The 115343-nt window shown below is 66.7% G+C and carries 94 protein-coding genes (2 of these 94 running past the window's edge); 51 read left to right on the forward strand and 43 right to left on the reverse strand.

The window, feature by feature from the left end; genetic code table 11:
- Positions 1–526 carry the 5' portion of an ATP-dependent zinc metalloprotease FtsH gene (gene ftsH / locus EDF57_RS05920; protein ID WP_132267447.1) on the reverse strand. 1406 nt of this gene lie to the left of the window's left edge, so only the first 526 of its 1932 coding nucleotides appear in the window; its start codon is at positions 524–526; the stop codon falls past the left edge of the window.
- Positions 527–636: 110 nt separating this feature from the next.
- Positions 637–1710, reverse strand: coding sequence for a DUF4118 domain-containing protein (locus EDF57_RS05925; RefSeq protein ID WP_134093458.1), 1074 nt, complete (start codon positions 1708–1710; stop codon positions 637–639).
- Positions 1711–2001: 291 nt separating this feature from the next.
- Here EDF57_RS05925 and EDF57_RS05930 point away from each other — a divergent pair, with 291 nt between their 5' ends.
- Positions 2002–3180, forward strand: a complete 1179-nt coding sequence (locus EDF57_RS05930) for an aminotransferase (protein ID WP_134093459.1) — start codon at positions 2002–2004, stop codon at positions 3178–3180.
- Positions 3181–3268: 88 nt separating this feature from the next.
- Here the strand turns inward: EDF57_RS05930 and EDF57_RS05935 are convergent, their stop codons facing one another.
- The gene (locus EDF57_RS05935; protein ID WP_132267442.1) at positions 3269–4009 is read right to left on the reverse strand and encodes an SDR family oxidoreductase; all 741 of its coding nucleotides are present in this window, start codon (positions 4007–4009) and stop codon (positions 3269–3271) included.
- 31 nt (positions 4010–4040) lie between these two features.
- Positions 4041–5552 (reverse strand): replicative DNA helicase, encoded by a 1512-nt coding sequence (locus tag EDF57_RS05940; RefSeq protein ID WP_132267440.1) that lies wholly within the window; start codon positions 5550–5552, stop codon positions 4041–4043.
- Between the two features lie 248 nt (positions 5553–5800).
- Here EDF57_RS05940 and EDF57_RS05945 point away from each other — a divergent pair, with 248 nt between their 5' ends.
- From EDF57_RS05945 to EDF57_RS05960, 4 genes are all read left to right on the forward strand, one after another.
- Entirely contained in the window at positions 5801–6283 is a 483-nt protein-coding gene (locus EDF57_RS05945) for a UPF0262 family protein (protein ID WP_132267439.1), read from the forward strand.
- A gap of 13 nt (positions 6284–6296) precedes the next feature.
- The gene (locus EDF57_RS05950) at positions 6297–7016 is read left to right on the forward strand and encodes a glycoside hydrolase family 25 protein (protein ID WP_134093460.1); all 720 of its coding nucleotides are present in this window, start codon (positions 6297–6299) and stop codon (positions 7014–7016) included.
- The gene (locus tag EDF57_RS05955; RefSeq protein ID WP_134093461.1) at positions 7013–7450 is read left to right on the forward strand and encodes a cytidine deaminase; all 438 of its coding nucleotides are present in this window, start codon (positions 7013–7015) and stop codon (positions 7448–7450) included. Before EDF57_RS05950 ends, EDF57_RS05955 begins: the two co-directional genes overlap by 4 nt.
- Before the next feature lie 181 nt (positions 7451–7631).
- The gene (locus EDF57_RS05960) at positions 7632–8264 is read left to right on the forward strand and encodes an alpha/beta hydrolase (RefSeq protein WP_134093462.1); all 633 of its coding nucleotides are present in this window, start codon (positions 7632–7634) and stop codon (positions 8262–8264) included.
- Between the two features lie 81 nt (positions 8265–8345).
- Here the strand turns inward: EDF57_RS05960 and EDF57_RS05965 are convergent, their stop codons facing one another.
- The 3 genes from EDF57_RS05965 to EDF57_RS05975 form a co-directional block, all read right to left on the reverse strand.
- Complete coding sequence (locus EDF57_RS05965) at positions 8346–9503, reverse strand: M14-type cytosolic carboxypeptidase (protein ID WP_134093463.1); 1158 nt, start codon at positions 9501–9503, stop codon at positions 8346–8348.
- Positions 9500–10120 (reverse strand): DUF4136 domain-containing protein, encoded by a 621-nt coding sequence (locus EDF57_RS05970; RefSeq protein WP_208324799.1) that lies wholly within the window; start codon positions 10118–10120, stop codon positions 9500–9502. Before EDF57_RS05970 ends, EDF57_RS05965 begins: the two co-directional genes overlap by 4 nt.
- Positions 10121–10306: 186 nt before the next feature.
- A complete protein-coding gene (locus tag EDF57_RS05975) occupies positions 10307–11023 on the reverse strand; it encodes a DUF4136 domain-containing protein (protein ID WP_243840903.1) in 717 nt (238 codons plus the stop codon).
- Between the two features lie 274 nt (positions 11024–11297).
- Between EDF57_RS05975 and ykgO the strand changes: the two genes are divergently transcribed.
- The 6 genes from ykgO to EDF57_RS06005 all read left to right on the forward strand — a co-directional run bounded on the left by ykgO (position 11298) and on the right by EDF57_RS06005 (position 16569).
- A complete protein-coding gene (gene ykgO, locus EDF57_RS05980) occupies positions 11298–11423 on the forward strand; it encodes a type B 50S ribosomal protein L36 (RefSeq protein ID WP_021235112.1) in 126 nt (41 codons plus the stop codon).
- A 98-nt stretch (positions 11424–11521) separates the two neighbouring features.
- The gene (locus EDF57_RS05985) at positions 11522–12238 is read left to right on the forward strand and encodes an HAD-IA family hydrolase (RefSeq protein WP_134093464.1); all 717 of its coding nucleotides are present in this window, start codon (positions 11522–11524) and stop codon (positions 12236–12238) included.
- Positions 12239–12421: 183 nt separating this feature from the next.
- Positions 12422–13870 carry a circularly permuted type 2 ATP-grasp protein gene (locus EDF57_RS05990; RefSeq protein ID WP_132267428.1) on the forward strand — a complete coding sequence of 483 codons (1449 nt, stop codon included), beginning with the start codon at positions 12422–12424 and terminating at the stop codon, positions 13868–13870.
- Positions 13871–13898: 28 nt separating this feature from the next.
- Positions 13899–14846, forward strand: a complete 948-nt coding sequence (locus tag EDF57_RS05995) for an alpha-E domain-containing protein (RefSeq protein WP_134093465.1) — start codon at positions 13899–13901, stop codon at positions 14844–14846.
- A 13-nt stretch (positions 14847–14859) separates the two neighbouring features.
- The gene (locus tag EDF57_RS06000) at positions 14860–15726 is read left to right on the forward strand and encodes a transglutaminase family protein (RefSeq protein WP_132267425.1); all 867 of its coding nucleotides are present in this window, start codon (positions 14860–14862) and stop codon (positions 15724–15726) included.
- 60 nt (positions 15727–15786) lie between these two features.
- The gene (locus EDF57_RS06005; protein WP_132267423.1) at positions 15787–16569 is read left to right on the forward strand and encodes a proteasome-type protease; all 783 of its coding nucleotides are present in this window, start codon (positions 15787–15789) and stop codon (positions 16567–16569) included.
- Positions 16570–16605: 36 nt separating this feature from the next.
- Here the strand turns inward: EDF57_RS06005 and EDF57_RS06010 are convergent, their stop codons facing one another.
- The 3 genes from EDF57_RS06010 to EDF57_RS06020 form a co-directional block, all read right to left on the reverse strand.
- On the reverse strand, positions 16606–18249 hold the full coding sequence (locus EDF57_RS06010; RefSeq protein ID WP_208324800.1) for a family 43 glycosylhydrolase: 1644 nt from the start codon (positions 18247–18249) through the stop codon (positions 16606–16608).
- Between the two features lie 62 nt (positions 18250–18311).
- Positions 18312–19352: an alpha/beta hydrolase gene (locus EDF57_RS06015; RefSeq protein WP_134093467.1), complete on the reverse strand. Its 1041-nt coding sequence runs from the start codon at positions 19350–19352 to the stop codon at positions 18312–18314.
- 58 nt (positions 19353–19410) lie between these two features.
- Entirely contained in the window at positions 19411–22299 is a 2889-nt protein-coding gene (locus EDF57_RS06020; RefSeq protein ID WP_134093468.1) for a TonB-dependent receptor, read from the reverse strand.
- Positions 22300–22678: 379 nt separating this feature from the next.
- Between EDF57_RS06020 and EDF57_RS06025 the strand changes: the two genes are divergently transcribed.
- Both EDF57_RS06025 and EDF57_RS06030 read left to right on the forward strand, forming a co-directional pair.
- Entirely contained in the window at positions 22679–23962 is a 1284-nt protein-coding gene (locus EDF57_RS06025; protein WP_134093724.1) for a pectate lyase, read from the forward strand.
- 17 nt (positions 23963–23979) lie between these two features.
- Positions 23980–24393 carry a cupin domain-containing protein gene (locus EDF57_RS06030; RefSeq protein WP_134093725.1) on the forward strand — a complete coding sequence of 138 codons (414 nt, stop codon included), beginning with the start codon at positions 23980–23982 and terminating at the stop codon, positions 24391–24393.
- Between the two features lie 105 nt (positions 24394–24498).
- Here the strand turns inward: EDF57_RS06030 and EDF57_RS06035 are convergent, their stop codons facing one another.
- The 5 genes from EDF57_RS06035 to EDF57_RS06055 form a co-directional block, all read right to left on the reverse strand.
- Positions 24499–25356, reverse strand: a complete 858-nt coding sequence (locus EDF57_RS06035; RefSeq protein ID WP_134093469.1) for an acyl-CoA thioesterase II — start codon at positions 25354–25356, stop codon at positions 24499–24501.
- Entirely contained in the window at positions 25353–25781 is a 429-nt protein-coding gene (locus EDF57_RS06040; RefSeq protein WP_134093726.1) for a MerR family DNA-binding transcriptional regulator, read from the reverse strand. Before EDF57_RS06040 ends, EDF57_RS06035 begins: the two co-directional genes overlap by 4 nt.
- Before the next feature lie 107 nt (positions 25782–25888).
- Complete coding sequence (locus EDF57_RS06045; protein WP_243840904.1) at positions 25889–27520, reverse strand: long-chain fatty acid--CoA ligase; 1632 nt, start codon at positions 27518–27520, stop codon at positions 25889–25891.
- A 65-nt stretch (positions 27521–27585) separates the two neighbouring features.
- Complete coding sequence (locus tag EDF57_RS06050; RefSeq protein ID WP_134093471.1) at positions 27586–28896, reverse strand: outer membrane protein transport protein; 1311 nt, start codon at positions 28894–28896, stop codon at positions 27586–27588.
- Between the two features lie 56 nt (positions 28897–28952).
- Entirely contained in the window at positions 28953–29399 is a 447-nt protein-coding gene (locus EDF57_RS06055) for a DUF2147 domain-containing protein (protein WP_132267878.1), read from the reverse strand.
- 186 nt (positions 29400–29585) lie between these two features.
- Here EDF57_RS06055 and EDF57_RS06060 point away from each other — a divergent pair, with 186 nt between their 5' ends.
- The 3 genes from EDF57_RS06060 to EDF57_RS06070 all read left to right on the forward strand — a co-directional run bounded on the left by EDF57_RS06060 (position 29586) and on the right by EDF57_RS06070 (position 35088).
- Positions 29586–30722, forward strand: a complete 1137-nt coding sequence (locus tag EDF57_RS06060; RefSeq protein ID WP_134093472.1) for a thiolase family protein — start codon at positions 29586–29588, stop codon at positions 30720–30722.
- Positions 30719–33064: a 3-hydroxyacyl-CoA dehydrogenase/enoyl-CoA hydratase family protein gene (locus EDF57_RS06065; protein WP_134093473.1), complete on the forward strand. Its 2346-nt coding sequence runs from the start codon at positions 30719–30721 to the stop codon at positions 33062–33064. The genes EDF57_RS06060 and EDF57_RS06065 overlap by 4 nt, the downstream gene beginning before the upstream one ends.
- 218 nt (positions 33065–33282) lie before the next feature.
- On the forward strand, positions 33283–35088 hold the full coding sequence (locus EDF57_RS06070) for an acyl-CoA dehydrogenase C-terminal domain-containing protein (protein ID WP_134093474.1): 1806 nt from the start codon (positions 33283–33285) through the stop codon (positions 35086–35088).
- A 99-nt stretch (positions 35089–35187) separates the two neighbouring features.
- On the opposite strand, the gene EDF57_RS06075 is transcribed toward EDF57_RS06070, so the two are convergent.
- From EDF57_RS06075 to EDF57_RS06090, 4 genes are all read right to left on the reverse strand, one after another.
- A complete protein-coding gene (locus tag EDF57_RS06075; RefSeq protein WP_134093475.1) occupies positions 35188–35487 on the reverse strand; it encodes a GIY-YIG nuclease family protein in 300 nt (99 codons plus the stop codon).
- A gap of 213 nt (positions 35488–35700) precedes the next feature.
- Positions 35701–36372: a cytochrome b/b6 domain-containing protein gene (locus tag EDF57_RS06080; protein ID WP_243840905.1), complete on the reverse strand. Its 672-nt coding sequence runs from the start codon at positions 36370–36372 to the stop codon at positions 35701–35703.
- The gene (locus EDF57_RS06085; RefSeq protein WP_134093477.1) at positions 36369–36878 is read right to left on the reverse strand and encodes a cytochrome c; all 510 of its coding nucleotides are present in this window, start codon (positions 36876–36878) and stop codon (positions 36369–36371) included. The genes EDF57_RS06080 and EDF57_RS06085 overlap by 4 nt, the downstream gene beginning before the upstream one ends.
- A gap of 117 nt (positions 36879–36995) precedes the next feature.
- Positions 36996–38069, reverse strand: coding sequence for a 4-oxalomesaconate tautomerase (locus tag EDF57_RS06090; protein WP_243840906.1), 1074 nt, complete (start codon positions 38067–38069; stop codon positions 36996–36998).
- Positions 38070–38170: 101 nt separating this feature from the next.
- On the opposite strand from EDF57_RS06090, the gene EDF57_RS06095 reads away from it, so the two are divergent.
- The 14 genes from EDF57_RS06095 (at position 38171) to EDF57_RS06160 (ending at position 51576) form a co-directional block, all read left to right on the forward strand.
- On the forward strand, positions 38171–39325 hold the full coding sequence (locus EDF57_RS06095) for a LysR family transcriptional regulator (protein WP_134093478.1): 1155 nt from the start codon (positions 38171–38173) through the stop codon (positions 39323–39325).
- A gap of 98 nt (positions 39326–39423) precedes the next feature.
- A complete protein-coding gene (locus EDF57_RS06100) occupies positions 39424–40287 on the forward strand; it encodes an NAD(P)-dependent oxidoreductase (protein WP_134093479.1) in 864 nt (287 codons plus the stop codon).
- 2 nt (positions 40288–40289) lie between these two features.
- Positions 40290–41315: an amidohydrolase family protein gene (locus EDF57_RS06105; protein WP_086491519.1), complete on the forward strand. Its 1026-nt coding sequence runs from the start codon at positions 40290–40292 to the stop codon at positions 41313–41315.
- Positions 41312–41725: a protocatechuate 4,5-dioxygenase subunit alpha gene (ligA, locus tag EDF57_RS06110; protein WP_243654304.1), complete on the forward strand. Its 414-nt coding sequence runs from the start codon at positions 41312–41314 to the stop codon at positions 41723–41725. The genes EDF57_RS06105 and ligA overlap by 4 nt, the downstream gene beginning before the upstream one ends.
- A gap of 1 nt (position 41726) precedes the next feature.
- Entirely contained in the window at positions 41727–42632 is a 906-nt protein-coding gene (locus EDF57_RS06115) for a class III extradiol dioxygenase subunit beta (RefSeq protein WP_134093480.1), read from the forward strand.
- Between the two features lie 70 nt (positions 42633–42702).
- Complete coding sequence (locus tag EDF57_RS06120) at positions 42703–43659, forward strand: Gfo/Idh/MocA family oxidoreductase (protein WP_134093481.1); 957 nt, start codon at positions 42703–42705, stop codon at positions 43657–43659.
- Positions 43659–44648 (forward strand): aldo/keto reductase, encoded by a 990-nt coding sequence (locus EDF57_RS06125; RefSeq protein ID WP_134093482.1) that lies wholly within the window; start codon positions 43659–43661, stop codon positions 44646–44648. Before EDF57_RS06120 ends, EDF57_RS06125 begins: the two co-directional genes overlap by 1 nt.
- 52 nt (positions 44649–44700) lie before the next feature.
- Positions 44701–45654 carry a formate/nitrite transporter family protein gene (locus tag EDF57_RS06130; RefSeq protein ID WP_243840907.1) on the forward strand — a complete coding sequence of 318 codons (954 nt, stop codon included), beginning with the start codon at positions 44701–44703 and terminating at the stop codon, positions 45652–45654.
- Between the two features lie 109 nt (positions 45655–45763).
- Entirely contained in the window at positions 45764–46558 is a 795-nt protein-coding gene (fdhD, locus tag EDF57_RS06135) for a formate dehydrogenase accessory sulfurtransferase FdhD (protein WP_134093729.1), read from the forward strand.
- A 92-nt stretch (positions 46559–46650) separates the two neighbouring features.
- A complete protein-coding gene (locus EDF57_RS06140) occupies positions 46651–47865 on the forward strand; it encodes a toxic anion resistance protein (protein ID WP_134093483.1) in 1215 nt (404 codons plus the stop codon).
- Between the two features lie 5 nt (positions 47866–47870).
- The gene (locus EDF57_RS06145) at positions 47871–48590 is read left to right on the forward strand and encodes a hypothetical protein (protein WP_134093484.1); all 720 of its coding nucleotides are present in this window, start codon (positions 47871–47873) and stop codon (positions 48588–48590) included.
- Positions 48583–49245 carry a YqiJ family protein gene (locus tag EDF57_RS06150; protein ID WP_134093485.1) on the forward strand — a complete coding sequence of 221 codons (663 nt, stop codon included), beginning with the start codon at positions 48583–48585 and terminating at the stop codon, positions 49243–49245. Before EDF57_RS06145 ends, EDF57_RS06150 begins: the two co-directional genes overlap by 8 nt.
- Before the next feature lie 166 nt (positions 49246–49411).
- Positions 49412–51112, forward strand: a complete 1701-nt coding sequence (locus tag EDF57_RS06155; RefSeq protein WP_134093486.1) for a flotillin domain-containing protein — start codon at positions 49412–49414, stop codon at positions 51110–51112.
- Between the two features lie 107 nt (positions 51113–51219).
- Entirely contained in the window at positions 51220–51576 is a 357-nt protein-coding gene (locus EDF57_RS06160) for an EthD domain-containing protein (protein ID WP_132267383.1), read from the forward strand.
- A 194-nt stretch (positions 51577–51770) separates the two neighbouring features.
- On the opposite strand, the gene EDF57_RS06165 is transcribed toward EDF57_RS06160, so the two are convergent.
- Positions 51771–52562: an SDR family oxidoreductase gene (locus EDF57_RS06165; RefSeq protein WP_166675188.1), complete on the reverse strand. Its 792-nt coding sequence runs from the start codon at positions 52560–52562 to the stop codon at positions 51771–51773.
- 196 nt (positions 52563–52758) lie between these two features.
- Here EDF57_RS06165 and EDF57_RS06170 point away from each other — a divergent pair, with 196 nt between their 5' ends.
- From EDF57_RS06170 to EDF57_RS06185, 4 genes are read left to right on the forward strand one after another with little or no spacing between them, the layout of a single operon-like run.
- Entirely contained in the window at positions 52759–53478 is a 720-nt protein-coding gene (locus EDF57_RS06170; RefSeq protein WP_134093488.1) for a carbon monoxide dehydrogenase subunit G, read from the forward strand.
- A complete protein-coding gene (locus EDF57_RS06175; protein WP_134093489.1) occupies positions 53475–54344 on the forward strand; it encodes a xanthine dehydrogenase family protein subunit M in 870 nt (289 codons plus the stop codon). Before EDF57_RS06170 ends, EDF57_RS06175 begins: the two co-directional genes overlap by 4 nt.
- Positions 54341–54883, forward strand: coding sequence for a (2Fe-2S)-binding protein (locus EDF57_RS06180; RefSeq protein WP_134093490.1), 543 nt, complete (start codon positions 54341–54343; stop codon positions 54881–54883). Before EDF57_RS06175 ends, EDF57_RS06180 begins: the two co-directional genes overlap by 4 nt.
- Positions 54880–57621, forward strand: coding sequence for a xanthine dehydrogenase family protein molybdopterin-binding subunit (locus tag EDF57_RS06185; RefSeq protein ID WP_134093491.1), 2742 nt, complete (start codon positions 54880–54882; stop codon positions 57619–57621). Before EDF57_RS06180 ends, EDF57_RS06185 begins: the two co-directional genes overlap by 4 nt.
- Positions 57622–57649: 28 nt before the next feature.
- Here the strand turns inward: EDF57_RS06185 and EDF57_RS06190 are convergent, their stop codons facing one another.
- Positions 57650–58120 carry an Lrp/AsnC family transcriptional regulator gene (locus EDF57_RS06190; RefSeq protein WP_132267373.1) on the reverse strand — a complete coding sequence of 157 codons (471 nt, stop codon included), beginning with the start codon at positions 58118–58120 and terminating at the stop codon, positions 57650–57652.
- 98 nt (positions 58121–58218) lie between these two features.
- Here EDF57_RS06190 and putA point away from each other — a divergent pair, with 98 nt between their 5' ends.
- Positions 58219–61836, forward strand: a complete 3618-nt coding sequence (gene putA / locus EDF57_RS06195; protein WP_134093492.1) for a trifunctional transcriptional regulator/proline dehydrogenase/L-glutamate gamma-semialdehyde dehydrogenase — start codon at positions 58219–58221, stop codon at positions 61834–61836.
- A gap of 78 nt (positions 61837–61914) precedes the next feature.
- On the opposite strand, the gene EDF57_RS06200 is transcribed toward putA, so the two are convergent.
- The 7 genes from EDF57_RS06200 to EDF57_RS06230 all read right to left on the reverse strand — a co-directional run bounded on the left by EDF57_RS06200 (position 61915) and on the right by EDF57_RS06230 (position 70286).
- The gene (locus tag EDF57_RS06200; RefSeq protein WP_132267370.1) at positions 61915–63126 is read right to left on the reverse strand and encodes an MFS transporter; all 1212 of its coding nucleotides are present in this window, start codon (positions 63124–63126) and stop codon (positions 61915–61917) included.
- 217 nt (positions 63127–63343) lie between these two features.
- Complete coding sequence (locus EDF57_RS06205) at positions 63344–64144, reverse strand: phosphoadenylyl-sulfate reductase (RefSeq protein ID WP_134093493.1); 801 nt, start codon at positions 64142–64144, stop codon at positions 63344–63346.
- Positions 64145–64166: 22 nt separating this feature from the next.
- Entirely contained in the window at positions 64167–64601 is a 435-nt protein-coding gene (locus tag EDF57_RS06210; protein ID WP_132267366.1) for a DUF934 domain-containing protein, read from the reverse strand.
- Positions 64594–66228, reverse strand: a complete 1635-nt coding sequence (locus tag EDF57_RS06215) for a nitrite/sulfite reductase (RefSeq protein WP_134093494.1) — start codon at positions 66226–66228, stop codon at positions 64594–64596. Before EDF57_RS06215 ends, EDF57_RS06210 begins: the two co-directional genes overlap by 8 nt.
- The gene (locus EDF57_RS06220; protein ID WP_132267362.1) at positions 66228–66524 is read right to left on the reverse strand and encodes a DUF2849 domain-containing protein; all 297 of its coding nucleotides are present in this window, start codon (positions 66522–66524) and stop codon (positions 66228–66230) included. Before EDF57_RS06220 ends, EDF57_RS06215 begins: the two co-directional genes overlap by 1 nt.
- The gene (gene cobA / locus EDF57_RS06225; RefSeq protein WP_134093495.1) at positions 66521–67291 is read right to left on the reverse strand and encodes a uroporphyrinogen-III C-methyltransferase; all 771 of its coding nucleotides are present in this window, start codon (positions 67289–67291) and stop codon (positions 66521–66523) included. The genes EDF57_RS06220 and cobA overlap by 4 nt, the downstream gene beginning before the upstream one ends.
- Positions 67292–67463: 172 nt before the next feature.
- Positions 67464–70286, reverse strand: a complete 2823-nt coding sequence (locus tag EDF57_RS06230; protein ID WP_134093496.1) for an EAL domain-containing protein — start codon at positions 70284–70286, stop codon at positions 67464–67466.
- Between the two features lie 205 nt (positions 70287–70491).
- Here EDF57_RS06230 and EDF57_RS06235 point away from each other — a divergent pair, with 205 nt between their 5' ends.
- Positions 70492–71181, forward strand: coding sequence for a helix-turn-helix transcriptional regulator (locus tag EDF57_RS06235; RefSeq protein ID WP_134093497.1), 690 nt, complete (start codon positions 70492–70494; stop codon positions 71179–71181).
- Positions 71182–71493: 312 nt separating this feature from the next.
- The gene (locus EDF57_RS06240) at positions 71494–72384 is read left to right on the forward strand and encodes a sensor domain-containing diguanylate cyclase (RefSeq protein WP_243840908.1); all 891 of its coding nucleotides are present in this window, start codon (positions 71494–71496) and stop codon (positions 72382–72384) included.
- Positions 72385–72416: 32 nt separating this feature from the next.
- Here EDF57_RS06240 and EDF57_RS06245 read toward each other — a convergent pair whose 3' ends face one another.
- The 7 genes from EDF57_RS06245 to EDF57_RS06275 are packed head-to-tail and all read right to left on the reverse strand — an operon-like array spanning position 72417 to position 82633.
- Positions 72417–72905: a DUF3237 domain-containing protein gene (locus EDF57_RS06245; protein ID WP_134093499.1), complete on the reverse strand. Its 489-nt coding sequence runs from the start codon at positions 72903–72905 to the stop codon at positions 72417–72419.
- A complete protein-coding gene (locus EDF57_RS06250) occupies positions 72902–74821 on the reverse strand; it encodes a sulfatase-like hydrolase/transferase (RefSeq protein WP_134093500.1) in 1920 nt (639 codons plus the stop codon). The genes EDF57_RS06245 and EDF57_RS06250 overlap by 4 nt, the downstream gene beginning before the upstream one ends.
- Positions 74818–76536 (reverse strand): sulfatase, encoded by a 1719-nt coding sequence (locus tag EDF57_RS06255; RefSeq protein ID WP_134093501.1) that lies wholly within the window; start codon positions 76534–76536, stop codon positions 74818–74820. The genes EDF57_RS06250 and EDF57_RS06255 overlap by 4 nt, the downstream gene beginning before the upstream one ends.
- A 12-nt stretch (positions 76537–76548) precedes the next feature.
- Complete coding sequence (locus EDF57_RS06260) at positions 76549–78012, reverse strand: sulfatase-like hydrolase/transferase (RefSeq protein WP_166675189.1); 1464 nt, start codon at positions 78010–78012, stop codon at positions 76549–76551.
- Entirely contained in the window at positions 78012–79436 is a 1425-nt protein-coding gene (locus EDF57_RS06265; protein ID WP_134093502.1) for a sulfatase-like hydrolase/transferase, read from the reverse strand. Before EDF57_RS06265 ends, EDF57_RS06260 begins: the two co-directional genes overlap by 1 nt.
- The gene (locus tag EDF57_RS06270; RefSeq protein WP_243840909.1) at positions 79433–81211 is read right to left on the reverse strand and encodes an arylsulfatase; all 1779 of its coding nucleotides are present in this window, start codon (positions 81209–81211) and stop codon (positions 79433–79435) included. Before EDF57_RS06270 ends, EDF57_RS06265 begins: the two co-directional genes overlap by 4 nt.
- 54 nt (positions 81212–81265) lie before the next feature.
- The gene (locus EDF57_RS06275) at positions 81266–82633 is read right to left on the reverse strand and encodes an MFS transporter (protein WP_243840910.1); all 1368 of its coding nucleotides are present in this window, start codon (positions 82631–82633) and stop codon (positions 81266–81268) included.
- A 362-nt stretch (positions 82634–82995) separates the two neighbouring features.
- Here EDF57_RS06275 and EDF57_RS06280 point away from each other — a divergent pair, with 362 nt between their 5' ends.
- The 6 genes from EDF57_RS06280 to maiA are packed head-to-tail and all read left to right on the forward strand — an operon-like array spanning position 82996 to position 90865.
- Positions 82996–85377 (forward strand): TonB-dependent receptor, encoded by a 2382-nt coding sequence (locus EDF57_RS06280; protein WP_134093503.1) that lies wholly within the window; start codon positions 82996–82998, stop codon positions 85375–85377.
- Between the two features lie 53 nt (positions 85378–85430).
- On the forward strand, positions 85431–86777 hold the full coding sequence (locus EDF57_RS06285) for a sulfatase (RefSeq protein ID WP_243840911.1): 1347 nt from the start codon (positions 85431–85433) through the stop codon (positions 86775–86777).
- Positions 86770–88467 (forward strand): glycoside hydrolase family 3 N-terminal domain-containing protein, encoded by a 1698-nt coding sequence (locus EDF57_RS06290; RefSeq protein ID WP_134093504.1) that lies wholly within the window; start codon positions 86770–86772, stop codon positions 88465–88467. Before EDF57_RS06285 ends, EDF57_RS06290 begins: the two co-directional genes overlap by 8 nt.
- Before the next feature lie 22 nt (positions 88468–88489).
- Positions 88490–89539 (forward strand): gentisate 1,2-dioxygenase, encoded by a 1050-nt coding sequence (gene gtdA / locus EDF57_RS06295; protein ID WP_134093734.1) that lies wholly within the window; start codon positions 88490–88492, stop codon positions 89537–89539.
- Positions 89536–90234 carry a fumarylacetoacetate hydrolase family protein gene (locus tag EDF57_RS06300; RefSeq protein WP_132267344.1) on the forward strand — a complete coding sequence of 233 codons (699 nt, stop codon included), beginning with the start codon at positions 89536–89538 and terminating at the stop codon, positions 90232–90234. Before gtdA ends, EDF57_RS06300 begins: the two co-directional genes overlap by 4 nt.
- Positions 90227–90865, forward strand: coding sequence for a maleylacetoacetate isomerase (maiA, locus tag EDF57_RS06305; RefSeq protein WP_134093505.1), 639 nt, complete (start codon positions 90227–90229; stop codon positions 90863–90865). The genes EDF57_RS06300 and maiA overlap by 8 nt, the downstream gene beginning before the upstream one ends.
- Before the next feature lie 102 nt (positions 90866–90967).
- Here the strand turns inward: maiA and EDF57_RS06310 are convergent, their stop codons facing one another.
- Positions 90968–92026 carry a LacI family DNA-binding transcriptional regulator gene (locus EDF57_RS06310; protein WP_134093506.1) on the reverse strand — a complete coding sequence of 353 codons (1059 nt, stop codon included), beginning with the start codon at positions 92024–92026 and terminating at the stop codon, positions 90968–90970.
- Between the two features lie 212 nt (positions 92027–92238).
- Here EDF57_RS06310 and EDF57_RS06315 point away from each other — a divergent pair, with 212 nt between their 5' ends.
- From EDF57_RS06315 to EDF57_RS06325, 3 genes are read left to right on the forward strand one after another with little or no spacing between them, the layout of a single operon-like run.
- The gene (locus EDF57_RS06315; RefSeq protein ID WP_243840912.1) at positions 92239–93663 is read left to right on the forward strand and encodes an MFS transporter; all 1425 of its coding nucleotides are present in this window, start codon (positions 92239–92241) and stop codon (positions 93661–93663) included.
- On the forward strand, positions 93660–95585 hold the full coding sequence (locus EDF57_RS06320) for a glycoside hydrolase family 3 N-terminal domain-containing protein (RefSeq protein WP_134093507.1): 1926 nt from the start codon (positions 93660–93662) through the stop codon (positions 95583–95585). The genes EDF57_RS06315 and EDF57_RS06320 overlap by 4 nt, the downstream gene beginning before the upstream one ends.
- A gap of 43 nt (positions 95586–95628) precedes the next feature.
- The gene (locus tag EDF57_RS06325) at positions 95629–96231 is read left to right on the forward strand and encodes an HAD-IA family hydrolase (protein ID WP_134093508.1); all 603 of its coding nucleotides are present in this window, start codon (positions 95629–95631) and stop codon (positions 96229–96231) included.
- 40 nt (positions 96232–96271) lie between these two features.
- On the opposite strand, the gene EDF57_RS06330 is transcribed toward EDF57_RS06325, so the two are convergent.
- From EDF57_RS06330 to EDF57_RS06355, 6 genes are all read right to left on the reverse strand, one after another.
- Positions 96272–96454, reverse strand: a complete 183-nt coding sequence (locus EDF57_RS06330; protein WP_134093509.1) for a hypothetical protein — start codon at positions 96452–96454, stop codon at positions 96272–96274.
- Positions 96455–96548: 94 nt separating this feature from the next.
- Positions 96549–99551, reverse strand: coding sequence for a TonB-dependent receptor (locus EDF57_RS06335; RefSeq protein WP_243840913.1), 3003 nt, complete (start codon positions 99549–99551; stop codon positions 96549–96551).
- Between the two features lie 174 nt (positions 99552–99725).
- On the reverse strand, positions 99726–100721 hold the full coding sequence (locus tag EDF57_RS06340; protein WP_134093510.1) for a N(4)-(beta-N-acetylglucosaminyl)-L-asparaginase: 996 nt from the start codon (positions 100719–100721) through the stop codon (positions 99726–99728).
- 97 nt (positions 100722–100818) lie between these two features.
- Positions 100819–101046, reverse strand: coding sequence for a hypothetical protein (locus EDF57_RS06345; RefSeq protein ID WP_134093511.1), 228 nt, complete (start codon positions 101044–101046; stop codon positions 100819–100821).
- 42 nt (positions 101047–101088) lie between these two features.
- A complete protein-coding gene (locus EDF57_RS06350; RefSeq protein WP_134093512.1) occupies positions 101089–103419 on the reverse strand; it encodes a GH92 family glycosyl hydrolase in 2331 nt (776 codons plus the stop codon).
- A gap of 146 nt (positions 103420–103565) precedes the next feature.
- A complete protein-coding gene (locus EDF57_RS06355) occupies positions 103566–106253 on the reverse strand; it encodes a TonB-dependent receptor (RefSeq protein WP_134093513.1) in 2688 nt (895 codons plus the stop codon).
- 358 nt (positions 106254–106611) lie between these two features.
- On the opposite strand from EDF57_RS06355, the gene EDF57_RS06360 reads away from it, so the two are divergent.
- From EDF57_RS06360 to nagE, 5 genes are all read left to right on the forward strand, one after another.
- Positions 106612–107349, forward strand: a complete 738-nt coding sequence (locus EDF57_RS06360; protein ID WP_134093514.1) for a copper homeostasis protein CutC — start codon at positions 106612–106614, stop codon at positions 107347–107349.
- Positions 107350–107546: 197 nt separating this feature from the next.
- The gene (locus EDF57_RS06365) at positions 107547–108593 is read left to right on the forward strand and encodes an SIS domain-containing protein (protein WP_134093515.1); all 1047 of its coding nucleotides are present in this window, start codon (positions 107547–107549) and stop codon (positions 108591–108593) included.
- A complete protein-coding gene (nagA, locus tag EDF57_RS06370; RefSeq protein ID WP_134093516.1) occupies positions 108593–109732 on the forward strand; it encodes an N-acetylglucosamine-6-phosphate deacetylase in 1140 nt (379 codons plus the stop codon). Before EDF57_RS06365 ends, nagA begins: the two co-directional genes overlap by 1 nt.
- Positions 109733–109759: 27 nt before the next feature.
- The gene (gene ptsP / locus EDF57_RS06375; RefSeq protein ID WP_243840914.1) at positions 109760–112354 is read left to right on the forward strand and encodes a phosphoenolpyruvate--protein phosphotransferase; all 2595 of its coding nucleotides are present in this window, start codon (positions 109760–109762) and stop codon (positions 112352–112354) included.
- Positions 112351–114093, forward strand: coding sequence for an N-acetylglucosamine-specific PTS transporter subunit IIBC (gene nagE, locus EDF57_RS06380; RefSeq protein ID WP_134093517.1), 1743 nt, complete (start codon positions 112351–112353; stop codon positions 114091–114093). The genes ptsP and nagE overlap by 4 nt, the downstream gene beginning before the upstream one ends.
- A 72-nt stretch (positions 114094–114165) precedes the next feature.
- Here the strand turns inward: nagE and galA are convergent, their stop codons facing one another.
- Positions 114166–115343 carry the 3' portion of a beta-galactosidase GalA gene (gene galA, locus EDF57_RS06385; RefSeq protein ID WP_134093518.1) on the reverse strand. Its footprint extends 1753 nt past the window's final position, so 1178 of the gene's 2931 nt are visible here — the last part of the coding sequence; its start codon lies off the right edge, out of view — the gene reads right to left on this strand; its stop codon occupies positions 114166–114168.

A 115343-nucleotide genomic window follows, 5' to 3' on the forward strand; every position in this document is an offset into this window, starting at 1 on the left:
CCTCCAGTTCCTCCCGCGCTTCGTCGATGCCGGCGACATCGTCGAAAGTCACGCGGCCCGAACGCTCGGTCAGCATCTTGGCCTTGGACTTGCCGAAGCCCATCGCGCCGGAACCGCCGCCCTTCTGGACCTGGCGCAGCGCGAAGAACGCGATGCCGACGATCAGCAGGAAGGGAAGGGTTTGCGCGAGGATGTAGACGAGCAGGCTGCCTTCCTCGGGCGTCTTGCCGGCATATTGCACGCCGCTCTGCTGAAGCAGCGGAGTCAGCGTGGTGTCGCCGGGGACGGGGACGGTGCGGAACGTGTCGCCGTTCTTCATCTTCCCATCGATGCTGTCCTCTCCCACTTCCACGCTCTGGACGCTGCCTTCGGCAACTTTCGCGCGGAAATCGGAATAGGCGATCATGGGCCCGCTCTCGCTGCGGGTGTTGAACATGGATACCACCATGAGGAGCGCGAGAAAGATGCCGCCCCATACGAGCAGGCTCTTGACCCAGGGATTGCCGCTAGGCTGATCGTCGTTCATCTTGGGAGAAACCGTCCTTTCGCCCGCCAATGTAGGGTCGGGCGGCTGAATCGCAAGTTAGCAGAGCCAGTCAGTGTAATCGTTTCGGCTCCGAGATGCGACATTGCTGATCATTCCGCTTCGGCAAAACGGCTTGGCGGCAGGTGAAGGGTCATTTTTGCCCCGCTGCGACCCGAATCGCAGGGCAGATTTTCCAGCGTGAGCCGGGCTTCGAGCTGGCGACTCAGGACACGGGAAATCCGCAGCCCGATCGATTCGGCATGGTCGGGCTCGAAGTCCGGCGCCAGGCCCGCGCCGTCGTCTTCCACGCTGAAGGCGATGCCTTCGCTCTGGCGGCGCACGTCGATGCGAATGAGGCCGCTGTCGCGCGCAGCCAGGCCGTGTTCCAGCGCATTGGCCATGGCTTCGGAGAGAATCAGGGCCACGGGCACGGCGGCATCGGGCCGCAGTACGATGCCGGGCTCCACGGCGACCTTGCAGGCAATGTCTTCCCGGCCGCTCGAATCCATGACTTGCCCCGAGAGATCGTGGACGAAGCGGTCCAGCGGCACGAGTTCGCCGTCCGGACGATAGAGCTGGCGCTGGATCCGGCCGATCACCTGCAACCGGCCGGCGGCATTGGCGATGGCGCGGCGGGCGGTCGGTTCCTCCAGCCCGCGCAATTGCAGCGACAGGACGGCGCCGATCATCTGCAGGTTGTTGCCCACCCGGTGCTGAAGCTCCTGGAACAGCAGCTCGGTACGTTCCGCCAGCACGCCGCGCTCTTCGGCCAGCAGGCGGACTTCCTCCTGCGCGAGGTGAAGGCGCGCGTTGAACCGTTGCATCAGATGCACGAGGGCAATGTCCACCGCCACCACGCCGGTGTAGAAAGCCAGCGAAACCAGTGACTTGTAATCGAGCGCCAGCCCAAAACGGGGCGGGATGAACAAGTACCAGGCAAAGAACCCGCAGATCACCGCAGCCATGATCCCCGGCCGGGGGCCGAAGAGGAACGAGGACAGGATCACGGCGGGAAAGAACGTGAGATAGGGATAGCCCGGTGGAAAGGCGGCATCCAGTTCCCACCGCAGCCAGGCCGCCAAGATGCAGAGCGCCGCCGTAGTGCCGTAGCGCACCAGTGGCCGCTCCGGGATGAGGGGCAGCCGTTCGATGAACGGGGTGGAGAACAGCACTGGTCGGTTCATGTCGGGCAAGTCTCTCGCTTCGCCGGGAGCAGCGAGTGTCCGTCCGGGCTGCGCGGGGATGTGTGCGTGCTGTATCCTCCCCGGCGCAAGCGGAAGGCGATTTCCATCAAGCCAATGACGCGTGGTGGGCGCGCTGGTTCCCTGCGGTTCGGGCATTCGGCGCGGTTCTCGCCGATTTCGCTCCGGCGTGCAGCGCTCTTGCTCTCGCGGGCGGTTTGTCGGAGGTAAGGCGCCGGAGGGCCGGGCGCTGGCGTGGCAACGGTCCGGACAAGATGGGGAGCCCCTGCGGGCATGAAGACAGCCGATCGCATTCATCCGGTCTATGCGGAAATGGAGCGCACGGTGTTCGACCGCATGTCGGCGCTCGCGCGCGAACATGGGGCGATCAACCTGGGGCAGGGATTTCCGGACGGGACGCCCCCGCCGGCCCTGCTGGAGGCGGCAAGCCGCGCCCTGTTCGAACGGTCGAACCAGTATCCGCCCGGCGCGGGCCTGATCGAACTGCGCGAGGCGATCTGCGGCTATTACGGGCGGCGGCAGGGCCTGCCGGTTACCGTAGAGCAGGTCACCGTGACCTCGGGCGCGACGGAGGCGCTGGCTGCGGCCATCTTCGCCTTCGTGCAGCCGGGGGACGAGGTGATCCTGTTCCAGCCCGCTTATGACGCCTATGCGCCGCTGGTGCGCCGGGCGGGCGGCGTTCCCGTCTCGATCCCGCTGCTGCCGCCGGAGTTCCGCTACCCTGCCGAGGCGCTGGAGGCAGCGATCACGCCGCGGACGCGGGTGCTGATGTTCAACGACCCGCTCAACCCGGCGGGCACGGTCGCCAGCCACGAGGAACTCGCCGCGATCGCGCGGGCCTGCACCGCGCACGATCTCATCGCGATCAGCGACGAGGTCTGGGAAGATGTGCGTTTCGACGGGGTTCCGCACCGCTCGCTCATGGCGTTCCCCGGCATGGCCGACCGGACGGTTAAGATCGGCTCGGCAGGCAAGATATTCGGGCTGACGGGCTGGAAGATCGGCTGGATGATCGCCGCCGATGTGCTGGGCACGGCGATTTCGCGCGCGCACCAGTTCCTGACTTATGCCACGGCGGTGCCGCTGCAATGGGCCGTGGCGGAAGGGCTCTCGCTCCCGGATGCCGTGCTGGCGGGGCAACGGGCGCAATGGGCGGAATCCCGCGAGCAGCTGAAGGCGGGGCTGGCGCAGGCGGGCTTCGTCGTTCTGCCGAACGCGGCGACCTGGTTCCTCAATGTCGACTTGTCCGCTTCGGGCATCGGCCTTGCGGACCGGACTTTCAGCGAGCGGGCGGTGGTGGAGGCCGGGGTGGCGACTGTGCCGGTTTCCGCGCTCTACCAGGGCGCGCAGGCGCCGGGCCATTTGGTCCGCTTCTGCTTCACCAAGCCGGCGAAAGTGCTGGACGAGGCCGTGCAGCGCCTTGCACGGTTTCGGCATGCATTGGCTGGATGAGACGCGCACGCGATCTTTGAAAAATGCCCATGCGGGTATTTCTTGAGACGGCACCGGCCCGCACCCCGAATTCGCGGGTCGCGAATTCTCAGGCGTTCAGGCCGCCGTTCACGCTGATGACTTGCCCGGTGATCTTCGCGGCCCCGTCGGAACAGAGGAACAGGGCCAGCGGCGCGATGTCGTCCGCGGTCGGCAGCCCCAGGCCGGCGCGGCGGGCGGCGCGGGCCATCCGCTCCGATCCCATGCGGATGGCGCTTTCGCTGCCCTCGACGAAGCTGGTGGACAGGGCGTGGGCGCGGATGCCGTCACGCGCGGCTTCGACGGCGAAATTGCGCACGAAGCCGATGGTCCCGGCCCGGGCTGCGCCGATCAGGCTCTGGCGCGCCGCCGCGTAGATTCCCGCGTCGGAGACGAGGGCGATGAACGTGCCGCCCTGCGTCCCCAGAAAACCGTAGCTGGCGAGCGCGAGGCGCTCGACCCAGCCGACGGAGACGTTGAGGAAATCGCCGAAGGTCTCGGGCGCGGTCTCGGGCAGCAGTCCGGTTATGCCGAGCGGCCCGGTGGAGACGCAATCGATCACCGCGTCGATCCGGCCATATTGCTCGCCCACTTCGGCGATCAGGGTTTCCGCCGCGTCCTCTTCCCAGACATCGGCAATGAAGCCGTCCACGGTGCCGAGGTAGGAAAGCCCGGTGACGAGCGCCGTCACTTTTTCCTGGGTGCGTCCATGAAGAGCGACCTTCCAGCCATGGGCCAGGGCCTGGCGGGCGATGGCACTGCCGATCGAACCGCTGCCGCCGGCGAGAAGCAGGACTTTCTGGTCGCTCATCGTATCCTTTTCGGCTTGCCCGTGGGAATGGTCAGTCGCTTTCGAACGCCGCGCGCATGTCGTCGTCGGCCAGATCGGAGAACTTGGTGATCCGCGCTTCGAAGCGCAGGCGCACCTTGCCGGTGGCGCCGTGGCGCTGCTTGGCGATGATCAGTTCGGACAGGCCGGTGATGCGCTCCATGTGTTCGCGCCATTCGTTCCACTTGGCGTGGACGTCTGGCGGATCGTTATCGCCGGGTTCGCGCGGTTCGACGCCCTTGGCGTAGTAATCCTCGCGGAACACGAACCAGACCATGTCCGCGTCCTGCTCGATCGAGCCCGATTCGCGAAGGTCGGAAAGCATCGGCCGCTTGTCTTCGCGCGATTCCACCGCACGAGAAAGCTGCGACAGCGCGATCACCGGAACGTGCAGTTCCTTGGCGAGCGTCTTCAATCCGCGCGAGATTTCCGAGATTTCGTTGACGCGGTTGTCGTTGGCGCGGCCCGAGCCCTGGAGCAGCTGCAGGTAGTCGATGATCACCAGGCCGATATTGTGGCGGCGCTTCAGGCGGCGCGCACGGGTGCGCAGGCCGGCGATGGTGAGGCCGGGCGTATCGTCGATATAGAGCGGCAGTTCGGCCAGGCGCTGGCTGGCGAAGGAGAGCTGCTGGAAATCCTCGCGGCTGATCTTGCCCATGCGCAGCGCTTCGGAGCTGATGCCCGACTGCTCTGCCAGGATACGCGTGGCCAGCTGGTCGGCGCTCATTTCCAGGCTGAAGAAGGCCGTTGCCGCGCCGACCGATTTCTCGGCCGGAATGCCGTCGGCCAGGTCGCGCTGGAGCCGGTCGGAGGCATTGAAGGCGATGTTGGTGACGAGCGAGGTCTTGCCCATGCCGGGACGGCCGGCAAGGATGATAAGGTCGGAATCGTGCAGGCCACCGATCTTGCCGTTGACCGAATTGAGGCCCGTGGTCTTGCCCGAGATATGGCCGCCGGAATTGAACGCCTTCTCGATGGCGCCGATGGCGGTGCGGGTGGCGGCGGCGAAGCTCTTGGCCTCGTTCGCGGTCGAGGCGCCTTCGGCCACCTTGTACAGTGCGGCTTCCGCGCGTTCCACCTGCTCCATCGGTTCGACCGATTCGGAGGTGTCCATCGCCTCGGCCACGAGATTGCGGCCCACCGAGATCAGTTCGCGCAGCAGGGCAAGGTCGTAGATCTGGTCCGCCAGCTCGCGCGGGGCCAGCAGGCCCTGTCCGTCGGCCGTGAGGCGGGCGAGGTAGGACACGCCGCCCAGCGCCTTCAGCGCTTCGTCCGATTCGAAATAGGGGCGCAGGGTAACCGGCGTCACCACGGCCTTGCGATCGAGCAGTTGCAGGATGCGCTCGTAGATCCGGGCATGGACCGGTTCGTAGAAGTGCATCGGGGTGAGCTGCGTCTGCAGTTCCTCGATCACCCGGTTGTCGATCAGGACGGCGCCCAGGAATGCGGCCTCGGCCTCGACGTTGGCGGGCAGACTGCGGGCTTCGGCCTCGGGTGCGAGGGCAATGGCGGCTTGTTGTGACATGAGGGGGCGGACAATGCCCCATCTCGCCCCCCGGCAGCAAGCGAGCAGAAGAGTGATATTAATCCACAGGGTGTTGAGGAGCGGTTTTGGGCCGGGATGACGTCTCCCCCCGGGGGTGCCTTCGACATCCGATGCCGCTCGAATCGGGCGGGCGCCTGTTTTTGCCTGACCGTGCGGTCGGACAAAAACGCCCACGCAACAACGCCCCTTGCGACCCCATGCTGCGAACGCGTAAAGGGCAAGGGAACATGTCCGATCCGCGCATCTCCCATATCGAGCTGGACGACGCGACCATCCTGTGGCGCAACGCCGATATCGAGCAGGAGCGGCGCATTGCCATTTTCGACCTCATCGAAGACAACGTCTTCAAGCCGGTCCGCGCCTTCGAGGCGGGGCACGAGGGGCCTTACCGGCTGCGCCTCTCCGTTCGCGACGGTCGCCTCTCGCTGGAACTGGGCGACGAATCCGGCAATCCGCTGGAGACCATGATGCTGGGGCTGGCCCGTTTCCGCCGGCCCGTGCGCGAATATTTCGCCGTTTGCGAAAGCTACTACCAAGCGATTCGCAAGGCTTCCGCCCAGGAAATCGAGACGATCGACATGGCCCGGCGCGGCATCCACGATTCGGCCGCCGAACTCCTGCTCGAAAGGCTGGACGGCAAAGTCGCCACCGATCACCCCACCGCACGCAGGCTTTTCACGCTGATCTGCGTCCTGCATATTCGCGGCTGAAGGGGGCTTCACGATGACGAGGAAGGGTTTGGCCGCCAAGGCGCGCGCGCGCATCCTGTGGCGTATCGCCGCGGTGCTGTTGCTGCTGGCGCTTGTCGCCGGGGGCTGGGGCTGGTGGCATCTGCGCCACTGGACGCCCGACCGTTCGATCTATCCCATGCAGGGCGTGGAAATCGGCGCCGCCGACGGCGAGGTGAACTGGAAGTCGCTCAAGGCGGTCGGCGTGGACTTCGCCTATATCGATGCCAGCGCCAGCGTCAGCGCCTTTGCGCGCGATCCGCGCTTCGTCGCCAATTTCGTGGCGGCCAAGGCGGCGGGGCTGCAAGTGGGGGCCGTCCACCGCTACGATCCCTGCCAGCCGGCGGAAATGCAGTCCGCCAATTTCGTCACCACCGTGCCGCGCGATTCGGCGCTGCTGCCGCCGGCCATCGACCTCGACATCCTGGCGGACGGCTGCCCCACCAACGTGTCCGACGCCAAAGTCGAAAGCGAGTTGATGACTTTCATCAACCAGATCGAGACGCACGCAGGCAAGCCGGTGATTCTCAAGGTCAGCAAGGCTTTCGAGGACCGCTACCGCATCGCGGCCAAGCTGGATCGCAACCTCTGGCTGGTGCGCGATCGCATGCTGCCCGACTATGGCGGCCGGCCGTGGTCCCTGTGGACGGCGAACGGCTCGCTCGCGAGCGAGATTGCGCAAGGGGGGCTGCGCTGGGTAGTGGTGCAGCCATGACTTTCACCACTCAACAGCGCGACGCCCTGCTCGTGGCCGCGCGCGAGGCCGCGTCGCGCGCCTATGCGCCCTATTCGAAGTTCCATGTCGGCGCCGCGCTGCTCATGGCGGACGGCTCGGTGGTCACCGGGGCCAATGTCGAGAACGCCAGCTATGGCCTGTCGCTCTGCGCGGAAACGGTTGCGGTTTCCGCGATCCTGTCGTCCGGGCAGCCCGGAAAGCTGGAAGCCGTGGCCGTGACCGGCGGCGCTCCGGGCGCGGCGGGGCAGGGCGATACCGTCACCCCCTGCGGGCGCTGCCGCCAGATCCTCAACGAGATCGCGCAAGTCGGCGGCACCGACCCGGTGGTCTGGTGCGACGGCGCGGAAGGCGTGCTGGAAACGACGCTGTCCGCGCTGCTCCCTCACGCTTTCGGACCTGCCAACCTCCTGTAAGACAAGGGGTTTCTCCCCCCTTGGCGATGCACACACCGCCGCGCGGCCCTTTCGGAGCGGCGCGGCAGCGCATCGCTTTGTCGGAATCCTATTGTCAACTAAATCAGTTGAGTTATGGTGCGTCTGGTCGGGACGTAGACAGAGTCGACCGGCGGTATCCCCAACAGCGTTGGAGCACCCCATGACACACTACCGTTATCCCCGTGCGCAGGACCATGTGCCGCTGATTCTCCTGGTGCCCGGCGCGCCCCTTGCCGAAGGGCACTGGATGAACCGCTGGGCGCGCTGGAGCGAGCATTGCCGGCTGCTGGAGCTGGGCCTCTGGGACGAGCCGCATCGCAATACCTGGGTCAACAAACTCAACCTCGCGGTTCGCCGCGCCGACCGGCCGGTGGTGATCGTCACTGACGACATCGCCGCCCTCGCGCTTGCCTGGTGGGTGGAGTTCGAGGGACTGGGCGCGGAAAACCCGGTGCTCGGCGCGATCGTCGTCAATCCGCCGAACATGGACCTGCCGGGCGCTGACCGCCGCCTTTCGCGCTTCGGCGCCTGTCCGCGCCAGGCGCTGCCCTTCACTTCGTTCATGGTCGGCGATCTGGATGCGTCGATGGCGCAGCAACGCTCGATGATCCGGCTGGCCAAGGACTGGGATTCGTTCCCCGTATGCGACGACACGCGCGGCGACTGGGCCTCGGGCTGGATGATGCTGCAGAGCGTGCTCGGCGAAGTGCCGGCGGCCGCCGTCTCACCGTCCTGGAGCTACGACGAGAACCTCGCCGTCAGGCAGGCCTTGCGGCAGTGGGCCGGGATCTGATCCGGTGAAAGGGTAGTTCCTTTCACCGCGGCGGGCTTGGGATGCCGAACCTTCAGGCGTCCCAAGCCGGCGCGGCCGTTCTTACTTGCCGTCCTGCTCGACCAGCCATTCCAGCAGCGCGCCCATGCAGTCCTTGCCAAGCTGGGCCGAGCGTTCCGGGCTCCAGCCCTGGCGCGGGTCGGCGGCTTCGTCATGGTCCTTGAACGGCATTTCCAACGTCATGGACACGGCGCCGAAGCGCTCGGCGACCTGATTGGTGGACATCGTCAGGTTGCCCTTGCCCGGCTGGGCGGTGGAGTAGCCGAGGCGGGTCTGGAAGTCCGGCGTGCGGCGTTCCAGGATCGTCGCGTAGCGGTCGTAACCCTGCTTCTGCTCGGCCTTGAGCGAGGGGATGCCCTCGAAACCGGCCAGGAAGACGGCGGGGATGGCTTCGTCGCCGTGGATGTCCATGGCGAAGTCCACGCCGGTTTCGTCCATGGCGGCCAGGATCGCGAGCACTTCGGGAGACCTCTCGGCGCTGGGCTCGGCCCATTCCCGGTTGAGGTTCACGCCCGCCGCATTGGTGCGCAAGTGGCCGCGCGCCGAACCATCCGGGTTCATGTTGGGCACGACGTGGAAGCGGCACCGCTTGCGCAGTTCGCGCCCGACCGAATCGGCGGGATCGGCCAGCACTTCCAGAGCGCCCTCCATCCACCATTCGGCCATCGATTCGCCGGGATGCTGGCGGGCATAGAGCCAGACCTGCTTGAGTCCGTCGCCCATGGAGAGGCAATCGAGCGGGCGGCCGTCCAGCGTGGTGCCGAGCAGGCGGTAGTCCACTTCCTCAAGCCCTGCGAGCGAGGCGATGAGGTCGTGATGGCGCTCCATCGAATAGGGCGCAAAATAGGCGAACCAGGCCAGTTCGCTGTCAGGCGTGTGGCGGATGGTGAGCGTTCCGCCGTCCTTGCCGCCGTCCCAGGTGGTTTCGGCGCGGCCCCAGAACTGGCGGTCTTCCGAGGCGCAGGCGCGGTATCCGGGCCAGCCCAGCGGATAGGCCGAGGCGTTGAGGCCGGTGATCTTCAGCGTCAGTTCCTCGCCCGCGATGCTCTGGCCGGGGGCGGCGCTGACGCGGAAGTGGAACCACTGGAGGAAGTCCGATTCGTGATCCGGGCGGATCTTGAGTCGCGCGGTGGTGCCATCGATGGAAAGGACTTCGATGTTGCCGGAATCGAATGCGGAGGAGATCTGGATGCTGGTCATTTCACCAGGATAGTTTCACCCGACTTGCCCGGAAACCCCTTGAACAACGCTTCGGCCATTTTTGCCGCGCCCAGCGAGGTTTGCGCCACGGGAGACTTGGAGCCGACAGTGAAGGCAGCGCGGCCTTCCCAGATGGTGCGGCCGTCCGGGCGGTCCTTGATCATCACATGCATGCGGGTATCCACCTGGTCCTGCGGTTTGCCGGCCAGGTTGATGCCCAGCCCCAGGCCGAGGCCCGATCCGTAGCTGCCGGTGCTGCCGCCCACGCCCACCGAGACGGGACTGCGGCGCGCGCCGGGCTGATAGATCTGCCGCTCCACCGAGAGCACCGCCACTTGCGTGTCGCGCACGGCTTCTCCGGGAAGGGCCTGGCGGTAGCCGACTTTCGCCAGCTCCTGCGCCACGGCGGCGGCGTAAGTCCGGAATTCCAGGCTGGAGGCATCCTGCGCATTGGCAGGATCGACGCGAATCACCCCGCGTCCGAGCATCGATGCGTCCGGAGCGCTGAACCGCGTGACTTCCACCGGCCCGACTTGCGCGGCACAGCCGCCCAGAGCCAGCGCTCCGGCGAGAAGGGGGGCCATGAACAGGGGGGCGAAAGGACGGATGCGGATCATGTCAGGCTCTCCTGAGGCGGTTCCTCATGCAATAAACCCCCGTGAAGGGAGAAAGTCGCACGGGCGGCTTGCGGGGTTGCGCTTGGTCGGCGGGGCCAATCTGCGGCGGGTTCAGTCTGCCGGCGGTTCAGTCTGCGGCGGGGTCAAGCCTGCCGGCGGGCAGGCGCGTGCCCCGGCGCGGCACTTTCAGCCCTGGGGGGCGGACACGCCTACCGGGTCGGCCTTGGGGAAGCCGTCGAACAGGGCGGCGGCCAGCTTGCCGGCAATGCGGTAGTCCGGCCAGTTGTCGTCACCCTCGCGCGTGGCGATCGTGGCATAGCCTTCCCACAGCACCTTGCCGCTCGCCTTGTCGACGATCCGGGTGTCGAGCCGGGTGCCGATCAGCGCCGTGCGGGGCTTGGTGAGGTCCACGTTCACGGCCAGCCCGTAGGCCGAGCCGCGGTTGCTGACGCCCATGGCCGCGGTGCCGCTGACCGGATTGCGCTTTTCCTCGGCAGGGGTCAGGACCTGGCGGCTGATCTTCAGCTCGGCCACTTGCCCGCCATTGTCTTCCTTGTGCTGGGTGTCGTAGCCCGCGCCGACGAGGGCATCGACGATGGCGGCCTCATAAGCGGCGCGCTCGGCGCCGGGCACCCATTGGCCTTCGCCCGAATCGGACTGAACCGAAACCACGCCGTGGCCGAGATCGGCCGCTTGCGGATCCTGGGCAACGAATCGGCTCACTTCCACGCGGCCTTCGCGCGAATCCTTCGTGCGGCTGGAGGACATCGGCGCGCCGACCGGGCCGCCCATCAGCGGGTCGCCCCATCGATCGCCCCAGCCGGAACCCCAGCCCGAACCATAACCGCCACCCCAGCCGGGACGGGCCTGAAGCGCGGGAGCGGCAAGCAGCGTTGCGACCATTCCAGTAGCGAAAATCGCGGTTTTTAGCGTCTTCATTGTTCGTTGGGGTCCGAAAAGGCGATTGGCGAAGAATCGGTTGGGTCGCACCCGAACCTGGGTTATGGGCGCTTGCGATTGCCTTGGGATGAACGGCAAAACGAAGCTCTTGCACGAGGTGGAATGGCCCCTCGGGCTTGACTTTGCAAGCCGCTCCCACTAACGGCGCCACTTCCTATTTTGCGGCGGCCCCAGTTTGCTTGGTGCAACCGCCGGACCACGCAAGACGAGACTAGACATGAAGATTACGAACAGCCTGAAGTCGCTCAAGGGTCGTCACCGGGACAACCGCGTGATCCGCCGTCGCGGCCGCACTTACGTCATCAACAAGACCAACCGTCGCTTCAAGGCCCGCCAGGGCTGATTCGTCTGTCTGTCCCTGCCATCGGGCGGGGATGACCAAGGCGGACGGGCGATTGCGTCTGACGACATGAGGCCCCCGCCAGGTGCGGGGGTCTTGTCATGTCTGCTGTCCAAGAAAACCATCCTGCCGAAGCGCGCGGGCCCGTAGCGGCGCCTGTAGCGGCCGTCGTGTTCGATGTCGGGCGCGTCCTCGTCGAGTGGGACATGCGCCTGCTTTTCGCCAAGCTGATCCCCGAGCCGGAGCGGCTGGACTGGTTCTGCACCACCGTCGTCACCGAGGAATGGCACTTCGAGCATGATGCCGGTCGCGATCTGGCGGAACTGGTGGCCGAGCGAAAGGCCGCGTTCCCGGGCAACGACGCCCTGATAGACGCTTACGCCACGCGGTTCCTGGAAACGATCCCCGGCAACGTCCCGGGCAGCCACGACATCGTTCGCGAGCTTGCGGCACAGGCCGTGCCGCTTTTTGCCATCACCAACTTCGCCAGCCCGTTCTGGCGCGAGTACCGCGCGGTGGAGCCGCTGTTCGACCTGTTCGGCGACATCGTCGTCTCTGGGGACGAGAAGCTGGCCAAGCCCGACGCGCGCATCTTCGACCTGGCGGCGAAACGCTTCGGCCACGACCCGCAGGCGATGCTGTTCATCGACGACAATGCCGCCAACATCGCTTCGGCGCGGGCGCTGGGCTGGCAGGTGCATCATTTCCACGGCGCCCCGGCGCTGCGGGCGGACCTGACGGCGCGGGGCCTGCTGGAAGCCCAGGCAGGGCGAGATACCAAAGCCCCGGAGATTCCCGCGCCAGGATCAGTGAATTAGCCAACTGCACTTAGCACCTGCAGCGCACGCATATGCTGCCGGAGATTGCGCGGGAAAGCGTGCTCCAGACCAAATCGGTCCGAATTCCGCCGATCCGCGCAGGAATTTTTCTTTCGCACTTGCAGCGTAACCGCTTGGCAAGCTCGTTTCCGTGTTGCATCACATGGACAAACGGGAGTCACAATGACGGCTACGGGCGGAACCAACTACGACGAGATGCTCAACGAGGATGGGTCGGTGAGACCTGCCTACGCCGACTTTCGAAAATGGTACGACTCGCAGGACAAGGCCTGGCTGAAACGGCAGGACGCCGAGGCGGAGCGCTTCTTTCGCCGCATCGGCATCACCTTCAACGTCTACGGGAACGACGCCGCCGAGGAGCGGCTCATTCCCTTCGACATGATCCCCCGCATCATCACCGCCCGCGAGTGGCGCAAGCTGACGCAGGGCATCGAGCAGCGGGTGCGGGCGCTCAATGCCTTCCTGCAGGACCTCTACCACCGCCAGGAGATCATCCGCTCCGGCCGCCTGCCGATCTCCGCGCTCCGCAACAACGAGGCGTTCCTGTCGCAGATGATCGGGATGACGCCGCCGGGGGGCGTCTATACCCATATCGTCGGCATCGATCTCGTCCGCACCGGGCCGGAAGAGTTCATGGTGCTGGAAGACAATGCCCGCACGCCGTCCGGCGTCTCGTACATGCTCGAGAACCGCGAGACGATGATGGCGATGTTCCCGGAGCTGTTCACGCGCATCCCGGTGCGCCCGGTTTCCGACTATCCGCGCCGTCTGGCCCGCTCGCTGCGGGCCTGCGCGCCGCCGGCGTACGATGGCGGAAAGGGCGGCGGCACCCGTCCGACCGTGGCCGTGCTGACGCCGGGCATCTACAATTCCGCTTATTTCGAGCACGCCTTCCTGGCCGACCAGATGGGCGCGGAACTGGTGGAAGGCCGCGATCTTCGCGTGGTGGACGGCCGCGTCGCCATGCGCACGACCACGGGCTACAAGGCGATCGACGTGATCTATCGCCGCGTAGACGACGATTATCTCGATCCCCTGAGCTTCCAGCCCGATTCGGCGCTGGGCGTTTCGGGGATCATGGACGTCTACCGCGCGGGCGGCATTACCATCGCCAATGCGCCGGGCACCGGCATCGCCGACGACAAGGCGATCTACAGCTACATGCCCGAGATCGTCGAGTTCTATACCGGCGAGAAACCGATCCTGGCCAATGTGCCCACCTGGCGCTGCTCGGAAAGCGATTCCCTGGCCTATGTTCTCGACAATCTGGCCGAACTGGTGGTCAAGGAGGTCCATGGCTCGGGCGGCTACGGCATGCTGATCGGCCCGGCCGCCTCGAAGAAGGAACTGGCCGATTTCGAGGCCAAGCTGCGCGCACGGCCGGACAATTACATCGCCCAGCCGACGCTATCGCTCTCCACCGTGCCGATCTTCACCAAGGAGGGACTGGCGCCGCGCCACGTGGACCTGAGGCCATTCGTGCTGGTTTCGCCCGAAGGCATCGACATCACGCCGGGCGGGCTCACCCGCGTGGCGCTGAAGAAGGGATCGCTGGTGGTCAATTCCTCGCAAGGTGGCGGCACCAAGGATTCGTGGGTGCTGGACGAATGAGGGCTATGGGACGGGTGAGGGCGCGCTGATGCTGGGACGGGCCGCCAACGGCGTATACTGGATGAGCCGCTATCTCGAACGGGCGGAAAACACCGCGCGCCTGATCGACGTGGGTTTCCACCTCGCGCTGACGCGGGGCAACAAGCATTCGCAGGACGAGGAGTGGAAGTCGGTCCTGACCACCACCGGGCTGGTGGGGAACTATTGCCGCGTCCACGGCGGGTTCAACGGGCCCCAGGTGTTCAACTTCCTGCTGCGCGACAAGGACAATCCCGGCTCGGTCCTGGCCATGGTCGAGAACGCGCGCACCAATGCCCGCATGGTGCGCAACAGCCTGACCAACGCCGTATGGGAATCCACCAACGAAGGCTGGATGCATTTGCGCGACTTGCTCGCGCGGCCGGTTCGGGAGACCAACCTGGGCGAAGTGCTGGGCCAGATCCGCCGCACCGGCACGCTCGTGCGCGGGGCGCTGGAAGGGACGATGCTGCGCAACGAGGTGTTCAACTTCTCGCGCATCGGCACGTTCATCGAGCGGGCGGACAGCACCGCGCGCATCCTCGACGTGAAATACTACGTCCTGCTGCCCTCGGCGGCCTGGGTCGGCTCCAGCCTGGACAACGTGCAGTGGGACACGCTGCTGCGCTCGGTGGCGGGCAACCGTGCCTATTCCTGGCTCAACGCCGGCGCCATGGACTCGCGCGGGATCGCCCGGTTCCTGATCCTGGACGGGCAGTTTCCGCGCAGCCTGGTCTTCTGCTACGACAAGCTTCGCAGCAACATGGCAGGCCTCGCCAAGGAATATGGCGGGGAGACATCCGCGCACGCGCTTCTGCGCGCCACTGGCGGCGCGCTTCAGGAAACCTCGATCGAGGCGATCTTCGAGATGGGCCTGCACGAATTCCTGCAGGACTTCATCGGCAAGACCAGCCGGCTGGGCAGTGCCATCGCCGCCGATTACCGCTTCAACGAATAGGACGGCTTGTTCCATGCTTCTGACCGTCACGCACACCACGCGCTACGCTTTCGCCGCTCCCGTCACGCACGGATTGCAGCGGCTTCGGCTGCGGCCCAAGACCACTCACGGGCAGGAAGTGCTCGACTGGACGATGGAACTGACCGGCGCGCGCCACGAGGTGGGCTACGACGATCAGCACCAGAACCACACCTCGCTCGTTTCCATCGAACCGGGCGCCCGGGAAGTCACCGTCACCTGCGCGGGCACGGTGCGCACCAGCGACAACAACGGCATCACCGGCGCGCATGGCGGGCATGCCCCGCTCTGGTGCTTCCTGCGCGCGACTCCGTTGACCCGCGCCGGCAAGGGGGTGCGTTCGCTGCTGGCCTCCGTCGATGCCGACAAGTCGGACCTGGTGGGGTTCCTCCATGTCCTTTCCAGCGCCATCGCCGCGCGCGTTGCCTATGTGCCGGGCGCCACGGACGTGCGCACGACGGCGGAACAGGCGCTGACGGCAGGAAAAGGCGTCTGCCAGGACCATGCCCATATCTTCATCAGCGCCGGGCGCCTGCTGGACATCCCGATGCGCTATGTCGGCGGCTATCTGCGGATGAACGACCGGGTGGAGCAGGATGCCGGGCACGGCTGGGCAGAGGCGCACGTTCCGGGGCTGGGCTGGGTCGGATTCGACGTTTCCAACGCGATCTGCCCGGATGAAAGGTATATCCGCGTAGCCAGCGGCTCAGACTATGCAGAGGCCGCCCCGGTTACGGGTGTGGCCACGGGCGCGGGGGAAACCCGGCTGGACGTGCATTTGTCCGTGGAGGAGAACCTGCTAGGACAGCAGCAGCAACAGCAGTCCGCAGACGGCGGGCAGCGGCAGATACAAGGCGGCTGAAACGGCCGCGGTCCGGTGAATGGTCGCGCGGGACGCAGGAATTCAGGGGTTTTTGATTCCATGACCTATTGTGTAGGCATGATGCTGGATCGCGGACTCGTCTTGATGAGTGACACCCGCACCAATTCGGGCGTCGACAATATCTCCACGTTCCAGAAGATGTATCACTGGGAAATCCCGGGAGAGCGCATCATCACCCTGATGACGGCGGGCAACCTGGCCACCACCCAGGCGGTCATCAGCCAGCTGGAAGAGCGGAACAAGGCCCCGGCGGAGCGGCACAATTCCCTGCTGGAAGCGCCCACCATGTTCCAGGTGGCCACGGTGGTCGGCAATCTCCTCCAGGACATCATCACCGAGCGCGCCAGCGACAATGGCCAGAAGGCCGCGACCGGCACCTTCAGCGCCTCGATGATCGTGGCCGGGCAGATCAAGGGCATGGAGCCGCGGCTTTTCCTGATCTACCCCGAGGGCAATTTCATCGAAGCCAGCTTCGATACGCCCTTCTTCCAGATCGGCGAAACCAAGTACGGCCGCCCGATCCTGATCCGCGGCTACGACCGGAGCATGACTTTCGAGCAGGCGGTGAAGCTGATGTGCGTCTCCTTCGATTCGACCGTGAAGGCGAACCTATCGGTCGGCCTGCCGCTGGACCTGCTGGTGCTGGAACAGGACCGCTTCACCCCCCTCCACGACCGGCGGATCGAGCCGAACGATCCGTATTTCCAGTCGATTTCGGACGGCTGGGGAGAGGCGCTGCGCCAGGCGCTGGATGCCCTGCCTGACTACCGTATGGAAACCAGGCTCGATACTTCGGGCAATGGCGGCACCGGAAAGTCCTGAGCGTTCAGCGGCGCGGCTCCCTCCGCCGCGCCGAACTCAGTCCTCCAGCGCCGTGAAACGGAAGTCGCGGAACGTCGCTTCGCCGGGACCGGCCGCATAGAGGCCGGGCCGGAGCATCAGGAAACCGCCGCGCACATTGTGGTGGTAGCCCGAAACCTCCATGCCGCGATCGAAGCGCTTCCAGGTGCGGCCGCCGTCTGCCGAGGTGTGGAAGGCGATGATGTGCCGCCGGTTGGTGAGGCGCATTTTCATGCGGCCACCATGGGGATTGGCGGGCCGGCCGCGCTCGATGCCATATTGGTGCGTGACGAAGCGCGCCGCGTCGAAGCCGAGGCCGGCGTAGAGCTTGTCGTCGTAGAACAGCAGCAGGCCCGCCGTGCCGCCGGGGGCCAGTTCGATGTCGCATTCGAACTGATAGCTGGTGTCGCCCGCGATCAGCAGCAGCGGGGAGCCGCTCGACGGGGCCAGGCCCTTGCCTTTGAGATGCAGCGCGCCGTCCGCGACGCGCACGCGGGCCGCCTCGTCAGGCGCGGGACGGAAGAACGACCATTTCGAACCCATCGCCAGCGGCTTGGAGAAATCGTCCGACAGCGCCATGCCGTGGGGCAGGGGATTAGCCACTTTCGGCGCGGGCAGCGGCTGCGACAGGTCTCCGCCGGTCATCCTGAACCAGCCGTCCGGCGTCCATTCGATCGTGTCGAGCAGGCATTGGCGGCCGAGCGTCCAGAAGCCGTTCTCGAAGCCGTGGTAAAGCGTGTACCACCGCTTGTCCGGCCCTTCGACCAGCGAGGCGTGGCCGCGCGACCACCAGGCTTCGGACTGGCTTTCGGTGCGGACCAGCGGATTGCCGGGGTGCTGTTCCCAGGGGCCATGGATGGAGCGGGCACGGGCGGCGATCACCATATGGCCGGTGGGCGGCCCGGCCGTGCCGCCCACTGCCGTGAGCATGTAGAACCAGTCGCCATGGCGGTGGATCTTGGGGCCTTCGGGCGAGAAACCTTCCACGTCCCAATCCTCGGGATAGTGCCAGGGATCGTAGACGTGCTCGACTTTGCCGGCCAGCGACAGCCCGTCTTCGGAAAGGCGAATCCGGTCCCCGCCCGAGAGGAACAGCCAGCGCGAGCCGTCCTCGCCCACGGCATGGCAGGGGTCGATATGGTCATGCAGGCCCAGCGGCTTCGGGTCGCTCCACGGGCCGTCGATATGATCCGCCCAGATCACGTAGATCTCGTTGGGCTCGGCCTTGACCGGGATGTAGAGGAAGTAGCGTCCCTCGTGCTTCTCCAGGCTCACCGCCCATACCGAGCCGATATTGCGGGTCAGCGCCGGTTTGCGGGGCTGCCAGTTCACCAGGTCGCGGCTGTGCCAGATGGTGAGGCCGGGGTAGGAATCGAAGCTGGAGAACGTGAGATAATAGTCTTCGCCGTCCTTGAGGATGGCGGGGTCGGGCCGGTCGCCCGAAAGGACGGGGTTGAGCATCCTGCCGCCGCCGAGGCTGGAAACGCGCTGGTTGTCGAAGCCGCGGCGCCAGTTGCGGGCGGGCGCCGCCGGGGCGGACGGCGGAGCGCTACCCGTTCCGGGCGCCTTCGCGGCAGCCTCTCCGCTTACGAGAGTGGGGGCCGCAAGGCCGATGCCGCCGAGCAGGGCGGTCTTGAGTGCGTCGCGTCTGTCCATCGTCATCCCATTCTGCCCCGAATGTTTCGGCCGGTTCCTTCCGGCCATTTACCTCAGCCCCAGCTCCTTCAGGCCAGGCCGACCGAGCGTGCCCAGGCCCGCCAGAGATCGGGCCACGCCTCGACCGGCTTGCCGATCGTGCCGCGCAGCCCGAAGCCGTGGCCGCCTTGCGCGAAGAGGTGGGTTTCCACCGGGACGCCTTGCGCGCGGAGCGCGGCGCGCAGGCGCAGGCTGTTGTCTACCGGGACGACGGGATCGTCCTCGGCGTGAAGCAGGAAGTGCGGCGGCGCGCCCTTGGGCACCGTGCGCTCCGGCGAGTGCGCGGCTTCCAGTTCCGCTGTGGGCGAGGGGCCGAGCAGCAGGTCGCGGGATCCGGCATGGGCGATGGCCGGGTCCATCGAGACCACCGGATAGACCGGGGCCGCGCAGAACGGGCGCGCGGAAAGTCTGTCCGCCGCATCGACCGGCGCGTAGACTTTCGCGTCGAAGCGGGTGGAGAGGCTGGCGCAGACATGGCCGCCGGCCGAAAAGCCCATGGCGGCGACGCGCTCCGGCTGGATTCCGAAGTCTTTCGCACGGTGGCGGATCAGGCGCATGGCGCGCTGCGCATCGGCCAGCGGCACGTCCTGCCGATCCGCCCAGCCTTCGCCGGGGAGGCGGTAGAACAGCACGAAGGCCGTGAAGCCGCGCGCGGCAAGCCAGCGCGCCACTTCGTAGCCTTCCTTGTCGATCACGACGAGCCGGTAGCCGCCGCCCGGGGCGATCAGCACCGCCGCGCCGTTGGGCCGGTCGGGCCGGAACACCACCATGCGCGGATGGGTGGTGCCGGTGACGGAGCGATCGTTGACCTGCCCGTTGGCAGAGCGTTCGGTGACGGTTTCGACCGGCGGCGCTCCGGGCATTCCCGGCGCACCTTTCGGCCAGAGGTCGATCGTCTCGGTGGGTTCCGGCAAGCCTGGCGGCGGCGCCTTGGCGGCATCGGCCGGAGGCGGTGTCATGCCGCTATCGCCCGGCCTTCCGGTTTGGGCCAGGGCCTGGCCGGCGCTCAATCCAGGCAGCAGCCCGGAGGCGAGCGAAGCCGCCATGAACGATCGGCGGTCGATGGTCATGGCGGCTTCCTCTTCGTTATTTCAGTTCATGGCATTCGGCAGATGTATCGGCCGAACGTCAATACTTTGCGCGCGCGCCGAACAGGATCGTGCGGCCGAAGTGGTTGTTTTCGTAGTTGCGCTCCGCGAAGACGTCGTTGAAGCGATAGCGATAGGCATCGGTCAGGTTGTTGCCGTCGATCGAGAGTTCCAGCCACTCCGTGGCCTTGTAGCGGATCGCCGCATCGATGCTGGTGTAGGAGCCATAGCCTTCGAAGATATTGCCCGTGGCGCTGGTCGCATCCACGAAGGGCCCGCGATAGCTGACCGAACCGCGAATGCTGAACTTGCCGTCGTCATAGTAGAGCGTGGCGTTGGCCGCCTTCTTGGACACGCCCAGCAAGGTCTGGGTATAGACCGCCGAGACGCCGGTGAGGGCGCAGGCGCCTGTCGTGGCGTTGCGGGTACAAGCCGAAGTGGCCGGGCCGGTGATCGTGTAGTCCGCCTTGCTCTTGATGAACGTGGCGTTGCCCTGGAAGCCCGTGTGGCTGAGGATGCCGGGCAGGAAAGTGAAGGGCAGTTGCAGTGCCACTTCCACGCCCTTCAGCGTCGCGCCCTGGCCGTTGACCTGCGAGGAGACGACATATTCCTGGTTGGGATCGTAGTTGATGTAGGCAGGCGTGCTCTGGCCCAGCACGTCGCGGCCGAGGCCGAGCTGCGGCAGGGTGGCCACGTAAGTGCCGGCGACCGGGAAGCTTTCGATCTTCTTGATGAAGGCGGCCACCGACAGCAGGGCCTGCGGGGCGAAGTACCATTCGGCCGAAAGGTCGAAATTGGTCGCGCGATAGGGATCGAGGAACGGGTTGCCGAACGTGACGCGGTAGTTGAAGCCGTCCACCGAGCCGCCCGGGTTGAGGTTGCCCAGCGAAGGCCGGGTGATGACCTTGGCGATGGCGCCGCGCAGGATCACGTCATGGCGCGGGTAGAGCGCGATGTTCATGGCCGGGAGCCAGTCGTCGTAATTGCGCTCCACGGTGGCGGCGACGCCGGCGGTGTAGCCGGTCGATTTCTGGCCGGTATGGGCATAGCGCATGCCGAAGTTGCCGGCATATTCGAGCCCGAAGATGTCGCCCTTCACGTCGAACTGGAGGTACCCGCCCGACGTCGTTTCCTGCACGCGGCGGTTGTTGCCCAGGTCCTCGATGGCGGTCCGGCCATAGAGGTTGGTATAGTCTGCCGCATTGGCGATGTTGGCGACGAGCCAGGAATCGGTGGTTCCGTTCGGCTGGCCCGCGTCTCCCAGGTTGGCGACTTGCGAGATGTCCGAAGTGACGGGCAGGCCGTAGACCGAAGCCGAGCAGGTCACCTGGCCGAGGATCAGGTCCTTCGTGCCGTTGGCGCCGCAGGCGGCGGTGTCGCGCTGGAACAACTGGGTGCGGAAGTTGTAGCGCCGCCAGACTGCGCCGGTCTTGACCGTGAAGCCTTCGGCAAGGTCCCACTCGGTGCGCAATTGCGCGGTCTTGAAGCGGTTCTTCACATAAGAAGGCCGGTCGCGGATTTCGGCGAGCTGGAAGTTCGCCGGATTGGTCACGTCGAGGCCGTAGTTCAGCACCGGCGTCTTCATGTCCGAGTAGTCGTAGCTGAAACCGTTGGCGTTGCGGTTGTCATAGGCGAAAGTCGTTTCGACCGGGATGTCCGCGTTCGATTGCGACATGCCGCCCAGCAGGGTGAAGCGGAAGCTGTCGCTGACGTCCTGGTCCAGCGTCGCGCCGATCTGGTAGAATTCGGTCTTCGACTTGCGCAAGTAGCTTTCCGTGCGGACATAGGCGTTGTTGAACGTGGCGCTGACCATGTTGCCGTTGTCGTCGTAGACCGGGTCCACCACGTCGAAGCGGCGCTCGTTGGAGCGGGCGAGCACTTCCAGCCACTGTTCCGCGCGGTCTTCCTTGAACGAGGAATAGAGGCCGTCGATCGAGAGCTTGGTGCGGTCGGTCGGCTCGAACTGGATGGATCCGGTCAGGCCCAGGCGCTTGCGGTCATGCTCGACCACGCCGTAGCGCGGGATGCGCGGGTGGAACGAGAGCGAGGCCGCGTCGCAGGCGGCGGAGGGGCGATAGCCGCCGCCCGTGCCGACCGGGTTGCCGCCGGTCGGGCCGACGTTGGAAAAGTAGCACGGCGTGCCGTTCACCGAGTTGAAGTAGGCCTGGGCCCAGCGCACCGAGTTGTTGCCGGTTTCCAGCGTGTCGGTGTGCGAATAGGCGGCCGAGAGATTGACGCCGAACGTGCCCGCGTCGTTCCTCCAGGACAGCAGGCCGGCGATGCGCGGGCCGACATTGTCCGACAGGTCGTTGTAGGAACCCTGGACGTTGAGCACGGCGGAAAGGCCGGCCTTGCCCGCCAGCGGGTTGCCGGTGTTGAGGTCCACCACGGCGCCCAGCGAACCTTCGTCGAGGCTGGCTTCGGCGGTCTTGTGGACCACCAGGCTGCTGAACAGTTCCGAGGCGAAGACGTTGAAGTCGAACGAACGGTCGCGGTTGGCGGACGCGCCGTCGGAGCTGGTGGCGATGGTCTCCAGGCCGTTCACGCGCACGCGGGTGAACTGGGCGCTGAGGCCGCGAACGGTGATCGCGCGGCCTTCGCCGCCGTCCTTCTGGATGGAGATGCCGGGAATGCGCTGGAGCGATTCGGCAAGGTTCTGGTCGGGGAACTTGGCCATGTCCTCGGCCACGACGGCATCGACCGCGCTGACCGATTCCCGCTTCACGTTGAGCGCGGCTTCCAGCGACTGGCGGAAGCCGGTGACGATGATTTCCTGGGCGGTCGTGCTGTCCTGCGGGGCCGTCTGGGCGGCGGCGCCGGTATTGTCTGCGGCCGTGTCCTGCGCGAAGGCGGCGTGCGGCAATGCCAGCGCGCTGCCCGCGACCAGCGCTGCCTTCAGTAGCGAAATCCTCGAAACATGCCTTTGCATGATCAACTCCCCCTGTAGCCTTCCGGCTCACTGGCCTTCTCAGCCTATTGATACCGGTGTCAAAGAGGATCGCGCCTTGGGCGCTTCCTTTCTCCGGCACCTGCTCCCAGCACCTTGCGGTACTTTCCTCAACGCCTTTGCGGCGCACTCGATTGAACTGCGTATCGTCCTTGTCGCGCAATCGTCAGTTCGTTCTTGCCGGTCTTGGTAACCGGTGTCATTAGTTATTGCCGCAGGGACGCCACCCTGTCAAGAACGCTGTAACAAGCCTGGCAAGAACCGGATCAAACGGGAGAGAGCAGTGAAAGCAACGAGGCAGTTCGGCCGTCTTACCCTGGCCGCATCGGTCGCCATTCTGGCGATTTCGGCGGTCTCCCCCATGGCGATGGCGCAAGCGGCAGACCCTACGAAAGGTGGCGACGGCGGGCGAATCATCCGCGTCACCACGCTCGCCAAGGATGGACCCGGATCGCTCAAGGCGGCGGTCGAGGCGAAAGGCAAACGCATCGTGGTGTTCGAGGTGGGCGGCGTGATCGACCTGGGGCGCACGGTGCTGGAAATCGATGAGCCTTATCTCACCATCGCCGGGCAGACGGCGCCTTCGCCGGGCGTGACGATCGTGCGCGGCGGGATCGACCTCAAGGGGCACGACGTGAAGATCAGCCATCTTCGCGTGATGACCGGGGTGGATGGCCAGCCCAAGCTCTCCGGCTGGGAGGCCGATGCCTTCTCCACCGTTGCCGCGCACAATGTGGTGATCGAGCATTGCAGCTTCTTCTGGGCGATCGACGAGAACATGTCGACGTCGGGTCCGCGCTTCAACGGCAAGACCGTGAAGGAATGGCGCGAGGCCACCAGCCACGACGTGCTGTTCCGCGAGAACCTGGCCGCGGAAGGGCTGGCCGACGCCAGCCATCCCAAGGGCGAGCATTCCAAGGGCTCGCTGGTGCACGACAACGCCACCGGCATCGTCTTCTACCGCAATGTCTGGGCGCACAACATGGAGCGCTCGCCGTTGGTGAAGGGCGGGGCGCAAGTGCTGATGGTCAACAACATGATCTACGATCCTGGCCACCGCGCGGTGCACTACAACCTGATGAACCTGGAATGGGCGGGCCATCCCTATGTGACCGGAGAGATCACGGCCGTCGGCAATGTCATGCGGGCGGGCAATTCCACCGCGCCGGGCTTGCCGTTCCTGACTCTGGGCGGCGACGGCGACCTCGCCTGGTTCAGCAAGGACAACATCAACGTCGATCGCTGGGGCAATCCCGCGCCGATGCTCGGCCGCTACGGCGTGACCAAGGCCAAGGTCATCGAAGCGCCGGCACCGCTCGCCAGCCTCGACGGCTACAAGGTGATGCCCGCCGCCGACCTCGAAACCGACCTGCTCGGCTCGGTCGGCGCCCGCCCGTGGGACCGCGCGCCCGACGACATCCGCGTGCTGTTCTTCGTGGCCGAGGGCCGCGGCGAAGTGATCGACGACGAGAAAGTCGTCGGCGGTTATCCGCATCCGGCGCCGACTCAGGCCACCTTCGTGGAGAAGGACTGGAATCTCGGCACGATGACGCCGAAGTCGGGCCTCTATCCCGGGCAGAAGGCCGGACCGCAGGAGAAGCTCTCCGCGCGGGACAGAGAAATGCGCGAAGGGGCGGCGAAGTGATCGCGGGGCTGCTGCTGATGGCGGCTGCCACTACCGGCACCCCGGCCCCGACTTCACCCTCGGCCCCGCCCATGGCCGTCATCGACGAAAAGGACACCGTGCGCGAGGAAGCCCCTCCGCACGGCGCCATCGGCATGAGCACGGCCTATCGCATTTCGGATGCCGTGCCCGCACCGCGCGCGATGGAGTTCCGCCGCCGGGTCCTGCACAAGGGCGCGGCCATCGGCGCGCATCCCATCGCGCACGATGAGGTTTATTACGTTCTGTCGGGCGAGGGCGAAGTGGTGTCGGACGGCCAGCGCGCGGTGCTGCGGCCGGGCATGACGGCCTATCTCTACAACGGCGCGGTCGTGGGCATCTGGCAGCGCGGCGAAGCACCGCTTTCGCTCGTCATCGCTTATCCTAACCCGCCCGTGGCTGCCGGAAAGTAAGGCGCCCCGAGGCATTCCAAGCGGGGCACCGGCTTTTTCTCCACCCGATCATGGGCTTGGAGAAAGGGCTGGCGCCCTGAAGTCAGCGAATTCCCGAGCGGACTGTCAGGCCTGGGGCTTGACGCGGAGCAGGCCCTCCTGCGCGACGCTGGCGACCAGTTCGCCCGAGCGTGTGTAGATCGCGCCGCGGGCAAAGCCGCGGGCATGGCCGGACCAGGGGCTGTCCATGGCATAGAGCAGCCAGTCGTCGATCGGCGGGGTCTGGTGGAACCAGATCGCGTGGTCGAGGCTGGCGCCGGTCACGCCGGGCGAGAAGAACCCCAGCCCGTGGGGCATCAGCGCCGTGGAAACGAGCGCGAAGTCGCTGGCATAGGCCAGGAGCACCCGCTGCATCGTGTCATCGCTGCCGAGCGGCCGGGCCAGCCGGAACCATTCCTGGCGCTGGGGCAGATCGCCGCCGCGCACCGGGGGGCAAGGGCGGATGTCGAAGGCCGCGAGCCGGTCCAGCAGGAAGGACGGCAATTTCTGTCCGGCAGCGGCCAGGGCGTCCCGGAAATCCGGGCACTCGTCCGGTGCCGGGACGTCCGGCATGGGCACCGCGTGGGACAGCCCTTCCTCGGGCCGGTGGAAGGAAGCCGCCAGGTTGAGGATCGGCTTGCCGCCCTGCATGGCGACGACGCGGCGGTTGGAGAAGCTGCCACCGTCGAAGTCAGGCAGGACGCGGTAGATGATCGGGCGGGCGGAATCGCCGGCGCGCAGGAAATAGGCGTGGAGCGAGTGGGCCTGCCGCTCGGGATCGACGCCCCGCGCGGCGGCGGCCAGCGCCTGGGCCACGACCTGGCCGCCATAGACGCGGCCCATTTCCTCGGCCGAGGCGGCGCCTCGGAAGATGCCGGTATCGATCTCTTCCACGTTGAGCAGGTCGCGCAGTTCTTCCACGGCGCGGCGGGCGTCTTCACTCATGGCTGGTCTCCGGGCCGTTCTTCAGGCGGTGCCGATGCCGGGCCGCTGCGGACTTCCACGGGCATGCCCTTGAGCCAGGCCAGCGACTGCCGCTCGATGGACAGCAGTTCTTCCAGCGTCTGTTCGATCGCGGTCTTCTGCTGGCGCAGTTCGTCGATACGGTCGGTAACCCGGGTGAGTAGCGCGCGGACCTGTTCGTGGTGTTCGGGATCGACGTCGTAGAGGTCGAGGAATTCCTTGATCTCGCGGATCGAGAAGCCGAGCCGCTTGCCGCGCAGGATCAGCTGCATCCTGCCCATTTCGCGGCGCGAATAAATGCGGGTGGTGCCGACGCGCTGCGGGGCGATCAGGTCCTTGTCTTCATAGAAGCGCAAGGTGCGCATCGTCACGCCCAGTTCGGTGGCGGCTTCCTGGATGCCGAGCATGTCGCCGCCCGGCTCTCCCTCTTCCGGGTTTTCGCGCGGGGCTGCCGCCTGCGCGCCTGCTGCGGGGAGGGGCTCGCCGTTCGGAGTGAGTGCGGCTCCGGTGCCGCTCACGAATCCTGTCCCGAGGCGCGGCGCGCGGCCTCTTCCTCGACCAGCTCCTTCTTGGAGAGCTTGCCGACCAGCGTCTTGGGCAGGCTGTCGCGGAATTCGATCTGGCTTGGCATCTCGATCTTGTTGAGCCGTTCCTTGAGGAAGGCCATCAGGGTTTCCTGGTCCAGCGTATCGCCGGGATGGAGCGCCACGAAGGCCTTGGGCGCCTGCCCGCGATAGGTATCGGGAATGCCGATCACGATCGCCTCGTGCACCATCGGATGCTCGTAGAGCGCATCCTCGATCGTTCTCGGATAGACATTGTACCCCCCGCAGAGGATCATGTCCTTGATCCTGTCCACCAGGAACAGATAGCCGTCTTCGTCGAGATAGCCAACGTCTCCCGTGCGCAAGGCACCGTAGATGAAGGTCTTTTCCGATTCCTCGGGCCGGTTCCAGTAGCCGGACATGACTTGCGGGCCGCGCGCGCAGACTTCGCCGCGCTCGCCCTGGGGCATGACTTTGTGCAGGTTGTCCGGATCGCGGATTTCCAGAACGGTTCCGGGGAAGGCCGGGCCGCAGGAATTGTTCTTCACCTCGCCTTCCAGCGGATTGCAGGCGATGATCGGGGAGGCTTCGGACAGGCCGTAGCCTTCCACCACGCGCACGCCGGTGCGCTGCTCGAACTTCTGGCGCACTTCCAGCGGCAGCGGCGCCCCGCCCGAGATGCAGACGCGCACCTGGTCGAACTCGCCGTGGAGCTGCTGGTTGTTGAGCGCGGTATAGAGCGTGGGAACCCCGAAGAACTGCGTCGGTTTGGTGCGCTTGGCGGTGGCCAGGAACGACTTCATCTCGAAACGCGGCAGCAGGATCATCTCGGCGGCGGTGTCCACCGAGTAGTTGAGCACCGTGGTCAGCGCGAAGACGTGGAACAACGGCAGGACGCCCAGCGTGCGCTCCTGCGTCTCCGGCATGTGGCCGACATGGGCGATCATCTGCGCCGAATTGGCGGCGAGGTTCGCATGGCTGAGCATCGCGCCCTTGGGCACGCCGGTGGTGCCGCCGGTATATTGCAGCACGGCAAGGTCCGAGGGCGAGCGTTCGACGGGATCGGGATCGGCGTCGCGCGCGATCAGGTCCGCAAAGCGCAGGAAGCGCAAGTCATGCGGCTCATGCGCGATGTCCTTGCGCTTGAGCAGGCGATAGGCGCGGCCCTTCAGCTTGGGCAGGGCATCGGCGATCGGGCAGACGATCACGCGGCGCAGCGCGCCCTTTCCGACCAGCGGCTCGATCTTGGGAAGCGAGAGCGCAAGGTCGGAGGCGACGATGAATTCCGCACCGGAATCGTCCACCAGATGCGCCATCTCGCGCTCGGTGTAGAGCGGGTTGAAGTTCACCACGATGCCGCCGATGCGCAGGATCGCGAAGTAGCAGATCACGTAGTAGGGCGTATTGGGCAGGCACAGGCCCACCCGCGTCCCCCGCTTGACGCCGAGGTCCTGCAACCCCCGCGCCGCGCGGCGGGACAGGTCGCCGATCTCCTTGTAGGTCCACTTGCGGCCCATGAAGTCGATCGCCGGCCAGGCGCCGTGAGCTTCCACGGCATGGTCGAGCAGGTCGGTGAGCAACCGCGGCGCGATCGGCGGCATCTCTTCCGGAAGTTGGGAGGAGGTCTCCGGGGCGGAGTGTCCGCCGATCGTCGCCGCGGCTCCCATCAGAAGGCCACCCGCGCGCCGAGCGAGAAGACCATGGCGTAAGCATCCTGGAGGCTGCCGTTGGTGATCACCGGGGTCTGTGCCGCCGTGCCCGGATAGGCCGCGGTGATGCGGTCGATCGGCGCGTCCTTGAACGTGATGTACGAGGCGGCCGCGTCGATCGCGATCTTCTCGCTCATGTTCCAGGTGGTGCCGGCCGAGAAGTTCCAGCGGTTGCTGTCAGGCACGCGGGCATCGCGGTCGCCGCTGCTGGTCGGCGTCTCGCCGTACTGGATGCCGCCTCGCACGGTCCACTTCGGATTGACGTCGTAGTCCATGCCGAAGGCGTAGGAGAAGCCGTCCTTGTAGTTCTCGGGGATCTGCTGGTTGATCGGGGCGCCGAGATCGATGGTGTCGAACTTGCTCCAGCCGAAGGCCACGACTTGCGCGTTCAGCGTCAGCTGCTTGGTGGCGTGGATGCGGCCGGACATGATCGCCTGCCACGGGGTGGTGAATTCGGCCGTGGCGTCGAGCGTCCGGTTCTGTGCGGCAAGCGGGCCGAGCAGGCCGTCGATGGTCAGCGAGCCGTCGAGCTTGTGCTTGATGGCCGACTTGTAGGCGACGCCGATCGAGGCGGGGCCGTTATGGTACTGGGCGCCGACCGACCAGCCCACGTCCCAGCCACTGCCCTTGAGCTGCTGATGGCCGTCCGCCAGCAGCGGCGAGAGGTTGGGCAGGTAGTTGCCGAGGGTGGCGTCGACATGTTCGACGTTGGCAGCCGCGCCGATATAGAGGCCTTCGACCGGCTGGAAGGCGACGCTGGGCTGGATGTCGATCGTGCGCAGCTTGGTCTTGTCCGCGGAATAGCGGGCCCAGCTGTCGGCATCGTAATTGGTGGTGAAGGAATAAGGCGAGGTCACCGTCAGGCCGAAGGCGAACTTGCCGGTGCCGTAGGCGATCGAGCCGGAGGGCAGCACGCCGTTGTCGATGGGGTTCTTGGCCAGGCCATTGCCGCCGACCGGGGCAGGTGCCTGTCCGGGGCGGACGATCACGGTGCCGTCGTCCACCACTTTGCCGCGCGGCAGGATGACGCTGGCGTGGACCGAGGCCTGGCCGCCTTCGAGCCCGCCGATCGCAGCCGGGTTCCACCACAGCGAGTCGACGCCGGTATCGGCGGCCTCACCCGAGAAGGCGCGGCCCTGTGCGCGTACCGACTGTTCCTGAAGGTAGAAGGCCTGTGCATGGGCGGCGCCGGCAAAGCCGAACACGACGGCGGATGCGGCGGCCGATGCGGTGCCCGCGAGAAGAATGCGGCCCGAAGTGCGTTTCATATCCTTGAACTCCCTTAATTCTCTTATGCCCTGAACCTTCGTGTACCCGGTGCGCCTCAGGGGATGCGCGTCCAGGTCTGGGTCTTGCACAAGGGCCAGACGATGCAGCCCTTGAGCTTGAGGCTATTGGCCCCCGAAGGCGTTATCGTCGCCTTGTAGGTGCCGCCGTCCTCAGGATTGTAGATCTGTCCTTCGACCCATTCGTTCCCTTTGGCCTTGAAACCACCGACAATTTGCAGGCCCTTGATCTTGCGGCCACGCTGCGCGGTGTCCTTGTTGTTCACGTCGCGCAGGTCGGGGTTTGTCTTCAGGCCGTCCGAATCGACGAGCCGGCCGCAGACCGATTCGCCGCAGCGGCTGAGTTCGACGACCCCGTGCTTGGAAGGTGTGCGCCACTTGCCGACGACGGAGTCGCCGCCGGCCGCCAATGCCGGATTCGCGCCGGGAATTGCGATCAGGGCCGCGGCAACAAATGCCAGCCCCGCAGGTTTCCACTGTTTCATGAGCGACCTCTCCATCGTCTCCAACCGGACATCTTCTCACCGGCGGGACGGGGCCCTTACGGTGGGATGCTGATTTGTCGTAACCGATAATTTGCTTGACGTATAGGGAAAGAATTGCACCCTTAGGGAAGAAGGCGACGCAGCCTGGGGAAGAGCCCTCGGCGCGTCGGCCCACGGAGAGAGTGCATGCAAAGTGTCGTGATCGCGGGTTACGCCCGCTCGCCCTTCCACTTGGCCAACAAGGGCGCGCTGGCGCGGGTCCGTCCGGACGACCTTGCCGCGCAGGTGATTCGCGGCCTCATCGCCAAGACCGGCGTGGAAGCTGCCGATATCGAAGACGTCATCGTCGGCTGCGCGTTCCCCGAGGGCGAGCAGGGCTTCAACGTCGCGCGCCTGATCGGCCTGCTGGCGGACCTGCCGATCTCGGTGGGCGGCATGACTGTGAACCGTTTCTGCGGCTCGTCGATGAGCTCGATTCACTACGCCATGGGCCAGATCGCCATCGGCGCGGGCGAAGTCTTCGTCTGCGCGGGCGTCGAATCGATGAGCCGCGTGCCGATGATGGGCTTCAACCCGCTGCCCAATCCGCAGCTGGCGAAGAAGAGCGCCGCCTATATGTCGATGGGCGAAACCGCCGAAAACGTCGCTACCAAGTACCAGATTCCCCGCGCCGACCAGGAAGCGCTGGCCGTCTCCAGCCAGCAGAAGGCCGCCGCCGCACGTGACGCCGGCAAGCTGACCGACGAGATCGTGCCGATCCAGACCAAGGGCGGGATCGTCAGCGAAGACGGCACCATTCGCGGCGAAACCACCGCAGAGGGCCTTGCCGGCCTGAAGCCCGCGTTCGATGCGGCAGGGTCGGTCACCGCCGGCACCTCCTCGCCGCTGACCGATGGCGCCAGCGCCGTGCTTGTCACCACCGAGGACTATGCCCGCGCCCATGGCTTGCCGATCCTCGCCCGCATCAAGTCGGTCGCGGTATCGGGCTGCGCGCCGGAAACCATGGGCCTCGGCCCGATCCTGTCCAGCCAGAAGGCGCTTGAGCGTGCCGGTATCTCGGCGGGCGACCTTGACGTGGTCGAACTGAACGAGGCCTTTGCCAGCCAAGCGCTGGCCTGCATCAAGGACCTCGGCCTCGACGTGGCCAAGGTGAACATCGACGGCGGCGCGATCGCCATCGGCCACCCGCTGGGCGCCACCGGCGCGCGCATCGTCGGCAAGGCGGCCTCGCTGCTGAAGCGCGAAGGCGGCAAGTACGCGCTCGCCAGCCAGTGCATCGGCGGCGGTCAGGGTATCGCCACGATCCTGGAGTCGGTGGAATGAGCGACAACAACATCATCAAAAAGGTCTGCGTGATCGGCGCCGGCACCATGGGTGCCGGGATCGCCGCTCAGGTCGCCAATGCCGGCGTGCCGGTGCTGCTGCTCGACATTGTTCCTAAGGACGCCGAGTCTAAGGGGCTTGGGCGCAACGCGGTTGCCGAGGGCGCCGTGGCGAAGATGCTCAAGACCGAGCCCGCGCCGTTCATGAGCAAGTCGGCCGCCAAGCTGGTCGAGACGGGTAATATCGAAGACCACCTCGACAAGGTTGTCGAATGCGACTGGGTGATCGAGGCGGTGATCGAGCGTCTCGACATCAAGCAGGGCCTCTACGCCAAGCTGGAAGCGGTGAAGCGTGATGGCACTGCCGTTTCGTCCAACACCTCGACGATCCCGCTCGCCAATCTGGTCGAAGGGCGCTCGGACGCGTTCAAGCGCGACTTCCTGATCACCCACTTCTTCAACCCGCCGCGCTACATGCGCCTGCTGGAAATCGTCACGGGCCCCGCGACCGACGCCGCCGTCGCCGCCAAGGTCGAGCAGTTCGCCGACGTTTCAATGGGCAAGACGGTGGTGAAGGCCAAGGACACCCCGGGCTTCATCGCCAACCGCATCGGCACCTACTGGATCCAGCTTGGCCTCAACGCCGCGTTCGACATGGGCATCACCATCGAACTGGCCGATGCCATTGCCGGAAAGCCGATGGGCGTGCCCAAGACCGGCATCTTCGGTCTTGTCGATCTGGTCGGCATCGACCTGATGCCGCACTTGCAGGCCAGCCTCACCTCGACGCTGCCCGCAGGGGACCTCTACCACGGCATCGCCCGCGACATTCCGCTGATCAACAAGATGATCGGCGAGGGCTATACCGGCCGCAAGGGCAAGGGCGGTTTCTACCGTCTCAACAAGGAAGCCGGTCGCCGCAAGGAAACCATCGACCTTCAGACCGGCGAATACCGTCCCACCATCACCGCACAGGGACCGCGCGGCGCCGCCTCGAAGGGTGACCTCAAGGCACTCGTCGAAAGCAAGGGCGACATCGGCGCCTACGCCTGGGCCGTGCTGGGCGATACGCTGGCCTATGCCGCCAGCCTCGTGCCCGATGCCGCTTCGGACGTGGTTGCCGTCGATGATGCGATGAAGCTGGGCTACAACTGGAAGGCCGGCCCGTTCGAGATGATCGACAAGCTGGGCGCCAAGTACCTCGCCGAACGCCTCGCCGCCGAAGGCAAGGCCGTGCCCGCGATCCTGACCGTGGCGGGCGACCGCACGTTCTACCGGATCGAGAACGGCAAGCGCCAGTTCCTGGGCCTCGATGGCGAATACCGCGACATCGTCCGCCCCGAAGGCGTGATGCGCCTGGCTGACGTGAAGCTTTCGTCCAAGCCGATCATCCGCAATGCCTCTGCCGCGCTCTGGGACATCGGTGACGGCGTCGTCTGCCTGGAATTCACCGGCAAGATGAACGCGCTCGACGGCGAAGTCATGAAGCTGATCGGGCAGGCCATCCCGCTGGTGGCGGCGCAGTACAAGGCGCTGGTCGTCTACAACGATGCCGACACCTTCTCGGCCGGTGCCAACTTGGGCCTCGCGCTCTTCGCGGTGAACATCGCCGCCTGGGGTGAGATCGAGAAGCTCGTGGCGGGCGGACAGCTGGCCTACAAGGGCCTGAAGTACGCACCGTTCCCGGTGGTCGGTGCTCCGGCCGGCCTCGCGCTTGGCGGCGGGTGCGAGATCCTGCTCCACTGCGACGCGATCCAGGCCCATGCCGAACTCTACTGCGGCCTTGTGGAATGCGGCGTCGGCCTCGTTCCCGGCTGGGGCGGCAATGGCGAGATGATCGACCGCTGGCGCAATGCCCCCGGCATGCCCAAGGGCCCGATGCCGGCGGTTGCCAAGGTGTTCGAGATGGTCTCGACCGCGCAAGTCTCCAAGTCTGCCCAGCAGGCGCGCGAGATGATGAGTCTGCGTAAGGACGACGGCATTTCGATGAACCGCGACCGCCTGCTGCATGACGCCAAGCAGAAGGCTCTGTCGCTGGTCGAGGGCTATACCCCGCCCGAGGCGCCCGAGTTCAAGCTGCCCGGCGCCGGTGGCCGCACCGCACTCGGCCTTGCGGTCGAAGGCTTCCACAAGCGCGGCATGGCGACCGACTACGACGTGGTCGTCTCGGGCATTCTGGCCGACGTGCTGACCGGCGGCGATGAGTTCGACCTCGTCGACACGGTGAGCGAGGGCGAACTGCTCAAGCTGGAGCGCGATGCCTTCATGGGCCGACTGCGCGACGACCGCTCGGTCGCCCGTGTCGAGCACATGCTCGAAACCGGCAAGCCGCTGCGTAACTGAACCAAAGGAAAACCGGGCCGAGAGCGTGACCTGCCACCCCATCCTCCTTTCCTCGTTCCTTCCCTCGTCATTGAGAGCGGCGAAGCCGCGCGGCAATCCAGGGGCGTCGCAAACCGCCCTGAATTGCTTCGCTTCGCTCGCAATGACGAAGTGCGGGGTGCGACAGGAAGCGGGACGGGTTAGTGCGAGTTCATCTCTCGACCTGCGAGGAGAGTGATATGCAAGTCTACGAAGCGCCCCTGCGCGACATGAAGTTCGTGCTCCACGAACTCCACAACGATGACGGCTTCGGCAATCTCGAAGCCCTGGCCGAATTCACCCCCGACCTTGTCGACGCGGTGCTGGAAGAGGCTGCCAAAGTGGCGCAGGAAGTCCTGCTGCCGCTGAACCGCAGCGGTGATATCGAGGGCTGCACGCTGGAAAACGGCGTGGTCCGCACCCCCAAGGGCTTCAAGGAAGCCTACGACATGTTCCGCGAAGGCGGCTGGTGTGCGCTGGCGTCCGATCCCGAATGGGGCGGGCAGGGCCTTCCCGAGGCGCTGAACAAGCTGACCGAGGAGATGATCTGCTCCGCCAACCTGTCGTTCAGCCTCTATCCCGGCCTTACCCACGGCGCGACCACCGCGATCGAGGGCTACGCCAGCGACGAACTGAAGCAGGCCTACCTGCCCAAGATGGTCGAAGGCACCTGGTCGGGCACGATGTGCCTTACCGAACCGCACTGCGGCACCGATCTTGGCATGCTGCGCACCAAGGCGGTGCCTGCCCAAGATGCAAATGGGGGTGACGACAGCTACAAGATCTCCGGCGCGAAGATCTTCATTTCGGCGGGCGAGCACGACCTGACCGAGAACATCATCCACCTCGTCCTCGCCCGGCTTCCCGATGCGCCGGAAGGCGTGAAGGGCATCAGCCTGTTCCTGGTGCCGAAGTACCTGCCCAAGGAAGACGGCACGCCGGGCCCGTCCAACGGCGTTTCGGTGGCAGCGATCGAGCACAAGATGGGCCTCAAGGCCTCGGCCACCTGCCAGCTCAACTTCGACGATTCGATCGGCTGGCTGGTCGGCACCGCGAGCAAGGGCATGGAAGCCATGTTCAAGATGATGAACACCGAGCGCGTTTCGGTGGGCATCCAGGGTCTTGGCGTGGGTGAAGCCGCCTATCAGTCGGCCGTGTGGTACGCCAAGGACCGCGTGCAGGGCCGTTCGCTGTCGGGCGTGAAGAACCCCAAGGGACCGGCCGATCCGATCATCGTCCACCCCGACGTGCGCCGCATGCTGATGACCGCCCGCGCCTACAACGAAGGCAGCCGCGCTCTGGGCGCCTGGGTCAGCCGCGCGCTCGATGCCGAAAAGCATTCGACCGATCCGGCCGTGAAGGCCCGCGCGGAAGACTTCATCGCGCTGATGACCCCGGTGGTGAAGGCACTCTTCACCGACTGCGGCTATGAAAGCGCGAACCTGGCCGTGCAGGTCTACGGCGGTCACGGCTACATCGCCGAAAGCGGCGTGGAGCAGTTCGTGCGCGATGCCCGCATCGCCATGATCTACGAAGGCACCAACGGCATTCAGGCGCTCGACCTTGTCGGCCGCAAGATGCCCGCACATGCCGGCCGCTATCTGCGCTCGTTCTTCCACCCCGTCTCGGACTTCATCGAGGTGAACAAGGCGGACGAGACGTTCGGCAAGATGATCGAGGGGCTGGAAAAGGCCTTCGGTGCGTTGCAGCTCTCCACCGGCACGATTGCCCAGAAGGGCATGAAGGACCCCGAGGAAGCCGGCGCCGCCGCGACCGACTATTTGCGCCTGATCGGCCTTGTCGCCATGGGCTACACGTTTGCCAAGGCGGCGCTGATCGCCAAGGCCAAGCTGGACGAAGGCACCGAGGACGCGGCGTTCTACACCGCCAAGATTGGCACCGCGCGGTTCTTCTTCGACCGTCTGCTGCCGCAGGCGACCGCCGCGTTCCTCGCGATCAAGTCGGGCAAGGCATCGATGATGGCGCTGGACGTGGATATGTTCTGAGGCTGGGGCCCACTCGCCCCACCCCACCCTCGTCATTGCGAGGAAGCGAAGCTGACGAAGCAATCCAGAGCGGCACATCGCTGTTTCTGGATTGCTTCACTACCCGCAGATACTCTCGAACAAGTCGCTCCACAGCGGATTCTCCGTCTCGATCAGTGTGGTCTTCCGTTTCCGCGAGCCGCCCTTGAGCTGCTTTTCGCGCAGGATGGCGTGTTCCATGGTGGAATGCACTTCGAACCACACAAGGTGCTTGCAGCCGTAGCGCTTGGAAAACCCGTCGATGACGCCTTCGCGGTGCTGGAATGCGCGTTGGCGTAAGTTGGATGTTACGCCCACGTAAAGAGTGCCGTTGCGGGCGCTGGCGACGATGTAGACTGCGGGTTGGAAGTCGCGCTTCATCGCTCTGGATTGCTTCGTCGCTTCGCTCCTCGCAATGACGAAGGGCGTTATAATTCTGTCATTGCGCTATTTGGGGCGTGCCACGCCACGCCACGCCACGCCACGCCACGCCACGCCACGCCCAACCGCAACCCAAACCCAACCTTACCCCCAGCCTTCGTCATTGCGAGCGTAGCGAAGCAATCCAGAGCGGCCCACCCCGCCGCCCGATCCTCACGCAGCCCCGACCCAGACCACCCAGCCCACCAGCCAAGCCGCGACCACGCAGGCGATCAGCCGCCACACCGGCGCTTTCACCATGCCGGTCGTACCGGCGGGCATGGGGCGTGAGCCGGTCACCATGGCCCCGATCAGCCGGTCCCGCTTCACCGCGCGGTAATAGAGGATCGCGGCAAGGTGCAGCACGATCATCGCCAGGATCAGGTAAAACACGATCCCATGCAGCTCCGTCATCCGGCTGGCGGCGGTGGAGGACACCAGGTGATTCAGCGGTCCGGTGGTGCCGTCGTCCGGATCACCTGCGAAGAAACCCAGCGTGACCTGCAGGGCCATGAGGCCGAGCATCGCCAGCACGCTCCAGCCGCCCGCCGGGTTGTGGCCGGGGGTGGGCTCGTGAGCGCCCGACCGCAAATGCGCCAGCACCGCGCCCGGCCCTCGCACGAAGCCCGAAAACCGCGCGGTCGAACTGCCGACGAAGCCCCAGAGCACGCGGATCACCAGCAGTTGCATCAGCACCGTGCCAATGCTGGTGTGCCAGCCCATCTCGCCGTTTTCGGCCGTCCACCAGAGCGCCGGGATCAGTGCCGCGAAGCTCCAGTGGATTACGCGGACCGGCCAGTCCCACAGGCGGGTGCGGACATCTGCCGCACCCTCGTGGCTGTTCACTGCTTTTTCTCGCGGAAGTTCTCGTGGCATCCCTTGCAGGCGCCGCCGATCTCACCCATCGCCATCTGAGCGCCTGCGGCATCCTTGGCGTCGGCTGCGATCTTGAGCTTTCCGGCAGCGGCGCCAAGCTTGTCGGCCGCGGCCGTGAATTCGGCGGGCTTGTCCCAGATGGCGGGGAGGGCCTGGGTCTTCTCGCCCGATTCCTTGCCGCTGCCCTTGGGGAACAGACCGACGATCTTGCCCGCGTCAGTCTGGATCGAGGTGGCGGAAGCAGAGACGGCCGCGAAGTCCGGCGCGGAATCTTCCAGGGCTTCCTTGGCGGCCTTGTTGGCCTTGGCGATGGCCTTGAAATTGGCCTCTCGCGCTTCGATGGTGTCGGAAACCTTGACCGGGGCGCCGGAAGCGTCGGTCGTGGTCGCGGCCGGTTCCGAGCCCTTGCAGCCGGTCACGGCGGCTGCAAGCGCAAAGGCGGCTAGGGTGGTCGTCACGAATGTCTTCGATGCCATGTCGCTGCTCCTGGCAGTTATCTTTGAGCGGGAGGCCGTACTTTGCTTGCCCGTCGGCCCTGGTCCCAAGCGCTTGATAACCGCTGTTGTTGCTTTGCAGCGAATGGTTTTTCGCGCTTACCCGAAAACCACCCCGTCCATCAGCTTGCGCGCGGTGCGAAGGAGGGCGGCGCTCGTAACGGCGCCGCCCTCGTCCGTGTCGAGGACACAGGACATCTCGCCGGTCGGATGCTCGACCGACAGTGTCTTGCGGCGACCCTCGGGGATTTGTGCCACTTCAGCGGCGGGCGAGCCTTCGATCAGGCAGGCGGTCGCCACCGAGACTGCGCCGAGCACGCCGATGGTGGCGTGGGCGCGGTGGGGAATGAAGCTGCGCACGGTCACCGCGCCGCCATGCTTGGGCGGCGCGACCAGCATCATCTTGGGGACCGACTTGTCCTTCACGTCGCCGAGGTTCATTCGCTCGCCCACGGCCAGGCGGATGGCTTCGATCTTCGCTTTCAGCTCGCTATTGGCGTCCAGGCTCTCGCGGTCCTCGTAGCCGGTGATCCCGACGTCCTCGGCCTTCATGACGACGCAGGGCATGCCGTTGTCGATCAGGGTCACGCGCACGCCGTTCACTTCGTCGGCCGCATTGCCGGTGGGCAGCAGCGCGCCGCAGGAGGAGCCGGCGGTGTCGCGGAATTCCAGCGGGATCGGCGCATGAGTGCCCGGCACGCCGTCGATCGCGGCATCGCCCTTGTATGAAACCACACCGCCCGGCGTCTGCACGGTGGCGACGGCGACCTGGCCGGTGTTCTCCATGAAGATGGCGACATTGGTTTCATCGTCTTTCGCCTCGATCAGCCCGCGCTCGATGGCGAAGGGGCCGATCCCGGCGAGGATATTGCCGCAGTTCTGCTGATCGCTGACAAGCGCCTGATCGACGAAAACCTGCAAGAACAGGTAGTCCACGTCGATGCCCTCGCGGTCGGATTTGCTGACGACGGCGACCTTGCTGGTCAGCGGATCGGCGCCGCCCATGCCGTCGATCTGGCGCGGGTCGGGCGATCCCATGATGGAGAGAAGGAAAGCGTCGCGCGCCGCGGCATCGGCGGGGAGGTCGCTCTTGAGGAAATAGCCGCCCTTGGAAGTGCCGCCGCGCATCCACATGCAGTGTACGCCTGCTTGATCGGCTTGGATGGCACTCATGGCATTTCTCCTTTTCCCGCAGTCGGCCTCCTGCCGGAGCAGCGGGGCAGGGGGAAAGAGAAACTTTGGACCTGCCATAGGATTTGGCTAAGAGTGCCTCCATGGACATCTGGAACTTCAACCTTCGCCACTTGCGTGCAGTCGCCAAGATTGCCGAATTGGGGACGGTGAACGCGGCCGCACTGGCCGTGAACCTCAGTCAGCCCGCGATAACACAGGCGTTGGGGCGACTCGAGGCGATGATCGGACTGCCGCTGTTCGAGCGCCGTCACGACGGCATGATTCCCACGCGCGCCGGAGAGATCCTGGCGCCGCGCATCGGCGCCGCGCTGTCCCATATCCAGAGCCCGCACGTCACCATGTCGCGCCTGCGGGCGCTGCTCGCGCTGGCCGAGACGGGCAGCTATGCCGGGGCCGGGCAGGAGACCGGGCTTTCGCTGCCCTCGATCCACCGTGCGGTCAACGATCTCGCGCTGGCGCTGCGCCGCCCGCTGGTGGCGCGGCAGGGCAAGTTCGTCATCACCACCGAGGCGGGCACCCAGCTCGCCCGCGAATTCCGCCTTGCCAAAGTCGAGCTGGAGGCGGGGCTGTCCGAAGTCGAGGCGCTGCGCGGGCTGGAGACGCGGCGCATCGCCATCGGCGCCATGCCGCTGTCGCGGGCGCGCATCCTCCCGGCCGCCGTGGCGCGGTTCCTGGCGCGGCGGCCCCGGGTGAAGCTCACCATCGTCGAGGGTTCGCGCGCCGAACTGGTGGAGCCGCTGCGCAACGGCACGCTGGACCTCATGGTGGGCGCGCTGCGCGATCCTCTGGTGGAGGGCGATCTGGTGCAGCATCCGCTCTTCGAGGACCGGCCGGCCGTCTATGGCCGCAAGGGGCATCCGCTGGAAGGTACCGATCCCGGCGCGGCCGACGTGGCCCGCTACCCCTTCACCCTGCCGCCGCGCGGAACGCCGCTGCGCGACAGTTTCGAGCGCTATTTTCGCGAGCACGATGTGGCGCTTCCGGACGTGCCGGTCGAATCGGGCTCCGTCATGATGATCCGTCAGGTGATGATGGGCGGCGATTTCCTCACCGTGCTCTCGCCCGATCAGGTCACGGTCGAAGTGGAGGCGGGCTGGCTTTGCGCATTATCGCGGCTTCCGGCTGAATTTACCCGCCATATCGGCATGACCACCCGCGCGTCGCTGCGGCCGACCGAGGTGCAGAGCGAATTCTTCGCCGACCTGGAGTGGGCGGCGAAGGAGGTTTCGCGGTAGCGCGCGCGATCATGGCATGACGCGCTTATTGCACTGAGCTTATAGCTTCCGGGTGGTTCCGATTGGCGGCTTCCGGGCAATCGGGCCAGACTGGCAGCATGAACAGGTCCATTGCCCTTATCGGGTTCGGAGAGGCCGGATCGACGTTTGCGGGAGCTGGGGACTGGGCCGGACAGGCCCGTGCCTTCGATATCCTTCCCGAACGCCGCGACGTCATGACCGAACTCGGCATCACCGTTTGCGACAGTGCCGCCGAAGCGCTTGAGGGCGCCGAACTGGTGTTGTCGCTCGTCACCGCCGACGGCGCGCCGAAAGTGGCCGAGGCCGTCGCGCCCCTGCTGGGCGAGGGCGCGCTGTTCTGCGACATGAACTCGGTGGCGCCGGGCACCAAGCGCGCCGCCGCCAAGGCCATCGCCAAGGGCAAGGGGCGTTACGTGGATGTGGCCGTGCTCGCCCCGGTCAACCCCGCGCGCATGAAGGTGCCGCTGCTGGTGGCCGGGCCTGACGCCGCCGAGGCGCAGGCCGCGCTGGAGGCGGTTGGCTTCACCCATGTCCGCACCGTGGGCGCCGATGTCGGCCGCGCTTCGGCGATCAAGCTGGTGCGCTCCGTCATGGTCAAGGGGCTTGAGGCGCTGACGGCCGAGATGATGATGGCCGCCCATGCAGAGGGCGTGGCGGACGAAGTGCTTGCTTCGCTCGACGCCAGCGAGAAGGCCATTTCCTGGACGGAGCGGGCAGACTACAATCTCGACCGCATGCTGGTCCACGGCCGCCGCCGCGCCGCCGAGATGGACGAGGCCGCGGAAATGCTGCGTTCGCTGGGCATTCCGCCGCTGATGACCGAAAATACCGTCGCCTGGCAGCAGGCGCTGGGCGTGCTTGGCATCGTGCCGCCGCCCGAAGGATTCGAAGCCAAGCTTGCGGCCGCGGTCGCGGCAGGCGTACTCAAGGGAGAGAATTGAGCATGTCGCTCATCATCGACTGTCACGGTCACTATACCGTTCTGCCCAAGGCGCACGACGCCTGGCGCGAGGCGCAGATCGCCGCTTTCAAGGCTGGTGAAGAAGCGCCGCCGTACCCCGAGATTTCCGATGCGGAAATCCGCCAGACCATCGAGGACAACCAGCTTCGCCTCATCAAGGAGCGCGGCGCCGATCTTACCGTGTTCAGCCCGCGCGCCAGCGCGATGGCGCACCATGTCGGCGACCAGGCGGTTTCCGAGGCCTGGGCGGTTCACTGCAACAATCTTATCGCCCGCGTGGTGAACATGTTCCCCGAGACGTTCGTGGGCGTGTGCATGCTGCCGCAGAGCCCCAAGGCGGACCTTTCCGCCTCGGTGAAGGAACTGCGCCGCTGCGTCGAGGAACTGGGCTTCATCGGCTGCAACCTCAACCCCGATCCGGGCGGCGGCCACTTCGAGCATCCGCCGCTGACCGACGAATACTGGTTCCCGATCTACGAGGCGATGAGCGAGCTGGACGTTCCGGCGATGATCCACGTCTCGGGTTCGTGCAACCCGGCGATGCACGCCACCGGCGGCTTCTACATCGCGGCGGATACCGTGGCCTTCATGCAGCTGATGCAGGGTGACCTCTTCGCGAAGTTCCCCAAGCTGCGCTTCATCATCCCGCACGGCGGCGGCGCGGTGCCGTATCATTGGGGGCGCTATCGCGGCCTGGCGGACATGCTGAAGAAGCCTTCGCTCGACGAATACATCATGAACAACGTGTTCTTCGATACCTGCGTCTACCACCAGCCGGGCGTGAACCTGCTGGCCGACGTGATCGACAACAAGAACATCCTGTTCGGCTCCGAAATGGTCGGCGCGGTGCGCGGGATCGACCCGCAGACCGGCTTCTACTTCGACGACACCAAGCGCTATGTCGACGCGCTCGACATCTCGGACGAGGAGCGCCACGCGATCTTCGAAGGCAATGTGCGCAAGGTCTTCCCGCGCCTTGACGCCAAGCTCAAGGAACGCGGCCTGTGACCGACAAGATCACCGACATCCACGCCTATCTCGGCGAGTTCGACGATATTCCGGGCACGCGCGTCTACACGGCGAAGCGTGCGCGTCAGGGCTATCACCTGAACCAGTTCGCGATGAGCCTGATGAAGGCGGAAAACCGCGAGCGCTGGAAGGCCGACGAGCGCGCCTATCTCGACGAATGGCCGATGACCGAGGACCAGAAGCTGGCCGTGCTCGCGCGCGACTACAACCGGCTGCTGGATCTGGGCGGCAACATCTATTTCCTCGCCAAGGTCTTCTCGACCGACGGCCTGAGCTTCCTTCAGGCCGTCTCGACGATGACCGGCATGTCGGTTGAGGATTATCAGGCGATGATGATCGCCGGGGGCCGCTCGCCCGAAGGCGTGCGCTCCATTAAGGAGCACCGCTAAGATGGCCCGCATTACGCACGGCATCGCCTGTAGCCATATCCCGGCGCTCGGCGTCGCCAGCGACTTCGACAAGTGGGAAGATCCCTACTGGAAGCCGATCCAGGAAGGCTTCGCGCCCACGCAGGCGTGGGAAGCGGAGAACCTGCCGGACGTCGTGATCCTGGTCTACAACGACCACGCATCGGCCTTCGACATGAAGATCATCCCGACTTTCGCGATCGGCTGCGGCGAAAGCTACAAGCCGGCGGACGAGGGCTGGGGCCCGCGCGCAGTGCCCGACGTGGAAGGCCATCCGGACCTTGCCTGGCACATCGCGCAGAGCCTGATCCTCGACGAGTTCGACATGACCATCATCAACGAGATGGACGTTGACCACGGCCTTACCGTTCCGCTGTCGATGATGTTCGGAAAGCCCGCCAAGTGGCCGGTGAAGGTGATCCCGCTGGCGGTCAACGTCGTCACCTATCCGCCGCCGTCGGGCAACCGCTGCTGGGCGCTGGGCGAGGCGATCGCGCGCGCGGTCGAAAGCTTCGATGAAGACCTGAACGTGCAGGTCTGGGGCACCGGCGGCATGAGCCACCAGCTCCAGGGCCCGCGCGCGGGCCTCATCAACCGCGAGTGGGACACCATGTTCCTCGACAAGCTGTCGGGCGACACGCAGGAACTGCGGTGCATTCCGCATATCGAATACCTGCGCGAAACCGGCAGCGAAGGCATCGAGATGGTGATGTGGCTTATCATGCGCGGCGCGCTGGGCAAGGAAACGCGCGAACTGCGTCGCTTCTACCACGTGCCCGCCAGCAACACGGCCGTGGGCCACATCGTGCTGGAGCCGGTGAACGGCGATGTTCCGCCCTCGACCACCGTCGAAGGCAACAATGCCGAAGCTCAAAACCTGATCGACTGACCTATTCCGCGTGCCGGTGGTTGACGCCGGCACGCCCTTTGTCTTTGACAGACACCCCAAGGAGATTCCCATGCGTATTGCCCTCGTAGGCGCCGGCGCTTTCGGTGAAAAGCACCTCGACGGCCTCAAGAACATCGACGGCGTAGAGATCGCCTCGGTCATCAGCCGCTCGGCCGAGCAGGCTGCCGAAGTGGCCGCCAAGTACGGCGCGCCGCACTCCGGCACCGATCTGGCCGAAGTGCTCGCCATGCCGGACGTCGATGCCGTGATCCTCTGCACTCCCACGCAGATGCATGCCGAACAGGCCATCGCCTGCATGAACGCCGGCAAGCACGTGCAGGTCGAAATTCCGCTGTCGGACACCTGGGCCGATGCCGAGGCGGTTGTCGCCAAGCAGCAGGAAACCGGGCTGGTCTGCATGGTCGGCCACACCCGCCGCTTCAATCCTTCGCACCAGTACGTGCATGGCAAGATCACCGCGGGTGAGTTCAACGTCCAGCAGATGGACGTGCAGACCTACTTCTTCCGCCGCAAGAACATGAACGCCAAGGGCCAGCCGCGCTCGTGGACGGACCACCTGCTATGGCACCACGCCGCGCACACGATCGACCTGTTCGCCTACCAGTCGGGCAAGATCGTCGCCGCCAACGCGCTGCAGGGCCCGAAGCACCCCGAACTGGGCATCGCCATGGACATGTCGATCCAGCTGAAGGCGGAAACCGGCGCGATCTGCACGCTCTCGCTCTCGTTCAACAACAATGGCCCGCTCGGCACGTTCTTCCGCTACATCGGCGACAGCGAGACCTACATCGCGCGTTACGACGATCTGGTGAACGGCCGTGAAGAGCCGATCGACCTCACCGGCGTCACTGTGTCGAACAACGGCATCGAGCTGCAGGACCGCGAATTCGTGGCTGCCATCCGCGAAGGGCGTGAGCCCAACTCGTCGGTCGGCAAGGTGCTCGATTGCTACCGCGTGATCGGCGAACTGGCCCAGAGCCTCGAAGCGCAGGACGGCTGGTCCTAATGATGAAACGCCTCCTCGCGGGCCGTCCGGTCCACTCCGTCGGTCTCGGCTGCATGAATGTGGCCTGGGCCTACGGCAATCCGCCGTCTCGCGAGGAGGCGGTCGCGTTGTTCCGCCACGCTTTGGATGCGGGCTGCGATCACTTCGACACTGCCAACATCTACGGCATGGGGCTGAGCGAGGAGATCCTCGGCGAAGCCATCATGGACCGCCGGGACGAGTTCCTGCTGGCCTCCAAGACCGGCATCCTGATCGATGGCGCCCGCCGCGGGATCGACTGCGCGCCGGACAGCATCACCGCCTCGCTCGACGCCAGCCTGAAGCGGCTGGGCACCGATCATATCGACTTGTTCTACATGCACCGCTTCGACCCGAAGGTGCCGATTGCCGACTCGGTGGGCGCCATGGTGCGCGCGATCGAGGCGGGCAAGATCGGCGCCTATGGCGTGTCCGAATGGTCCGCCGCGCATATCCGCGAGGCGCATGCGGTGCATCCGGTGGCGGCGGTGCAGACCGAATATTCGCTCTGGACCCGTAATGTGGAACTCGGCGTGATGGACGCCACGCGCGAACTCGGGATCGCGCTCGTCGCCTTCTCGCCGGTCGCGCGCGGGGCACTGGGCGGTGAGCTGACCGATGTGAACACGCTTACAGAAAAGGATCTGCGCCGCAATTTCCCGCGCTTCATGGGCGACAACTGGACGCACAACCTGGCGCTGATCGCGGAGTTCAACGCTCTGGCCGCTTCGGTCCAGGCAACCCCGGCGCAGCTCGCGCTCGCCTGGGTGCTGGCGCAGGGCGCGCATGTCCATGCGATTCCAGGCACCCGCTCGATCCCGCACTTCGACCAGAACCATGCCGCCGCCGGCTTGCAGATCGACGCCGCCGTTCTGGAAAAGGCGGGCGAGCTGATGAACCAGCAGACCATCGCCGGCCATCGCTACCCGGACACGATCAAGCCCAGCATCGATACCGAGGACTACGTCTGACCCGCTTCTGCGCCGCGGGGTAAGCCTCCGCCGCATCGGGGTATAAGGAACCATGCGTTCCGGGGGCGGTTCTGACGGCATGGACAATGCCGCCGAAACCGCCCCCAAGTCCGACCCGGCCCAGTCCGGCTCCGACGACGAGCGCGACCTCTCGCACGACGATCCCGAGCGGCAGGAAACCGACCGCGACATAGAGCAGGACGAATCCGGCCTGACCGGCCACGAGCGCGGCCAGATCAAGGACAACTTGCGGCTTTCCGCAATCACCGTCTTCTCGGTGATCCGCCGTGAGGGCGAAGAGGAACTGCACCGCCCGGCGATGTCGCTGTGGTTCTCGGGGATCGCCGCCGGGATCGGCATTTCCACCTCTGTCTTCGCGCAGGGCCTGCTGCACAACGCTTATGCGGACCACCCCCAGCGCGAGCTGATCGCCGCTTTCGGCTATGCCATGGGCTTCGTGCTGGTGGTGCTCTCGCGCCTCCAGCTTTTCACCGAGAACACCCTGACGGCGGTACTGCCGCTGCTCGCCAGCCCGAACCTGGAGCGCCTCTGGCGCACCGGGCGGCTCTGGGCGATCGTGCTGGCGGCCAATCTCCTGGGCACGTTCCTGACCGCGCTGCTGGTCGACATCTTCGCCGATCCCGCCCATCCCACCGTGGCGGGCATGCTCGACGTCTCCCGCAAGGCGGCCGAGGCACAGGGTTGGACCGCCCTGCTGGACGGCGTACCAGCGGGCTTCTTCATCGCGGCATTCGTGTGGATGCTGCCCAGTTCCAAGGGCTTCGAGATCTTCGTGGTCGCGCTGTTCGCCTGGCTGATCTCGGCTGGCGGCTTCGCGCATGTCGTGGCGGGATCGACCGAGATGTTCCTGCTGGTGCTTCACGGCGAGCTGCCGATCCTGGACGCTTTCACCTTGCATCTGGCGCCCACGCTGCTGGGCAATGTGATCGGCGGCACCGGCCTTTTCGCGCTGCTGGCCTTCGGACAGATCAAGGCGGAGATTTGACCCGTTCCAATCCGGCAGGGGGGATGACCGCGGCCGGCCGCCCGGCTAGAAAACGCGCATGAACGGTGCAGAGACGATCAGGGTCCGGCGCAGTGCCTATGGCGCGCGGATGGCCGCGGAAAACCCCGCGGAGGAGGCCTTCGCGATCCCCGTGGAAGCGCCGGTAGCGATAGAGACCAACGGCATCGCTTACGCAGTGATGATGGCGACCCCGCTGCAGATCGAGGATTTCGTGACCGGTTTCCTCATGGCCGAAGGGTTGGCCGCCGCCGATGAAGTGGGCGAGGTGGCCGTTCACGCGGTGGAGAACGGGGACTGGGGCGCCGGCTACGTCGCCCGCGTGAACCTGCCGCCGGAACGGCTGGGCCTGATCGTCGAGCGGGCGCGGCGCCGCGTGGGAGACAGCTCCTGCGGCATCTGCGGCATCGAGGGTGTGGAAGCGGCCCTGCGGCCCCTGCCGCTGCTGACCCGCAGCCAGGCGGGGCCCCCGGCGATCCGGCGCGGGCTCGACGCCCTGCGCGCCGGCCAGGTGCTGGGGCGCGAAACCCACGCCACCCATGCGGCCGCCTTCTGCGACGAGGCGGGCAAGGTCATCGCGCTGCGCGAGGACGTGGGCCGCCACAATGCGCTCGACAAGCTGGTGGGCGCGCTCGCGCGTGCAGGGGTCGATCCGGCACAGGGCTTCATTATCGTCACCTCGCGCTGCTCCTACGAACTGGTGGAGAAGACGGCGCGCGCCGGTTGTCCGCTGCTGGTGGCGATCTCCGCCCCCACGGATCTGGCCGTCCGCCGGGCGCGGGCGGCGGGGCTCAGGCTCTGCTTCGTGGCGCGGGACGATACGATGCTGGTGATGCCGGACGGCGCGGAGACCGACGAAGGGGCCACCCCGCTCGTCGAACCGTAAAGCGACGCCTTCCTGTTTTGCTTGCAGTATTCGCCGGCAATCCTAGATTCGTTGGCCAGGACACATTTCTTGAAGGACGGGGATTTTCTTTCATGGCGACGACGACCGATCAGGCAGTTGGGGGTGAGCTGAAGCTGACGCCTCCCGATCCGGTGCCCGTGGTCCAGCCCGAGAAGGCGGCCGGTCTCGTGCCCGTGGGCGATGAGCAGAAGTCCAAGCTGCAGGTCCGGGTGGACGAGTTCGTGGCCGATCTCGTGTCGCAGGACGTGAACTCGCCCGAATTCGGCCGCCGTGTCGACCAGATCACCAGCATGGGCCGCAAGGAGATTTCCGAGGCTTCGGGCCAGTCCAACCGCTTCCTCGACCGCCCGGTGCGCGCCATGGACAAGGACGCCGGTGTCGGCGCCGACCTTGCCGAACTGCGCCGCACCGTGGAAGACCTCGACCCCTCCACCAAGGGCGACCTGCTCTCGCGCCGGAAGATCTTCGGGATCATCCCGATGGGCAACAAGCTGCGCAACTATTTCGACGGCTACCAGAGCGCGCAGGGCCACATCGGCGCGATCCTCGCCCGCCTGCAGGGCGGCAAGGACGAGCTGCTGATGGACAACGCCTCCATCGACGTGGAGCGCCAAAACCTCTGGGCGGCGATGGGCAAGCTCGAACAGATGATCTTCATGTCGAAGGCGCTGGACGAGACGCTGGAGCAGAAGGCCGCCGATCTCGACCATACCGACCCCGCCAAGGCCAAGGCCGTGCGCGAGAGCGCGCTGTTCTACGTGCGCCAGCGCACGCAGGACCTGCTGACGCAGATGGCGGTCTCGGTGCAGGGCTACCTCGCGCTCGATCTGGTGAAGAAGAACAATGTCGAGCTGATCAAGGGCGTCGACCGCGCTTCCACCACCACCGTCGGCGCGCTGCGCACGGCCGTCACGGTGGCGCAGGCGATGGCCAACCAGAAGCTGGTGCTGGACCAGATCACCGCGCTCAACACCACGACCGCGCGGATCATCGACGGCACCGGCCAAATGCTGAAGGACAACACCGCCCGCATCCACGAGCAGGCGGCGAACGCCACGATCCCGCTGGAGACGCTCAGCCGCGCCTTCCAGAACATCTACGACACGATGGATTCGATCGACACCTTCAAGATGCAGGCGCTCGATTCCATGAAGCAGACCGTGCAGTCGCTGGAGGGTGAGGTCACCAAGTCCAAGGCCTATATCGCCCGCGCGCAAGGCCAGGCCGAAGGCACGGCGCTGGGCAGCGACAAGACGACGAAGGCCATGCTCGAGGCGCTCGACTGACAGCCATGGCCAATTCCGTCACGCCCCGCAGTCGCAATGCCGTGAACCAGGAAGTGATCCGTGCCGCACGCCGCCAGCGCGCGGCGCGGCTCTACAATGCCCGCAAGGAGCGCTGGAGCTTTCGCTGGCGCCGCATTCGCCGTGCTTTCCTGGCGCTGTTCGGCATCTTCATCGTGGCCCTGACCGCCGGGCTGATCCTCGGCGGGCTGTCTTTCACCACCACGGTGCTGACGACGCTGCTGGCCTTCGCGGTGTTTCTGGTGCTCTCGATCTATCCCGCCACGCCCAAGCTCCGCGCCGAGGAACTGGGCAGCGCGACACTGCCCGAGCTGGCCGGATCGGCGGAACTCTGGCTGGAAACCCGCCGCCGCGCCTTGCCCAATGCTGCGGTCGATGCCGTGGACATGATCGGCGTGCGCCTCGAACAGCTGGCGCCGCAGCTTGCCACCTTGCAGGACAACGGCCCCGCCGCGCATGAAGTGCGCAAGCTGCTGTCGGAACACCTGCCTTCGCTGGTGGACAGCTATACCCGCATTCCCGCCGAGCTGCGCAACAAGACCCATGCCGGCAGCACGCCTTCGCAGCAGCTGGTAGAAGGGCTCAACGTCATCGCCGGCCAGATCGAGGCAATGAGCCTGGACCTCTCGCGCGGAGACCTGGATGCGCTGGCGACGCGCGGCCGTTTCCTCGAGACCAAGTATATCGACGCGAGCGACGATGGTTGAGCTGCTGACGAGGGCGGGGAGCCTGCCGTTTTCGGTCGCCCTGGCCCTGATGCTGATGTTCGCCCTGCTCCAGATCGTCGGTCTCGGCGATTTCCTCGGCGGCGATACCCACCTCGATGTCCATGCCGATGTTCATGCGGGCGTCCATGGGACCCTCCACGGGCATGGCGGCGTCGATGCAGGGCTGCTGTCGGTGCTCGGTCTCGGCCGGGTGCCGTTCCTGATGTGGCTCATGCTGCTGCTCACCGTGTTCGGCCTGATCGGCATTTCCGCGCAGGAGCTGCTGCTCTCGCTGACCGGGAGCACCTGGAACGCGTGGCTCGTCGCGCCCGCCGTGGCCCTCGTTTCGCTGCCGATCACTGGCGCGCTGTCGCGGGGGCTCGGCCGGATCATCCCGCAGGACGAGACGAGCGCGATCGACGTGTCGGCGCTGGTCGGGCGGGAAGCGGAAATCCTGGTCGGGACCGCGCTGGCCGGAAGCCCGGCGCGCGGGCGCGTGTTCGATCACTACGGCCAGGCGCATAATGTCATGGTGGAGCCGGATCTGCACGACCAGCGCTTCGTGCAAGGCGAAAAGGTGCTGCTGGTGCGGCGCGAGGGCGACTTGTTCAAGGCCATTGCGCGCGGCGACCATTACCTGCCGCGCCTGGACTGAAAAGGGCCGCGCGTCAGGGCGTGACAACTGCGGTTAACGCTTTGAAAGCACGGCGCGTCAGGCCGGTTTTTCTGGGCGATCCGCGCCTGTTCTGCTAGCTTTCCTGTCTATTTGATTGCGTGGTCCCGGGCTTTGGCCGGGCGACGCCAGGGGGAGTATCGAAGACATGCAAGACCTCGTCGGCATCGGAATTCTAGCCGGCATCGCCCTCGTCCTGTTCCTGGCGCTGGGCCTGATGCTCGCGCGGCTCTACAAGCGCGCGTCCAAGGAAATCGGCTTCGTGCGCACGGGCTTCGGCGGCGAGCGCGTGGTCATGAACGGCGGCGCGCTGGTCCTGCCGGTCTTCCACGAGACCATGCCCGTCAACATGAACACCGTGCGCCTGGCGGTGGAGCGCAAGAACCAGGATGCGCTCATCACGCTGGACCGCCTGCGCATCGACGTGAAGGCCGAATTCTACGTGCGCGTCCGCCCCGATGCCGGTGCCATCGCCATGGCGGCGCAGACCCTGGGCGCCCGCACCATGCATCCCGAAGCGCTGAAGGAACTGGTCGAAGGCAAGTTCGTCGATGCGCTGCGCTCGGTCGCGGCGGGCATGACGATGAACCAGCTTCACGAACAGCGCGCGGACTTCGTGCAGAAGGTGCAGCAGGTTTCCTCGTCCGATCTCGCGATGAACGGGCTTGAGCTGGAATCGGTGTCGCTGACCGGGCTGGACCAGACCTCGATCGAGCACTTCAATGCCAACAACGCCTTCGATGCCGAGGGTCTCACCAAGCTGACCGAGCAGATCGAACTGCGCAAGAAAGCGCGGAACGACATCGAGCAGGACACCCGCGTCCAGATCGAAACCAAGAACCTGGAAGCGGAGCGCCAGTCGCTCTCGATCCAGCGCGACAACGAATTCGCCAAGCTGGAGCAGGAGCGCGAGATCGAGATGCGCCGGGCCGAGCAGGCGGCCGAAGTCGCGCGCGAGCAGGCCTTGCGGGGGCGCGAGGCCGAGGAAGCGCGGATCATCGCCAAGCAGCAGGTCGATTCGCAGCAGATCGAATCGGATCGCACCATCCAGCAGGCCAAGATCGCGCAGGCCCAGGCCGTCGAACTGGCGCGCCAGGGGCAGCAGATCGCCATCCAGAACAAGAGCCGGGAGGAAAGCCAGGCCAAGGCTGACGCCGACGAGGCCCGCGCCAAGGCGGTCGCCGCCGAGGAACAGGGCATCACCAGCCGTGAGACCGAGATCGCCGAGCGCGCCAAGCGCATCGAACTGATCGAGGCCAGCAAGGAAGCCGAGCGGCAGGCGATCTCGGTCAAGGTGGAAGCCGAAGCCGAACGCGAAGCCGCCGCCAACCGCGCCGAGGCCTTCCGCCTTGCCGCCGAGGGCGAGGCCGAGGCCGAGAAGCTCCGCGCCGAAGCCGCGCGCGTGCGTTTCGAAGTGGAAGCGGCGGGTCAGCGCGCGGTCAACGAAGCGGCGAACCTGCTCTCGTCCGACCAGATCTCGCTGCAGATGAAGCTCGCCCTGCTCAAGGTTCTGCCGGAAGTCGTGCGCGAATCCGTGCGGCCGCTGGAGGCGATCGATTCGATCAAGATCGTGCAGGTCGACGGTCTGACACAGAAGGGCGGTTCATCGGCTTCGTCGGCTTCGTCGGCTTCGGTCGGCGGATCGGGCAACCTGGCCAACGACGCGGTCAGTGCCGCGCTTGCGTACCGTGCGCAGGCCCCGGTGATCGACGGGCTGATGAAGGAGCTTGGCCTTGACGGTGCGTCGCTGGCCAATCTCGTGCAGGGCGCGGCGCAGGTTCCGGTGGCGCCCGCCATCCATGCCCCGGCGAACGACGCCAGCGCGGGCGTTGTGCGCGAAGCGGAGTGAATCCGGGCGGGCGGCGCCCGCCCGCTCATCGCCCCGGCGACCCGGCTCCCGGTGTCGCCGGGGAGACCGCGTGCTAGCTCTCGGCCTGGACGAGAAGGAGGCCCGCGATGGACCGGCAATTCCACAAGATCCTGCTGTTCATGAAACGGCGCGCCGACCTGACGCCGCAGCAGTTCCGCGACTACTACGAAACGCGCCATGCGCCCCTCGCGGAGCGCTATTCGCGGGGCGTCAGTCGCTACATCCGGCGCTATGTCGATCCCCAGCCGCATCCGGAAACCGGCGATTTCACCGATGGGCCGGACGTCATCACCGAACTCTGGTTCGAGGACGAAGCGGTGTTCCGCAAGACCTTGGCCTATATTACGCAGAACCTCATGCCCGACGAGATCGTCGCGGATGAGCGCAATCTGTTCGACCGGGCCTCGTTCCGCATCGCGACGGTCATGGAGTGCGAGAGCTAGGGCGCAAGGGCACGGTTTCCGGCAGGAATTCCGGCCTCTCTGGGAGAGTACGGGATTTTACAGAGGTGCCGTTTGCGCAGGCGCTGGCGGAACTTGGCGTCACGAACGGGCGGGCCAGCGCATTTCAGCGCTTCCCGCCCGTAGCGTCATCGTCTGAGGCGGTCGCCGTCTCAGAGGGTCACCGTCTCAGGGGATCACAGGCCCAGGCGGCCCAGTATCCCCCCATCCACCTTGATGTCGCAGCCGCTGATATAGGATGCGGCCGGCGAGCAGAGGAACTCCGCCACGGAGGCGATTTCGTCGCCCAGTCCCTGCCGCCCGAGCGGCGTCATGCCCATCATCCGCACCATCTGCTCGCTCGCCTTGGCTTCGGCGCGGCTCATTTCGGTGTCGATGAAGCCCGGTGCAATGGAGGCGATGCGCAGGCCGCGCTCCCCGAAGGCCGCCGCTTCCCGCCCGACCAGCCCGATCACCCCGCGCTTGGACAGCGTATAGCCCATGCCAGGATTGGTGGAGAAACGGTCGACATCCTCCCGCCCCTTGCCCGCGACGAGGTCCTGCACGGCCGCGACCATCGCCGGATCGGGGATGAGATAGGCCGACATCGAGGAGATCAGCACCGCGCATCCGCCCTCCTCGAATCGCGGCAGGAGCGCGGCCACGAGGCGCTCGGTGGCGAAATAGTTCACTTCCAGAATGCGCGGCGCCTCGGCCATCGTCGGCGAGAGACCGGCCGTATGGACCAGCGCGAAGAGCGGCGCTTCGCCCAGGGTATCGAGCAGGCGCTGCGGGAATTCAGGCGCGGCGATGTCCCCGGCCAGCGTCGAGACGTGCACGCCATCCCGGCGCAGTTCGGCGGCCACGGCCTCCAGCCTTTCGGCATTCACGTCGCTCAGCAGCAAGGGGCGGCCTTGCGCGGCGAAGCGGGCGGCGACCGGGCGGCCCATGCCTCCGGCGGCTCCGGTGACGATGACGGTAGCGTTCATGATCTCTCCCATTCGCCGTTCGCCGGCCTTGCGCAGATGTCGTAACCGCCGCCCCGCCCTCCGGCCAGCACCTGCGCGACTCATCGCTCCGGGGAATAAGATACAGTGTCGCTCATAGTTCTTGCATTGCGGGCCGTCCCGTCGTTTCATTGCCCCAGCCGGAAACCGGGCCGGGCAGGGAAGCGGGAGAGCGCGAATGCAGATGACGGGCGAGCAGCGGGTCGCGGCGCCGCGCCGGAAGGTGTGGGAAGCGCTCAACGATCCCGTGGTTCTCGCCCAGTGCATTCCGGGCTGCCAGAGCCTGGCGCGAGAGGGGGACGATCGCTTCGTTGCCGTGGCGGAAGTGAAGATCGGGCCCATCGGCGCGCGGTTTCGGGGGCAGGTGCACCTCTCCGATCTCGATGCGCCCAATGGCTACACGATAACCGGCTCGGGCAACGGGGGCATTGCCGGAAGCGCGCGGGGCGGCGCGAAAGTGCGGCTCAGTGACGGCGAAGATGGCGTGACGTTGGTCGTTTACGAAGTCGAGGCGGAAGTGGGCGGCCGCATGGCCCAGCTGGGCGGGCCGATCATCGATGCGACGGCGAAGAATCTCGCCGGCAAGTTTTTTACCAGGTTCGGGGAGGTCGTCACGGGGGGCGCTCCGGCGCCGGTTGCAGCGGGGGAGCTTGCGGCCGGCGCCGGGCAGGGGGCGACTGCCACGGCGCCGGTGCTTTCCGCGCCGCTCGTCCCCGGGGCGCGTGCCGTGCCGGGAGGAACTGTCTGGGGCTGGGTGGCCGCGCTCGTGCTGGCGTTGGTGGCAGGTTTCATGCTGGGCGTGAAAGGATTCCACGCAGAGTTCCTGGGCGTGGCGGTGCTGCTGGTGGTCACGGCCGCCGCCGCCTTCGAGGCCGGGCGCCGGGGAGCGCCGCGATGAAGCCCGCGCCGTTCGACTATGTCCGCCCGGCCAGCGTTGCCGAGGCCTGCCGGGTGCTGGCGGAGGCCGGCGGGGGAGCGACGGTGCTGGCAGGGGGGCAGACGCTCATGCCCTTGCTGAACTTGCGGATGAGCCAGCCTTTCATCCTCGTCGACCTTGGCGGCATCGCGGAGCTGCGCGGCGTTTCCGAAGTCGCGGGCGGGATTCGCGTGGGCGCCATGACGCGGCAGGCCGAGGCCCTGGCCGATGCAACGCTCGCCCGGCGGCTCCCGGCGTTGGTCACGGCTCTGGGCCATGTCGGGCACCACCAGACGCGCAACCGCGGGACGGTGGGCGGATCGATCGCGCTCGGCGAGCCGGCGGCGGAAATGCCCGCGACGGCGATCGCGCTGGGCGCCACGCTGGAGATCATCTCGACAAGGGGCACGCGGCACGTCGCGGCGGCGGACTTCTATCTCGGCCCTTACATGACGGTGCTGGAGCCGGACGAACTGCTGACGGCCGTGGTCTATCCCGACTGGGCGGCGGGTCATCTGGTGCTGTTTCGCGAAGTGGCGCAGCGGCCCGGAGACTTCGCGCTGGTCGGCATGGTCGGCGCGCTGGTGCTGGAAGACGGCAAGGTGGCGCGGGCCGGGCTCGCCTGGTTCGGCATGGGGCCGACACCGATCCGCATGCGCCGGGCCGAAGAGGCGCTGCTCGGCGCGGCCCTGGCCGATCTCGACGTCGAGGCCGTGGCGGGACTGGCCGTGGCGGAGAGCGCGCCTTTCGACGATCACCACGCCAGTGCGGAATACCGCCGTACTGTCGGCCGCCGCATCTTCGCACGGGGCCTGCGCGAAGTTCTGGACCTGAGGGAGGCCGCATGAGCGAACACGCCATCGCATGGACCGTCAATGGACACCGCCGTCATGACCGGGTGGAGGCGCGCACCAGCCTTGCAGACCATCTGCGACTGGAGGCGGGCTGCACCGGGGTGCACCTGGGATGCGAGCATGGCGTTTGCGGCGCCTGCACGGTCCTGGTCGACGGTCTGGCCGTGCGCGCCTGCCTGATGCTGGCGGTCCAGGCGGACGGAGCGGACGTGACCACCGTGGAGGGCCTCGCCGCGCCGGAGGGCACGTTCCATCCGGCGCAGGAGGCCATGCGCGAGGCCCACGGGCTGCAGTGCGGCTTCTGCACGCCGGGCGTGCTGATGACTTTCGCGGCGCTGACGGCGGGTGAGGAACCCGCGGACGAAGCGACGATGATCGCCGCCATGTCCGGCCATGTCTGCCGCTGCACGGGCTATCAGGGCATCCGGCGCGCTGCCCGGGCCCTGGCGGAGGGCAGGTACGGACGCGGGGCCGAGCGCATGAGCGGAGACGGGGCGACCGGCCCCGCCGCCGGCAAGGGGCAGGCGGCATGAATGCGCAGGCGCCCGGCGGCGTGCTCGGTGCCACGCGCTGGATCGGCAAACGCGCGCTTCGCAAGGAAGATCCGCGCCTGCTGACCGGGCGCGGGCAGTTCGTGGACGACGTGACCCTGCCCGGCATGCTCCATGTCGCTTTCGCCCGCAGCCCCGTGGCGCGCGGGCGCATCCTGTCCATCCAAAGCGAATTCGCCCGCGAGATGCCCGGCGTCCATGCCGTGCTGACCGCGGCGGACCTCGCCGCGCGGCCGATCCGCATGCTCTCGTTCTTCTTTACCGAGGCGGAGATCGCGATTGCGCCGCTTGCGGACGGTCAGGTGGCCTATGTCGGCGAGCCGGTGGTCATGGTCGTCGCGGAGACGCGCGCCATGGCGGAAGACGCCGCCTCCCTGATCGAGGTCGAGTACGAGGAGCACGATCCCGTCGTCACGATCGCGCAGGCCAGGTCGTCCGCGGCGATCCATGCCGGGATGGACAGCAATGTCGCGGCCGAAATCGGCGACGAAGACATCGAGGAGGAGCTGGAACGCAAGCTCGCCGGATCGGCGCTGCGGCTCAGCCACAAGGTGGTCCACCAGCGCATCTCGCAGGCGCCCATGGAGACGCGCGGGGTGATCGCCGCGCGCGACGGACCGGAAGAACTTACGCTCTGGATTACCTGCCAGAGCCCGCATCTCGTGGCGCGCTGGGTCAGCCTGGCGCTGGATCTGCCGGATACCGCGATCCGGGTCATCGCCAAGGACGTGGGCGGCGCCTTCGGGCTGAAGAACCATCCATGGAAGGAGGAAAGCGCGGTCATCGTCGCGGCGCTGCTGCTGGGCCGGCCGCTCAAGTGGATCGAGGACCGCTACGAGGCGCTCACCGCATCCAACCAGGCACGCGAGGCGGAGATGACCCTGCAGGCGGGGTTCGACGCGGAAGGTCGGCTCACCGGTTCCCACGGCATCTACGACTGCAACAACGGTGCCTTCCCGCAAGGCGCGGACAGCAATATCGCCGTGCACATGTTCGTCTGGGCGGCCTACAAGCAGCCTGCCTACGCCTTCGTTTCGCGCGGATGGTACACCAACACCAATGGCCTTGCCGCCTATCGCGGGCCCTGGGCGATGGAATCGCTGGTCCGCGAGACCCTGCTGGACAAGGCGGCGCGCAAGCTGGGGATCGATCCGGTGGAGATCCGCCGCCGCAATCTCGTCTACCTTGCCGACCAGCCCGCCGTGACCAGCATGGGCATTCCGCTGCAGGACATCACGCCCGGCGAATGCCTGGAAAAGCTGCTCCAGCACTTCGACATGGCGCAGTTCCGCCGCGAACAGGCGCGTGCGCGGCAGGAGGGCCGCTATCTGGGCGTGGGCCTGGCGTCCTATGTCGAACCGACCGGCTCGGCGGGATCGATGGCGCCGATGACCGGCGAGCTGGCGCAAGTGCGGATCGAACCGACGGGCAAGGTCACCGCGACGATGTCCACTCATTCGCAGGGCCACGGCACGGCCACGACGATGGCCCAGTGCATCGCAGACCGGCTGGGCGTGCGCTACGAGGATGTGACCGTGTTCGAGGGTGACAGCTCGCGCGGTGGCTTCAGCCCCGGAGCGGCAGGAAGCCGTCAGGGCGTGATTGCGGGCGGGGCGGCGATCCGGTGCTCGGAACTGCTGGCGGACAAAGTGCGTGCCGTGGCCGCGCACTTGCTCAATGCCAGTGCCGAAAGCGTGGTGCTCGACGCGGGCATGGTCCGGGTGGAGGGCGCGCCGGAAATGGCGCGGCCGCTCGCGGAGATTGCCGCCATCGCCTATGGCGAGCCCGACCGTCTGCCGCCGGGGCTGGAAACCGGGCTGGAGATGCAGTTCCGTTATCAGCCGCCGCCGATGACGTTCACCAGCGCCACCCATCTTGCCGTGGTGGAAGTGGATGTGGACACCGGCTTCGTCTCGATCCTGCGCTGGATCTCGTCCGAGGATTGCGGGACGGTCATCAACCCGGCCGTGGTCGAGGGGCAGATTTCCGGCGGGCTGGCACAGGCCATCGGCATGGTCCTGCTGGAGGAGATGCCTTACGACGCGCGGGGCAATCCGCAGGCGGCGACGTTCAAGGACTACCTCCTGCCGTCGATTTCCGACGTGCCGGTGTTCGAATTCGTCCACGCCAATACCCCGTCGCAGACCATCGGCGGCATGCGCGGCGTGGGGGAGGGCGGCGCGATCATCGGTCCGCCCACGCTGGTGAACGCCATCGCCGATGCCCTTTCGCCGTTCGGGGAGATCGAGGACCTTGTCCTGCCGCTGACGCCGGGCCGCATTCTCGACGTGATCGAACAGCGAGACGTATCGGGCCGGCACAAGCCGGAGCCGGAGCGCGCCGAGCCGGCGCCTGCCGCCGCCATCGCGCCGGAACCGGAACCGGACCCCGGGCCGAACGATGAGCAGCCCGCCGCGGCGAGCGGGCCTGCGGGAGATTGGAACATGGTGCTCAAGACGCCGATGGGGCCGCAGGCGATGGTGGCGCACTTCGAGGTGGAGGGCAGCGCCGTCAGCGGCTACCTGTCATCGCCGGAAGGCAGGCAGGACTTCGGCGGCGGCACGTTCGAGGCCGGGCGCCTGCGGTTCGATCTCAAAATGGAGAAACCGATGAAGATCACGCTCAAATACGATCTGGAACTGCGCGGAGACACCCTCGGCGGGAAGTGCAAGATGGGCATGTTCGGATCGGCGAAAGTCACGGGCGAGCGGGTACCGTGAGGGATGCCGCCCGGCCCGATCGGCCGGGCTAGCTGCTGGCGTCTTTCACCGTTTCCATGGCCACATATGTGGACGTGCTGGAAACATGCGGCAGGTTCGACAGTTTTTCGCCCAGAACCTCGCGGTAACGGCGGATGTCGGTGGTGCGGACTTTCAGCAGGTAGTCGAAATGGCTGGCGAGCATGTGGCACTCCTCCACTTCGGGAATGCGGCGGACGGCGGCGTTGAACTCTTTCAGCGCCTGCTCGCGCGTGTCCGACAGCTTGACCTCGGTGAAGGCGACATGGTCAAGGCCCAGGCTGGCCGGATCGACCACGGCGCGGAAGCCCCGGATCACCCCCGAATCGATCAGCCGCCGCATGCGGACCTGGCAAGGCGTCTTGGAAAGCCCTACGTTCTGCGCAAGGTCGGTGACGCTCATGCGGCCGTCGGCGCGCAAGGCGGCGATGATCTTGCGATCGAGTTCGTCCAGATCGACGTGTTTTACGCGATTTGCCATCCGTTTGGCCTGCAAAATCCCGAAAGATAAGTTCAGATGAGCCAATCTGTGCCTGTGAAAAGTCGGATTGCCAAGCAGCCTTGGGATATTGGCGATTCATGACCCACACGCCCGTCCGCACGCCCCTCTTCGGCGCCTTCGCCCCCGCCGTCAGCGAACCGACCCCGCTTCGCCGCGCGATCACCGATGCTTTCCGCCGCGACGAGGCCGCCTGCATGGCGCCGCTGCTGGACGCGGCGACGCTGCCCGAGGCGCAGCGCCAGGCAGTTCGCGAGACGGCCATCCACCTGGTGTCCACCTTGCGCGCCAATCACAAGGGCACCGGCGTCGAGGGTCTGGTGCAGGAGTATTCGCTGTCCAGCCAGGAAGGCGTGGCGCTCATGTGCCTGGCCGAGGCGCTGCTGCGCATTCCCGACAATGCCACCCGCGACGCGCTCATCCGCGACAAGATCTCCGACGGAGACTGGAGCGAGCACCTCGGCGGCGGCAAGTCGCTCTTCGTCAATGCCGCGACCTGGGGGCTGGTGGTGACGGGCAAGCTGGTCGGCTCGGTCGACGACAAGGGCCTCGGCTCGGCCCTGACGCGGCTGGTCGCCCGCGCAGGCGAGCCGGTGATCCGCCGCGGCGTCGATCTGGCGATGCGCCTAATGGGCGAGCAGTTCGTGACCGGCGAAACGATCGGTGAAGCCGTGAAGCGCGCGCGCGCGCTGGAGGAAAAAGGCTTCGGCTACAGCTACGACATGCTGGGCGAAGCCGCCACCACCGCCGCCGATGCCAACCGCTACAACACCGATTATGTGAACGCCATCCACGCCATCGGCAAGGCGAGCGCCGGGCGCGGCATCTACCGGGGGCCGGGCATCTCGATCAAGCTCTCGGCGCTCCACCCGCGCTACAGCCGTGCCCAGGCGGAGCGCGTGATGAGCGAACTGCTGCCGCGCGTGAAGGCGCTGGCCGTGCTCGCGCGCGGCTACGACATCGGCTTCAACATCGATGCCGAGGAAGCGGACCGCCTCGAACTCTCGCTGGACCTGCTGGAGGCGCTGGCCCTCGATCCCGAACTCCAGGGCTGGGACGGGCTGGGCTTCGTGGTCCAGGCCTATGGCAAGCGCTGCCCCTTCGTGCTCGACTGGATCATCGATCTGGGCCGCCGCGCCGGGCGCCGCATGATGGTGCGCCTGGTGAAGGGCGCCTATTGGGACGCCGAGATCAAGCGCGCGCAAGTGGACGGGCTGGCCGATTTCCCGGTGTTCACCCGCAAGGTCCACACGGACGTGTCCTATGTCGCCTGCGCGAAGAAGCTGCTTGCCGCGCCGGACGCGGTGTTCCCGCAGTTCGCCACTCACAATGCGCAGACGCTGGCCACGATCTACCATCTGGCCGGACCGGACTTCGCGATCGGCCAGTACGAGTTCCAGTGCCTCCACGGCATGGGCGAGCCGCTCTATTCGCAAGTCGTCGGCGCCGGCGAATCCGGGAACAACCTCGACCGTCCCTGCCGCATCTACGCGCCGGTCGGCACGCATGAGACGCTGCTGGCCTATCTCGTGCGCCGTCTCCTGGAAAACGGCGCGAACTCCTCGTTCGTGAACCGCATCGCCGATCCGGCCGTGCCCGTGGAAGAGATGGTGGGCGATCCCGTAGACGTCGTGCGCGCCATGCCCGATCCGGGCGCGCGGCACGACCTGATCCCGCTGGCGGCCGACCTCTACCCCGGCCGCCGCAATTCGGACGGCATCGACATGGCCGACGAGGCGGCGCTGGCCGTGCTGTCGCAAGACCTGCGCCGTTCCGCCGCGCGCGAATGGTTCGCCATGCCCGCCAATGCCCAGGGCGGCGAGCGCGCCGTGCTCAACCCCGCCGATCACGCGGACGTGGTGGGCCGGGTGATCGAAGTGGCCCCGGAAGCCGCCTCCGTCGCCGTCGCTCGCGCCGCGATCAGCCGTTGGAGCCAGGTATCCGTGGACGAGCGCGCGGCCATGCTGGAGGCCGCCGCCGATGCCATGCAGGGCCGGATCGGCCTGCTCATGGGCCTCGTCATCCGCGAGGCCGGCAAGTCGGCCGCCAATGCCATCGCCGAAGTGCGCGAAGCGATCGACTTCCTGCGCTATTATGCGAAGCAGGCCCGCGAGACGTTCGGCGCCGATCAGGTGCCGCTGGGGCCGGTGGTCTGCATCAGCCCCTGGAACTTCCCGCTGGCGATCTTCGCAGGGCAAGTCGCGGCGGCGCTGGTGGCAGGCAACCCGGTGTTGGCCAAGCCGGCCGAGGAAACGCCGCTGATCGCTGCCGAAGCCGTGCGCCTGCTGCACGAGGCCGGCGTGCCAAAGGACGCGCTCCAACTGCTGCCGGGCGACGGCAAGCTGGGCGCGGCGCTGGTGGCGGCGCCGCAAGTGGCGGCAGTGATGTTCACCGGCTCCACCGAAGTGGCGCGCCTGATCCAGAAGCAGCTGGCCGGACGGGTTTCGGCCCATGGCCATGCCGTTCCCTTCATCGCCGAGACCGGCGGTCAGAACGCGATGATCGTCGATTCCTCGGCTCTGGCCGAGCAGGTGGTTGCCGACGTGATCGCCTCGGCCTTCGATTCGGCCGGACAGCGCTGTTCGGCGCTGCGGGTGCTCTGCCTCCAGGAGGAAGTGGCGGACCGCACGCTGGTCATGCTCAAGGGCGCGCTGGCGGAGCTGCGGGTCGGCAATACGCAGGAACTCGCAGTCGACATCGGGCCGGTGATCACGGCCGAGGCCAAGGGCATGATCGACGGCCACGTCGCCCGCATGAAGGCGCGCGGCTGCAAGGTCGAGCAAGTGGCGATCCCCGCGACGTGCGCATCGGGCACTTTCGTGGCGCCCACGATCATCGAGATCTCGACGATCGACCAGATCGAACGCGAGGTGTTCGGGCCGGTGCTGCATGTCCTGCGCTTCAAGCGCGACGAACTGTCCGCGCTGATAGAGGCGATCAACGCCACCGGCTACGGGTTGACGTTCGGCCTCCACACCCGCCTCGACGCGACGGTGGAGCAAGTGACTTCGGCCATCCGCGCGGGCAATCTCTACGTCAATCGCAACACCATCGGCGCGATCGTCGGCGTGCAGCCTTTCGGCGGCCGCGGGCTCTCGGGCACGGGTCCGAAGGCGGGCGGTCCGCTCTATCTCGGGCGACTGGCGCGGCAGGCGCCGCAAGTGCTGGATACGCCCGCCAGGACGGCGCCGCTTGTAGAGGCTTTCGCGACCTGGCTGTCCGGGCAGGGCGATGCCGCTTCCGCGGCCGCGGCGCGCAGCCTGGCGGCCGGATCGGGGCTGGGCATGGAACTGAGCCTGCCGGGCCCGGTGGGCGAGATCAATCTCTATGCCCTTCACCCGCGCGGCCGCATCCTGCTGCGCCCGGCGACGCAGGAAGGGCTCTACGGGCAAATGGCGGCCGTGCTGGCCACCGGCAATACCGCGACGGTCGAGGGCATGGCGCTTCCGGCCGGACTGCCCGAAGCCGTGGCCGCCCGTTTCGCTCCCGCTGCCGGCGCACATTTCGCTGCCTGTCTGGTGGAAGGCGATGCCGAGGCGGTTCGCGCGGCCTGCAAGGCCGTGGCCGAGCTGCCCGGGCCGATCGTGCCCGTCCACCGCACGCCGGGGCCGAACCTGGTCTGGCTGCTGGAGGAAGTCTCCACCTCGATCAACACCACCGCGGCGGGCGGCAATGCCAGCCTCATGATGATCGGCTGACGCCCCTGCCAGCCGGACACGAAAAGGCCCGCGAGTGACGAACTCGCGGGCCTTTCTTCATGCGGTGCGCGGAAGGCCTCAGCAGGCCGGGACAGGCTGCCCGGCCATGGCGCCTTCGTGCTCGCGCTTGTGCAGGGTCAGGGTCACCAGGAAGATCGCCAGCCCGCCCAGAGACAGGCCCATGCCGATCCAGCCGGTCGAGGTCAGGCCGTAGCCTGCCGAAATGGCCAGGCCGCCGAGCCAGGGGCCAAGCGCATTGGCCATGTTGAAGGCGCTGTGGTGCGCCGCAGCTGCCAGGGCCTGTGCGTCGCCCGCCACGTCCATCAGGCGGGTCTGGAGGATCGTGCCGAGGCCGCCGGCAAAACCGATCATCACCACCACCACGCTCAGCGTCCAGACGTTGCTCGCCGCCATCGGGAACAGCGCAAGGGCGAAGGCGCTGAACAGCAGCGCGCCGATCGCGGCCTTGTTCAGCGAGCGGTCGGCCGCCCAGGCCCAGAACAGGTTGCCCACCGTCATGCCCACGCCGAACACGGCCAGGACCACCGGCACGAGGTGCTCGGATACTTTGGTCACTTCGATCATGGTCGAGGCGATGTAGGTGTAGACCGCGAAGAGGCCGCCGAAACCGATGGCGCCGGTCAGCAGGGTCAGCAGCACTTGCGGACGGCGCAGCGCGCCCAGTTCGCGCATCGGGCTGGCGCCTTCGGCCGCCTTCTGGTGCGGGGCGAAAAGCGCGACGAGCGCCATGGTGATGACGGCCAGCACCGAGACGATGGCGAAGCCGGTGCGCCAGCCGAAGGCCTGGCCCAGCCAGTTGGCCAGCGGCACGCCGATGATCGTCGCCACCGTCAGGCCGGACATGACCAGCGCCACCGACTGGGCGCGGCGGTTTGCCGGCACCATCGAGGCGGCCACCAGCGCGGCGATGCCGAAGTAGGCACCGTGCGGCAGCCCGCTGATGAAGCGGAACAGCAGCAGCAGCGGATATGTGGGCGCCATGGCCGAAAGCGCGTTGCCCACCGCGAACAGCGCCATGAGGCCGATCAGCAAGGCCCGCCGGGGCAGTTTCGCGGCCAGAACGGCGATGATCGGCGCGCCGACCACGACGCCCAGCGCATAGGTGCTGATCGCATGGCCCGCCTCGGGCTCGGTCAGGCCGAGATCGCGCGCGAAATAGGGCACGAGGCTCATCGCGGCGAATTCGGTCGTGCCGATGGCGAAGGCACCCATCGCCAAGGCGAGAATGACGAGCGCGGGGTGGGTATGGGCTTTTTGCTGATCGGTCATGTTGCACTGCAATATTTTGGGGGCAAGTGCGATCTAGTGGACCCCGGCGCCATGCCAACCCCGACCGGGAGTGCAATAATTGCACTCCCGGTCTTGTTTGTTGCAATGGGTTGCGTGGCTGTGGCTCTGCCGGAGTCCCGGTGAAAGGCCCAGGGCACGGGCTTGCTTCGGCCAGGGGAGTGCTCCAGGCAAGCCCTTGCGCGAAGCGAACCCTGGCTCAGAGCCCCGGATCGAACTCGGGTGCGTTCTTGGTCGTGTAGTCCGAATGGGTGGCGACGTGGATGCCGCATTCGGTCTTGTTCCAGCCGCGCCAGCGGCCCGAGCGCGGGTCTTCGCCTGCGGCGACCTTGCTGGTGCAGGGCATGCAGCCGATCGAGGGATAGCCCTCGGCGACCAGCGGATGGGCCGGCAAGTCGTGTTCGGCGATATAGGCGGCGATCCGCTCGGGCGACCAGTCGATCAGCGGGTTCACCTTGAGGCGGCCCTGCGCATCGGTGGTGTCCACCTCGAAGCGGGGCAGGGTGGCGCGGGTGGAGGCCTGGAACGCCTTGCGGCCGCTGAACGAGGCGTCGAAGCCGAGCAGGGCCTTTTCCAGCGGCTTCACCTTGCGGATTTCGCAGCAGCCGTCGGGATCGTAGGACCAGCGCAGTCCGTTTTCGTCCTTCTTTGCCAGTTCCTCGGCATCGGGGACGAGGTTGCGCAAGTCCTTCAGTCCCAGCCGCTCGATCAGCAGGTCGCGATAGGCCAGGGTCTCGGGGAAATGCTTGCCGGTTTCGAGGAACAGCACCGGCACCGTGGGATCGACGCGGCTGACGAGATGCAGCAGCACCGCCGATTCCGCACCGAAGCTGGACACGATCGCGATATCGCCCACCATGCGTTCCTTGAGCACCGTTTCGAGCATCTCGCTGGTTTCGGTGCCGCGGAAGAGGCGGTTGAGGCGAACGGCATCGGCCTCGTCGAAACGAGGGCCGGTGTCAATCAGGTCGCGAATACGGGCAGCTTCGGTGTGGGGCATCGGTGGTTCCCTATAGGGACGGTTACGCCGGGTGGCGCTTCGCCCAGATCGCCGGGCGACCGTCGACGACGGTGGCCTGGTAGACGTTGTCCCAGCGATCGAACGCATTGCGGGCGTCCTGTTCGTTGAGGGCCTTGTCGGGCGCGAAGGCATCGAAGCCGCAGCGCTTGAGGTGCGACAGCATGTCGATCACCAGATCGCCCACGGCCCGCATCTCGCCCTGGTAGCCCGCTTCGCGAAGCAGGCGCGCCGAGGAATAGCCGCGGCCGTCGGTCCAGGCCGGGAAGCTCACTTCGACGAGCGAGAGCCGGTCGAGGTAAGGCAGCAGGTCGCGCGCATCGTCGCCCGGCTCGATGCGGACGGCGGAGGCGTTGGACTGTTCGGAGAACGAATCCACGGTGACGGCGGGGTCGTTGACGGTTTCGTCGTCACGGAAACGGAACTGGACCTCAACCATAGATGGCCTCCTTGAACGGATCCATGCCGATACGGCGATAGGTGTCGAGGAAGCGCTCCTCGCCTTCCTTGTTGGCGAGATAGACTTCGGTGGCCTTTTCGATGGCGTCGACGACGCCGTCCTCGGTGAAGCCGGGGCCGATGATCTTCGCGAGCGAGGTATCCGCGCCCTCGCTGCCGCCGAACAGGAGCTGGTAGTTTTCCAGGCCCTTCTTGTCGACGCCGAGGATGCCGATGTGGCCGGCATGGTGGTGACCGCAGGCATTGATGCAGCCCGAGATCTTCAGCTTCAGCTCACCGATTTCGGCCTGGCGCTGGGCGCTGCCGAAGCGTTCGGAGATCTTCTGCGCGACCGGGATCGAGCGGGCATTGGCCAGCGAGCAATAGTCGAGGCCGGGGCAGGCGATGATGTCGCCCACGGTGTCGAGGTTGGCAGTGGCGAGCCCGGCTTCATCCAGCGCCTGCCACACGGTGTAGAGGTCGGCCTTGCGAATGTGCGGGAAGACGATGTTCTGGGCGTGAGTGACGCGCAGTTCGTCGAAGCTGTAGTCCTTGGCCAGCTGCGCCATCAGGCGGATCTGGTCGGCCGTGGCGTCACCGGGGATGCCGCCGACGGGCTTCAGGCTGACGGTGGCGATCACGTAGCCGGCCTGCTTGTGGGCGTGCGTGTTGCGCTCCACCCAGAGGCGGAAGTCGGGATCGGTCAGTTCCAGATCGTCCGACGCGCCGGTTTCGTAGGCCGGGGCGGTGAAGTGCGCCTTGATGCGCTCCAGCTCGGCCAGCGGCGGCTCGATCGGCTGGGTCAGCAGGTGCGCGAACTCTTCCTCGACCTGGCGGACGTATTCGTCGCGGCCCAGTTCGTGGACGAGGATCTTGATGCGCGCCTTGTACTTGTTGTCGCGGCGGCCGTAGCGGTTGTAGACGCGCAGGCAGGCTTCCGAGAACGTGATGAGTTGGTCCAGCGGCACGAAGTCGCGGATCAGGGGCGCGATCATCGGGGTGCGGCCCATGCCGCCACCGGCGTAGAACTGCGCGCCGATCTCGCCGGCGTCATTCTTCACCATCTTGATGCCGATGTCGTGCAGGCGCATCGCCGCGCGGTCGGTTTCGGACGCGATGACGGCGATCTTGAACTTGCGCGGCAGCACCAGGAATTCCGGGTGGAAGCTGGACCACTGGCGCAGCAGTTCCGCATAAGGACGCGGATCGACGATCTCGTCCGCGGCGGCACCGGCGAACTGGTCGGAGCTGATGTTGCGGATGCAGTTGCCGCTGGTCTGGATGGCATGCATCTCCACCTTGGCGAGTTCGGCCAGGATGTCGGGCGTGTCTTCCAGCTTGATCCAGTTGTACTGGATGTTCTGGCGCGTGGTGAAGTGGCCGTAGCCGCGGTCGTACTTGTCCGCGATGTCGCCCAGCAGCGTCATCTGCGCCGAGTTCAGCGTGCCGTAAGGCACCGCGACGCGCAGCATGTAGGCATGCAGCTGGAGGTAGAGGCCGTTCTGCAGGCGCAGCGGCTTGAACTGGTCCTCGGTCAGGTCGCCGGCAAGGCGGCGGCGCACCTGGTCACGGAATTCCGCGACGCGCGTATCGACCATCTGCTGGTCGTATTCGTCGTACTTGTACATCAGATCACCCAGTCTGCGGCTGCGGGGTCGGAGGCTTTCGGCGTCAGGTCGAGGCGCACCGTCGGCCCGAGGGCGCGGATGCGCTCCTTGATGTGGGCGGGGCGGATGCCTTCAGCGGTCTTCTCGCCATCGACGACATAGGCGGCGACGGCGTGCTGGGCGCCTTCCTCGCGCGCCACCAGGGCGGCGCCATGCTCGCCCACGTCGGCGGATTCGTTGACGTCGAGCGACCAGCCCACGCCGGTCCACCAGATGACCGCTCCGGTCTTCAGGTCGTTGCCCGTCAGGATCTTCACTTTGTTGCCTCCAGCGCCAGGGCGCGAATGGTGTTGTCGGGTTCTGCGGTGACGTGCCCGATAACGATAAGCGCGGGACTTTGCACCTTCGCATCCGCGATAAGGTCTGCAAGTCCGGCGAGCGGCCCGCGCAGCACGCGCATGGCCGAACGCGTGGCGTTCTCGATCACCGCCACCGGCACGTCCGGCGCCAGGCCGTCGGCCATGAGCTTCTCGGCGATCTGGGCGGATGTGGCGATGCCCATGAAGATCACCAGGGTGCGGCCCTTGCCGGCAAGGCCCGACCAGTCCTGATCGGCCAGCCCCTTGCACTGGCCTGCCACGAAAGTGACGATCGAGGCGTGGTCGCGGTGGGTGAGCGGGATCTGCGCGGCGGCCGAAGCGCCCAGCGCGGAGGAAATGCCCGGCACCACCTCCACGGGAACGCCGGCGGCATGGCAGGCTTCCGCCTCTTCGCCGCCGCGGCCGAACACGAAGGGATCGCCGCCCTTGAGGCGCACCACGTCATGGCCCGCGAGGGCTTCGCGCACGAGCAGGGCGTTGATCTCTTCCTGCTTCATGGTGTGGCGGGCGCGGCTCTTGGCGACCGAGACCAGCCGCGCGGAAGGCTTGGCCATCGCCAGGATGGCCGGATCGACCAGCCCGTCATGCACGATGAGCGCGGCATTCATCAGCAGCCGCGCGGCGCGCAGGGTCAGGAGATCGGGGTCTCCGGGACCGGCGCCGACCAGATAGACTCGGCCGATAGAGGCGGGAATCGCTTGCATGGTGCGGCAGATGATACTCCCGGCCCCGGATTGCCAACCAGAATGGCTTTGTCCGGGGCAAGGGAGTCTTTAGCGGCGGTTTATGAGCGGCGTTATGACAGGGCTCGCGATGGGTATTGCGGCGCGAGGCCGTGCCCCGGAATTCGGCCTCGATGGTTGCGTTGAGGCCCGCTCAGGCGACTTCGTCTTCCAGGAAAGCCGACGGGATCCGCTGCGGTTCGGGCTTCAGGCTGGGCGCGCGGTCGGGGCGGCCGAGGAAATAGCCCTGCGCTTCCTCGCAGCCTTCGCGGATCAGCAGCTCGAACTGGCTGGCGGTCTCCACGCCTTCCGCCAGGACCGGGATGCGCAGCGACTGGCCCAGCGCCAGGACCGCGCGGATGATGGCGCGGGCCTGTTCGTTCTCGTCCGATTCCAGCAGGAACGACTTGTCGATCTTGATCTTGTCGAACGGGAAGGAGTGCAGGGTGTCCAGCGAGGAATAGCCGGTGCCGAAATCGTCCATGGCGATGGCGACGCCCAGCTCCTTGAGCTGGCGCAAGTTGTTGAGCGCGCGCGCCTTGTCGGTGATGATCGCGCTTTCGGTGATCTCCAGTTCCAGCCTGCGGGCGGGGAGGCCGGTCTCGATCAGGATCCGCGCCACCATCGGCGCCAGATCCTGCTGGACAAGCTGGATGGGCGAGACGTTGACGGCGATGCGGTGCTCGGAATGCCAGCTCACCGCTTCCCGGCAGGCCTGCGTCAGGACCCATTCGCCGATCGACAGGATGGCGCCCGATTCTTCGGCGATCGGGATGAATTCGCTGGGCGATACCAGTCCGCGCTGCGGGTGATGCCAGCGCACCAGCGCTTCGTAGCCGGACAGCTCGCCGCTGCGCAGCTGGCATTGGGGCTGGTAGAGCAGCACCAGTTCCTCGCGTTCGATGGCCAGGCGCAAGTCGTTGGCAAGCTGACGGCGCGCGCGGGCGGTCTCGTCCATGCCCGGTTCGTAATAGCAGATGCGCTCGCCGATCTGCGCCTTGGCGCGGTACATGGCGAGGTCGGCATTGTTGAGAAGCGCTTCGCGATCAGCCCCGTCGTGCGGATAGGCCGCGACGCCCAGGCTCGCGCCGAAGCTGAGTTCCTGCTTCTCGTGCTCGACGGGCATGTTGAAGCAATGTTCCACCCGGCGCAGGAATTCGGCGAGCTGCTCGTCCGTGTCGAACAGCTTGGCAATGCCGAATTCGTCGCCGCCGAGCCGCGCGGCGATCTCATCCTCGCCGATCACGGACTGCAGGCGCTGGGCCAGCTCCGCCAGCACCACGTCGCCCCAGGAGTGGCCGTAAGTGTCGTTGATTTCCTTGAAGCGGTCGAGGTCGATGTCGGTCACGCCCAGGCGCTTGCCGATGCGGCTGGCCCGTTCGAGTCGCTCGTCGATCCACAAGTTGAAGCGGGTGCGGTTGGGCAGCCCGGTTAATCCGTCGTGCATCGCCATGTGGGCGATCTGGGCTTCGGATTCGTGCTGGCGGGTAATGTCGTCGAAGGTCGAGACCCAGCCGCCCTCCGGCATGCGCCGGCTGGCGATGGAGACCACCGTGCCGTCCGGGTATTCGGCCAGGATCGGCGGCGAGGACGGCCCTGCGAGATTGTCCAGAATGGCGCGCTGCGAAAGCAGGACACGCTCCGCGATCACGTCCGGCGCGAAGCGGCCGAGGCTGCTGCGGCGGATCACTTCGGAAAGGTGCATGCCCGGCACGAGGCTGTCGGGCGCCAGGCCATACATCTCCAGGAAGCGCGGGTTGCAGAGCACCAGCTTCTCATCGGCATCGAACAGGCAGAGGCCCTGGTGCATGTGGCCGAGCGCGGCATCGCGCTGGCGGCTGGCTTCGGCGATGCGGTCCTGCGCTTCCTTGAAGCGAGACATGTCGCGGGTGATCTTGGCGAAGCCGATGGGCTGGCCCTGCTCGTCCAGCATGGGCTCCATGGTCACATGGGCCCAGAACCGCGTCCCGTCGCGGCGCACGCGCCAGCCTTCGCCGTAATAGCGGCCGTGGTTGGCGGCCGCTTCCAGGGCGACGCGGTCGAGCGCGGCTTCGCGGTCTTCGGGGGTGTAGAAGCTGGAAACGTGAAGGCCGAGCGCTTCGGCTTCTGGATATCCCTTCAGGCGCTGGGCGCCGGCGTTCCAGTTCATCACCCGGCCGTCGAGATCGAGCATGTAGATCGCGCAGTCCGAAATACCGCGCACCAGGAACGAGAAATTGCGCTCGCTGATCGCCACGACCGCGGCGGTGCGGCGGCTGATCGCCAGCGAGATCGCCGAGACCGCGACCAGCAGGAACGTCACTGCGGTGACGGCGGCGGCCATTTCCCGCGGGGAAATGAGCTGCTCGGGCACATGCATCCGCGTGGGGATGAGGGTGAGGCCGGTCATGCCGGTGAAGTGCAGGGAGACCACGGAGAGGGACAGCAGCCCGGTCGCCGCCAGCAGGCCGCGCAGGCGGCGGCCGTCGAGAGCGAGCGAAAGGGCGGGGTAGAGCGGCAGGAAGGCCAGGATCACCGAGGCGACGATGAAGCCGGTCTGCCAGCGCATCGTTGCCGGCACTTCCAGCGCCAGCATGCCGGTGTAGTGCATCGCGGCGATGCCTGCCGCTGCCACGGCCGAGGCCAGGACGAGTGCCAGGCGGCCCCGCGCTTCCGCCGCCAGTCCGAAGGCCATGGCAAGGGCGGTGACGGGAATGACGAGCGAGGCCAGTGTCAGGCCCGGCTCGAACCCGACCACCATGCCCGGCGCATAGCCCAGCATGGCCACGAAATGCGTGGCCCAGATGCCGAAGCCGGCGCTCACGCCTGCCAGGGCCCACCAGCGCCGCCGCATGCCCAGGAGTTGCTCCGCCGTGCAGCCCGCCGCCTGTCGCAGCAGGGCAAGCGCCGTCAGCGAAGAAAGTAGACAGATCAACGCCGCGAGCAGGACGAATTTCAGGTCATGCCCGTCACGGATGCAAAGATAGATGTTGAACACGGCAACCCCGATTAATTCCCCGGAAAACTACGGATAAATGGGTTAGGAAGTGATTAACAAGAATTTCATTGTGTTGGCCCGGCCGGACGATGTTAGAGTCGATCTGCGGGTTTTTGCGAATAGTGCGGCAAGGAAAATTAGCCGACATGCTAACCGATTCTTAATCCCTGTAGGGACAGGGTGCGATTCTCCTGGAGATTGCGCCATGCCGATTGCGGCACATTTTGAAGACAAGCCCACCGAGAACGGCCAGCAGGCCGGAAAGCCGCGCGCCACGCGCAAGCGGCTGACGATCGAAACGCAGGGCTCCCTGCCTTCCGGAGTCGAGACTCCGGTCACCATTCACAACTTCTCCGAAACGGGCCTCCTGCTGGAAACGCGGGTGGACATGGAGATCGGCGAAGCGCTGGAGATCGACCTTCCGGAGGCCGGCATCACGCGCGCGCGGGTGGTCTGGGCCAGCGGACGGCTGTTCGGCTGCGCTTTCGATACGCCGCTCCATCCCGCCGTCCTCAGCGCGGCACAGCTTCGCAGCGTCACCCAGGACGTCGAACTGGCGCCGCCGCCGCTCGTATCCGCTCCGGCCGCCATCGGCGGCGAGAGCTTCGGTGAGCGCCTGCACCGCCTGCGCAAGCTGCGCGGGCTGACCCAGGGCGAACTGGCCTCGCGGCTCGGCGTTTCCAAGCCGACCGTCTGGGCCTGGGAACAGGGCCGCGCCCGCCCGATCGAGGAACGGCTGGACGCCATTGCCGAGGAGCTGGGCGTCACGGCCGCCGAACTGCGCCCCGGCCGGACCGTAGCCGGATTGCCGGAACTCATCGCCCGCTGCCGCGAACAGATCGCCGCGGCCGTGGAGACGAGCCCCGACAAGATCAGGATCATGATCGAACTCTGAAATTTCCAGTCCTTGCCGGATTTGAGAGGCGCTCTGCCCAGCCCTGTGCAGGAACAGGGTAAATGCGCTTTCCGACTCAATTCAGCGATGGTAAATACATCAATAACAATAACTTGAAATTCGAACTGTTAGATAACAGGGCTAACAATTCTTGTTGAGATTTATTGCAAGGGTCGCCGGAAAACGGAAGTTGTATGCTTGGAAGTGGTCATTTGAGCGCTCTGACGTCTGCTAACGCAATCCGAATCACGGGCCCGATTTTCGTTGGATCGCTTTGCGGTCCCTCTGATCCGGGGCAATACCAAGATGGGCATGAATTTCACCGTTCAGGAAAGCTCCGCACTTTACGGGCTGCTGGCGGAAACGACCTCTGACGTCATCATCAAGACGGACCTTGCTGGTGTGATCGTCCATGCCTCGCCCGGCATTCGCAAGCTGGGCGTGCAGGTTCGGGCCGAGGCCGGTCCTCATCTGCTGGACCTTGTCGCCGCGCAGGGCCGGGATGCCGTATCGCGGGCGCTCTCGGCCGCCATCGAGGGGCGGCAGGGCGCGCAATGGGTCGAATTTCCCGCCGTGACGCCTGATGCCCGCGAAAGCTGGTTCGAGATCCGCATCCGTCCGCTCACGGAAGAGGGCGGGGCGGTCTACGGCGTGCTGGCAGTGATGCGCTCCATCGACGAGCGCCGCAGCCTGCGCGAGCAGCTGTTCGCGGCGACTTACACCGACCCGCTGACCCAGCTGACCAATCGCGCCGCTTTCATCTCCATGCTCGAACACATGGTCGCGCAGGGGATGGAGGGGTGCCTGGCCATGTTCAGCATCGACTTCTTCCGCACGATCAACATGAAGCACGGCCAGACGACCGGGGACGAAGTGCTGCGCGTCTTCGCCGACCTGCTGCGCGAAATGCTGCGTTCGGACGACATCATCTCCCGGATCGGGTCGGAGCGCTTCGCCGTCCTGCTGCCGCGCACGAATGCCGAACAGGCACAGGCGATCTGCACCCGCGTGGTCACGACCCTGGCCGATCTGCGCCAGAAAGTGGGCGACAGCCGGCTGGCGATCACCACCAGCGGCAGCGTCGCGCGCATCGCCGACAGCATGGACAGCACCATCGAGCGCGCCGAACTGGCGCTGTTCTGCGCCAAGGCCAAGGGCCGCAATCGGCTGGAGATGGAAAAGCCCCGCCGCGTCTCCGCCTGAGGCTCGAGCGGAACCGAGCGTTCCGGGCCGGATCATTCCACCCGGTAGAAATCGATCACGACCTCTTCGGGATGGCGCACGCCGCGGGCGATGAACATCGTCTGCCGCAGCCAGGCATGAGGCCCGTCGCGCACTTCGAAGCGCGGGGCGGTGCGGAAGTAGTAGCTGCCGGGATCGACCGGCTCCCCGCGCGCGATGCGCTCGCTCACGTCGACGCTGGCCACCCGCACGCCCGCATTGCGCACGTCGATGATCGTACCGTCGCTGGTCTGCAGCGCATAATGGGCATCGACCAGGGTGGAGCCGTCAGTGCCGATCGCCTGCCAGTCGCCGCCGCCGGGCAGGACCACGCCTTCGAGATCCGGGCCGGAGACCGTGCCGCCGCTGATCGGCACGAAGCGGCGGCGGCGCCCTTCGACGATGCCGTGGTCGATCGGGTCGAGCAGTTCCACCCTTGCGGAGAAGGCATAGGCGAGGGTGGGTGCGGGGGCGGCAGGGCCAGTGCCAGTGCCAGTGCTCATGGCGCGCCTCCGGCCTTGATCCGGGCCTGCATGCCCTCCCAGTCGAACACCGGCGTGGCGGGGGTGTAGGTGCCGGTCAGCTTCAGCATGAGATACTTGCCTGCGCTCTTCAGGTATTCGTTGGAGCCGGCCATCGCCTGTTTCGCTGTATCGAGGGCCGGAGCTGCCGACGCGCCGACATAGGTGAGGGCATTGATGGCATGGAGCCGCACCTGCCAGGGTCGATCTTCCGCGCAAAGGGCGATGAGCGCGGCCACCGCCGTCTGGCTCGCGGGGGTCTGCGGTTCGCTCATCCGCGCCAGCGCCTCGCCCAGGGCGATGCGGACATGGGGCGATGTCTCCCGCGCCAGGGCAGCCAGCATCTCCGCCTCGGCCGGCGCGGCTTTCGCACCCAGGATCAGCAGGCCCATGGCCGACCAGTAGCGCAGCACTTCGACCGGGCTCGTCAGCGAAGCGCGCAGCGAAGGCAGACCCTCGATCCGGCCCATGGCGGCGGTGCGGGCGAGTGCCATGACCGTCTTGAGCGGATAGACGGCGGGATCGCGGCTGGCTTCCCAGCCTTCGCCCGCCATCGTCTCGGGCAGGAAGCCGTTGTCGTGGATCGCCAGCATATGCGCGTCGAGCGCCTGGCTCAGCGTCTTGCGCAAGGCGCGGTGGGCAGGCTCTGCGGCGAGATTGTGCAGCTCCAGCGGATCCGCCTTGAGGTCGTAGAGTTCCTCGAAGACCTTGGGCTGGAAGAACCGCGCCTGGGCTTCGGTCAGCTTGCCGTCGAGATAGGCCTGCTCCCATTCCTGATAGCCCTTGGCGAGCCATTCGAAGGCCTGGTGCTGGCCCAGCGGCCGGTGCGGCATGTAGTTGCGGATGTAGCGCCAGCGGCCGTCAGTGACGGTGCGCTGGAAATCGATCCGCTCGTCCATGCGGTTGCGCATGCCGAAGGCGTACTTCTGGGGCGCGGCCTTGGGCCCGAGGAAGGCCTTCCCGGTCATCTGCGCGGGCTGCGCGGCCCCGGCCAGGGCCAGCACCGTGGGCGCCAGATCGATGAAGCTGACCGGCGAGGCGATTTCGCTGCCCGGGCGGCCGGGCATCAGGTGCTGCCACTTCTCCGGGACATAGACCACCATCTCGCAGCGCAGGCCTTCGTCATAGCAGTAGCGCTTGGACCGGCCGAGGACGCCGCCATTGTCGGAATAGTGGAAGACGATGGTGTCCTCGCTCAGGCCGTCGGCCTCCAGTTCGGCAAGACGTTCGGCAAGCTCGCCGTCCATCTTTTCCATCAGGTTGTAATAGCTGGCGAAGTCCTGGCGGATGCCGGGCGTGTCCGGCAGGAAGGCCGGAACCTCGATCATGTCCGGCGTCACGCGGCCCTGCGTGGGCTTGAAGATCTTCGATTCGTGCGTGGTCTCGTAATTGAACACGGCCATGAACGGCTGGCTCTTGTCTTCGCGCGAGCGCCAGTGGGCGGCCTTGCCTTGTCCGTCCCAGATCGCCTGCGGATCCACGTCGCAATTGTAGTCGGTCTTGGCGCTGTTGGTGCAGAAATAGCCCGCGGCCCGCATCAGCTCGGGATATGTCCGGAATGCCTTCGGCAGCTTGCCCACCGCGCGCATCTGGTTCGCCGGGGCGCAGCTTTCGGGATAGACCCCGGTGAGGATGCCGAAGCGCGACGGCGCGCAGACCGGGGCGTTGGAATAGACGTTGCGGAACAGCAGGCCCTTGGCCGCCAGCCCGTCGATCGTGGGCGTATGGGCAAGCTTGTCGCCATAGGCGCCGACGTAGGGGTTGTTGTCCTCGCTGACGATCCACAGGATGTTGGGCCGCTGGACCGGCGCGGCGGCGCGGGCGGCGGTGCCCGTGGCCGCCAGCGTGGTGGCGCCGGCGATGGAGCCCAGGACGGCGCGGCGCGATATCACGGTCACTGGCCTGCGCTCCCGACCTGCTTCACCAGTTCGTCCTTCAGCGGCGGGGTGTAGATCAGCGGCTTGCCTTCGGCCTGCGCCTTGAGCTTGGCCGGTCCATCGGGGAGGATTGGATCGAGCCGGTCGGTCGGGTTCGGTTTGATGTACCACGATGCGGGGAAGTCCGCCGCGCGGCTGCCGTTCACGTCACGCCGCACCGCGCCGGTCGAGAGGCGCGCGCCGTAGGGGATCATGTGCTTGCCCTGGCGGTTGGCGAGCTGGTCGTAGAGCGCGATGCGCAGTTCCTGCTTCTTCGCCGCCCACTTGGGATCGTCCACCAGGTTGTGCATTTCCTCGGGATCGTTCTTGAGGTCGTAGAGTTCGTCAGTGTCGTAGACGCCGTAGTACTGGATGTATTTCACCCGGTCCCGCTCGATGGCGAAAGTGCCCGGCGTCATGGGGAAGTTGTATTCCCAGTAGTATTCGTAAGTGAAGTCGCCCGGCTTCCAGTCGCTCGGGGCCTGCTTGCCTGCCCAGAGGTTCCAGGCGCTCGTGCCTTCGAACTGCTGCGGACGCTGGGCGCCTGCCACGTCGAGGAACGTCGGTGCGAAGTCGAGATTGCGGATGCGGCCGGGGTTGACCTTGTTGGCGGGCACGGTCCCCGGCTCCCACACCACCAGCGGCACGCGGATCGAGGCTTCGTAGGCGTTGCGCTTGTCGATCAGGCCATGCTCGCCGACCATGTAGCCGTTGTCGGAGGTGAACACGACCAGCGTGTCCTTCTCCAGGTGGTTCTTGCGCAGATAGTCCATGATCCGGCCGAGGCTGTCGTCGATCGCGGAGAGCGTGCCGTAGTAGTACTTGAGATACTCGGTCATCGGCACGTCGGCATTGTAGAAGAAGTCGATGCCGTGCCAGGAATTGCGCTGGTTCTGCACCCAGACCGGCTTGCCGGCGTTGTTCTCCGGCGTGTTGGCGGCGCTGGCGGGCAGGGTGAATTTCGCCTTGTCGTACTGGTGGGCGTAGCGCGGCGGCGGCAGCGGGTCGGAATGGACGCCCTTGTGGCTGAGATAGAGGAAGAAGGGCTTCTTCGGATCGCGCTCCTTCGTCAGCCAGTCCATCGCATAATTGGTCAGTTCGTCAGTGATGTAGCCCTTCTGCGGCACTTCCTTGCCGTCGACGTTGAGGTCGGGCGAGGAATGGGCGGTGGTTGCCTTGGCGGGCCAGTAATTGCCCTGGCCCATGAAGCTCACCCACTTGTCGAAACCGGGACGCGGCGCATCGGTGCTGCTGCCCATGTGCCACTTGCCGAAGAAGGCGGTGTCATAGCCGGCCTGCTGGAGATAGCTGGGGAAATAGGTGAGCCCGGCTTCGGAACCGTCGTTGTTGTCGACGATGCCGTGATTGCGCGCGGTCTGCCCGGTCAGGATCGTGGCGCGGCTGGGGCTGCAGAGCGAGGAAGTGACGACGGCGTTCGGAAAGTAGGTTCCCTCTTTCGCCATGCGGTCGATGTTCGGCGTCTTCAGCAAGCCGGGCTGGAGGAAGCCCATCCCGTCATAGCGCAAGTCGTCGACGAGGACGAAGATGATGTTGCGCGGGCGGGCTGCCTGCGTCGCGGGCGCGGCGGCGGGCACCTTGGCCTGCGCGGCAAGCGGCGACAATAGTACAAGTGCTGGGGCGGCGAAGCAGGCGGCACCGGCAAGCGCGCGGGCGAGGAGAGCGGTTCTGGTCTTCATCGGGGTTCCTCGTCAGTAGACCCATTCGGTCTCGCGACCGTTGACGGTGGTCTTGCGGGTGAAGTGAAGTTTCCAGCGCGGATCGGGCAGGCCCGCGCGGAAACGCTCGATTTCGGCGGAGAGATCGGCCGCGCCTGCAGGGTCGGCGGCGGAGAGGTCGTTCATCTCGGCCGGGTCGCGGTTCAGGTCGTAGAGGTGGGAGGTCTTCCAGTCGTGCGAGACCCAGAGCTTGCGGGCGCCGCGCCGGGCGGCATAGACCGGCTCCTGCCCCCAGACCAGCAGACGGTCGGAATCGGGATGGCGGGCGGTTTCCACCAGGTCGCGTCCGTCCAGTTCGGCGGGCAGGGGGCTGCGGGGGGATGCCGCGCGGAGCACGGTGGCGGCGATGTCCACCGAGGAGACCGGGCTGTCGCTGATCCCCTGCGGCTTCAGACCCGCGGGCCAGGACAGCACGAAAGGCACGCGCACGCCGCCTTCGAGATAAGTAAACTTCCCCGAGCCCCAGGGATGGTCCGGGTTGCAGAAGCCGAAGCGGGTAGGGCAGCCGTTGTCGGAGAGAAACACGACTATGGTATTGTCGCGTAGCCCACGCGATTCAAGACTGTCGAGAATACGGCCGATGCCATCGTCCATCGCCGCGATCATGGCGATGTAGGTGCGGCGCACCGGATCTTTCACTTGCGGGAAGCGATCGTAATAGGCCTGTGGAACCTGCAACGGCCAATGCGGCGCGTTATAGGCGACATAGGTGAAGAAGGGGTGGTCCCGGTCCCCGGCGGAACGGTCGATGAAGTCCACGGCCCGGTCGGTGATCTGGTCGGTCAGGTAGCGGGTGAAGTCGTCGGCAGGCCTGGCCTCCGGGCCTTCGACCATGGCGTGATGGCCGGTGCGCGGGGTGATCGGGTACTTGTCCGCCTTGGTGGGCGTGGTGACGATGCCCGGCGTCTTCGGATCGACGTAGTTGGTTTCGCCCGCGATGAAGCCGAAGAATTCGTCGAAGCCGCGTTCGGTGGGATAGAACTGTCGCTCCGCGCCCTGGTGCCATTTGCCGAAGGCGGCCGTGCGGTAGCCCAGCGGCTTCAGACGCTCTGCCAGGGTCTTCTGGTCGACGGGCAGTCCCGCGCCTTCATCGCCTTCGTCGTTGATGTTGTAAGTGAAGCCGAAGCGCTGCGGCATTCGTCCGGTCAGCAGCCCCGCGCGGCTGACCGCGCAGACCGAGGCGGTGACATAGCCGCTGGAGAAGGCCACGCCGGTCTTCGCGATCCGGTCTATGTTCGGCGTCGGCACGTCGGCGCGGCCGTAGGTGGAGACATCCGCCCAGTCGAGATCGTCAGCCAGGATGACGACGACGTTGGGGCGTCCGGCGGCGGCAGGTCGTTGCGCCGAGGCAGTGTGCGTCGGTACGGTGTTCGTCGTGCAGCCGGACAGGCCGAGCAGGCATGTACCCGCCAGCATTGCGGAAACGAGCGCACGCATCATTCTTCTCCTCCCGGCGTCCTGCCGCAACCGGCGACGGTGGCGGGCTGGCCGGGATCGACGGATGGCTGCCCTTCGCACCAGGGATAGCGCGTGGGATCGAGCGGGCCGTCGTGGGTATCGGCCAGAACCTTGCGCAGGGCCGCGTAATGGCGCGCGGCCTCGCCCTTGCGCTGGGCGGCGGGCACTTCGGTCTCGACGCCGGAAACCGGGGCCATCGCCACGAAGCGACCGTCTCCGTAAAGCTTCCACCGGGCGTCGAAAGCGAAGCGCTCCGGCTGGAACACCCACATCGGCGCATAGTGCATGAAGATCGCACTGCGCGCGGCGCTCGCCTTGCCTGCGATGACCGGCCACTGGCTCACGCCGTCGACCTTGCCCGCAAGAGCAGGCTGTCCGGCCATGTCGGCGAACGTGGGCAGCAGGTCGGTGAAATCGACCAGCGCCTCGCTCGCCTTGCCCTTGGGGACGCCGGGACCCCAGGCGATGAAGGGGACGTGCGTGCCGTTGATCGTGGTCGCCCCCTTGCCGCCGCGCACCGCATGGCCATCGCGCATGGAGGTGATCTGGCGGTTGGTGCCGTTGTCTCCGGTGAAGATGACGATAGTGTTCCGGTCCAGCCCCTCCGCCTTGAGGTGCGCCATCAGGTCTCCCACCAGCCGGTCCATGTAGGACACCATGCCGTTGAAGCGGCTGGCAGCCCCTTCGGCGGTCATCGAATCCGGGGTCTGCACCCAGGGATTGTGGACCAGGACCATCGGGTAATAGAGGAAGAACGGCTTGTCCTTGTGGCGCGAGATGAAGTCCAGCGCCTTCCTGCTGTCGAAATCGGGGCCGAAGCCTTCCTCGCTGATCTTCGGCGTGCCGTTGGCGGCGCGGGTCGGCCCCCAGTAGCGCGAGCCCTTGGACGTCAGCGCCTGGAGCTGCCACAAGTAGCTCTCGTCGAACCCGGCAGCCTCGGGCGTGATGCCGGTGCGGCCGTCGAAGCCGTTGCCCATGAGCTGCCATTTGCCGACGATGCCGGTGACGTAGCCCGCCTCCTTCATGACATTGCCGAAGGTGCGCTGGCCGGGGGCGAGGTAGCCGAAGGCCTCGTAATTGCGCCAGTTCTCCTGCCCGGTCATCAGCCGCACGCGCGAGGGCGAGCAGAGCGGCATGGCGTGGGCATTGTCGAAACGGGTGCCTTCGGCGGCGAGCCGGTCGACATGGGGCGTGTGGTATTCGCCGCCATAGGCATTGATGCCTTCCACGCCGAAGTCGTCGGCCAGGATCAGGATGATGTTGGGCGGGCCGGACGTGCGCGCAGCCGGAGCGGGGGCGCTGGCAGGAGCCACAGCCGGTACGGCGGCGAGGGCGGGCGGAATGCCGCCGATCATGGTGCTCAGGGCGAGCGCGGCGAGTGCCGGGGCAAACCGCGCCTTCACTTTGGTTCCTCCCCGGCGGGGGCAGCCGTGCGGTCGCCGCTGCCGTCGAACATCTCGCGGTAGCGGAAGGGCTTGGGCGCCTCGGCCAGCGGCGGATCGGAATATTTGCGCGCCTCCGACCACCAGAGCGCCTGGAGTTCCTTGAGCTTGGCGGGCATCGCGGCGGCCAGGTCGTGGTTTTCCGCCGGGTCCGCCTCGGTATCGAAGAGCTGCCAGACGTCCTTGGCGAAATCGCCGTCGCGCGGGTGGACCGCCAGGGCCCGCCACTTGCCCTGGGTGATGGCCCGGTTGCCGCGCAGTTCGAAATACTGGACGGTGCGGGCGGCAGGTGCGGATGCATTGGCGATCGTCGGCAGGATCGACTTGCCCGCCACCGCGATTTCCGCGCGCCCTGCGAGCGCCTTGGGGAAGGCGGTGCCGGCCGCAGCGGCCAGGGTGGGGGCGATGTCCACTGCGTCTACGTACTGGCTGCGGACCTGCCCGCCGTCGTGGATGCGGCCGGGCCAGCTCACCACCATCGGCGTGCGCACGCCGCCCAGTTGCGGCCAGATCTTGTAGCGCTTGTACGGGGTGGAACCGAGATAGGCCCAGGGGCGCTGGTATTCGCTCTGCGTCTTGTCCGTGCCGAGTTCGTCGAGGCGGGCCAGCATCTCCTCGGGGGTCAGGGTATTGGGCCGGTACATCCGGTCGAACGAACCCTTCTGCCCGGCTTCCGAAGCCGCGCCATTGTCCGAGACCAGGATGATGAGCGTGTTGTCGAACTGCCCGGTGTCCTTGAGGTGCTGGACCAGCCGTCCGATCTGTTCGTCGGCATGGGTGATGAAGCCGGCGTAAGTGGCCATGAAGCGAGCGAAGACGGTCTTCTCCGTAGGCGTCAGGTCCGCCCAGGCGCGGTCGCCGTCGGCACGGGGGGACAATTCCGCCTGGGGCGGCATGATGCCCATCAGCTTCTGGCGCGCCAGACGGTCGTGCCGCAGGGCGTCCCAGCCCTTTTCATAGATCCCGGCGTAAGCGTCGATATAGGCCTTGGGCACCTGGATCGGCGCATGGGCGGCGCCGAAGGCGAGGTAGACGAACTGCGGCTGCGCCGGGTTCGCAGAGAGCGCCTTGATCGCGTGGTCGGTGATGTCGACCGAGAAGTGGTAACCGGGCCGGTCGGGCTTGGGGAGCGTGCGGTTCCCCTCGATCAGGTCCGGGTGGTACTGGTCGGACCAGCCCAGGAAGAAGCCGTAGAAATCGTCGAAGCCGCGCTGGAGCGGCCAGGAGCCGTTATGTCCGGGCGAGCCGTCCTCGTCCTCGGGGGCGAGGTGCCACTTGCCGTAGCCATGGGTGGCGTAGCCGGCGCGGTGAAGTACCTGGGCGATGGTGCTGGCGTTCTGCGGCAGCTCGCCCCGGTCGCGCGTCATGTCCGCGGGATTGAGCACTTTGGCGGGCAGGTCAGCCATGCGCACGGTCTGCGGGTTGCGCCCGGTCAGCAGCGCGGCGCGGGTGGGGGAGCAGACCGCCTTGGTGTCGAAGTGGTTGTAGCGCAGCCCGCCTGCTGCAAGCGCATCGATGTTGGGCGTGCGGATTTCCGAACCGAAGGCGCCGATGTCCGAGAAGCCGGTATCGTCGAGCACGATCAGCACGATATTGGGGCGCGTCTGGGCCGAAGTCGGGGCCGGGGCGGCTGCGGATGCCGGTGCCTTGGCAAGCCCCGGCTGCGACGCGAGCGATCCGGCGACGATCAGGGCGGCGGTACAGGCCAGGCGAGTCATGCGATTCAGCTTCGGCATTGGGTTCCTCATCCTGTTGTTCCGGCGCCCGGCGTCCTATGCGTGAAAGCAGTCTCAGGCCCTGGCGGCAATCGGGTCGGCGAGCGGGTCGGCTGTAGGGGCAGCGATGGCGCGGCCGTAGCCCCTCAGGCCCAGCAGCAGGGCCGCCACCGAAAGGGGCGAAGCCACGGCGCAGACGATGGTGATGGCGTTGGGCAGGGCGGCGGGATCGCCGTACCAATAGTCGGTGACCAGCGCGATCGCGAAGGGGCCGCCGGCGGCGCCGATCAGGTTCACCATCAGCATGTAACCCGCCGATATCGACGCGCGCATCCGGTTCGGGGTGATCTCCTGAAGCGCGGCCAGGCCGCCGCCGAAGTTGAACCCGGCCAGGAAGTTCATCGCGCCGATCAGTGCCAGCGAGAGCGACGCATGGGCCGCCTGCGGGAAAAGCGTGGTGACCGGGATCAGCGCCACGAAGCCGAACAGGGCGACCAGCAGGTTGGCGCGCTCGAACCCGCGGCGGCGCAGGGCGGCTGCGGCGAACCCGCCTGCCAGCGTGCCGCTGACGCCGCAGACTGCGGTAATGAGGCCGTAAATGCCGCCGATCTCTGCAGTCGTCAGCCCGTATTTGCGTTCGAGGAAAGCGGGGATCCAGGCACCGGTGGCGTTGCCCACCAGGATCATCAGGGCAAAGCCGCAGCTTATGCCGAGGTAGGCCTGCCAATGGCGCACGACATGGGCGGCCAGTTCGGAGAAGGGCGGGCTTGCCGCAGCGGCGGTGCCGTTGAGGCCCATGCGGACAGGCTCGCGCACCAGCAGCATGGCGCCGGAAAGCACGATGCCGGGAATGCCGAGCATCAGGAACACCAGGTGCCAGCCTTTCACCGCGCCGATCACCGGCAGCAGGACCACGCTGCCCGGAGGCACGACGCTGGCCAGGAAACCGCCCAGCATGAGGGCAGCGGCGCCGCCGACGTAGATGCCCATCTGATAGACACCCATGGCCGCGGCGAGGCGCTCCTTGGGGAAATAGTCGGCCAGGATCGAATAGGCGGCGGGGCTGAGGCCGCCTTCACCGGCACCGACGCCGATCCGGGCCACGAACAGCGTTCCGAAACTGCGCGCAAAGCCGCAAAGGGCGGTGGCGATGCTCCAGATGAACACGGCGCCCGCCACGATGTTGCGGCGGTTTGCCCGGTCCGCCAGCCGTGCGACGGGAATCCCGACCAGCACGTAGAACATCGTGAAGCTGAGGCCGTAGAGCAGGCTCATCGCCGTGTCGGAGGCCTGGAGGTCTTCCTTGATCGGCTGGACGAGGAGGGCGAGCGCCTGGCGGTCCACGAAGGCCAGCGTGTTCGCCGCTGCCAGCATTCCGGCAGCGAACCACGCCCGTTTCGGCGAAGGCCACTGGCGGCCGTCGCTTTCGCACTGTTCCCTCACGATCCCCTCCACTTGGTATGGCCTGTCTTTCTCAGCGGCCGATATTTAACGCTAAAACAGCAAGTGTATCCGAAGATGTCAACCGGGTAATTGCGCAGCTCCCTGATGAAGGCCGAGCTTGCTGTTGCACGAAGGACACGCCCCGCTGCTCGTCGTATCGGTCGCCGGACAGCAATGCACGGAAACGCGCCGCTTTCGCGCCAGCCACAGAGAAATGTCGATATTAGCGGTAAAATAAATCGTTGACACCGGCCGGGCGGTTGGAGTTTAGCGTTACATGAATCAGGTGATTCGAACCCGGCGCGAATGTCCAGAAGTCCTGGGCAGCAAAGATGCCGGGAACCCAAGTGGAGGGGAAAAGCATGTCTCTGAAGACCATTTTTGGTGCGTCTACCGTTTCCGTCACCGCGCTCGGCGCCGCCATCATGTGGGCCGCACCCGCCATGGCGCAGGATGCCGCCGCGCCTGACGGCACGATGCCCGGCGATATCGTCGTTACCGCGCAGAAGCGCGCCGAGCGCCTCCAGGACGTGCCGCTGGCCGTCACTGCGGTGAGCGCCGACATGCTGGCTGCGCGCCAGATCAACGACACCACCTCGCTGGTCACCGCCATTCCCTCGCTCTCGTTCCAGCAGGGCGCCAACCCCACCAACACCAGCTTCCGCATTCGCGGCATCGGCACGGCCCTGTTCGGCCAGGGCGTCGAATCCTCGGTCTCGGTGGTTGTCGACGGCGTCGTCGCGGTGCGCTCGGCCCAGGGCTTCTCCGAACTGGCCGACATCGAGCGCATCGAAGTCCTGCGCGGCCCGCAGGGCACGCTGTTCGGCAAGAACGCATCCGCCGGCGTCATCAGCGTGACCACTGCGCGCCCGTCCGACACGTTCGAGGGCAAGGGCGAAATCACCATCGCCGAGCATAACGAATATCGCGCGCGCGGCACCGTGTCCGGCCCCATCACCGACACCCTGCGCGCCCGTGTCTCCGGCTTCTACAGCGACGTCCAGGGCGTGACGCGCAACATCGGCACTGACAAGTGGGTCAACGGCTCCAAGAGCTGGGGCGTGCGCGGCAAGCTGGAATGGGAAGCCACGCCCAACCTCACTTTCCTGCTCGCCGGCGAATATAAGAAGACCGACGCGGATTGCTGCGCCTCGACGCTGATCTCCATCGTCAACCCGGTGCTGCAGCAGGTCGTCGGCCCGATCGATGCCAGCCGCAAGAACCGCACGATCAACGAAGACACCGACACTTACGCCAACAGCAAGTCGCAGACCTATTCGCTGCAGGCCGACTGGGACCTCGGCGCCGCGTCGATCACCTCGATCACGGCCTACCAGAAGTACGATCTGGAAGTGAACCAGCCGATCGACCGCATCAACGCCACTTCGCCGCTCTATCTGGGTACGGCCGCTTTCGCGCCCTATACCTTCTGGAACCAGAACCACGGCATCGTCGACCTGAGCGCCTGGTCGCAGGAACTGCGCATCGCCAATAACGGCAAGTCGGACCTCAATTACGTCGTCGGTGCCTTCTACATGCACAGCGACATCCTGCGTCCCTTCGACCGCCGCCGTGCCCGCTGCACCGCCGGCATCGTCGGCCAGCCTTGCGCCACCACCAATATCGTGTGGCAGTCCGCCGAGAGCCGCATCCGCCTGAAGCAGGACAGCATCGCCGCCTTCGGCCAGGCCGACTATCTCATCGTCGGCGGGCTTCGCGCCATCGGCGGCATCCGCGTCCAGTACGAAAAGGGCACCAATAGCGGCACCCGCACCGCCCCGATCGTCGCCGGAGACATGGTGTTCCCGGGCAATGCCAGCACCAGCGGCAGCTTCTCGGCCCACGACACCGCCGTTACCGGCAAGGCCGGCCTGCAATACGAATTCAACCGCAATGCGCAGGTCTATGCGACGTATACCCGCGGCTACAAGGGCCTGGGCTACGAGATGGAAATCTCGGCCAACCTTGCCAACCAGTCCGCGATCCAGCCCGAGCACGTCAACGCCTATGAAATCGGCTTCAAGGGCAGCACGTCCGACCGTACGCTGACCTTCTCGGCCGCGCTGTTCCAGGCGGACTATTCGAACCTGCAGGTCCAGGCCAACCGTTCCGATCCGACCACCGGCGTCATCCAGTTCGTGACCACCAATGCCGGTTCGTCGCGCAGCCGCGGCTTCGAAATCGAAGCGACGATGCGTCCCTCGGACTCGTTCTCGGTCAATGCCGGCGTCACGTATGCGCAGTCGCGCATCAATATCGACGGCCTGAACTGCCCGCTGCAGCTGCAGGCTGCCGCACCGGTGATGACCGGCACGCCGATCAACGTGTGCTACCGCACCGCCCCCGGCGCGACCCCGCAGCAGAACCTGCGCGATCGTCCGCTCCAGGCGAGCCCCGACTGGCGCATCACCCTGTCGCCGCGCTACGACTACGAAGGCGACAAGTTCAGCGCCTTCGCACAGCTGGGCGTGAACTTCACCAGCGCGCAGTACTTCACCTCGGAACTCGATCCGCTGACGCGCCAGCCGTCCTACACGCTGGTCGATGCCACGGTCGGCGTTGCCACGCCGGACAAGCGCTACAGCCTCTCGGTCTTCGTGAAGAACCTGTTCGACACCAACTACCTGACCAGCATCGGCCACAACTCGCTGATGTCCACCACGGCCAATCCCTACGATCTGGTCGGCACCTACAACAAGGACTCCAGCCGCTACTTCGGTGCGACCTTCGGCGCCCGTTTCTGAGACCCACCTTGGGCCGGGCGCCAGCGCCCGGCCGCTTCTTGAAGGATCGCGCCTTGGATCGACGCAAATTCCTAGCCTCCAGCGCCGCCGCCGCGGCAGCCTGTTCGGCGCCGGCCGCCATGGCCGCGGGGAAGCGCCGCCCGCGCAACGTCGTCGTGATCCTCTGCGACGATCTCGGCTACGGCGATCTCGGCATGACCGGCGCCCGCGGCATCGCCACGCCGAACATCGACGCCATGGCCCGCGAAGGGCTGACCTTCTCCGAATTCTATGCTGCCGCCAACTTGTGCACGCCCTCCCGCGCGGGGCTGCTCACCGGCCGCTATCCCGTGCGGACCGGCCTTGGCGACAAGGTCATCCTCTACAACGACGACCGCGTGCTGCCGAAATCCGAAGTGACCATAGCCGAGGCGCTCAAGCCCGCCGGCTATGCGACCGGCCTGTTCGGCAAGTGGCACCTCGGCCATCGCGGACCGGACTGGCTGCCCACGCACCACGGCTTCGACCGCTTCGTGGGCATCCCCTATAGCCACGACATGAGCCCCCTGGTGCTGGTGCGCGCCGAGGCCGGGCGCGAGGCCGTGCAGGCGCCTGTCGAGATCACGCCGCTCCAGCAGATCTTCTGCGAGGAGGCCGAGAAATTCATCACCGAGAACGCCGCAAGGCCGTTCTTCGTGGAACTGGCGCTCAGCGCGCCGCACTTGCCCTGCCGCCCGCCCGCACCCTTCGCGGGTCGCTCGAACGCGGGAGCTTACGGCGATTCCGTGGAGGAAGTGGACGACAAGGTCGGCCGCATCCTCGCCCTGCTGCGCAAGCTGAAGATCGACCGCGAGACGCTGGTGCTGTTCACCTCCGACAATGGACCCTGGTACGAAGGGTCGAGCGGCCCCTTGCGCCAGCGCAAGGGCGGCGGCGGCTACGACGGTGCCAGCAAGGTGCCGCTGATCGCCTGGTGCCCCGGTTCGATCTCCGCTTCCGGCCACAGCGATGCGATCGCCATGGCCATCGACTTTCTTCCCACCTGCTGCGCGCTCGCCGGCGTCGCCCTCCCCGACGCGGAACTGGACGGAAAGGACATTTCCCCCGTCCTGTTCGGCGGTGCGCAGCAGTCTCCCCATGAGGAACTTGTCCTGTTCAACAATGAAGACCCGGTGGCGATCCGCACGCAGCGCTGGAAATACGTCTCCGGCGACTACTTCCTGGCCGGCTTCCGGCCCACCGATCCCAAGTACCCGCAGCTCTACGACCTGAACGCCGACCCGGCCGAGAACTACAGCGTGGCCGACCGCCACCCGGATGTCCTTGCCGACATGCGCGGCCGTCTTGCTGCTGCCCGCACCCGCTTCGCGCCGTTCAAGCGCGGCCCGGTGGCCGTGACTTCGGGAACTTTCCATGACTGATTTTGCCCCCGCTTCCCTCGACACCGTCGATCCCCTCGCCATCGATGCCAAGGCCCAGGCCTGGGTGGAGCGCACCCGCGACGCGATGAGCACCGAGGAGAAGATCGGCCAGCTCTTCGTCTTCTCCACCTCGCAGGACAGCCGCGAGGAACTGGCGCCGCTGCTTGCGCTGAAGCCCGGCGGCATCAACCGCTTCCCCCGGCGCGACCTTGCCGCCTTCCGTGAGGCGACGATGTTCACGGTCGAAAGCGCTAGCGTGCCGCCGATCTTCACCGGCGACATCGAGGGCGGCACCATCAGCTATCCCTTCGCCACTGCCGTGCCCAACATCATGGGCTTGGCCTCCTGCGACGATCTGGCCACGACCGAGGCAGTCGCCCGCCTCGTCGCGCGCGAGAGCAGGGTGCTGGGCTACGACTGGTCGTTCGGCCCGGTGGTGGACATCAACGAGGCGTTCCGCAGCGCCATCGTGGGCACCCGTTCCTTTGGCTCCGACCCTCAGCGGGTGCTGGCGCAAGCCGGCGCCTATGCCCGCGTCCTTCAGGAAGAGGGCGTGGCTGCCTGCCTCAAGCATTGGCCGGGCGACGGTTTCGACGAGCGCGACCAGCACCTCGTCACCAGCGTCAACCCGCTCTCGGTGGAGGAATGGCATGCGCTTTACGGCCGCATCTACGGAACCCTGATCCGGGCCGGGGTCATGACGGTGATGTCCGCGCATATCGCCTTCCCCGCCTATATCCGTTCGCGCCTGCCCGATGCCGGCAGGGAAGCCTTCCAGCCTGCGACCGTCTCGCGCCTGCTCAACCAGGACCTGCTGCGCGGGGAACTGGGCTTCAAGGGCCTCATCATCTCCGACGCCACCGGCATGGGCGGGCTGACGGGCTGGATGGAGCGCGCCGAGACGGTGCCCACCGTGATCGAGAACGGCTGCGACATCTTCCTGTTCAGCCGCGCGCCCGAGCGGGACTACGGCTTCATGCTGGACGGTCTGCGCAAGGGCCTGCTGTCCGAAGCCCGGCTGGAGGAGGCGGTCACGCGCATCCTCACGCTCAAGGCGAAGCTGGGGCTGCACTTGCGCGAACCTTCGGAGCGGCTCATGCCGCTGGCCGAGATGCAGGCGGCGCTTCAGGCCCCCGCAGACCTCGAAACGGCGCGCGCCGCGGCGGGGCAGAGCGTCACCCTGGTCAAGGACGTGCAGGACCTGCTGCCGCTCGATCCCGTGAAGCACCGCCGGGTCGTGGTGATCGAGGAGGAAGGCTTCAGCTTCTGGGACGGCTCGCTCGATCGCGGCTACGGCCCTGTGTTTGCCGAGCTGGAACAGCGCGGTTTCGAGGTGCGCAGGTTCGATCCCGAGGCGATGCCCTCGCGTGAGGACACCGACCTCGTCCTCTATCTGGTCGGGCAGGAAGCCACGCCCAGCGCCTCGCGCATCTTCCTCGATTTCGCGAAGCTGCATGGCAACAACCGCAAGGCGATGACGCAGTACTCGCGAGAAATCCCCACACTGATGGTCTCCTTCGGCCAGCCCTATTACCTGTTCGATGCACCGCACATGCAGACTTGCGTGAACGCCTATAGCGCGATCGAACCGGTGCAGCGCGAAACGGTCCGGCGTCTCACCGGAGAGGCACCGTTCACCGGCGTCAGCCCGGTCGATCCGTTCTGCGGCCTCGAACAGCTCAAGTGGTGAGGACGGTATGAACCAAGGCGAGATGACTCGGGGCGCCAACGACCAGCGCTCGCAGCTTGAAGCGCTCTATGCAGCGATGGCGCCGCAGGGGCTCCAGCCCTTGTGGGAGAGCCTTCATGCACTGGTCCTCACGGAACCCCGCTCGCCCGCCAGGCCCTGGCGCTGGGACTATGCGGAGACCCGCAGCTTCCTGATGCGGGCCGGCGACATCATCAGTGCCGAGCAGGCCGAGCGCCGGGTGCTCATCATGGAGAACCCCGGACTGGCGGGTCAGGCGGCGATCACGCCCAGCCTCTACGCCGGGCTCCAGCTGATCCTGCCGGGCGAAGTGGCGCCCTGCCACCGCCATGCGCAGAACGCGCTGCGCTTCGTCATGGAAGGCAGCGGTGCCTTCACCGCGCTCGACGGCGAGAAGGCGGTGATGGAGCAGTTCGACCTGGTGCTGACGCCTGCCTACCAGTGGCACGATCACGGCAATGACGGCGATGCCCCGATGATCTGGCTTGACGGCCTGGACATCCCGACCGTGCGCCTGTTCGATGCCAGCTTTGCCGAGCGCCTCGGCTCTGCGGCCCATCCCGAGACGGCCGCGCCGGGCGACACCTTGGCGCGCTACGGCCACAACATGCGCCCGATGCGCGGCAGCGCGGCGGACCGGCGACCGGCAGGACGACCGCTGTTCCACTATCCTTATGCCGACTGGCGGCCGGCGCTCCAGTCGCTGGCGACCGCCGGCCAAATCGACCCGCACTTCGGCCACGCTCTGGAATTCACCAATCCGGCCGACGGCGGCCCGGTGCTCTCCACCATCTCCGCCCATGTCCGGCTGCTGCCCGCAGGCTTCGAGAGCCGCACCCGCCAGGCGACGGACGGCACCGTCTTCGTCGTCTGCGAAGGTACGGGCGAACTGCGGCTGGGCGAGGAAACCATCGCCCTGAAGCCCAGGGACGTGGTGGTGGTGCCCTCCTGGGTGCCGCACCGCTTCCTCGCGGCGACCGAGCTGGTCCTGTTCGCCTATTCCGACAAGGCTTCGCAAGTGAAGCTCGATCTCTACCGGGAGTTCAACCATTGACCTATCTGTTCGACCCGCTGCCGCCCGTCCTTGCGAAGACCAGCGACGGTCACGACTATCCGGTCCGCCGGGTGTTCTGCATCGGCCGCAACTATGCCGACCACGCCAAGGAAATGGGCGTCGAGGTTGACCGCGAGGCGCCGTTCTACTTCACCAAGTGGGCGGAGACCGTGATCCCCAGCGGGTCGGTCATGGCTTACCCGCCGTCGACGGCGAACTTTCATTACGAGGCCGAACTGGTCGTCGCCATCGGCAAGGGCGGGCGCAGCATCGCCGCGGCCGACGCCCTGGACCACGTCTACGGGTATGCCACTGGGCTCGACATGACCCGTCGCGATCTCCAGCTGGAAGCGCGGGCCAAGGGCCGCCCCTGGGATGCGGGCAAGAACGTGGAGGAATCCTCTCCGCTCGGCCTGATCCATCCGATCGCCGAAACCGGCCCGCTGAACGAAGGCGCGATCCGCCTGACGGTCAACGGCGAAGTCAGGCAGGAGGCAGACCTTGCCGAGCTGATCCACCCGGTTGCGGATCTCATCGCCTTCCTCTCGAACGCCTACCGCCTGGAGCCGGGCGACCTGATCTACACCGGCACGCCCGCCGGCGTGGGCGCGGTGGTGCCGGGCGACGAGATCGTCATCTCGGTGGCCGGTCTCAGCGATACCGTGGTGAAGGTGGGGCCGCCGGCCGGTGCCTGACCCGCTGGTCCTCCACACGTTCTGGCGGTCGTCCTCTTCGTGGCGCGTGCGCATCGCGCTCGCGCTCAAGGGGCTGGACTGGAGCGGGCACACTTACCGTCTGCGGGCGGGAGAACAGCGAACGCCCGAATATCTCCGGCTCAACCCGCAGGGCCTCGTACCCAGCCTGGAAGTCGGTGGTGCGGTGCTGACGCAGAGTCTCGCCATCTGCGAGTATCTCGACGAGATCCGGCCCGATCCGGCGCTGCTTCCGGCCGATCCGCTGGAACGCGCGAAAGTCCGCGCCGCGGCCCAATTGATCGCCTGCGAAGTGCATCCCCTCCAGAACCTCAAGGTGCTCGACATGCTGCGCGCGCGCGGACTGGACGAGGAATCCGTGACCGGGTGGGCGCGCGAAGTGATCGAGACCGGGCTGGAAGCCTTCTCCGCGACGATTGCGGCGAACGAAGGCCCTTATTGCTTCGGCGCGCAAGTCACGCTGGCCGACATCTGCCTCGTGCCGCAGCTCGGCAATGCGCGGCGCTTCGGCGCGCGGTTCGACTTCCCGAGGATTGCGGAAGTGGAAGCCGCCTGCAACGCCCTGCCGGCATTTCAGGTTGCCGTCCCGTCCCGTCAGCCGGACGCGGAGTAGTATCGATACCTTGGGGCGACCGCTCGACCTCCTCCTCCCGAGCCGGTTGCCCATGCGGCGGTGGACGCAAGTCCGCCGCCGCCTTTTTATCTGTCCTGCGGCTTATCCGTCTTTGGGAGGCACGCCGACCGAATTGCGCTCGATCACGGTGAAGTCCACGTAGCTGGCCTCCACCGCGGCGCTTTTCCCGCCTTCTTCGCGCAAGATGCTGACGAGGCGCTCGGTGGCCCTTTCGGCGATGAGCGCCAGCGGCTGGCGCACGGTCGTCAGCGCAGGCCAGATCTTCACGGCGATCGGCGTATCGTCGAAGCCGATGATCGAGACGTCGCCGGGCACGGACAGGTTGTTGCGCAAGGCTACGTTGACGAAGGCCGCGGCCATATCGTCGTTACCGGCGATCACCGCCGTCACGCGGCGGTCCTCGATCAGCACGCGCTGCGCCAGATCGAGTCCGGCATCGAAGGTCGGGCGCGCCTCCCAGACCAAGCTCATGTCGGGAATGACGCTCTGTTCGCCCAGCGCGCGCAAATAGCCGCGCAGTCGCGAAACCGCCACCAGCGCGCCGGGCAGGGTGACGAAGCCGATCCGGCGGTGGCCCTTTTCCAGCAGGATCCGCGTCACTTCGTAAGCGGCCTGTTCGTCGTCGATCCGCACGCAGTCCATGTTGCGGAGATCGCCGCCGGGCGCCAGGGCGATCATCGCGGTATCGTGACGCTCCGGAATGCCCGCGGCGCTGACCATTTCGCAGAGCGGCGGCGGCAGCAGCAGCCCGTCCAGTCCGGTCTTCAGGAAAGCCTCCACGCCGCCGACCGGATCGGCCAGGTCGTAGGAGTTGATGATGAGCTGCGCGCCCAGGCGCGAGGCGGCCTTGAGCGAGCCGACCAGGATCGCGCTGAGCAGGGCGCTTTCGGTATCGCTGTGGACCAGCCCGATCCGCAGGGTGGCGGCGCTGGCCAGGGCCCGCGCGGCGCTGTTGGGCGTATAGTTGAGCGCCTTCACAGCCTTGAGCACGGCATCGCGGGTGTCGGCATGGACGACCGGCCGGTTGTTCAGCACGTTGGAGACGGTCATCGTCGATACGCCTGCCAGCTCGGCCACTTCGGCAATCGTGGGGCCGCCGCCGCCGCGCCGTCGTTTTCGAGGGGTCGTACCGCTTGTCATAATCGCCCCTGTCATAGGTTCCGGCCGCAATTTGGCAAGGATGTGCCCGGCCGATGCGATTTGGTTCGAATTGACCAACAACTGCGTTGACAATCCCGGGAATGCGGTTAGTTGTAGCGCTAAATACTCGCTTGTCCATTGCCTTTCGGGTCGCACCAGAATGGCGCCGCACGAACGGCGCCGGGCAAGACAAGAATACAGGGATGGGGACTATGCTGCAGACCGCGAAGGATGCCGCGCTGAAGACGGCGCCGGAGATGACGGTTCCCGATCCGGTTTTTGATCCGGTTCCCGATCCCGATGGCGGCAACTGGCCCCCCGCGCGCGAAGCCTGGACGGCGGCGATCCTGCTCATGCTGGCCTATACCCTGGCCTTCGTCGATCGCCAGGCGCTGGCGCTGCTCGTGCAGCCGATCAAGGAAGACCTCGGCGCTTCCGACACGGCGATGAGCCTGCTCTACGGGTTGAGCTTCACCTTGTTCTACGTGATCGTCGGTATCCCGGTGGCCTGGCTGGCAGACCGGTCCAACCGCCGCAACATCATCGTCGTGTCGATCTTCGTCTGGAGCCTCGCCACCGCGGCCTGCGGCATGACCCGCAGCTATGGCGGCCTCTTCGCCGCGCGCGTCGCGGTGGGGACCGGGGAGGGGGGACTGAGCCCCGCCGCCCACTCGATCCTGGCGGACTATTTCCCGAAGAACCGGCTGGCGCTGGCCATGGGCGTCTACAACATGGGCGTCTACCTCGGCGGGGCCGGTGCCCTGATCCTGGGCGGGCTGATCGCCGGGGCGGTGCCGCCGTCCTCGGAAATCGCCATACCGGTGCTGGGGACGATGAAGGGCTGGCACATCATCTTCCTGGCGCTCGGCATTCCCGGCGCGCTGCTGTCGCTGGCGATGCTGTTCGTGCGCGAACCCGTTCGCCGTGGCGGCGCGCCGAAGCTCGCGGAGCCGGCCGGCCATGAGAATCCCGGACGGAAGGGAAGCGCAAGCGTGGCCCAGCTGTTCGGCCAGCTCTCCGCCCACGGACGCGCCTACTTCGGCATCATCGTCGGCTTCGCGCTTATGATCTTCGTGGGCAACGGCACCGGTGCGTGGATCCCGGCCTTCCTCGAACGCTCCTACGGCATGTCGATTTCGCAGATCGGCGCCTCCTACGGCTGGATGGTGTTCTTCTGCGGTACGAGCGGCGCGCTCTGCGGCGGCTTCGCCGGCTCCTGGCTGCAAAAGCGCGGAGTGGTCAACGGCAACCTCCTGGCCGCGGTGATCGGGTTCACCGCGCTCATTCCCCTGACGATCGGTTTCCCGCTCATGCCGACGGCCGGGCTCGCGCTGGCGGGCGTCGGCGGCATGAACTTCTTCGCCGGCTTCAACTTCGGCGGCGGACTGGCCACGCTCCAGTCGCTGACCCCCAACCGCATGCGCGCGCAAGTCTCGGTGATCTACATGCTGGCCATCAATCTGGTCGGCTCGACCCTGGGGCCGACTTCGGTGGCTCTGGTTACCGACATGGTCTTCGCCGATCCTTCGCGCCTGGGCCTGTCGATCTCCATCGTCTGCGCCGTGGCCTCGCCGCTGGCGCTGGCGGCGCTGCTGTTCGGCATGTCCGGCCTGCCGCGCGGGGAGTGCGCGGCATGAAGGCGCGGCGGAGGAAGGGCCTGCTCGGCGGCCTGGTACTGGCGGCGCTCTGCTGCGGATCGGCGCAGGCGGCCGAATGGCGCGACCTGAACCACAACGGGCAGAAGGACCCTTACGAGGATCCCGAGGCCCCGATCGAGCGCCGCGTCGAGGACCTGCTCGGCCGGATGACGCTGGAGGAAAAGACCGGCACGCTGGCGCATGGCACGCTTCCGGGCGCCGGGCCGACGCCGGGGGCGGCGATCGGCATTTCCGCCGGCGGCTACGACATGGCCAAAGTCCGCGACCTGGTGGGCCGGGATCACATGTCCAGCTTCATCACCCGGCTGGACCTGCCCCCCGCCCAGTTCGCCGAGCAGAACAACGCCGTCCAGCGCGCGGCAGAGGAGAGCCGCCTCGGCATTCCGGCCACGATCAGCACCGATCCGCGCAACCATTTCCAGGCGGTTGTCGGCGCCAGCACACGCGGCAAGGGCTTTTCCGCCTGGCCGGAGACGCTCGGCTTCGCAGCGCTGCGCGACGAGGCGCTGGTGCGGCGCTTCGGCGCGGCGGCGGCGCGCGAATATCGCGCCGTGGGCATCCACATGGCGCTTTCCCCGCAGGCCGACATCGGCGTGGAGCCGCGCTGGCCGCGCATCACCGCCACCTTCGGGTCCGATCCGTCGCTCGTGTCGCGCATGGCCGGGGCCTATGTGGAAGGCTTCCAGGGCGGACGGGACGGGGTGACGCACAGCGGCGTCGCCACCATCGTCAAGCACTGGGTTGGCTATGGCGCCGCGACCGAGGGCTATGACGGGCACAATTACTATGGCCGCAACGTCACGCTCGACAACCGCGAACTGGCCGAGCACATCCGCGCCTTCGATGGCGCCTTGGCCGCTCACAGCGCGGGCGTGATGCCCACTTACGTCGTGCTGCACGGCGTGACGCTGGACGGAAAGCCGGCCGAGCCGGTGGGGGCCGGTTTCAGCAAGCCGTTGCTGACCGGGCTGCTGCGCGGCGGCAAGGGGTTCGACGGGCTGATCGTCTCCGACTGGTCGATCACGCGCGATTGCCCGGAACGCTGCTCGGCGCCGAGCGCCGAGGCACCGCAGATGCCCAGCGCCATCGGCATGCCCTGGGGCGTGGAGGGGCTGACCGTGGTGCAGCGCTTCGCCAAGGGCATCAATGCCGGGCTCGACCAGTTCGGCGGCATCGACAGTCCCGATCCGATCACCCAGGCGGTGAAGCAGGGGCTGGTGAGCGAGGCGCGGATCGACGAATCCGTGCGCCGGGTGCTGCGCCTGAAGTTCGAACTCGGCCTGTTCGACCAGCCTTTCGTCGATCCCCGCCGCGCAGAGCAAGTGCTGGGCGATCCTGCCGTGAAGGCCGAGGCCGACGCTGCCCAGCGCGCCAGCCAGGTCCTGCTTCGGAACGAAGGCGGTATCCTGCCGCTGCGCCGCGGCGCGCGGGTCTGGCTGCAGGGCCTCGATCCCGAGGCGGCGCGGGCGGCCGGGCTGGAAGTGGTGACGCGGCTGGAGGATGCCGATGCGGCCCTCGTCCGCAGCGCGGCGCCGTTCGAGACGCTTCACCCTTATCACTTCTTCGGATCGCGCCAGCATGAAGGCAGGCTCGAATTCCGCGATACCGACCCGGATATGCAGGTGATCCGGACCGCGGCGGCCCGGGTTCCGGTCATCGTCGCAATCGAGATGGACCGCCCCGCCGTGCTGACGGCGATGGTCCCCCATACGCGGGCCATTCTCGCGACCTTCGGCGCCAGCGACGCCGCCGTCGCGGACGTGGTCGCCGGAAAAGCCCGGGCGCGCGGGCGCCTGCCCTTCGACTTGCCCCGCTCTCCGGTCACCACCGCAAGCAGGACTGCGCGGGACAAGCCCCTCTATCCGCGCGGGGCCGGCCTCGGCGCGGCGCCTGGGGACTGACCACCGCCTTTCCATTCGCGCCGCAGGGCACTAGGCTGGGGTCATGCCTCAGTTCCAGAACCGTGATTTCGCCGCCTTCCTGTTCGACATGGACGGCACCATGGTCGATTCATCGCGGGTCGTCGAACGGGTCTGGACCGCGTGGGCCCAGCGGCACGGCATCGATCCCCAGCCGTTGCTGGCGGTTTGCCACGGCGTGCAGGGCAAGGACCTGATCCGGCGCTTCGGCGGCAGTGGCCTCGATCTCGCAGCGGAACTGAAAGGCATCGAAGCGGCGGAGATCGCCGATCTCGACGGCGTGGTGGCGATCGCGGGGATCGCGGATTTCGTGAAGCGGCTTGCGCCCGGATCCTGGGCCATCGTCACATCGGCGCCGCGCGCACTGGCGGTGAAACGGCTTGAGGCCGTGGGCGTGCCCTTGCCGCAGGTCATGGTGGCGGCAGAAGACGTGACTTGCGGCAAGCCCGATCCGGAAGGCTTCCTCAAGGGTGCGGACCTGCTGGGCGTTCCCATCGAAGCGTGCCTGGTCTTCGAGGATTCTCCCGCCGGCGTCGCTGCTGCGCGGGCCTCCGGGGCACGGGTGGCGATCGTGGGTGACCGCGTCGAGGCGGGCGAGCACGAACCGGTGCTTTACTGTTATCCCTGAGCGGGCGGCCGAGCGGGCAGGCTGGGCGGGCTTTGCGCGGTCAGAAGTCGGGATCGAAGCCGGCGACCGCCTGGAGTGTCTTGCGCCTGGGGGGCGGAGCATCCGCAGTGCCCTGCCGTTCGTCCTGCACCGGCGATACCGGCTCCGGATTCCCGGCCGAAACCGGAACCTTCCCATGCGGCGAAGGGCGCGGCGGGGCCGTGGTGGCTTTATCGCCTGTCATGACGTCTCCTCATGATGCTTCCTGCTTCGATGCAGCGGGGGGCAAAACCGGAACCCGCGGCGGCGGGCTCCGGTTCGTTCCTGCGTCTTGCCGGTCAGAAGTTGACCGTGGCGCCGATCGCGAGCTGGCGGCCCAGCGAGTCATAGCGTGCCGACAGCGTGTTGCTGCGCGACAGGCCGTAGCCGTAGGAGTTCGGCAGCAGCGGCGGCAGCTTGTCGAAGATGTTGTTTGCCGACATGCGGAGCGAGAACGCCTCGTTCACGCGGAACGTCAGCGCCAGGTCGAAGTAGTTCTGCGCGCCGATGCGGTAGAACGTCTCACGCTCGGTATCGGCGTTCCCACCCAGTGCCGGATCGTTCGAGTTGCTGACGTTGGTCAGCGGACCGACATAGCGCCAGTTGAACGAGGCGTTGAAGAAGCGATCCTCGGTCGTGTACGTGGCGCGCAGCGAGTGCGTCCACTTGGGGATCAGCTGGCCGCAAGTGCCGCCGTAGTATCCGGCGCAGTTGTACTTCGGCAGGATCGGTGAGTCCTGGCCGCCCGCCAAAGTGGTCAGCGAGCCTGCGAAGTCCAGCGCCAGCGTACCGTACTTGCCGAGACCCGTGGAATACTGGCCCTGGAAGTCCCAGCCGTGCGACTTGCTCTTGTAGTAGTTGGTCGTGCCGCCGCGAATGTAGCCGCTGGTCGGGTTGGTGCTGGGGTTGCTGGACAGCGTGCCGTCGGCATTGCGCACGAACATCGAGCAGAAGAACTCGCTGCCGGTCTGGAGGCAGCCGTTCGAGAAGTAGTCGTAGTTGTTGTAGCCGATGGAATCGTCAAGATCGATCAGGAAGCGATCGATCGAGACGACCAGGCCGGGCACGAACGAGGGCTTGAGCACGACGCCGAAGGTCTTGGTGTAGGCCGTTTCCGGGTTGACCGTGTAGCCGCCCGAGCGAACGGTGCAGCCGACGTCGGTCGGGCAGACCAGGGTCGGGCTGCCGTAGAGGCTGTCCGCCAGACCGGTGGCGGCGCAGACTTCGCGCGAGGCGGCCGGGGCGCCGTAGACGGGTACCTGCTGGCCGTTGGCGCCGGTGGTGTAAGTGACCGTCGGCGCACAGATGTCGTTGTAGGTCGGCGTGATCCGGTCGTAGCTGATGTTGGAGCCCTGGTAGGCTTCCACCACGGTCGGCGCGCGCTGGGCCTTGTTGATCGAGCCGCGGAAGGTGATGTCCGAAATCGGCGACCAGATCGCTTCGGCCTTCCAGGTGGAGAAGGTGTCCGGGTTGGAGCTGTACTTCGACAGACGGAACGCGCCGTTGAACTGCAGCAGTTCGGCGAAGGGCTTGTGCTCTACGATCGGAACCTGAACTTCGACGTTGCCTTCCCAGGCATTCTGGGAAAGGTTGCTGTTCGATCCGCCCCAGTTCTTGCGCCAGACGTCGTCGGCGTAGCTCTTCAGCTTGTCCTCGCGGAACTCGGCGCCGATCGCGATGGCCACGCCCTGATCGGCCCAGGGCGACTGGATGCCGTAAGTGCCCAGGTCGCCCTGTACGGTGGCAACCGCGTTATAGAGGGTGTTGATCGTGGTGCTGGTGCCGAACTCGGTCAGGTAATCCAACAGGGCCTGGCCGTTGGTGGCCGAGTTGGCGCTGAAGGCGTCGAAGGGAAGGCAGCCATCGGCCGAGCCGGCAGCGCACTGCAGCTGACCGTTGACGCTGACGACATTGAGGGCGTTGTTGACACGGTCGTAGTTGGGGCGGCCCCAGGTGGTGTCCATGCGGTTGCGGGCGTAGACGCCGCCCACATCGTAGCTCCAGCCCTGTGCGAACTGGCCGCGCACGCCGGCGGTCGCGCGCAGGCCCAGGTTGAGGTAGGAATCGGAGACCGGGCGCGCATTGTTGAAGCGATAGCGCACGTCGAGCGGGGCGAGCGTACCCGTGCCTGCATCGGCACCACAGATGGTCTGCGCCTGCGAGGCCGACATCAGCGGATTGTTGCAGTTGACGAAGTATGTCGTGCCTTCGCCATAAGTCTCGGAATTCAGCACGCGCGCCGGATAGGGATTGGACGAGCTGTCGCGGAACCACATGACGCTGCCGTAGAGTTCGGCGGCGTCGGACAGTTCGAAGGACGTGAAGCCGCCCGCATTCCAGCGCTTGTTGGCGCGCTGGAATGAATAACCGTCATAGGGATTGGCGGCATAGGCGTCGCCATAAGGCAGGAGCGTGCCGGAGCCGTCCGGATTGTTGACGAACTGTTGGCCGTTGGCAGCGCCCGAACGGGGCGAAATGTAGCCGTAGGGCGTATACGTCGAGGTCGTGCACCCCAGCGGGCCGTCCTTGCCGGTCTGAATGAGTTCGCAACCTGCCGTCTCGCGCGCGGTGAACGGCACCAGCGCCGCTTCGCGATAGTTGACGTAGCCGCTGATGTGGAAGCGGCCGTCGAACAGCTTCTTGCCGACCGTCAGCGAGATATCGGAACGGCCGCCGTCGATCGCGTTGCCGCGCGCCGGCTGGTCGAAGCCGTACTGGCTGGCGACGTCCGAAATCAGCGTGCGCTTGTTCTTGTGCAGGTAGAAGTTGTAGTTGCCGTTGAGCTGGATGCCTTCGAAATCGTCATCCATGATGAAGTTGACGACGCCGGCGACCGCATCCGAACCGTAGACGGCGGAAGCACCGCCGGTCAGCACGTCGACGCGCTTGATCAGCGAGGTCGGGATCATGTTGGCGTCCACGCCGTTCATGGTGCCCACGCGCTTGCCGTCGATCAGGGTCAGGGTGCGTTCGAAGCCGAGGTTGCGCAGCTTGATGCGCTGGCGGCCGTCGGAATCCGAGTAGTTCTGCTGGCTGTCCGGCGCGATCTGCGGAATGCGGTTGAGCACTTCCTCGATGTTGACGGCGGCCTGGGCGCGGATCGCGTCGTTGGTGACGGAAGTGATCGGCGCGGCGGCCGTGGAGTTCGGGCGGTTGATGCGCGAACCCGTGACGACGATCGAGCCTGCCGAACTGCCCGCGCTATCGGCTGCCTCGGCCGGTGCCGTATCCTGCGCCATGGCCGGCGTGGCCAGACCGGCCATGCAGGTGGTGGCCAAGAGTATCCTGGTGATCTTCCTCATTCGAGAACCCTTTTTCCCTGAAGTGATGGGCCGCCGTGTGCAGGTCGGCCTTGTCGCCTACCGGTCGTTATCGACCGGACTTGTCGGTCCCCGGTCGCTATCGACCGGATTTGTCGGTGCCCGGTCGTTGCCGGCATTTCCTCTTGCGTTATCGATCGATTCCAGGTCGGCGCGTCAGGCGCGGCGCAGGCTGTCCGACGGGTGGACGGCCGTGCGACCGGCGGCGTCCGTCACCGCGTAAGTGAATCCGGGCTGGATGGCGAAAGCACCGACGCGGCCGTCCCTGTCGATCGCCAGGAATGCGACCTGGGCGTCCTTCACGGCGTCTCCGCGCAGCTTGACGATATGTTCGACGGCTTCGCGGCATGCGGCCATTGCCGACATGCCCATCCGCATCGAGCCGACCACGCGGGCCGCCCCCGCGATGCGTGTCACTTCCTCGCCCACGCCCGTGGCCGTGGCGGCGCCGACACCCGGCTCCACCAGCAGTCCGCAGCCCGATTGCGGGGAATCGCCGACCCGGCCGCGCAGCTTGTAGGCCATGCCGGAGGTCGTGCAGGCGCCCGCCAGCCGTCCCTCCGGGCTGCGCGCGAGAATACCAATCGTATCATGGTCCAGCTTGGAACCGCGCTGGTTCTCGATATTGGCGACGGGTTTGTATTCGGCCGTCCTGAGCCATTCCTTCCAGGCGGCTTCCGCCTCGGGAGTCAGCAGGTCCTGTGCCGCGAAGCCCTGTTCGCGCGCGAATTGCGCGGCGCCTTCGCCCACCAGCATCGTGTGCGGCGTACGCTCCATCACGCGCCGGGCGACCGAAATGGCGTGGACGTAACCTTCCAGCGCGGCGACGGCGCCGGCGTGGCCGCGGTCGTCCATGATGATGGCGTCCAGCGTGACATGGCCGTCCCGGTCCGGATAGCCGCCCATGCCCACGGAGTGGTTGGAAAGGTCCGCCTCCGGCACTTGCGCGCCGGCCTCGACCGCGTCGATCAGCGTTCCGCCGGCTTTCCAGCGGCCATAGGCGGCCGCATTCGCCGCGGCGCCGAAGTCCCATGTGGAAACCACGAGGGCCGGGCTGTGGCTTTCGTTCGACGGTGCGGCCGCGCGCGCCGTTCCAGCCACGGCGGCTCCGGCCAGGGCCATGCCCAAGGTATCGCGACGCGAGATTCCCATGCCCAGTTCCTCAGCCAATACCGCCGCTTCCCTTTTCGGCGGCTGAAACCGGCAGGCCCTTCCCAAAGCCTGTCCTGCAACAGAGCTGTCATAGGTATTAAATAAATTCAATTCCAAAAATCAAATTGGCATTATATTTTTCCGTAATTTGGCGAAATATGTCGCTAATTGGTCTCACGCTAACGCCAGAACGCGAAGCGCCGCGCGGAGCCATGGCCTGCTCCGCGCGGTTAAGTTTTCCTTTTTTCCGAAACACCTTGCGTGCTGCCACTTGCACGGAAACGCGCGCCAGTGCCGCCGCCAGGATCCAGTCCGGCGGCGCCAATGAGGGGGCACAGTGAAGGCGGCTCTCGGTCCCGGAGGGCCGTCAATCCTGACGGGGAGGACGGCTCTGCAGGCGCTGTCCGAACGAAAGCTCGGGCACGTTCTGCATGTGGAATGTCAGGCGGCCACCCTTCATCAACTCCTCGTGGCGGATCCAGCAGCGGTCCAGCGACTTGCCGTTCCACTCCACCGGGCCGTAATAGGGCCGGTCCGAGCGGTTGCCCGGCGCGCTCACGATCAGCTCGCGGCCGTTGCCCAGCCTGACGCGCGCTTCCTCGAACAGCGGGCTGCCGAAGATATAGATGCCGCTGACGGGATCGACCGGATAGAACCCCAGTGCCGAAAGCACGTACCACGCGCTCATCTGCCCGCAATCGTCGTTGCCGATCACGCCTGCCGGTCGGGCGCGGTACATGAGCGCGAGCAGGCGGCGAACCATGGCCTGCGTCTTCCAGTGCGCGCCCGTCCAGGCATAGAGGTAGGCGACGTGGTGCGAGGGTTCGTTGCCATGGGCATATTGGCCGACCATGCCGCTGATGTCCGGCGGTGCATTCCTGGGCAGCGTGGAAGGCGCGTTGAAGAAGGCATCGAGCTTGGCCTCCAGCCCGGCCGGACCGCCCATCGCCTCGGCAAGGCCGTGGACGTCGTGCTGGTTGAGGAAGGTCGCCTGCCAGCCGTTGCTTTCGGTAAAGTCGCGCCACTTGTCCGAATGGCCGAGTTCCACCGGATCGTAAGGTTCGGTCCAGGCGCCGTTGTCCAGCCGGGGCCGGGCGAAGCCGGTGGCGGTGTCGAACACGTTCTTCCAGTTGCCGGAGCGCGCCTTCAGCCGTGCGGCGTCGTCCGCGGCGCCCGCTGCCCGGGCGATCCGGGCGGCGGCATAGTCGTCATAGGCATATTCGAGCGTGCGGCTCACGCTTTCGAACACCTTGTCCGCCGGGACATAGCCCTTGGCGTCGTAGTCCGGGATGCCGCGCGCATTGTCGAGCACGGGCATGGTGAAGTCGAACGAACGGCGGCGGATGTTCGGCCAGGCGGCGGCGTAGTCTCCGGGAATGCCCTTGGCCATGGCTTCGGCCAGTACCGGCACCGCATGCCAGCCCATCATGCAGCCGGTCTCCACGCCCTGGAGCGGCCAGACGGGCGGGCCATAGGGGCTCTGCTGCGTCTGGCGAACGAGGTCGGCCACGAATTCCCCGACTCGCGCCGGGCGCAGCAAGGTCTGCAGGGGATGGAAGGCGCGATAGGTGTCCCATAGCGAATAGGCGCTATAGGCCGTCTCGCCGGGGGCCAACTGGTGCACCTTGCGATCAAGCCCCATGGTCCGGCCGTCCACGTCCGAGAACAGCGTAGGTCCGATGGCGGCGTGATAGAGCGCGGTGGCCATGATCGTGCGCTGTTCCGCGCTGCCGCCCGTCACCGAGACATGGGACAGTTCGCCGGCCCAGGCGCGGGCAGCGGCCTGGCGATAGAGGTCGAAGTCGAAGTGCGTCGCTTCCGCCGCCAGGTTCGCGCGGGCGCCCGCCACATCCACGGCCGAGACGGCCGTGCGCACGACGATCGGCGCGCTGCCGGCATCGTCGAAATGGACTGCGGCCTTCAGGCGCCGGCCCTTCACTTGCGCGCTGCCCGGGGCTTGCGGGGCATCGTCGTCGCCGAAGAAATCGATGCGGCTCGGCGGGCGCGAGAACTGCATGGCGAAGTGGATGCGCCGCCCCTTGGCCCAGCGGAACACCCGCCGCTGCCCGGTGAGCGTGCCGTCCGCATCCAGGGCGAGTTCCGCATCGTCGATCAGCGGATGCTTGTCCGAAGAATCCAGCACGAGGTGCGAGAGGTCGATCAGCAGATGCCCGCCGCTGCCATCGGCGGGATAGACATGACGCTGGATGCCGGTGCGCAGCGTTGCGGTCAGTTCGCTGGCGACGCCGTTTTCCAGCTGTACGCGGTAATAGCCGGGCTCCGCCGCCTCGTCGCTGTAGCGCAGGCGATAGCCTTCGTCCGGGCGGTCGAGCGGTCCCGGCCGGAGGCGCACTTCGCCGCGGCAGGGCATGACGAGCACGTCCAGCATGTCGCCGATGCCGGTGCCGGACAGATGGGTATGCGAAAAGCCCAGCAGCGAGGCGTCGCCGTGATGATAGCCCGAGCAGGTGTCCCAGCGCGCGGTATCGGTATCCGGGCTCAACTGCACCATGCCGAAAGGCAGGGTGGCGCCGGGGAAAGTATGACCATCACCGCCGGTGCCGATGAAGGGATCGGCTTTCGCGGCCGGCTCCGCCTCGGCGGCCAGAAGCCGCGCCGGTGCGGCGGGAACGGCGGCGGCCAGCAGCGCGAGGCGGCAGGATCCGGACATCAGGCGGCGGCGGGAAAGCGCGGTCATTCAGGCATCCATTCAACTTTCAAAGGCCGTTGCGACCCGAAAAGGGCGGCGCCTGTCCACCGGGTCAAGCCCGTGGACAGGCGCCGGCCCGTGTGCCTGCAGGTCTCAAGGAGGAGGAGAGGGACCTGCACGCTTTTGCACGGGACTTAGAAGCTGAACTGGGCGGTCGCGGCGAAGACGCGCCCGTTCTTGTAGAAGGCCGTCGGCGCGCTCTTGCTGCCACTGTAGGAATAATATGTCGAATCGAGCAGGTTCTGCGCGTTGGCCTGGACCGTGAAGTGGTCGTTGATCTTGTAGGAGATCGATGCGTCCAGCTGGTGATAGCCGTCGGTCGAATCCACCGAGTCCAGGCGGCCGATGCCGGTGAAGTAGTGGCTGCGCCAGTTCCAGCTGACGCGGGCCTGGAACGGGCCCTTCTCGAAGTAGGGGATCACGTTGATCGTGTGCTTCGAGAGATAGGGCAGGTTCAGCACCGCGCCGTTTTCGCCCGTGCCGCCCTTGGCATCGGCGAAGGTGTAGTTGGTCAGGATGCCGAAGCCGCCCCAGATCGGGGTCTGGAAGCCCAGCGACACGCCGTTGACGGTGGCGTTCGAGGCGTTGACCGGGCTGGAGACGATATAGGTCTCGTTCTGCTGGGTCAGGTTGTTGAACAGCACCTGCTGGCTGGTGGTGGTGACGATGTAGGATGAGATCTCGCGGCGGAAATACTCGGCCGAAAGCAGCGCGCTGTGGCCGAAGTACCATTCGGCCGAAAGCTCGTAGTTCGTCGAGGCATAAGGCTTGAGGTCGGTGTTGCCGCCGCTGGCCGTCAGCTGCGTGTCGTTGCGGCTGAAGGCGCCGGCGAGCTGGCCGTAGCGGGGACGGGCGATGACCTTGGCGATCGAGCCGCGGACCTTGATCTGGTCGTTGACGTCCCAGCTCACGTTGATGCTGGGCAGGCCCTTGAGATAGTCGTTCTTCGCACGGGCCGGCGAATAGCTGTCGCTCTCCGCGGTGTAGAGGTAATAGTCCGAGACATCCTGGGTATAGACCGCGCGGTAGCCCAGGTTGCCGCGGATCGGCCCGGTCTCGAAGTCCAGCTGGACGTAAGCGGCGGCCGACTTCTCGTGCACCTTGAACGAAGTGCCCTCGTCAAGGCCGGTGTCGACGTAGAGGCCGTTTTCCAGCGTGTCGATCACGTCTCCGCTGCGCAAGGTGGCGAACTGGTTGGCGTTGCCGCCCGAGCCCAGGCCCTTGAACAGGCCCGAGGGCGTGAGCGTATAGTCGTAGTCCGCCAGGCTGATCGGATCGGTCAGATAGACCTGGGAGCCGGTGGCCCTCAGGCTGTTGACGTGGTCGGATGCCTTCACGCCCATGCGCACGGACTTGAAGAAGCCGTCCTCGACGTCCCACTTGGCGTCAAGCTGACCGTAGGTTTCCTTGTCGCGCTGGCGGGACGTGGCGATGCCGCCGATCTGGTAGGCTTGCACCGTGCTGCCATCGGGCAGGGTGACAGGCCGCAGGTCCGAGCGGAAGAAGGCCGTCGGATCGGTGGGCGCGGTGGAATACGTCACTGCAGTCTGGTTCTGCCCGTAGCTGTAGCTGAAGGGCATGTTGGACTGGAGGTTCATCAGGTATTCGGGATCGGTGCCGCCCGTGGCCTTGGTCCAACCCACATTGCCGGAAAGAGTCAGGCTGTCGTTCGCCTTCCAGGTGGAGGCGAGGTTGTAGCTGTCCGTCCGCACTTTGGTCTTGCGGTAGTTCATGTCCAGCTGCGAACTGGTGGAGGGCAGGTCGGTCGCGCCGAAGGAGGCGTTAGTGACGAGGCCGTTCGAGATCGTCGCCGATTGCAGCGCCCCGGCGGCCCAGGTGGGTACGACGTACTGGGACTGGCTGAAGTTGTTGTAGGTGCCTTCGATGTGAAGGCCGGTCAGGTCGAATTCGAGGCGGTCGCTCGGCGCCCACTGCACGGCGAACTGGCCGCCGATGCGCTCGCGCGTCTGCTTGAAGTAGGCATGGTTGATGCCATAGGGATAGCGTGCAGCGGCGAGGTCCGCCGCGGTGCCGCCGGTCAGCACGGCATCGGGGTTGTTGAGCGTGACGTTCCCGGCCGCATCGGTCGAGGTGAAGTCGGAACCGCTGTTGTAGCCGAAGTATTCGACGCCCGCGCGGGCCAGCGAGTCCTTGTCGTAAGTCCCGGCGACGAGAATGCCGAAGGTCGCGCTGTCGTTCTTCCAGCTATAGAGCAGCGAGCCGCGCGGATTGCCGATTTCGGAGCGGTCGTTGTAGCCGTAGCCGATCGAGCCGTTGATGGTGTTCTTGTCGAGGTCCAGCGGCTTGCGGGTGCGCACGATCACGGTGCCGCCCAGCGAGCCGTCGTCGATGCGCGGTTCGGGCGACTTGAACACCTCGATCTGCGAGACGATTTCCGGCGCGAGCAGGGAATAGTTGAACGTGCGCCCGGTCACATCGCCGGCATTGCCGCCCCAGTCGGCCGAAGCGATGGAATGGCCGTCGATCAGGACGCGGTTGAGCGCGGGATCGGTGCCCTGAATCGAGACGCGCTCGCCGATGCCGAACTGCCGGTCGACGCTGACGCCGGGAATGTGCGACAGCGATTCCGCGACGTTGCGGTCGGGAAACTTGCCGATGCCTTCGGCGGTGATGACATCCACGACCGCATCGGCATTGCGCTTCACGTTGATGGCATTGGTCAGCGCGTCGCGGATGCCGGTGACGACGATGGCGCCCGCGTCTTCCGGAGCTGCCGGCTGCTGGCCGTCCTGGGCAAACGCAGGGGCGGCGAATGTCACGGTGGCGCCGGTGGCCAGCAAAGTCGCGCGTGCGAATTTCATCATTGTTTCCCTCATGGCCCGAACCTGTCCCCGCGCTTCAGCATCTATTTTGTGAGGAATGCGCGCCGACTATTTCCTGTGACAATGCCAATATCATTCCAATGTCATGGTTGAATGTCACCAAAATAGATCCTGATGTCTATGGGAAATTTTCTCGTCATCGGGCAATGGTGGCCGTGGCGCGTTAAACCGCGGAAATGCGTGGCAAGCGCTGGTGGCGCTGTTGCCCAAGCGGTGGAGCGCTCAGGCAGTGGATGCGGGATGGGGTAGTGCGAAAGGCCAAACTATGTCCAATTCGTGGGCAACCGAATCGCCCCGGAGAAAATCGCGGGGCGTGGCGTCATGAGGAAGCGGCGAAGTGCTTGAAGTCTGTGTCGAAGATGCCGCGGGCATTGCCGCGGCGGTTGCCGGCGGCGGAGACCGCATCGAGCTTTGCAGCGGGCTCGCCCTGGGCGGTCTGACGCCTGCGCAATCGCTGGTCCACCTTGCAGCGGCCGCGCCGATCCCGGTCCACATGCTCTGCCGCCCGCGTGAGGGCGACTTCGTCTATGATGCGCAGGAAGTTGGCCAGGTGATGGGCGATATCGATCTGGCGGCGCAGGCCGGGCTGGCCGGCGTCGTGATCGGCGCCGGGTCGGCGCAGGGTCTGGACCTTGCGGTTCTGGGCGCGTGGATCGACCATGCACGGCGCGCCGGCAGCGCGCGCGGGGCTCGGCTTTCCCTGACCCTGCACCGGGTCTTCGATCTGCTGGATGACATGGAGGCGGGTCTGGAGCAGGCTGTGGCCCTGGGCTTCGATCGGATCCTGACTTCGGGCGGGGCTGTCCGGGCGCCTGACGGTGTGGCCATGCTGGCGCACCTGCAGGAACTGGCGGCGGGCCGGATCGTCATCCTGGCCGGCGCGGGGGTGTCTCCGGAGGCTGTTCCCGCGCTTCGCTCGGCTGGAATCGCGGAGTTTCACGCCTCTTGCCGCACGCCGGGGGAGGCAGGTTCGGGCGGTGCGCGGCTGGAGGAACTGGGCTTCCAGAAGGGGCCAAGGGCGGTGACGAGTCATGCGCAAGTCGCCCGGTTGAAACGCGCTATCGAACGCACGTGAGGGGGTTGAGCGGAGCCGGAAAACCGGTGCTCTACTGGGAGACGTGAAGAAAAACGGTCGGAACCGGTGCAAAACAGTTTGCGCATCGATCGGACTTCGGGAATACCAATATAGAACTTATACCAGATTGGTAGGCCGTCGCTTCCGGCTCGACTTCATGGTCGGCCGGCGACGATGCGCAGGAGAGTCCCCCAAAGATGCTGACTGACACCGCAAGTCCTTCGACGTCCCTCATGGCCCGGGAAGCGGCCGAGGCTGCAGAGGCCGTCCGCCGTTTCCTGGAAAACAACCGCGCCGCCCTTGCCGCCCTGGCGGAGGACCTGCGCGCCAATCCGCCCTCGGTGGTGGTCACTTGCGCGCGGGGTTCGTCCGACAATGCCGCGACTTATGCGAAGTACCTGATCGAGACGCTGGCCGGCATCCCGGTTTCCTCTTCCGCGCTCAGCGTGTCTTCCGTGTTCGGCGCGGAGATGCAGCCGGGGCGGGTTCTCGTCCTGGCGATCTCGCAAAGCGGCCGCAGCCCCGATCTGCTGGCCGCGGTGGAGGCGCATCGCCGCGCCGGGGCGCGGGTGGTCGCGCTCGTCAATGACGCTTCCGCGCCGCTGGCCGACCTTGCGCACTGGGTGCTGCCGCTTCACGCCGGCCCGGAAAAATCGGTGGCCGCGACCAAGTCGTTCATCGCCTCGCTGGCCGGGGTGGCGGCGCTGACGGCGCAGTGGACGGGCGATGCCGCGCTCGGCACGGCGCTCGAACGGCTGCCCGCGGGGCTGGAAATCGCGGCTCGCACGGCACCCTTCGATCTGGTGGAAGGGCTTTCCGGGGCGAGCAATCTCTTCGTGATCGCGCGCGGATACGGTTTTGCCGTGGCGCAGGAAGGGGCGCTCAAGCTCAAGGAAACCTGTGCGCTTCACGCCGAGGCCTATAGCGCCGCCGAAGTGCGCCACGGCCCGATGACGATCATCGACGCGGGCTTCCCCATCGTCGCCTTCGCCACGTCGGACGCCAGCGGCGAAAGCGTGCGCGAGGCGGCCCGAGAATTTGCGGGGCGCGGCGCGCAAGTCACTCTGCTCGACGCCGCGCAGCCCTTTGGCGAGAGCACGCTGGCCGCGCTTGCGGGCCATGCGGCGCTGGAGCCGTTGCTGATGATCCAGGCCTTCTATCCGCAAGTGAACGCGGTTTCGCTTGCACGCGGGCTCGACCCGGACAATCCAGCCCACTTGCGCAAGGTCACCGAGACACTCTGATGAAGATCGCCTTCGCCAACGGCAACGTCTACCTGGGCCGCGCATGGTCGCGGGATGCCGTCGTGACCGTGGAGCAGGGGCGCATCGCCGCGGCCGTGCCGGGCCACGCGCCCGATGAGGCCGACGAAGTCGTCGATCTCGCCGGCGGCTGGCTGCTGCCGGGCTTCATCGACGTTCAGGTGAACGGCGGCGGCGGGGTGCTGCTCAACGACGCGCCGACCCCGGAAGGTATCGCCGCGATCGCCGCCGCCCACGCGCGGTTCGGCACGACGGCGATGCTGCCCACCCTCATCAGCGCCACGCCCGACGTGATTGCGAGAGGTCTCGACGCCACCGACGAGGCCATTGCGGCGGGGGTTCCCGGCTGCATCGGCATCCACGTCGAAGGGCCGGTGCTCAACGCGAAGCGGCGCGGCATCCATTCCGAGGGCAACTTGCGCAAGCTGGACGACGCCATGGTCGACCTGCTCATCCGGCCCCGCGCGGGCCGCGTGCTCTTCACCATCGCGCCGGAATATCTCCACGCCGATCAGGCCAGGGCGCTGGTCGCGGCGGGAGTCGTGCTGGCGATGGGCCACTCCGATGCCGATTACGAGACCGCGCGCGCGGCCTTCGGCATGGGCGTGACGGGCGTGACGCACTTGTTCAATGCCATGTCGGCGCTGCACCATCGCAATCCCGGCATGGTCGGCGCGGCGCTGGAGAACCGCTCGGCCTGGTGCGGGCTGATCGCCGATGGCTACCATGTCCATCCCGCCGTCATGCGCATCGCATTGGCAAGCCGCCCGCTCGATCGTTTCGTGCTGGTCACCGACGCCATGCCCTGCGTGGGTTCGGACCTTGAGCATTTCACGCTCGACGGCCGCGAGATCACCGTGGCGGATGGGCGCTGCGTGGGCGCCGACGGCACGCTGGCGGGTGCCTCGCTGGACATGGCCGGCGCGGTGCGCAATGCCGTGGACATGGCGGGCCTCTCGGTGGCGCAGGCGGTCGACATGGCCACCGTGCAACCGGCCGAATTCCTGGGCATCGCCGCGGAAAGAGGCACGATTGCCGCCGGACGCACCGCTGACTTCGTCCAACTCGACCGCGCCATGGCGCCGCAGGCGACCTGGATCGCGGGCGAGCGGGTATTCTGATCCGATCACGGGGAAATAGCCAATCCGATGACCGCCGCCGTTGCCCATACCATGACCGCCGACCGCACCAGCCCGTCCGGTGAAGCCGTGATCACGATCCTTGCCCCGCTCGAAGGCTGGCTGGCGCCGCTCGATGAAATTCCCGATCCGGTCTTTGCCGGGGGCATGGTGGGCGATGGCGTGGCCATCGATCCGACAGGGTCCACGCTTCATGCGCCTTGCGCGGGCATCGTGGCCTCGCTCGCCGCGACCGGCCATGCCGTGACCCTTCGCCTCGAGGAAGGCGCGGAAGTGCTGGTCCACCTCGGCGTCGATACCGTGGCCATGGCCGGACGTGGTTTCACGCCGCTGGTGGTGCCGGATGCGGCCGTGGCGGCAGGCGACCCGCTGGTGCGCTTCGATCTCGACGCCGTGGTGACCGGCGCGCCGAGCGCGATGACGCCGGTGCTCCTGTTGGCCGGCGAGGAATGGGCGCTGGACTGGAAGCGCGCGCCGGGCCCGGTCGCGGTGGGCGAGGCGGTGATGACCTTGCGCCGCCTGGCCGCTTCCGCGAACGGCGGGGCGGAACAGTCCGAAACACCTGACGGGGAACTGGTGCGCGAGCTGCTCGTGCCGCTGCGCCACGGTATCCATGCCCGCCCGGCCGCACGTCTGCGGCAAGTGGCGACCTCGTTCGAGGCGGCCGTGCGCGTGGAGATCGCGGGCAGGTCCGCCAGCTTGCGCAGCCCCGTGGGCGTCCTGGCGCTGGGCATCGCGCTGGGCGACCGGATTTCGCTTCACGCGCGCGGCGCGCAGGCCGCCGAAGTGCTCGATGCCTTGGCAGCCCTGATCGCTGGCGGCATGGGCGAACTGGCGGAAGAGGGCGAGCAAGCCGTCCCGCCGCCGGTGCGCGCGGCCGCAGCGCCGGTGCAGCGCCGCGTCACGCAGGTTGCGGCTGATGGCACGGTGGCCGGAGTGGTCGCCGCGCCGGGCCTGGCCGTTGGCCGCGCGGTCCACTACCGCCTGGGCGAGATCGCGGTATCCGCAGGCTCCGGCGATCCTGCGACTGAACGCGCGGCGCTGGACCAGGCCTTGGCGGCCTTGCGCGCAAAGATCGCGCGGGAGAGCGAAGGCGCGGCGCAGCATGCGGCCTCGATCCTCGCGGCCCATGCCGTCATGCTGGAGGACGAGGACCTGCTCGCCGCCGCGCATGAAGCCATGGCACAAGGCAAGAGCGCCGGGGCGGCCTGGCGGCTTGCCATCGGCGAGCAAGTCGATCTCCTGCTGCGTTCCGGCGATCCGCGACTGGCCGAGCGGGTGGACGACATGCGCGATCTGGAACGGCAGGTGTTGGCGGGGCTGAGCGGCGGCGATGCCACGGGCTTCGCGCTTCCCGAGCAGGCGGTGCTTCTGGCCGAAGACCTGCTGCCTTCGCAGCTCATGGCGCTCGATGCCGGGCGTCTCGCCGCGATCTGCCTGATCAACGGCGGCCCGACCTCGCATGTCGCCATCCTCGCGGCCGGCCTGGGCGTGCCGATGCTGGTGGCGATGGGTACCGCGCTAGACGACATCGCGGACGGTGCGCCGCTGGTGGTCGATGCCGCTGCCGCCCGGCTGGAGACGGCCGCGTCGCAGGCGCGGATCGACGGCGTTCGCGCGCAGATCGCCGCGCAGGCCGCGCGCCGCGCCGCAGCGCTGGAAGCGACCGGCCCTTGCCACACCGCAGACGGCAACCGCATCGAAGTCTTCGCCAATCTCGGCTCGCTGGCCGATGCACGGCAGGCCATGGCGAACGGCGCCGAAGGATGCGGTCTGCTGCGCAGCGAATTCCTGTTCGTGGACCAGCCCCGCGCGCCCAGCGCCGCCGAACAGGGCGAAACGTACCAGGCGATCGCCGATGCCCTGGAAGGCCGCCCGTTGATCGTGCGCCTGCTGGATATCGGCGGCGACAAGCCCGCGCCCTTCCTGCCGATGCCGCAGGAGGAAAACCCGGCCCTGGGCCTGCGCGGTATTCGCGTCGGCCTTGCCCATCCCGATTTGCTGGAAGCGCAGGTCGAGGCGATCCTGCGGGTGCGTCCGGCCGGGCAATGCCGGATCATGGTGCCGATGGTGGCGAGCCTTTCCGAACTGCGCGCGGTGCGGGCGGTGGTGGAAAGCGTGGCGGCCCGACTGGGACTGGCGGAGCCGGTTTCGCTGGGCATCATGGTGGAGACGCCCGCCGCCGCCGCCACGGCGGACATCCTGGCGCGAGAGGCCGATTTCCTCTCGGTCGGCACGAACGATCTCACCCAATACGCCCTGGCCATGGACCGCGGCAATGCGGCCGTGGCCTCTGCCATCGACGGTCTGCACCCGGCGGTGCTGCGCCTGATCGGCCTTACATGCGAAGGAGGCGCGCGCCATGGCCGCTGGACCGGCGTTTGCGGCTCTTTGGCATCGGACCCGCTGGCCGTGCCGCTGCTGCTGGGTCTCGGCGTGGGGGAACTGTCCGCCACGCCGGCGCAAGTTCCCGATATCAAGGCGCTGGTTTCGACGTTGAGCCTGGAGGACTGCCGCGGGCTTGCGGCACGGGCGCTGGAATGCGCCTCGGCCGGGGAGGTGCGCGCATTGTCACGCGAATTTCTGAAGGAGCAGGGGGCATGAGGCGGGTTCTCGAAACATTGCAGCCGCTGGGCCGTGCGCTCATGCTGCCGATCGCGGTCCTGCCGGTAGCGGGCCTGCTGTTGCGGCTGGGCCAGCCCGACCTGCTCGACATCGCGCTGCTGAGCGCGGCGGGCGATGCGCTGTTTTCGCACCTCGGCCTGTTGTTCTCCATCGGCGTCGCCACGGGCTATGCGCGGGACGGCAATGGCGCGGCCTGCCTTGCGGGCATCGTCTGCTTCCTGGTCGCTACCGAAGGCGCCAAAGTGCTCATGCCGGTACCGCCCGGGATCGATCCCGCGCTGTCGAAGGATGCTTTCGCGGCGGCGGTAGCGGCGGCCAAGAGCCAGGCCATCGGGCGGCTCGACGTGCCGATCGGCATCGTCTCGGGCCTGATCGGCGGCAATTTCTACAACCGCTTCTCGGGCATGAAGCTGCCGGAATACCTTGCGTTCTTCGGCGGACGCCGGTTCGTGCCGATCGTCTCGGGCGTGGCCGGCCTGCTGCTGGCCTGCCTGGTCGGCCTGGGCTTTCAGCCGATCGCCACCGGGATCGACGGCGTCAGCCACGGCATCACCGGCCTGGGCGGAGCGGGCCTGTTCCTGTTCGGCCTGATCAACCGCCTGCTACTGGTGACGGGCCTCCATCACGTCTTCAACAACCTGTTCTGGTTCGTGTTTGGCGACTACAACGGCGCCCACGGCGACATCCGCCGCTTCTTCGCGGGCGATCCGACCGCCGGCAGCTTCATGACCGGCTTCTTCCCGGTCATGATGTTCGGCCTGCCCGCGGCCTGCCTGGCGATGTACCGCGCGGCGCGGCCCGAGCGGCGCAAGGCGGTGGGCGGCATGTTCTTCAGCCTGGCCCTGACTTCGCTGCTGACCGGCGTTACCGAGCCCATCGAATTCAGCTTCATGTTCCTTGCCCCGGTGCTTTACGCGATCCACGCGGTGCTGACCGGCCTTTCGATGTGGCTGACCGATGCCCTTGGCATGCATCTGGGCTTCGGGTTTTCCGCGGGCCTGTTCGACTATGCACTGAACTTCGGCAAGGCGACGCGCCCGCTGCTGCTGCTGCCGGTGGGGCTGGTCTATTTCGCGGTCTATTACGGCGTTTTCGCTTTCGCCATCCGCAAGCTGGACCTCAAGACCCCCGGGCGCGAGGACGAGGATGTGGCGGCTCCGGCCCCGACCCCGGCCCTGGCGGCGGGAGAGAACCCGGCTGGCGACACGCGCGGCGGCGCCTACCTCGCCGCGCTGGGCGGCAGCGGCAATCTGGTGGAGGTTTCCGCCTGCACCACGCGCCTGCGCCTCATCATCGTCGATCACGGCGCGGTGGACGAGGTGCGGCTCAAGGCGCTGGGTGCGCGCGGAGTGATCCGCCCCTCGGACAAGGCGCTGCAGGTGATCCTCGGCCCCGTGGCCGACATCGTGTCGGTGGAGATCCGGGAAGCCATGGCGGCGGGCCCCGCGCCCATGCCGCAAGTCGCGCGCGCCGCGGCGGCTGCGCAGGGCGCACAGCAGATGCCGCTTCCGGCGGCTCTGGTCGAGGCTCTCGGCGGCGCGGCCAACTTGCGCGGTGCGGCCCGGTACGGCAATCGCCTGAGAGTGGAACTCGCGGATACCGCCGCCATCGACGCGCCCGCGCTTACTGCCGCGGGCGTCCGCGCCCTGGGCACGACGGAAGCTGCGGCGATCCACTTGCTGTTCGCGGCGGCCGATCTGGACCGGCTTGCCGCCTGACCCTTTGCTTCGGCCGCCCATGCCCCCGGGGTTCCGGGGCCATGGGCGGCCGATCAAAGGGCGGCGCCTGGATCAGGCGGAGACGTAGACCCTGCCGGTCAGCCCGCTGGCGGCGCCTTGCGCGGCCTCGATCAGGACCACCAGCGTGCGCGCGCCGGTGCCGGCGGAAAGGGGCGCGCTCAGGGCTGCCGGTGCGGCATCCGTCTTGCGGGCGACGAGCTTGCCGTCGAGCCAGACTTCGGCCGCTCCCGTGATCTGCGCGAAGTGCAGCGTGCCGCCTTCGCCCGCGACTTTGCGCCAGGGCGTGAAGCGGGTGCGGTAACTGCGCCAGCCGCTGCTGCCGGCAGGTGCGGCGATGCCGGAGCGCACGAAGTCCCACGAATTGTTGTCGCCATCCACCGGCGCGAAAGCGGGATCGGGCTTCTGCGCGAAACCGGCCGAGCGGCGCCAATCGGTGATGGGCATTTCGGCCGGCACCGGCGGCACTTGCGGGCGCGGCGCCCGCGGCGCGCGGGCCAGCGCGAGGCGGGCCGGACGCAGGCCGGCGGTGTGGGCCTCCAGCGTCAGGCGGCGGCCGCTGGCATCACCCTCGACGATGACTTGCGCCAGGCCGTTGAAGAGCGCGCGTTTGCTGCCCTTTTCGCTGGCGTGGTCGTTGGGATTGCCGTTGCCGAGGCCGATGATCCGCCCACCGGAGATCGTGAAGTCCACCGGCAGGTTGGCGGTGGGGACGTGGCGCCCCCTGGAATCGACGCAGTCCACGGTGATCGCCTGCACATCCTCGCCGTCGCTGGCCAGGGCCTGTCGGGCGGGCGTCAGGCGCAGCGCCACGGGGGCGCCGGTGGTCTCGTGGACTGCACGGGCCACGACTTTGCCGCCGCGCAGGGCCACCGCCTCGATCCGGCCGGGGCGGTAGGGCACCTGGAAGGTATGGCCCATGATGCGGTCGGCCGCGGGGACGCGCTCGATCACTTCGCCGTTCAGGCGCAGTTCGATGGCTTCGGCATTGGTGATCGCGAAGACCTCCAGCGTCTGCCCTTCGCGGCCCGGCGCTTCGTATTCGGGCCAGGTCCAGTGCGGGGCCAGCCAGATCACCGGGGCATCGTCGCGCCAGTGGGCCGAATGGATGCCGAAGGCGGTCTTGGGGAAGCCGCAAAGGTCCATGATGCCGAAGAAGCTGCTGACCGTGGGCCAGGCGTAAGGCGTAGGCTCGCCGTGGTAGTCGAAGCCGGTCCAGACGAAGCCGCCGG

The organism is Novosphingobium sp. PhB55 (assembly GCF_004368805.1).
Taxonomy (GTDB): domain Bacteria; phylum Pseudomonadota; class Alphaproteobacteria; order Sphingomonadales; family Sphingomonadaceae; genus Novosphingobium.

Excerpts from the sequence above, each read along its gene's own strand:
- EDF57_RS06040 (WP_134093726.1), bottom strand. The coding sequence starts at position 25,781 with ATGCTCGGCATCCAGGAAGCCGCCACCGAACTGGGCGTGACGATGCGC.
- EDF57_RS06015 (WP_134093467.1), bottom strand. The coding sequence starts at position 19,352 with ATGACCATCGACCGCCGATCGTTCATGGCGGCTTCGCTCGCCTCCGGG.
- EDF57_RS06165 (WP_166675188.1), bottom strand. The coding sequence starts at position 52,562 with ATGAACGCTACCGTCATCGTCACCGGAGCCGCCGGAGGCATGGGCCGC.
- EDF57_RS05940 (WP_132267440.1), bottom strand. The coding sequence starts at position 5,552 with ATGTCACAACAAGCCGCCATTGCCCTCGCACCCGAGGCCGAAGCCCGC.
- EDF57_RS06065 (WP_134093473.1), top strand. The coding sequence starts at position 30,719 with ATGAGCGACAACAACATCATCAAAAAGGTCTGCGTGATCGGCGCCGGC.
- EDF57_RS06175 (WP_134093489.1), top strand. The coding sequence starts at position 53,475 with ATGAAGCCCGCGCCGTTCGACTATGTCCGCCCGGCCAGCGTTGCCGAG.
- EDF57_RS06055 (WP_132267878.1), bottom strand. The coding sequence starts at position 29,399 with ATGAAACAGTGGAAACCTGCGGGGCTGGCATTTGTTGCCGCGGCCCTG.
- EDF57_RS06245 (WP_134093499.1), bottom strand. The coding sequence starts at position 72,905 with ATGAGCACTGGCACTGGCACTGGCCCTGCCGCCCCCGCACCCACCCTC.
- gtdA (WP_134093734.1), top strand. The coding sequence starts at position 88,490 with ATGACTCGGGGCGCCAACGACCAGCGCTCGCAGCTTGAAGCGCTCTAT.
- EDF57_RS05955 (WP_134093461.1), top strand. The coding sequence starts at position 7,013 with ATGACTTTCACCACTCAACAGCGCGACGCCCTGCTCGTGGCCGCGCGC.
- EDF57_RS05975 (WP_243840903.1), bottom strand. The coding sequence starts at position 11,023 with ATGGTCGCAACGCTGCTTGCCGCTCCCGCGCTTCAGGCCCGTCCCGGC.
- EDF57_RS06325 (WP_134093508.1), top strand. The coding sequence starts at position 95,629 with ATGCCTCAGTTCCAGAACCGTGATTTCGCCGCCTTCCTGTTCGACATG.
- putA (WP_134093492.1), top strand. The coding sequence starts at position 58,219 with ATGACCCACACGCCCGTCCGCACGCCCCTCTTCGGCGCCTTCGCCCCC.
- EDF57_RS06045 (WP_243840904.1), bottom strand. The coding sequence starts at position 27,520 with ATGCCGCCGATCGCGCCGCGGTTGCTCACCGACCTGCTCGACCATGCC.
- EDF57_RS06205 (WP_134093493.1), bottom strand. The coding sequence starts at position 64,144 with ATGCCCCACACCGAAGCTGCCCGTATTCGCGACCTGATTGACACCGGC.
- EDF57_RS06155 (WP_134093486.1), top strand. The coding sequence starts at position 49,412 with ATGCAAGACCTCGTCGGCATCGGAATTCTAGCCGGCATCGCCCTCGTC.
- EDF57_RS06150 (WP_134093485.1), top strand. The coding sequence starts at position 48,583 with ATGGTTGAGCTGCTGACGAGGGCGGGGAGCCTGCCGTTTTCGGTCGCC.
- EDF57_RS06000 (WP_132267425.1), top strand. The coding sequence starts at position 14,860 with ATGCTTCTGACCGTCACGCACACCACGCGCTACGCTTTCGCCGCTCCC.
- EDF57_RS06140 (WP_134093483.1), top strand. The coding sequence starts at position 46,651 with ATGGCGACGACGACCGATCAGGCAGTTGGGGGTGAGCTGAAGCTGACG.
- EDF57_RS06025 (WP_134093724.1), top strand. The coding sequence starts at position 22,679 with ATGGCGATGGCGCAAGCGGCAGACCCTACGAAAGGTGGCGACGGCGGG.
- EDF57_RS06200 (WP_132267370.1), bottom strand. The coding sequence starts at position 63,126 with ATGACCGATCAGCAAAAAGCCCATACCCACCCCGCGCTCGTCATTCTC.
- EDF57_RS06260 (WP_166675189.1), bottom strand. The coding sequence starts at position 78,012 with ATGCGTGCGCTCGTTTCCGCAATGCTGGCGGGTACATGCCTGCTCGGC.
- nagE (WP_134093517.1), top strand. The coding sequence starts at position 112,351 with ATGAGGCGGGTTCTCGAAACATTGCAGCCGCTGGGCCGTGCGCTCATG.
- EDF57_RS06105 (WP_086491519.1), top strand. The coding sequence starts at position 40,290 with ATGTCGCTCATCATCGACTGTCACGGTCACTATACCGTTCTGCCCAAG.
- EDF57_RS06355 (WP_134093513.1), bottom strand. The coding sequence starts at position 106,253 with ATGAAATTCGCACGCGCGACTTTGCTGGCCACCGGCGCCACCGTGACA.
- EDF57_RS06125 (WP_134093482.1), top strand. The coding sequence starts at position 43,659 with ATGATGAAACGCCTCCTCGCGGGCCGTCCGGTCCACTCCGTCGGTCTC.
- EDF57_RS06145 (WP_134093484.1), top strand. The coding sequence starts at position 47,871 with ATGGCCAATTCCGTCACGCCCCGCAGTCGCAATGCCGTGAACCAGGAA.
- EDF57_RS06235 (WP_134093497.1), top strand. The coding sequence starts at position 70,492 with ATGCCGATTGCGGCACATTTTGAAGACAAGCCCACCGAGAACGGCCAG.
- EDF57_RS06320 (WP_134093507.1), top strand. The coding sequence starts at position 93,660 with ATGAAGGCGCGGCGGAGGAAGGGCCTGCTCGGCGGCCTGGTACTGGCG.
- EDF57_RS06310 (WP_134093506.1), bottom strand. The coding sequence starts at position 92,026 with ATGACAAGCGGTACGACCCCTCGAAAACGACGGCGCGGCGGCGGCGGC.
- EDF57_RS06120 (WP_134093481.1), top strand. The coding sequence starts at position 42,703 with ATGCGTATTGCCCTCGTAGGCGCCGGCGCTTTCGGTGAAAAGCACCTC.
- EDF57_RS05965 (WP_134093463.1), bottom strand. The coding sequence starts at position 9,503 with ATGACCAGCATCCAGATCTCCTCCGCATTCGATTCCGGCAACATCGAA.
- EDF57_RS06060 (WP_134093472.1), top strand. The coding sequence starts at position 29,586 with ATGCAAAGTGTCGTGATCGCGGGTTACGCCCGCTCGCCCTTCCACTTG.
- EDF57_RS05960 (WP_134093462.1), top strand. The coding sequence starts at position 7,632 with ATGACACACTACCGTTATCCCCGTGCGCAGGACCATGTGCCGCTGATT.
- EDF57_RS06090 (WP_243840906.1), bottom strand. The coding sequence starts at position 38,069 with ATGAGTGCCATCCAAGCCGATCAAGCAGGCGTACACTGCATGTGGATG.
- EDF57_RS06095 (WP_134093478.1), top strand. The coding sequence starts at position 38,171 with ATGGACATCTGGAACTTCAACCTTCGCCACTTGCGTGCAGTCGCCAAG.
- EDF57_RS05990 (WP_132267428.1), top strand. The coding sequence starts at position 12,422 with ATGACGGCTACGGGCGGAACCAACTACGACGAGATGCTCAACGAGGAT.
- EDF57_RS06340 (WP_134093510.1), bottom strand. The coding sequence starts at position 100,721 with ATGGGAATCTCGCGTCGCGATACCTTGGGCATGGCCCTGGCCGGAGCC.
- nagA (WP_134093516.1), top strand. The coding sequence starts at position 108,593 with ATGAAGATCGCCTTCGCCAACGGCAACGTCTACCTGGGCCGCGCATGG.
- EDF57_RS05995 (WP_134093465.1), top strand. The coding sequence starts at position 13,899 with ATGCTGGGACGGGCCGCCAACGGCGTATACTGGATGAGCCGCTATCTC.
- EDF57_RS06035 (WP_134093469.1), bottom strand. The coding sequence starts at position 25,356 with ATGAGTGAAGACGCCCGCCGCGCCGTGGAAGAACTGCGCGACCTGCTC.
- cobA (WP_134093495.1), bottom strand. The coding sequence starts at position 67,291 with ATGCAAGCGATTCCCGCCTCTATCGGCCGAGTCTATCTGGTCGGCGCC.
- EDF57_RS05950 (WP_134093460.1), top strand. The coding sequence starts at position 6,297 with ATGACGAGGAAGGGTTTGGCCGCCAAGGCGCGCGCGCGCATCCTGTGG.
- EDF57_RS06100 (WP_134093479.1), top strand. The coding sequence starts at position 39,424 with ATGAACAGGTCCATTGCCCTTATCGGGTTCGGAGAGGCCGGATCGACG.
- EDF57_RS06185 (WP_134093491.1), top strand. The coding sequence starts at position 54,880 with ATGAATGCGCAGGCGCCCGGCGGCGTGCTCGGTGCCACGCGCTGGATC.
- EDF57_RS06030 (WP_134093725.1), top strand. The coding sequence starts at position 23,980 with ATGGCGGCTGCCACTACCGGCACCCCGGCCCCGACTTCACCCTCGGCC.
- ptsP (WP_243840914.1), top strand. The coding sequence starts at position 109,760 with ATGACCGCCGCCGTTGCCCATACCATGACCGCCGACCGCACCAGCCCG.
- EDF57_RS06050 (WP_134093471.1), bottom strand. The coding sequence starts at position 28,896 with ATGAAACGCACTTCGGGCCGCATTCTTCTCGCGGGCACCGCATCGGCC.
- EDF57_RS06005 (WP_132267423.1), top strand. The coding sequence starts at position 15,787 with ATGACCTATTGTGTAGGCATGATGCTGGATCGCGGACTCGTCTTGATG.
- EDF57_RS05970 (WP_208324799.1), bottom strand. The coding sequence starts at position 10,120 with ATGATCCGCATCCGTCCTTTCGCCCCCCTGTTCATGGCCCCCCTTCTC.
- ykgO (WP_021235112.1), top strand. The coding sequence starts at position 11,298 with ATGAAGATTACGAACAGCCTGAAGTCGCTCAAGGGTCGTCACCGGGAC.
- EDF57_RS06085 (WP_134093477.1), bottom strand. The coding sequence starts at position 36,878 with ATGGCATCGAAGACATTCGTGACGACCACCCTAGCCGCCTTTGCGCTT.
- EDF57_RS06270 (WP_243840909.1), bottom strand. The coding sequence starts at position 81,211 with ATGCCGAAGCTGAATCGCATGACTCGCCTGGCCTGTACCGCCGCCCTG.
- EDF57_RS06130 (WP_243840907.1), top strand. The coding sequence starts at position 44,701 with ATGCGTTCCGGGGGCGGTTCTGACGGCATGGACAATGCCGCCGAAACC.
- EDF57_RS06240 (WP_243840908.1), top strand. The coding sequence starts at position 71,494 with ATGAATTTCACCGTTCAGGAAAGCTCCGCACTTTACGGGCTGCTGGCG.
- EDF57_RS06330 (WP_134093509.1), bottom strand. The coding sequence starts at position 96,454 with ATGACAGGCGATAAAGCCACCACGGCCCCGCCGCGCCCTTCGCCGCAT.
- EDF57_RS05925 (WP_134093458.1), bottom strand. The coding sequence starts at position 1,710 with ATGAACCGACCAGTGCTGTTCTCCACCCCGTTCATCGAACGGCTGCCC.
- EDF57_RS06170 (WP_134093488.1), top strand. The coding sequence starts at position 52,759 with ATGCAGATGACGGGCGAGCAGCGGGTCGCGGCGCCGCGCCGGAAGGTG.
- EDF57_RS06020 (WP_134093468.1), bottom strand. The coding sequence starts at position 22,299 with ATGCAAAGGCATGTTTCGAGGATTTCGCTACTGAAGGCAGCGCTGGTC.
- EDF57_RS05985 (WP_134093464.1), top strand. The coding sequence starts at position 11,522 with ATGTCTGCTGTCCAAGAAAACCATCCTGCCGAAGCGCGCGGGCCCGTA.
- EDF57_RS05930 (WP_134093459.1), top strand. The coding sequence starts at position 2,002 with ATGAAGACAGCCGATCGCATTCATCCGGTCTATGCGGAAATGGAGCGC.
- EDF57_RS06290 (WP_134093504.1), top strand. The coding sequence starts at position 86,770 with ATGACTGATTTTGCCCCCGCTTCCCTCGACACCGTCGATCCCCTCGCC.
- EDF57_RS06160 (WP_132267383.1), top strand. The coding sequence starts at position 51,220 with ATGGACCGGCAATTCCACAAGATCCTGCTGTTCATGAAACGGCGCGCC.
- EDF57_RS06115 (WP_134093480.1), top strand. The coding sequence starts at position 41,727 with ATGGCCCGCATTACGCACGGCATCGCCTGTAGCCATATCCCGGCGCTC.
- EDF57_RS06075 (WP_134093475.1), bottom strand. The coding sequence starts at position 35,487 with ATGAAGCGCGACTTCCAACCCGCAGTCTACATCGTCGCCAGCGCCCGC.
- EDF57_RS06070 (WP_134093474.1), top strand. The coding sequence starts at position 33,283 with ATGCAAGTCTACGAAGCGCCCCTGCGCGACATGAAGTTCGTGCTCCAC.
- fdhD (WP_134093729.1), top strand. The coding sequence starts at position 45,764 with ATGGCCGCGGAAAACCCCGCGGAGGAGGCCTTCGCGATCCCCGTGGAA.
- EDF57_RS06255 (WP_134093501.1), bottom strand. The coding sequence starts at position 76,536 with ATGAAGACCAGAACCGCTCTCCTCGCCCGCGCGCTTGCCGGTGCCGCC.
- EDF57_RS06365 (WP_134093515.1), top strand. The coding sequence starts at position 107,547 with ATGCTGACTGACACCGCAAGTCCTTCGACGTCCCTCATGGCCCGGGAA.
- EDF57_RS05935 (WP_132267442.1), bottom strand. The coding sequence starts at position 4,009 with ATGAGCGACCAGAAAGTCCTGCTTCTCGCCGGCGGCAGCGGTTCGATC.
- EDF57_RS06315 (WP_243840912.1), top strand. The coding sequence starts at position 92,239 with ATGCTGCAGACCGCGAAGGATGCCGCGCTGAAGACGGCGCCGGAGATG.
- EDF57_RS06335 (WP_243840913.1), bottom strand. The coding sequence starts at position 99,551 with ATGAGGAAGATCACCAGGATACTCTTGGCCACCACCTGCATGGCCGGT.
- EDF57_RS06010 (WP_208324800.1), bottom strand. The coding sequence starts at position 18,249 with ATGACGATGGACAGACGCGACGCACTCAAGACCGCCCTGCTCGGCGGC.
- EDF57_RS06215 (WP_134093494.1), bottom strand. The coding sequence starts at position 66,228 with ATGTACAAGTACGACGAATACGACCAGCAGATGGTCGATACGCGCGTC.
- EDF57_RS06350 (WP_134093512.1), bottom strand. The coding sequence starts at position 103,419 with ATGACCGCGCTTTCCCGCCGCCGCCTGATGTCCGGATCCTGCCGCCTC.
- EDF57_RS05945 (WP_132267439.1), top strand. The coding sequence starts at position 5,801 with ATGTCCGATCCGCGCATCTCCCATATCGAGCTGGACGACGCGACCATC.
- EDF57_RS06180 (WP_134093490.1), top strand. The coding sequence starts at position 54,341 with ATGAGCGAACACGCCATCGCATGGACCGTCAATGGACACCGCCGTCAT.
- EDF57_RS06190 (WP_132267373.1), bottom strand. The coding sequence starts at position 58,120 with ATGGCAAATCGCGTAAAACACGTCGATCTGGACGAACTCGATCGCAAG.
- EDF57_RS06280 (WP_134093503.1), top strand. The coding sequence starts at position 82,996 with ATGTCTCTGAAGACCATTTTTGGTGCGTCTACCGTTTCCGTCACCGCG.
- EDF57_RS06210 (WP_132267366.1), bottom strand. The coding sequence starts at position 64,601 with ATGGTTGAGGTCCAGTTCCGTTTCCGTGACGACGAAACCGTCAACGAC.